Source organism: Bradyrhizobium sp. JR4.3 (assembly GCF_040547695.1).
GTDB lineage: Bacteria > Pseudomonadota > Alphaproteobacteria > Rhizobiales > Xanthobacteraceae > Bradyrhizobium > Bradyrhizobium canariense.
Genome location: NZ_JBEPQF010000011.1, coordinates 1 through 113,642 on the forward strand (window position 1 = coordinate 1; position 113,642 = coordinate 113,642).

Genomic DNA, 113,642 nt, shown 5'->3' on the forward strand with positions numbered 1-113,642 from the left:
TGCGAACCCCTCATCTCAAGACAGGACGCCTCGTTGCGCTATCCTCTCAGCCGCGCTGCCGGCCGTCGTGCCTACCGCGCGAGCGGTTTAGTCCTCTGACACCTAGCGGACATCAGCAAACGGGGCTGGTGTCGAACCGGCGAACTTCAGCGGCGAAGGCCGCGATGCTGGCAGCCCAGATGAGCGCAAATCCGAGCAGTACCCATTTGAAGTCCGAGTTGATCATAACGTTGACGGCCGCCATCCAGCCTATCGAGACCACACCTGCAACAATAGCACCAGCCAGCGCCAAAGTACTTCGTTGGCGAAAAGCCGTCATGGCTAGAGTGAGCGTAAGCACACCCGTCGCCATCACGTAGCCGCCCAATACGTTGAATACGTGTGCAAGCCACCTTGCCAACCTTGGACCAATCGATTCCAGCTCGACAGGCGTAAGGTTCATGTAGCGGATGTCCTCCGGCAGCAGCGCAGGCCGAAGGAAAAGGAAATACCCGCCGACACTGATCAGGATGATTCCGGAAAGCCCCAGAAGGATTGACGAAGCAGACCAGCCGAATTCTTTGCTGCGCATAGGGCGCCCCCAAATTCAGCCGTGGTGATGGCCCCCAGCTCCTCGATGCCTACCGTGCATGAAAAAATGCATAAGCGGACAAGCCAAAAGGGGCAGCCAAAGCAGAGCACCGAGTACATGAGCCTGATGCTGGGTGAACAGGAGCGCTCCGGAGATTGCCGCGATGACGGCAAGCCCCATAACGATGAGGGAATTGCGCGACAAGCCCCAGCGTGCGCCGGACTGATCGTGAACATGGTCCGGCAAGGTCATCGCGGCATCCTCAAGACGGCACCATTGCCTGATTGCCCTGTTGCCAACAGGACCAAAACCAAACTCGCAGGTTTCGCATGAAAGCCCTTGATGCAAATCAAACGTCGGGTCCCGCAACGGTCGGCAACCGCAGTTGATGTGGGTCAAATCGCGATTTCAAGAAGGTGGTTTGATGGCGGTCTTTCCCGGTTTCAAGATGATTACCGTCGGCAGCTTCATGTACGGCCTTGCAGCCAGCATGATCTACGGGTGGGCAGTTGCGATCATCTACGTCTTCTTCTTCAATCTTTGGCCGCAACTCCTTCCTGCTGTTATTAGACCGCGAGCGGTGCATCGCACCTGAAGCGGGCACCAGAAACTACTGCCGTCTCCCGCGAACATTCCGCCCGCCTGCTATGGCAACGATAGCCATCCGCGGATCATGGCAATCTGCCCCGGCATGAAAAAACCCGCGCCGGATTGCTCCGCGCGGGTGAACTTTCGATGCTCCCATTCTGCCAGTGTTTTGCCCGACGAGTCAAAGCTGAACTGCGCGACGGGCAGGGATGTATCGGTCCAAACGCCTATTTGGCACAACCAAAATGGCTAACGATTTCAATGCTAACGCTACTGTGCATGGGGTTGTTTTTCGACTTTTGTTTTCGCGTCGCCGAAGCTGCGCGCCTCAGCGCCGTCCCCGCGGTGCTTCCGCCTTGGCGGGCGGCTCGGTCTGCGGTCCGCAGCTCGCGGCCGCGAGCGAGCCTTGCGCCTGCGGCATCAGGCCAGGCTCGGGGGCGAGCGCCTTCATCACGATCAGGCCGGTGGTGCTGGGGGAATCGATGATCAGGCGGTCGGCCGCGGTGATCTCTTCGTCCTCGGGCAGCTCGTTGTGCTGCGGCTCTGTCATCAGGTCGAGCTCGATCACCTTCTTGCCGGCCGAACGGTCGTTGATGGCGTAATAGGCGATCTCGTTGCGGGTGTAGAACGACACCGAGGTGTAGGCCTGGCTGACGGGCACCGTCAGCTTGATCGGTCCGTTCGACAGATCGTAGCGGCAGATCGCGAGCGCAAAGGCCGGGTCCATGAACGGCATCGGCGAGGTCTGCGGATCGGCGAGCGGAAGCTGCGTGACGGCATTGAGCTTGGTCATCGGCGTCAGACGCGAATAGGCGTCCTGGGTCGCGATCCGCGGCAACGCCAGCACGCTGACGAGATGGACCACGAGGCCCAGCACCACGCCGGCAACGATGGTGAACAACAGCCGGATCATGAGCAGCCCGCCGTCGTGATCGTGGGCATCGGCGCATCGCGCTGGGTGCGTGTGGCAACGCCGACCGGAGTGTCGTAGAGCCGCAGCATCAGCGCGTAGCGTTCGATGCCGCCGGTCGGCAGCCAGTTGCCGGCGCGGGAGCGCGAGGCGATGCGGATCTCGAACGAGCCGTCGGACTGCCGCACGATCTCCTGGCTGGTGAAGCCGTAGCGCTGCAGCGAATTGGGCACGAGATGACCCTTGCGGTCGTAGAGCGTCAGCGTCCAGAACCGCGCCGGCGGCGTCACGCCGGAGACCACGACGTCGCAGCGGCCGTCGAGCACCTTCTTCTTGTCGTCGGCGGTCGCGGTGAAGGCGACGCCGTCGCCGGTGCCGATCGGCAGCTCGCCGTTGCGCACGATGGTGGCGCGCGAATATGGATCGACGTCGGCGGTGCCGGTGCGCGGGCGCGCGGTCCACGGGCCGATGGTCAGCGCGCCGATCTCGGTGCCGCGCGTCGTCGTCATCCAGGTCGCGCCGACGCCCACCACGGTTGCGAGCAGAAGGGCCGTCAATGTGATCAGGATCAGCCGCACTGGTTTCGATCAGTTCTTGCGCGGAGCGGATGCGTTCGCATTCTCTTCCGCATAGTTCTGCGGGAAGGCGAGCGCGCTCGTGGACGATGCCGGTTTGGCTTGCTTGGGGTCGGTGGCGGCCGATTTGGTCGCGGTCCGGGCCGCGTCATCCAGCAGCTTCTCGACCCGCACCAAAACGTCAGCGCCGCGCTTGGTCAATACCGGCGGCGGACCGGGCTTGGTCTCCAGCACCTTCGGCGCCGCATTGGCCTGCGCGTTGGCGATCCGCTCGGGCGGCAGCTTCTGGCCCATGCCTATGCCGGCGATTTCCCGGACCTCGACGCCCTGATGCGCCGCGAGCATGATGTCGTGCCAGGTCTGCGCCGGCAGCGAGCCGCCGGTCATGCGGTTGGTCGGCGAATAGTCGTCATTGCCGTACCAGACCGCGCAGGTGAAATTGCCGGTGTAGCCGACGAACCAGGCGTCGCGATACGCATTGGTCGTGCCGGTCTTGCCCGCGGTCGGAATGCCGTCGAGCGCTGCGCGGCGCGCGGTGCCTTCGCTGACGACGTGGCTCATCATGCCGGCCATGTCGGCGGCCACGGAGGCGGGAATGGCCTGGCGCGGCTTCGGCCCGTCGCGGTCCCAGCGCCAGACCGGATCTCCGGCGCCGGTGCGCACTTCCAGCACGGAATGCGGCGTCACCGCCTTGCCGCGGTTGGGGAAGGTCGCATACGCCACCGCGTGCTCGAGCACGGTGACTTCGTCCGAGCCGATCGGCAGCGACGGCGTGTCGGGCAGCGGCGCCTTGAGGCCGAAGCGGCGCGCGACCTCGACGATCTTGGCGCGGCCGATCTTGGCCGGGTTCGGCGCCTTCGGCTGCTCCTTCTGGCCGATCGCGATCGACAGCTTGACGGGTACAACGTTGATCGAGCGCGTGATCGCCTGCGTCAGCGTCACTGCGCCGGAATAGGAATGGCCATAGTTCTGCGGGCACCAATTACCGATGCAGACCGGGCCGTCGACCACGATCGAATTCGGCGTGAAGCCGTTGAGGAGCGCGGTTGTGTAGACGTAAGGCTTGAACGACGAGCCCGGCTGGCGATAGGCGTCGGTGGCGCGGTTGAACTGGCTGGCACCGTAGTCGCGGCCGCCGACCATGGCGCGGATGCCGCCGTCGAGATCGGAGACGACGGTCGCGGCCTGCGTCGCGTGATAGTCGCGGCCGAACTGGCGCAGCTGGTTCTCGACCGCGTCTTCCGCCGCCTTCTGCACATTGGTGTCGATCGCGAGCCGGACCACGAAGACGCGCTCGGTGTAGGATTTCGGGAAGGTGTCGACCAGCTTGCGCATCTCGTCGAAGGCGTAGTCGAGATAATAATTCGGCGACGCCTCGTAGCGGCGGTCGACCGCGAAGGCGGGATTACGGCGGGCGCCGAACACCTGGCCCTCGGTCATGAAGCCGGCGTCGACGAGGTTGTCGAGCACGACGTTGGCGCGGGCGCGGGCAGCGGGCAGGTTGATGTGGGGCGCGTATTTGGTCGGCGCCTTGAACAGGCCGGCGAGCATCGCGGCCTCGGCGAGCGTCACGTCGCGTGCCGACTTGTTGAAGTAGAAATGCGCGGCGCCGTCGACGCCGAAGGTGCCGCCGCCCATATAGGCGCGGTCGAGATACAGCTTGAGGATCTCGTTCTTGGTCAGGCGCCATTCCAGCCAGACCGCGAGGAAGGCTTCGTTGACCTTGCGCTCGATGGTGCGCTCGTTGCTCAGGAACAGGTTCTTGGCGAGCTGCTGGGTGATCGACGAGCCGCCCTGGCGGACGCCGCCGGCCTGGGCGTTGGTGACGAGCGCGCGTGCGGTGCCGGCGATGTCGATGCCGAAATGCTCGTAGAAGCGGCGGTCCTCGGTCGCGAGCGTCGCCTTGATCAGCACGTCCGGAAAATCTTCCAGCGGGATCGAGTCGTTGTGCTTGATGCCGCGGCTGCCGATCGGGTTGCCGTAGCGGTCGAGGAAGGTCACCGCGAGGTCGGACTTCTTCAGCCAGTCCTCGTCCGCGGTCTCGCGGAAGGCCGGGATGGCGAGGGTCAGCATCACCACCAGGCCGCCGAGGCCGAGGGTCGCAGCTTCCGACAGCGGCTCGATGAACACCCAGCGCTTCCACCGCCCGACATAGAAGCGGTCCATGAAGGTCGAGTAGCGCTCGTAGAGCTCGCGGATGCCCTTGGCCGAGGAGAACAGCGAGGAGTCGATGCGCGCATCGAGATCCAGGAAGAAATTCCGGATCCGGGCCTTCCAATGCGGTGGTATGATCTGGCGCACCTAGAACCCTTGCGGCTTGGTTCGAAAGCGTTCAAGCACCCCGCCGGGGCGGCATCGAGACGTCTTGCGGGAGTGTTGCGGCAAACCCAAGGCGCCCGGCCAGCGACGGTGGGGACTTGCTGTTCCTTCTAGCCGAGCAGGGCCTATAAACCAATGGTCACGCTTGCGATTTTGAACAACAGGCCTAATTGACCCCGGTTCATTACGGGCCTCACGCGGGCGTCGCTTGCGGCCCCACGGCCGCACGCCCTAGATGGCACCAACCGTAGCTCTTTCGAACTTTTGTTGAGGCGCATGACCGCAGCTCCCAAACGACCTTCAGGCCAGGAAGGATTCTTCTGGAAAACCAAGACGTTGGAAGAGATGTCGGGGCCCGAATGGGAGAGCCTGTGCGACGGCTGCGGCCGCTGCTGCCTGAACAAGCTCGAGGAAGAGGGCACCGGCGACATCTATTTCACCCATGTCGGCTGCAAGCTGCTCGATGGAGTGACCTGCGGCTGCAAGGACTATGCGAATCGTTCCGACAAGGTTCCGGACTGCGTCCGCCTGACCCCGGCCAATGTCCGCACCCTGAACTGGCTGCCGCCGAGCTGCGGCTACAAGCTCGTGGCGGAAGGGCGCGACCTCTATTGGTGGCATCCGCTGGTGTCAGGCGATCCCAATACCGTGCATGAGGCCGGCGTCTCCGTACGCGGTCGGGTCGAAGGCAGCGAGGTGGAGATCCCGGACGATGAGCTCGAGAACCACATCGTGCAATGGCCGGCGCAGCTGCCGAAACGGGCCCGCCTGAAGCGACGTCCGAAGGACTGATCCGTCGCACCAGATAGATCACGTCTTCGGGATGGCCGTGGGGTGGGATGCTCCCATGCACCGCGGTGCCTGCCTGAGAAGAACTTTGCTGTCTACATTGGCTGCATAGAACGAATCCTTCGCGGCGTTGGGCCGCCTCATGGCTTCCGATCGAGATGAACAAGTTCGAGCGGCAGAGCAGTTCTGCCGACACCCAAACATTGCCCGACGATATCGCCGAGGAATTGTCCCGCCTTTCGAGCGAGGTCTTGAGCGTCGACGACGCTCCCTCGCTCGCGCCGCCGGCACCGCTGTCGCAGGACGAGGTCCGCACCATCGTCATCAGCCTGATGCTGACGATGTTTCTGGCAGCCCTCGACCAGACCATCGTCGCAACCGCGCTGCCGACCATTGGGCGCCAGTTCCACGACGTCTCCAATCTCTCCTGGGTCATCACCGCCTATCTGCTCGCCTCGACCGCAGTCGCGCCGGTATTCGGCACGCTCAGCGACATCTACGGACGCCGCGTGATGATCATCATCTCGCTCAGCCTGTTCGTCGCGGGCTCGGTGCTGTGTGCGATCGCGCCGAACCTGCCGATGCTGATTCTTGCACGCGGTCTCCAGGGGCTCGGTGGCGGCGGCATCATGCCTGTCGTGCAGACCGTGATCTCCGACGTCGTGAGCCCACGCGAGCGCGGCCAATATCAAGCCTATTTCTCCAGCGTCTGGATGGTCGGCGGCATTCTCGGCCCGGTCATCGGCGGCGTGTTCGCCGAGCATCTGCACTGGTCGATGATCTTCTGGATCAATGTGCCGCTCGCGGCCGCGGCGATCGCGCTGCTGCTGCCCAGGATGAAGAAGATTCCGGTGTTCCACCGCAAGCGCAAGGTCGACTGGCTCGGCGGCGTGCTGCTGATGGCCTCCGCCGTGGTCTTCATGCTGGTGCTGACCTGGGGCGGCACGCGCTTCCCGTGGCTCTCGCCAACCGTGCTTGCGATGGTGGGCGGCGCCGTCGCGCTCGCGGTCACCTTCGTGTGGCACGCACGCCGCGCGGACGAGCCGTTCCTGCCGCTGCCGCTGCTCGGAGGATCGGTTGTGCCGTTCGGGCTGACGGCCGGCGGTTGCGCGCTCGGTGCGATCACGGGCCTCACAGTGCAGCTGCCGCTCTATTACGAGGCGGTCTATCACCTCAGCGCCAGCGAAGCGGGCCTCGCGCTGATTCCGCTCGCGGCGGTCTCGACCTGCGGCGCGGCCATCGCCGGTCGCACCATGGCGCGGGCCAAGCACTACAAGCGGGTCGCCATCGTCGGAACGTCCTGGGCTGCGCTGTGCGGCCTCGGCCTCACGTTGACGACGTTGCCGCTCTGGGCACTGCTGACGCTGATGGCTGCGTTTGCGCTTGGCCTCGGCACCACCTTTCCGGTCTGCGTGGTCTCGGTGCAGAATTCGGTCGCCCGCCCGCAGATCGGCACCATCACGGGCGCGTTGAACTTCTTCCGCTCGCTGATGTCCTCGTTCACGGTCGCGGCGTTCGCGGCCATCCTGCTCATCGCGCTCGGTGCCGACGTTCCGCTCGCCGGCGAACATCACGGCGCTGTCAATGCGATTCGCGCCGACGACATGCGGCATGCGTTCCGCTACGTCTTCGGCGCCGCGACAGCGCTGATGGCCGGCGCCGCGCTCTGCCTGATCATGATGGAGGAGCGGCCGCTGGCCGGTCCGTCCGTCACGCAGCAGGTGGAGATGGCGGAGTAGGGGTTAGCCACCGCGATCGGGATCGTCGTCGCCATTGCCCGCGCCCGTCTTCCGCGCTTTCGCTGCGAGCTGCTGCTTGAGCCGTGCGAGCGCTTCGGCAGACCAATCGCCGACAGCTGTGACCGCGACCCAGCCATCGACGTAGTGTTCGGGTGCGTAGACATGGCCGAAACCCATCGGCGTGTTGGTTGCGACCGCCATGTCGAGGGCGAGCTGCAGCATCGTCACGATAGGATACCATCGCAGCTCCGGTGATACGTCAGGCCCGCGCGGCGCATTCATCCAGGCCGGCGCCTGATAGGCGTCGCGGTAGGCGAAGAATGTGATCGCGTCACTGGCGTATTGCAAATAGACCACGCGCATCGGGCCCCAGGGCGTATCCGGCGCCACCGTCGGCCCGTTCTGGTTCATGAAGCGCACGAAGCGGCCGTCGCGGAATTCCGGCAGCCAGGCCGGTGATCCTGGATTGCGGTTATCGGTAATCGAGCGCCAGATGCGGCTCTCGAATGGCGCTCCGCTCCATAGCGCGCCGGCGATGGGGTCGCCGATTGTCTCGAACAATTCTGCGGATTTTTCCGAGTTCATGGCACCGAGGCTGAGCCCGTGCAGATACAGCTTTGGCCGCTTGTCCTTGGGCAAGCTCGTCCAGTAGCCGTAGATTTCGGTGAACAGCGCACGCGAGGCCTCCACTCCGTATTCGGGCTGAAACAGCAGCGACAGCGGGCTATTGAGATAGGAATATTGCATCGCGACGCTCGCGACATCGCCATAATGGAGATATTCCACCGTATCCATCGCGGATGGATCGACCCAGCCGGTCCCGGTCGGTGTGACGACGATCAGGACCTTGCGTTCAAAGCCGTACTGGCGCTTGAGCTCGTCGAGCGCAAGCCTGGCGCGCGCCTGCGCCGTGTCGCGGCTGCCGAGGCCCACATAGACGCGCACGGGATTCTGCGCGGGCTGTCCCGTAACGGCCCTGATCTCCGTCGCGGTCGGGCCTGAGGCAATGAACCGGCGCCCCATGCGCCCGAGTTCCTGCCACTTCACCAGCGAGGCAGAACTTCCGGTTCGATCGTGGGCGGCCGGTTGCGGCCGCTCTGGCTCTTGCAGGGCGTTGAGTTCGCGGAAGGAGGAGTCGAGCGCGTTGAACGCGGTCCGGACCAGGACGTTGCTGGCGATCGACCAGAACAGCAGGCCTGCGATCAGCACGCCGAGCACGTTGGCGAGCTTCCGCGGAATGGCGTGCTTTATGCGCACGGCGAGGAAGCGGGCGACAAACACGAACAGCCGCCCCAGCACCAGCAGCACGGCGAACGTGATCAGGGCGATGACGCAGACCTTGAGCGGATGCGCGGTCTCGACCGGCGTCATCTTCATCACTGTGCGGATCGAATTCTGCCATTCGGCGGTTCGCCGCAGGAAGATAACGACGACCAGCAGGCAACCGGCCGTGACCAGCGCATTCGCAATCGACCTCGCCCGCGGCGAAGGTTCGGGCAATTCGAGATAGTGCCATAGCCGGCGCCACAGCACGCCGGCGAAATAGCCGATCGCAAAACAGCCGCCGGCAAGCGCGCCTTGCGTGAGATAGCTCCGCGGAATCAGCGTCGGCGTCAGTGCGGCCGCAAAGAACAGAGCGCCCAGCATGAGGCCGACACCGGACAGCGAGAGCAATTGTCGTCGAACGAGCCAAGCCAGATTCGTCAAGGCATCCTCCGGGCGAGTCTATCTCTTGTTCTGGTCTGAAAGGCTGCTCTGTCGCGGCAGCCGGATCGTGAATTCCGTGAACTTGCCCGGCTCCGTCGCGACGTCGATGGTGCCGCCGTGCTGCTTCACGACGATGTCGTGGCTCATCGACAATCCGAGGCCGGTGCCTTCACCGGCCGGCTTGGTGGTGAAGAATGGATCGAACATTTTTTCCTTCACCTCGTGCGGAATGCCGGTGCCATTGTCGCGGATGCGGATCTCGATGCTGTCGCCGCGGTCGCGTGTCGCGGCGATCACCACCGGCTCGTAATCGGCGGCGCCGTCATCCGACTTGCGCTTGGCCACCGCGTGGAAGCCGTTCGAGATCAGGTTCAGCAGCACCCGGGTGATCTCCTGCGGAAACACTTCCGCTTGCCCGGCCGCTGGATCGAGCTCGCGCTTCAGCGTCACGTCGAACTGCGGCTTCTCGGGGCGTGCGCCGTGATACGCCAGGTTGAGGCTCTCCTCGACCAGCGCGTTGATGTCGCTCAGTCGATGCTCGCCGCCGCCCTCGCGGGAATGCAGCAGCATGTTCTTGACGATGGAGTCGGCGCGCTTGCCATGCTGCACGATTTTCGCGAGATTGTCCTTCAACAGTCCGGTCAGCTCGTCGACCTCGCTGCGGACATTGTCAGCGAACGGGACAGGCGCGAGCGCATCGTTCAGCTCGTCCGTCAGCTCGGCGGAGAGCGATGCAAAATTGTTGACGAAGTTGAGCGGGTTCTTGATCTCGTGCGCAATGCCGGCGGTGAGCTGGCCGAGCGACGCCAGCTTCTCGGTCTGGACCAGCCGGTCCTGGGCTGCGCGCAAATCGTCGAGCGATTTGGCCAATTCCCTGGTGCGATCCTGCACCTCGTTGAACAGGCGCGTGTTCTCGATGGCGATCACGGCCTGGTCGGCAAAGGTCTTGAGCAGCGCGATCGCCTTGTCCGGGAAGGGACCGGCCTCCGGCCGCGTCACGCCGATCGTGCCGATCGCGACGCCGTCGCGCAGCATTGGGATCACGAGGATGCTGCGATAACCTCGCGTCCGCGCCAGCTCTCTCATGGCGTCCGTAAGGTCGGGCTCGTTCTGCATGTCGCTGCGGAATGCGAACTCTCCGCTTCTTGCCACCCGGCTGTGAATGCCGGATGCCGACAGCGGCGTCGGGAACGAGCTGAGCAGCTCTTCGTTGCCGGCTTCGTTGTCGGTGCTGAAGGCGGCCAGGTGCAGCAGGCCGTCGATGACGCGCGTGACGGTAGAGGAATGTCCGCCGACCAGGGACTTGGCGCTGTCGGAGATCGCCTGAAACACCGGCGTCACATCCGCGGGAGAGGCCGCGATCACCTTGAGGATGTCGGCGGTCGCGGTCTGCCGTTCCAGCGCTTCCCTCGTGGTGTTGAACAGGCTGACATTCTTGATCGCGATCACCGCCTGGTCGGCGAAGATCTGCAACAGCCGCACATGATGCTCGCCGAACGCGCCGGTCGCGCGCCGCGTGGCGATGATGACGCCGATGGCCTCACCGTCGCTCATCAAGGGAGCGAACAGCATGCTGCGGTAGCCACGGGCGCGTGCGATGTCGCGGGCTGCCGGTTCGACCTCGGTGTCGGGCAATTGCGCCGCCACACCACCGGCCACCAGCCGGTAGGGCGGGAACTGCGCGAATGGCACCGGGAACGAGGACTGCAGCACGCGATCGCCGGCCGGATCGGTCGGCGTGAACGCCGCAAGATGCGCGGCGCCGTCGATGTAGCGCAGGACTGCCGTGGAGAAGCCGCCGATCAGCCGGTTGGCGTTGGCGGCGATGGCGTCGAACACCGGCTGTACGTCAGACGGCGAGGCGGCCATCACTTTCAGAATGTCGGCGGTGGCGGTCTGGCGCTCCAGCGTCTCGCGCGTCTCGTTGAACAGCCGCGCGTTCTCGATCGCAATCACCGCCTGGTCGGCAAAGGTCTGGAGCAGCTGCACGAGGTCGGCTGCGAACGCGCCGGGCTCGGCACGAGTTACGCTGATCACGCCGACTGGCGTCCCCCGATTCATCAGCGGCATGAACAGCACGCTGCGAAAGCCGCGCAGCCGCGCAAGGTTCCGGTTCAGCTCCGGGACCTCCGCGGCTTCGCTATCGGGAAACTGGATCGTCTCGCCGCCGCGCACCAGCGCGAAGGTCGGAAAGTCGGCAATCTTGCGCGGGAACGACGCCTTCAGCCCTTCGTCCGCCTCGGTGCTCGTTGGTGTGAACGCCACGAGGTGGAGCTCGTCATCGATGAACTGAAGCACGGTGGCGGAGAAGCCGCCGAGCAAACGCCGGGAGCTGGACGCGATCGCCTCGAAGACCGGCCGGGCATCGGACGGAGAGGCCGCGATGGTGCGCAGAATCCCGGCGCTGGCGCTTTGATGATCGCGCGCAATCGCGAGCTCACTGCGAAGCTGCGCGTTCTCGGCTGTGGCCGCCTGTAACAGGCGCTCAAGTTCCGCGATGTCGTTGGAAGGGGCGGTCATTCGCAATCCGGCTTGATGCCGCGACAAGCGCGGCACCAGGGCGGATTATCACATCTCCTGCGGCCGGAGCCAGCGTCCGCGATAGCGAGTTTGCTGCCAGAATCCGGTCCGCTTCACGTGCCCGGCCGCGACACCTCGGTCTCCTTGCTGGTGATGAACTCCAGCAGCACGGGAATGCCTTCCTGCGTCTTCTGGATGCCGCGCCTGATCGCGGGGATGATGTCCTCAGGTCTCGTCACCCGCTCGCCATAGCCGCCGAAGGCGCGCGCCATCGCGGCGTAGTCGCCGGAAATGTCGGTCGACCGGTATTTTTCGGTCGAAACCGGCATCACCTTCAATTCGATCGCCATCGAGAAATTGTTCAGCAGGATCGACATGATCGGAATGCGCTCGCGCACCGCGGTCTCGAAATCCGTGCCGGTGAAGCCGATCGCGGCATCGCCCCAGACATTGATGCAGAGCTTGTCGGGTTTTGCGAGTTTCGCGCCCATGGCTAGCCCAAGGCCGTAGCCGAGCTGCGTCGTCTTGCCCCAGCCGAGATAGGTGAGCGGCTCGATCGACTTCCAGAACGGCGAGAGCTGGTCGCGCGGGCTGCCGGCATCGTGGGTGATGATGGTATTGCCGATGTCGACGGTGTGTTGCAGGTCCCACAGCACGCGATAGGGGCTTAAGGGCGCATCATTGCTGGTGAGCTTCGGCATCCATTTCGCCAGCCACTCCTTGTGCGAGGCCGCGATCTCGGCCGCGACCGCCGATGCGTCCCGATCCGCGCTGACGGTCTTGCCGATCTCCTCCAGCAGCGCGTCGAGCACGAGCCCGGCATCGCCGACCAGGCCGATCCTGGCTTCCACGTCCTTGTTGAGATGGTTCGGATCGAGCGTGGAGTGGATGATGGTTTTGTCTTTCGGCATCGCGACGCCGAAGCTTGTTTCAGTGAAGGAGCAGCCGATGCCGAAAATGACGTCGGCCTCGGCCAGGAACTTCGGCACCGCGCGCGGCACCGCAAGGCCGCCGGAGCCGAGCGAGAGCGGATGCGTTTCCGGAAAGGACGATTTGCCCCCAAGGCTGGTCGTCACGGGAATGGCGAGCCGTTCGGCCAGCCGTTTCAATTGCGGCCATGCCTGCGCGTAATGCACGCCCTGGCCGGCATAGATCACCGGGCGCTTGGCGTTGACGAGCAGGTGGGCCGCCTCCTTCACATGAATAGGATCCGCCCCATAGCGGGTGCGCAGCACCGGCGTATAGTTCAGCGGCTCCGGCACGTCCTCGTTCCACATATCGGCGGGGATCTCGACGATGACAGGCCCGCCGCGGCCGTTCTTCAGCTTGGTGAAGGCGCGACGAAAGATGTTGGCGACTTCCGCGGCCAGGATGATTGGCTCCGACGATTTCGAAAACGCCTTCATCGCTTCGCTCGAATTGAAGTTCGGCTCGATATGCGCGAGCCTGCGCTGATAGCCCATCGGCAGTACCAGCACGGGAACGGATTCGCCGTAGCATTGCGCGACGCCGCCCATCGCGTTCTCCGCGCCGGGGCCGTGCTGCATGCAGAACGCGCCGATCGAGCGTCCCGATGTCACCCGCGAGATCGCATCCGCCATGTGGATGCCGACGCGCTCCTGCCGCACCATCACGGGCCGGATATCGGCCTTGGCCGCATGCTCGATCAGATGATTGACCGGATAACCGCAGAGGATCTCGATCCCCTCGCGCTTCATGATTTCCGCAATCGCGGTGCCGAGCTTCATGGCGTTTCTCTCCCTGGGCAGGCCGGTTGGTCCGGCCGATTAGGGAAGAGAGGATCAGGAATCGGGGAAAGGGTAAAGCGCGGGCGATGAGAGTCGCGGTAGGTCAGCTATGCAGCAGGTTGCCGTAGCCCGGATGGAGCATAGCGCAATCCGGGGCCGTTCCACCGGATATACCAGTGACGAATTTCGCTGCGCTCCATCCGCTACGACCGCTACTTGCAGCTTTGGCAGATCCTCAGCTTGCGTTTCAACGCCTCGTCTTCTTGATCGATCAATTGCTCAGCGGCGCCTTTAGCACCCGGATCGGCCCTGGAGCCCTTCGCCGTGCGTGACCTCACAGGCGGCACCACTTGGCTCGAGGTGTCATTGCCCTCGCCGGGGCCTAAGCTGAAGCCATCGTAGTCGGCGGCCGGGTTCGGCGCCGATGGAAGCCCGCCGATCACCGGCGGCGAAGCTTCTCTGATGGATGCTGCCGGCGGAGGTCTGGAATTTTTGGCGCCCGCATGCGGCGGCGATGCATTGGGCGGAGAAAGCGAAACCGGCGGGGCGGCCGAAGTCTGTCCTCTTGCGCTGTCCTGCGACCAGACGCCGACAACGATGAGGCTGAAAGCCAGGAGCATCACGCTTCTCATCCGCGTCCTTCAAGCAGCTGTGGTTGGTGGATTGACAGTGTGAAGCGTATCAGGACCCACATGGTCGTCAAAGCGCCGCAGCCTGGATTTCGCAGCCGGGAGTATAGTTCACAAAGCGTGACCGGCCCGCCGCACCAAGCCAGGCGCGGTGAAGTCAAAGAGGAATTTAACGCTTGCGCCCTAACTTGCGCTCGCCATGAGTGACCAGGTCGTCCACAGCGAGGTTCAACCGTTTTCGGCGCGTGCTGCGCTTCCCTGGCTGGTGAGCCTTGGGGTATATGCCCTGTTGCTGATTCTTGGACCGCGGCTGCTCAATGATCCCGACAGCTATTCGCACATCGAAGTCGGGCGCTGGATCATCGCGCACGGCATGCTGCCGGCGACTGACCCATTTTCCTTTTCGAGGCACGGCGCGCCCTGGATCACCTTCGAATGGCTCTCGGAGATCATCTACGCCGGTGCCTACGCGCTTGCCGGCTGGCAAGGCGTCCTCGTCGTCGCTGCCGCGGCGATAGCGCTCGCCTTTGGTTTGTTCACGTTCTTCCTGCTGCGCGAGCTTTCGCCGACCCAGACGCTGCTCATGGTGATCGCGGCCGTCATCCTGTTGGCGCCGCATATGCTGGCGCGGCCACACGTGCTGGTGCTGCCGCTGATGGTGACATGGGCGGCTGCCCTGGTACGCTGCATGGATCGTGGAGGACCTCCGCCGTACTGGGCCCTTCCGCTGCTGGTCGTGTGGGCCAATCTCCACGGCAGTGTGGTGCTGGCGCTTGGACTGATCGGCCCTGCGGGCTTTGAGGCGCTGCTGCGCGAGAAGCGTAGCGAATGGCTACGCGTGTTCCTGCGGTGGCTGCCGTTCACCGCGCTCGCGGTCGCGGCGTCCTGCCTGACGCCCTACGGGCCGGAACCGCTGCTGATGCCGCTGACGACGCTCGGCCTCGGCCCCGCGCTCGGTTGGATCGCGGAATGGCGGCCGCAGGATTTCAGCCACATAGGCTTCTTCGAATTGCTGCTGCTGGCCGGCATCTTCGCGCTCTCGCGTGGCGTGACGCTGCCGGTCGTGCGTGCGTTGGTCGTGATCGGCTTGCTGCATTTCGCGCTGGCCCAGATCCGCAATGCGGATCTGCTGGCCATGCTGGCGCCGCTCTATCTGGCGGCTCCGCTGGGGCGGACGTTCGGCGGACCGGTGGGAGAAGATGCTCCCGGCTCGTCACGCGGCCTGAACCTGGCCACGCTGGGTGTGTTGATCGTGGTGAGCGGGGCGACGCTGGCGCGTGACATACGACCGGCTCCGGCCATTACCCCTCAGGCTGCCAACGCTGAAGCCAACCTCGCCACGGCGGGGCACGTGCTCAACGATTATTCCTTTGGCGGCTATTTGATCTTTGCCGGCATTCCCACCTTTGTCGACGGTCGCGGTGAACTGTACGGGGGAGCGTTCATCAACCGCTACAATCGTGCCCTGGCGCTGGTCGATCTCGGCGACTTTCTCAAGTTGCTCGACGAATACAACATCGGCGCAACGCTGCTCGCGCCGGGAACGCCGGCGATAGCGATGCTGGACCGGCTGCCCCAATGGCAGCGCGTCTACAGCGACGACGTGGCGGTCGTGCACAAGCGGCGAGATATGCCGCAAAAATAGATCAAGCGGTCCCGAAGGCGGCGTATTGGCCGCCGAGCGGCACGCCGCTCAGGGTCGCTTCGAGGCGCCGTGCCGGCTTGGTGTCCCAGGGCAGCAGCAGGAAATGGCGCGCACCGATCTCGCGCAAGCCGCCGGCAGCCATCAATTTTCGGGTTGTGCCGGCCCCGAGCAGGACGGCGTCCCGGTCGAACTCACAACGCGCGACGGCAAGGCGGGTCAGCGGGTTGTATGGATTGTGCTCGATGACGCAGACGAGTCCCCCGGGTCGCGTCACGCGCCGCATCTCGGCGATGAATTGCGCCCATTCGGCCGGCACGACGTGGTGCATCACGCAGACGGCGGTGACCAGATCGAAGCTGGCATCGTCGAAAGGAAAGGTGCGGCCGTCAAACTCACGGTAGTCGACCTTGCCGTTGTCAGCGCGTGCCTGCGCCAGGCTGGCCGAAGAAACGTCGATCCCGCTCAAGCGGCCGACCATGCCGTGCAGCAGGGGATGAAGGCTGCCCACGCCGCAGCCGACGTCCAGCATGTCGGGCCCCTCCTTGTCGAGCCGCTGCGCGATCAGATTGCCCAGGAGATCGGCCTTGGCGCGCATGAAGAAGTGATGCGGCAAGCCGGAGAAGTCGATCGAGGATTGGACCACGTCACGGTAGTTGTCGTGATAACCGTCAAAGAGTTCGGTCATGCGCCGGCTCACTCGTTGACGGCGTGGATCGCGGGTGCGGCCGCCGTCTCGTTGCGGTCGAAGCCAGCGCGTGTCTGCACCACATAGAGCGGGCGACGTTTCACCTCGGCATGGATGCGGCCGACGTAAAGCCCCACGATACCCGTCATCAGCATGTTCATTCCACACAACAGGGACACGACGACCATCGTCGAGGACCAGCCGGTGACGAGGTGACGGTCGTTGCTGAGCCACAACAGGATCACCCAGCCGCCGTAGAGCAGTGCCAGACCCGAGACCGTCAATCCGCACCAGATTGCCAGGCGCAAGGGCAGATCGGAAAAGCCGAGCGCGGCGTTCATCGCGAGCCGCACCATCTTGAACAGCGGATATTTGGTCTCGCCCGCTGCACGTTCGAGGCGGTGGAAGGCGACCTCGGCCTGCCGGAAGCCGAGCCAGGCGATCATGCCGCGCACGAAGCGGTCTTGCTCCGGCATCTGCCGAAGCGCGTCGAGCACCTTGCGATCGATCAGGCGGAAGTCGCCGACATCGGCGGGGATGCCGACCGAGGACATCCTGCCGAGAAGCCGATAGAACAGATGCGCGGTCGCGCGTTTGAATCGGCTTTCGCCGTCGCGCGACAGGCGGCGGGCGTGGACGATGTCGTTGCCTTCCTGCCATTTTGCGATCAATTGCTCGATCACTTCAGGCGGATCCTGCAAATCGGCATCCATGACGATGATTGCTTCACCTTGCGCGGCGTCCATGCCGGCGGTGATGGCGATCTGATGCCCGAAATTTCGCGACAGGCCGATATAGCGAAAGCGCGGGTCGCGCGTGGCGAGCGCCTGTAGCACGATCGAGCTGGAATCGCTGCTGCCGTCGTCGACGAAGATCGCTTCAGCCGGCCCATCGAGCCGCGACAGGACCAGGTCGAGCCTGCGCAGCAGCACCGGCAACACGGATTCCTCGTTGAACACGGGGATGACGAGGCTGTAGCGGATCGACTGGAAATTGGCCGCCATGCGAGAGAGTCCAACTCGTTGCAGGAGCGGAAGTCTATGCCGGCGGTGGTTAAGGTCGCCTTGCCACAACCATTAAGGATGTGGCGCGCCGGGGCGGCTTCCATTGAATCGGCGCGGATGGTGATGCCCGATTAACCACGCCGAGCAGCCGCGGCTTTGGCCCAGGACTTGCGGTCTAGGACTTGCGGCGGATCTTGTAGAGAACAAATCGCTTCGAGGTATCCAGCGCTTCCAGCAGATCCGGCAACGGGTTCGCGACCCGCGGCCCCAGGACGTAGAGATAGTCGAAGTCCTGGGGCCAGGTGCTGACGAACGGCGGAACGCCATCCGGCGGCCGGCTTGCCGCAATCGCGGTCAGCACGCCCAGCGGCATCGGCCCGCCGTAGGGAATGGCAAGGCGGCGCACGTCCTCGCGTGGCCGCACGGGCTGCTTGCCCGCTTCCGTAAATAGATTGGGCACGAACGCGTTGGCATAGTGCACGGCGAGCGTAGGCGCATAATACATCGGATATGAGGTGAGGTCGGCGAAGGGCGGGTCTCCATTGTCGTCCGTGCTGGCGACCAGGATGCGCGAGCCGCGATCGATCTTGTGGAACGACTCGACGATGGCCGCATAGTCGGTGCGGTAAGGCAACCACACCGCGAGCACGACGGCGAGATTGACCAGGATGATGCCACTGATCGCGGCGAGCGCTGCCATTCTCCATGTCCGGCTGGGCAGCGTAATAGAGCAGAAGGCCGGCAGGATCAGAGCCGCAGCGGGAATCACGCGAAGGTCGACGAACGAAGTTCCGAACAGCTTCGAGGGAATGACGACGTAGAGCAGCGCGAAGCCGGTCGCGAGCCAGATCCCGGCTGCTTCGAGCTTGAGGACGCCGCGTCTTGCGGCGAAAAACAGCGAGATCATCAGCGCAAGCCCGGTCGCAGCCGCGATCGTCAAATTGTAACCGTTCATGATGCGCAACGGCCAGATCGGCTTGAATCCGAAGAACGAGTTCGTTCCTTCGCTTCCGATCGATCCCGCGGTCATGCGCATGATCCCAAACAGGGCAAGCGCCGGTACGGCCAGCGCGGCGAGCCGCGCGGCGGCGACACCGTACGATATTCGCCCATGGCGGATGCGCGAGAGCTCGTAAAGGCCGAGCGTCGCGCCGTAGATGCCGAGGGAGAAGAAATGCGCCGCAAATAGCGCAGCGACGAAGACCATGTTGACGACGAAACGCAATGGCCATGGGCGTTCCGCGAGCATCAGATAGACGGCGATGCCGCAGAGAGCGAGGCCCAGTCCGAACTCGAAATTCACGAAGCCCCAGCTGAACGGTAGGCAGTAAAGGAACGCGAGCGCCGCAAAGCCGGCGAGATGGACCCGTCCCTTCCGCGCCCATTCGAGCAAGAGCGCGCCCCCAACGATCAGCAATTGACTCAGGAGCAGAAACAGCCGCGTGGCGTTCTCGACGCTGATCAGCCGCGCCATCTGCGGGACCAGCAGATCCATGCCAAGGTTGGGATAGAATGCCCAAGCCACTTCGTAATGCGGATTGGCGTTGGGGGTGCCGTTCTGGCTCAGAATATACATCCGGGCGAGGTGATTGGGATAGTCGACCATCGCGGGGATAGGGGTCAGCAGCACCGGAAGAAACGACACAGCCGCCAGGACAGCAAGAACGGTGATCGCCACCGATCGGTCCGAGCCAAGACCAGCCCGGATTGTCGAGGTCGGCTTGTCAGAAGAAATCATGTCATCGGGCCGCTGCAGTTTGAGCTTACGCTCTACGATGGCGCAACCGCCCGACACAACGCCATATTGCGAATTCGCGAAAATCAAGCTGGGTCGTCGCCGCATCGGAAGGAGGAGCCCGTCATCCGACGCGCTGCACGCGGACTTGTGCTGATGAGATTGCGGCGCGCCGGCAATGCCGGCTACTTGACCGCCGCGCCGACCGAGTTGAATTTGCCGCTCAGGAGTGCGCTGCCGGTGTTGTTCACGGCCGCGATGATCGCAAACGCGATGCCGGTGGCGATCAGACAATACTCGATGGCAGTGGCACCATTTTCATCGGCAAGAAATGACTTGAGCAAAGTCATCGTCAACTCCTGTTCATCCGTCCAACCTAGGCTGGTGCCGTTTTCGGAATGGTAAATTGATTCAGCAATTTTTCGCGGACGCGTCAAAACCCAGGTGGATGGTCCTCACCTACCGTTTGGTATGGTGTCACCGATTGACTTAAGGTTTCGTCACCCAATTCGGACGCATTTGGCGATATCGTCATCCCGTCTCAGGACGAGATCTGGCGTTCCGGCGCGGCCTTGCCGGGGCGTTTCAGCACCGTTGCCAGGCGTCCGACCAGATAGCTCACCGCGCATGGCTGCGCCCGCGCGGAGCTGCCGGCGAGGCTTTCTTCCTCGGCCGCGTCGTTGACGATGCCGATGTAGTTCTTTCTGGCGTCCTGCTGCTGCACGAGCCTGCAAATCCCGGGTTCAATCGAGGCGCAACAATGCTGCGCGGAGCGGGAAGCGTCGGTTAATTTTGCCTTCCGTAGGATTACGTGTCGTCCCCGCGACCGCGGGCAGACGCTGAAAGCGCGGGCTTGGCTTAACGGATTGTTGAGCCTGTTCTTGAGCGGGGCGCCGGCTCAGTCGCGCCGACCGTCCACATTCAACGCCCGTAACACCGCGATGCGGGCAAACATCATCCAGCCGCCGCCGGTCTCGGCCGCGTTGATCAGGGTTTCGATCGCGGTCTGCCAGTGGCTCGCATGCTGCGTGTCCTCGGGCAGTCGCATGATGTGATCGGCAGCTTCTTGCAGCGTCCGCAGCTTGCGCCCGCCACGTAACGAAATGGGATCGTCGAATGCGGTCGACCAGGGCATGTCAGGTCGGCCGATCGACGAGGGGAGGCATCACGGCGTCGTCGCTGTGCGATGCTGCTAGCCGGCCTTCTTCGCCCGAGCCGGCGCGCGCACCGGCTTGTCGGCTTTTTTGGGAGCGGCTTTCGCAGCAGCGTCCTTGCCGCCCTTGCCGGCGATTGGCAGCAGCATCTCGCGCTGGCCTTCGACGCGCTTTTTCGGCTTCTTGCCCTTGAGGGCGTCCTTGGTCACATCCTTGGCCACTTTCGCCGCGGGGCCTGCGTCCTTCTCGTTCGCGATGCTCTTCTTCAGCGCGTCCATGAGGTTGATGACGTTGCCACCGGTCTTGGGCGCGGTCTTTGCTGCGATGGGCGCGCCGCTGCGCTTCTTGTTGATGAGGTCGATCAGCGCGGTCTCGTAGTGGTCCTCGAACAGCTCGGGCTCGAACGCGCCGGACTTCTTCTCGACGATGTGCTTTGCAAGGTCGAGCATGTCTTTGGTCAGCTTAACGTCCTGGATGTCGTCGAAATAGTCGTTCTCGCCGCGCACCTCGTAGGGGTAGCGCAGCAGCGTCCCCATCAGGCCGCTCCCGAGCGGCTCCAGCGCGATGATGTGCTCGCGGTTGGTCAGCACCACGCGGCCGATCGCGACCTTGTCCATGCTCCGGATCGTCTCGCGGATCACCGCAAAGGCGTCGTGACCGACCTTGCCATCGGGCACGAGATAATAGGGACGGATCAGATAGCGGCTGTCGATGTCGGTCTTCGGTACGAACTCGTCGATCTCGATCGTGTGGGTGGAGTCCAGCGCGATGTCGTCGAGCTCGTCCTTGGTGACCTCGATATAGGTGTCGGTGTCGACCTTGTAGCCCTTGACGATGTCCTCCGAAGTCACCTCGTCACCGGTCTCGGCGTCGACCTTGAGGTACTTGATCCGGTGGCCGGTCTTGCGGTTGATCTGGTTGAACGAGACCTTCTCGGTATCCGAAGTGGCCGGATAGAGAGCGACCGGGCAGGTCACGAGCGACAAACGCAGAAAACCCTTCCAATTGGCGCGGGGGGCCATGGGATACTCCAAACGCAACGGGGACAGAAGACGAAGATACCATCGGGGAACACCGAATCATAGCAAGGCGGATCGCTGAATCTTGCATCTGCGTTAACCGGCCGCCCGGCGCGCGGTTGCAGCCTGATCCGGCTGCAAAGGCCGGAACATCATATCCGATCATGCGTTGCCACGGGACATTCCGCCGCGAGGAGTCGCAGCCATCCGACGCGACGGCCAGAAATTGAGGTCACCATGGCAACCACGCGAGACCAACGTCAGATCGTGGAAACTCCGACCGAGGCGCGCCAGGGCGAGCCCGGGCCGTCGGTGGCGGCGCTGCTCGCCATATCCACCGGGCTCGCGATCCTGATCCTCGCGGTCATCTGGTTCGTTTTCTTCCGGACCTGATCGGCAGATCGACCGGACGGTTCGCACCTTCCGACTCGCCGCGTAACGCGGCACATTGCGCCCGCCAGGCCGCCGGTTCGTCCGGTGGCCTGGCGGGCGCAGTGCGTTGATCGCGAACAGGTCGGATATGACCAAAAAGTAACGCGGCCGGTTCCCCGTGTTCATATTCAGTTCACGCCGGAATTGCTCATCTGTGCGGGTGTTCATGCGGCCTAATTCTGGAGAGAAGCGTGCGCCTGCTCGTCGTTGAGGACGACCCCGATCTCAATCGTCAGCTTACCAAGGCGCTGACCGACGCCGGCTATGTCGTCGATCGCGCCTTCGACGGGGAGGAGGGGCATTATCTCGGTGACAACGAGCCCTACGACGCCGTGGTGCTCGACATCGGCCTGCCGAAGAAGGACGGCATCTCGGTGCTGGAAGCCTGGCGGCGCAACGGCCGTACCATGCCGGTCCTGATCCTCACCGCGCGTGACCGCTGGAGCGACAAGGTCCAGGGCTTCGATGCCGGTGCCGACGACTATGTCGCAAAGCCGTTCCACCTGGAGGAGGTGCTGGCGCGCATCCGCGCGCTGCTGCGCCGCTCCACCGGCCACGCCCAGAGCGAGCTGAGCTGCGGCCCCGTCACGCTCGACACCAGGACCGGACGGGTCAGCGTGTCGGGTAATCCCATCAAGATGACGTCGCACGAATATCGGCTTCTGGCCTACCTGATGCATCATTCGGGGCGCGTCGTGTCCCGCACCGAGCTGGTCGAGCATCTCTACGACCAGGACTTCGACCGCGACTCCAACACCATCGAGGTCTTCGTCGGCCGCATCCGCAAGAAGCTCGACGTCGACATCATCCAGACTGTCCGTGGCCTCGGCTATCTCCTGACCCCGCCTGCCCCCGGCGCTTGAAGCGCGGTGTCTCGAAGTATCTTGTTTAGACGTATCTTGGCTTGACGGGCGGCCCGGCAGAGGCCTTGTTCGGGTCATGAGTTCCGACGCCATGCCACCCCGCGCCTCCGGGATCATTTCGATGCCCGCCAGCTCGCTCGCGAACCGCCTGTTCTTGTCGGCGACCGCCTGGCTCGTGGTGATCCTGGCCATCACCGGCGTGGTGCTGTCGTCGGTCTACAAGAATGCCACCGAGCGCGCCTTCGACCGCCGGCTCAATCTCTATCTCCGCACGCTGATCGCCGAGGTCGCCACCCCCGACGAGCCTCCGGACCGCCAGTTCCAGTCGCTCGGCGAGCCTCTGTTCGAGCTGCCGTTGTCCGGCTGGTACTGGCAGATCACGCGGACCGACACCGAAAAGCCGGAGGTGCGCTCCTCGCGCTCGCTCTGGGACAAGAAGCTGCCGAAGCTGGAAGAGCAGGGCACCGAGCTTACCGCCGCCGGCATCCGGATCGCTTATGTCGACGGTCCCGAGGGACAGAACCTGCGCATGGTGGAGCGGCCGGTCGATCTCGGCGCGGACGGCAAATTTCTCGTCAGTGTCGCCGGCGACGACACCGAGATTTTCGACGAGACGCGCAGTTTCGATTACTACCTCGGCGGCACGTTCACCGCGCTCGGCATTGTGTTGCTGCTGACCACCGTGTTTCAGGTCCGCTTCGGTCTCGCGCCGCTCAAGCGCATCTCCGAATCCATCGCCGACATTCGGTCCGGGCGGGCGGAGCGGCTCGAGGGCGAGTTCCCGGTCGAGATCGCACCGCTGGCGCGCGAGACCAACGCGCTGATCGATGCCAATCGCGAGATCGTCGAGCGCGCACGCACCCATGTCGGCAATCTCGCCCACGCCATCAAGACGCCGCTCTCGGTCATCGTGAACGAGGCCGGCGCGCATGCCACCGATCCGTTCGCGGCAAAGGTGATGGAGCAGGCCGACGTGATGCGTGACCAGGTCGCCCATCATCTCGAGCGCGCGCGTATCGCGGCGCGGGTCTCGGTCGTCGCGACGGTGACGGAGGTTGCACCGGCCATCGAGGCATTGCGGCGGACCATGGAGAAGATCCACCGCGGCCGCGGCATCGTGGTCGAGGCCGAGGCCGATCCGTCGGCGAAATTTCGTGGCGAGCGGCAGGATCTGGAGGAGATGGTCGGCAATCTCGTCGACAACGCCTGCAAATGGGCGGCCTCGCGGGTCTTCATCGAAGTTCTGGTGGAAGCGCCGCATCAGGCGAGCAGCGGTCCGCGGCTGCATATCATCGTCGACGACGACGGCCGCGGCCTGTCGGAGGCCGAGCGCACCCAGGTCTCACGGCGCGGCCAGCGGCTCGACGAATCCAAGCCCGGATCGGGGCTGGGGCTGTCGATCGTGACCGAGCTCGCTGCGCTCTATGGCGGCAGCCTCTGCCTCGGCCGCGCACCGACTGGGGGCCTGCGGGCGGAGCTGGTCCTCCCCGGAATATAATCCCTTGTTCCGACGCGACTATTCGGCCTGCGGCACACCGATCCGGACGAAACCAGGGGTATTCGGAGCGACTTCCTAAACGGCTTCTTAAGTGGCCCCACCTATGATCGAGCAGGACGGACCCCACGTCCGCCATTTTACCGTTCATTACCCGGGCGCATGAGCCAGACATCGATCGAGCGGCTGAGGGACTATCTCGCGCAGCTCCCGCCGCAGGCGCAGGCGCTGCTGATGCGGGAGTTCGAGCGTGCGCTCGAGCGCGGCCAGGACACGGCCGTGGCAACCCTCGTGCTCGACCAGCTGCGCAAGATTGTCCGCAAGACGGAAGCCGACGAGGCCCCACCGCCGCGTACGGACGATCTGTCGCGGCTGCTGTTCCAGGTGCTGGAACCATTCCTCGTCGAAGCAGGCGCCCCGATCCGGGCCGGGCAGATCCGCCGCTCTTCGCTGGCTCCGATCTGGCAATGGCTCGGCCGCGACGGTGCTCCGGCCAAGCTGAATGAATTCGAGGCGGCGCTGGCGCGCATGCCGGCCGACAGCGCAGGCCAGGTCGAAGCGCTGGCCTCGAAGCTCCAGGCGTTCGCTGCGGATGCCATCTTCGAGCTGACGGGGCCGGGTGGGGGTGACAAATCGCGTGCGCTCGCGCGCGTTGGTCCGCCCAACGTGATCGAGGACCTCTATTCGACCGGGGCGGTGCTTGCGGTCCGCGACGCCATCGCCACCTTGAACGAGAAGCTGCCGCGCTCTTTGCGCGCCTTCGGCGATGCCCAGATCGCCTCGGTGACTGCGGCGCTCAACATTCCCGTCCTCCAGACGCCGCAGATGCTGCCCTTCGCGCTCTCCATCGTCGTGCAGCGGATGACCGCGCCGTGGCAGATCATCCGCCTCGCCATCAAGATTGCCGCGTCCGACGACGAGATCCGTGTCGCGGCAACGCCCTATGGCGTCGCGGTCACGATGGCGCTGCATGACTTGTCCTGCGTGGCCGCCATCCTGCGCATGGACATCAAGCGCGGTCATTTCGACAATGTCGCCGGCAATCTCAAGACGCTGCACGACGGCGTCCGAGGCCTGCGTACCGAGCTCGACCTGCGCAACGACTCCGCCTGGGGCAAGCAGTTGACCTCGATCCGGGCCGACATCTCCAACGCGCTGCAATCCGAGATCGACAGTGTTCCCGGCCGCGTCCGCCGCATCCTGCGCCAGCGCGCCGAGAAGGACATTCCGCCGGGCGCGCGGATCGACAGCACCGAGGTCGAGGAAACCGTGGCGCTGATCGATTTCGTCGCGACCTGTCGCAATTATGCGAGCGAGCTTGCGATCAACGAGGTGACACTGCGCACCTATTCCGACCTGCAGCAATATGTCGAGCGTTCGACCGAGCAGCTGGTGCAGTCGCTGCGCGGCGCCGATCACAAGGTCCGCACCTATCGGCAGCAGCAGGTGCAGGCCGCGATCCGCTTCTGCCAGGTGCTGTTCGGGGATGATTATGCCTCGCTGATGAGCCGCGCCGCGGAGAACGCGGCCACGGGCGAGCGCAAATCGTCGCGCGCGAGCTGATCCAGGCGCATATTTCAGCAGTCACAATTTCAGGTTGACGGGGTCGGTGGCTGGCCCTACGGTCGCCGTGCAACTTTCTGATATTTCTATCTGTGGGCGCATGAAATCCGTTATCAGTTCCATCGAAATCGAAAATCGCGTCGTCGTTGCCAAATATCAAAGGCTGATGGTAGGCGCGAAGGTGGTGCTGGTCGAGAAGGCAAGCGGTCGGCAGCTTCCTGAGACCGTCACCAGGGTTGCATCGCCCGTTCCCGTCGGGGCGTTGCGCATCAGATTGCCCGACGCTATCGAGCCGGGAACATACTTCCTGAAGGCCTTCAACGGGCATGGCGAGGACGCCGCTCAAAGCGCGGACTTCGAGATCGGCTAAGCCGTTGGATTTTCACCGTTTCGGGACTGTGCGCGGTCGCGCCGAATTGACAATTGTCAATTGCCGCATCGTCCGGCCGTGGTGTAAAGCGACCTGTGGGCGCGGCTTGCGCGCTGCCGGAAGCTTGCCAGATGACGCTATGGTTCGTGTTCGCGCTGATGACGGTCGCGGCGATCTTCGCCGTGCTTTTGCCGCTCGGCCGTAGCGGACGCGCGCAAAATCAGGGCAGCGAAGTCGCGGTCTACAAGGACCAACTCGCCGAGATCGAGCGTGATCTTGCCGCAGGGCTGATCGCAGCGCCCGAAGCCGACGCCGCGCGCGTCGAGGTCAGCCGCAGGCTGCTCGCCGCGGCCGGAAGCGAGCCCGCAACGGCACCGAAATCCAGCCTCAAATGGCGCCGCGCGGCGGCCGTGTTGGCGCTTGCCGGCCTGCCGCTGGTTGCGATTGGCGTCTATGTGCCGCTCGGCTCGCCCAGGCTTCAGGACTTTCCGCTGGCGCAGCGGGAGCGCGGATCCGGGTCCGGCATGGCGCAGTCGCTCGAGAATCTGGTCGTACAGGTCGAGCAACATCTGGAAAAGAATCCAACCGACGGGCGCGGCTGGAACGTAATCGCGCCCGTGCTGGAGCGGCTCGGCCGCTTCGACGACGCCGTGCGCGCCTATCGCAACTCGCTCACCTACAATGGCGAGAGTGCGGAGCGCCGGTCCGACCTCGGCGAAGCGATCTCGGCCGCCGCCGGTGGCGTCGTGACCGCCGAAGCCAAGACCGAGTTCGAGCGCGCGCGCGCGCTCAGCGCCGACGATCCGAAGGCGAACTATTTCCTCGGCCTCGCCGCCGAGCAGGACGGCCGCAAGGACGATGCCGCCAATATCTGGCGCGCGCTCCTGGCGAAAGCGCCGGCGGATGCGCCGTGGCGGCCTCTGGTGCAGACCTCGCTCGCGCGGGTCGGCGGCGGTGGCGCTACGATGCCGGCGCTGTCGGATGGGACCCTCGCGGCTTCCAAGGACATGAAAGAGGACGATCGCAACGCCATGGTTCGCGGCATGGTCGAACGGCTCGCCACGCGCCTCAAGCAGAATGGCGACGACGTCGAGGGTTGGCTGCGCCTGGTGCGCGCCTATCTCGTCATGGGTGATCGCGACAAGGCGGTGGGGGCATCGACCGATGCCCGCCAGGCGGTTGCCAACGATGCAGCGCGGTTGCGCCAGCTCGATGAAGGCCTCAAGACACTCGGGCTCGACGGATGACGATGTCAGGACGAGACGGGCAGGGAATGGATACGCCATGACGCGCAAGCAGCGACGTATGACCATCATCGGCGGCTCGCTTGCCGTGCTCGCGCTCGCGGCCGCGCTGGTGCTCAACGCACTGCGCGACTCCATCGTGTTCTTCTCGACGCCGACCATGGTCGCCGAGAAGCACGTCGCCCCCGGCAAGCGGTTTCGCCTCGGCGGCCTGGTGCAGCCCGGCTCGCTCCAGCGCGGCGACAATCTCGCGGTGACCTTCGAGGTCGCCGACGGTGGCGCAAAGCTTCCGGTCGCCTTCAAGGGCATTTTGCCTGATCTGTTCCGCGAAGGGCAGGGCGTCGTCGCCGAAGGCGCGCTCGACGCCGATGGCGTGTTCAAGGCCGACACCGTGCTCGCCAAGCACGACGAAACCTACATGCCCAAGGACGTCGCCGATGCCCTGAAGAAGCAGGGGCACTGGAAGGATGATTACGGCGCCAAAGCTTCCGATGGCGTCAAGCCCGGGGCCACGACCGCACAGGGCAATCCGCAGGGAGCAATTCGGTGATCGCGGAGTCAGGACATTATGCGCTGGTGCTGGCGCTCGGACTGGCACTGATCCAGTCCATCGTGCCCCTGATCGGCGCGCGACTGCGTGATGACGCGCTGATGAATGTGGCGCGGTCCACCGCGCTGGTGCAGCTCCTGTTCGTCGGTGCGTCGTTCATAGCGCTGGTGACGCTGCACGTGGAATCTGATTTCTCGGTCGCCAACGTCTACGAGAATTCCCATTCCATGAAGCCGCTGCTCTACAAGATCACCGGCGTGTGGGGAAACCATGAAGGCTCGATGCTCTTGTGGGTGTCGATCCTTGCGCTGTTCGGCGGATTGGTGGCCGCCTTCGGCAACAATCTGCCGCTGTCGCTGCGCGCGCATGTGCTGGCCGTACAGGCGTGGATCGCCAGCGCATTCTATCTCTTCATCCTGGTGACCTCCAACCCATTCCTGCGCATCGCCAACCCGCCGATCGAGGGACGCGATCTCAATCCGGTGCTTCAGGACATCGGTCTCGCCGTGCATCCGCCAATGCTCTATCTCGGCTATGTCGGCTTCTCGATCTCGTTCTCCTTCGCGATCGCGGCGCTGCTGGAGGGTCGGATCGACGCAGCCTGGGCGCGCTGGGTGCGGCCGTGGACGCTGGTCGCCTGGATCTTCCTGACGCTCGGTATCGCCATGGGTTCGTACTGGGCCTATTACGAACTGGGTTGGGGCGGCTGGTGGTTCTGGGACCCGGTCGAGAACGCCTCGCTAATGCCGTGGCTTGCCGGCACCGCGCTGCTGCATTCGGCGCTGGTGATGGAGAAGCGCAACGCGCTGAAGGTCTGGACCATCCTCTTGTCAATCCTGACCTTCTCGCTATCGCTGCTCGGGACCTTCCTGGTGCGCTCGGGGGTCATCACCTCGGTGCATGCCTTCGCGACCGATCCAACCCGCGGGGTGTTCATTCTCCTGATTCTCTGCCTGTTCATCGGGGGCAGCCTGTCGCTGTTCGCCGGGCGCGCGACGTCGTTGAAGCAGGGCGGCCTGTTTGCGCCGATCTCGCGCGAGGGCGCGCTGGTGCTGAACAATTTGCTGCTCACGGTCGCCTGCGCGGTGGTGCTGTTCGGCACACTCTATCCGTTAGCGATGGAGATGCTCGCCGATTTCAAGATGTCGGTCGGCGCGCCGTTCTACAATCTCACCTTCGCGCCACTGTTCGCGCTGTTGCTGCTCGCCGTGCCGTTCGGGCCGATGCTGGCGTGGAAACGCGGCGATCTGCTCGGCGTCACCCAGCGTCTGCTCGCGGCAGGCGTAGCCGGGCTCGTCGCCGTCGCCATGGTCTGGGGCTGGGCGCGCGGCGGCAGCGCGCTCGCGCCATTGGCAATCGGACTTGGCGTCTTCGTCATTGCCGGCGCAGCGACGGATCTGGCCGAACGAACTGGTTTGTTTCGCCTGCCGTTCGCGACGACGCTGCATCGTGCCCGCGGTCTGCCGCGCTCGGCCTGGGGCTCGGTATTTGCGCATGCCGGCCTCGGCGTCGCCTTGATCGGGATCGTTTGTGAGACCACCTGGAATAGCGAATATATCGCGACCATGAAACAAAACGACGTCGCCCATGTCGCCGGCTATGACGTCAAGCTGGATGGCCTGTTTCAGCGTCAAGGGCCGAACTTCCACGAGATGATCGCCGAGTTCAACGTCAGCAGTGACGGCGAGAAGCTCAGCGTGATGACGCCGTCGAAGCGCAGCTTCACCACCCGCGGCTCCTCGACCACCGAGGCCGCGCTGCTGACGCGCGGCGCCAGCCAGCTCTACATCTCGCTCGGCGACGCCACTGCCGAGGGCGCCATTGCCGTGCGCATCTATCACAAGCCGCTGGTGCTGCTGATCTGGTGGGGGCCAGTGCTGATGGCATTCGGCGGCGTGCTGTCGCTGTCGGACCGGCGCCTGCGGGTGGGTGCGCCAAAACCGGCGCGGGCCAAGCAGCGCCTGCAGCCGGCGGAGTGATCCGATGCGCCGAATGATGGTCGCGTTCGTCGCGCTGATGCTGCTGGCCTTGCCTGCGGCGCATGCCGTGCAGCCCGACGAGATCATGTCGGACCCTGCGAAGGAGTCGCGTGCACGCGACTTGTCGCGCGAGCTGCGTTGCATGGTCTGCCAGAACCAGTCGATCGACGACTCCGATGCGCCGCTGGCGCGCGATTTGCGGCTCCTGGTGCGCGAGCGCATCGCGGCGGGCGACAGCAATTCGCAAGTGCTCGATTTCCTGGTCGCGCGCTACGGCGAGTTCGTGCTGCTCAAGCCGCGCTTCGAGCGCCAGAACATGCTGCTGTGGCTGCTCGCGCCGCTGCTGCTGATTGGCGGCGGCCTGGCGTTATGGCTGCAAATCCGCCGGCGCTCGCGAAATGGTGCAGACGTCCCGGCTCCGCCGCTCACGCCCGATGAAGAAGCGCGGCTCGCCGCATTGATGGCGGATGAAGCCAAGTCTCACTAGCTACGTTGCTGCGCGCAGAAGCCGGCACTGCGCGGGCGTTCCCGGAACTTCGTTAAGTTCCTATAGGTTCACTACTTTCGGCCGCGATAAACTGCCGCATCCGCATTCTCCGTTCATTACAAAAGTTTAACCCCGCCGCCAGCGCACGGTAAGGCGGCAGCCCCCATCTTCAGGTTCGTAAGGTGCCGCCGTCAGGTACCAAATGGATTTCAAGGCCCTGGAGATCTCTGCATGACCGACCGTTCCGACCTCTCGAACCTTCCGTCCTACCGGCAGCCCCGCCGGTCCGTTTTCTCGGCCCGCAAGTTCGCGCTGATGGCCTCGGTCGTCGCCGGCCTCGGTGCCGCCGTCTACGGCTTCGGCCCGTCGACCTCGCCGGCCGACCTGTTCTCAAGCCCGGCGCATGCGCAGGTCAACAACGAGGTGCGCAAGGTCGAGCGTCCGATCGGCTTCGCCGACATCGTCGAGCGCGTGAAGCCGTCAGTGATCTCGGTGAAGGTCAATATCAAGGAAAAGACCGCGAGCAATGATGACGGCGATGACGCGCAGTCGCCGTTCCAGCCGGGCTCTCCGATGGAGCGATTCTTCCGCCGCTTCGGCGGTCCGGACGGCATCCCGGGCCTGAAGGGTGGTGGCGGTCGCGGCCGCGTCGTGCAGGGCCAGGGCTCGGGCTTCTTCATCTCGGCTGATGGCTTTGCCGTGACCAACAACCACGTGGTCGACGGCGCCGACAAGGTCGAAGTCACCACCGACGACGGCAAGACCTACACAGCCAAGGTGATCGGCACCGACCAGCGCACCGACCTCGCCCTGATCAAGGTCGAGGGCAGCTCGAACTTCCCGTTCGCGAAGCTTGCCGACGGCAAGCCGCGGATCGGTGACTGGGTGCTCGCAGTCGGCAACCCGTTCGGCCTCGGCGGCACCGTGACTGCCGGCATCGTTTCGGCCAGCGGCCGCGACATCGGCAACGGCCCCTACGACGATTTCATCCAGATCGACGCGCCCGTGAACAAGGGCAATTCCGGTGGTCCGGCTTTCGACACCAATGGTGAGGTGATGGGCGTCAACACCGCGATCTACTCGCCCTCCGGCGGCAGCGTCGGCATCGCGTTCTCGATTCCCGCGAGCACCGTGAAGAGCGTGGTGGCGCAGCTCAAGGATAAGGGCTCGGTCAGCCGCGGCTGGATCGGCGTGCAGATTCAGCCTGTCACCTCCGACATCGCCGACAGCCTCGGCATGAAGAAGGCCGAAGGTGCGCTGGTGGCCGAGCCGCAGGCGAATGGTCCGGCGGCCAAGGCCGGCATCGAGTCCGGCGACGTGATCACGTCGGTCAACGGTGAAACCGTCAAGGATGCCCGCGAGCTCGCCCGTACAATTGGCGGCCTGGCGCCCGGCGCGACCGTGAAGCTCAACGTGCTGCACAAGGGCCAGGACAAGGTCGTGAACCTCACCCTCGGCCAGCTGCCGAACACGATCGAGGCCAAGGCCGACATCGACAAGGACAGCGGCAAGGGCGCGAGCCGTGGCACTGATGTGCCCAAGCTCGGGATGACCGTCGCGCCCGCCGATTCCGTGGCCGGCGCCGGCAAGGAAGGCGTCGTGATCACCGAAGTCGATCCGAAGAGCGCGGCTGCTGAACGCGGCTTCAAGGAAGGCGACGTGATTCTCGAAGTCGGCGGCAAGAGCGTGAGCACCGCCGGCGAAGTCCGCGACGCCATCAACACGGCGCGGACCGACAACAAGAACAGCGTCCTGATGCGGGTGAAGAGCGGCGGCCAGTCGCGCTTCGTCGCCGTGCCCATCGCCAAGGGGTAACCAAGGGCCAGGCCTCAGGAGGCCTCCGAGATGAAGGGTGTCGCCGGCATCAGTCGCCCCCGCCGACGGCGCCCTTCGGGGGAGCAGCGCAACGTTTGCTTCCCCTGTCTACCTTCCGGTGGAATACGCCCCCCTCCGTCGGAAGGCCTAGGGCGGTGAAGTCCCCCAGCTTCACCGCCCGCCTTTTTCTCGATGCCAGAGTCGTTCACTCGGCTTGCATGCGATTGCCGCTCGCGCCATGTTTAGAGAAGGTTCACTCCCTTGACCGTTGCCGAACGCACGATGCGCCTCCTCATCATCGAAGACGACCGCGAATCCGCCGACTACCTCGTGAAGGCGTTTCGCGAGGTCGGGCACATTGCCGACCACGCCGCCGACGGCGAGGAAGGCCTCGCCATGGCCGAGAACGGCGATTACGACGTGCTGGTGGTCGACCGCATGCTGCCCAAGCGTGACGGCCTGTCGGTGATCGGCGCGCTCCGCGACAAGGACGATTCGACGCCGGTGCTGATTCTCTCCGCGCTCGGCCAGGTCGACGACCGCATCAAGGGCTTGCGCGCCGGCGGCGACGACTACCTGCCGAAACCCTATTCCTTCGCCGAGCTGTTGGCCCGGGTCGAGGTGCTGTCGCGCCGCCGTGGCGGTCCGGCCGAGGACACGCTGTACCGCGTCGGCGATCTCGAGCTCGACCGGCTCTCCCATCGCGTCGCGCGCGGCAAGGACGAACTGACGCTCCAGCCGCGCGAATTCCGCCTGCTCGAATATCTCATGAAGCATGCGGGCCAGGTGGTGACCCGCACCATGCTACTGGAGAACGTCTGGGACTATCATTTCGATCCGCAGACCAACGTGATCGACGTGCACATTTCGCGGCTACGTTCCAAGATCGACAAGGGTTTTGAGCGGCCGCTGCTGCACACGATCCGCGGCGCGGGATACATGATCCGTGACGGCATTCGGTAAACTCGTCCGCACCACGGCATTCCGGCTGACGCTGGTCTATTTGCTGCTGTTCGCGATGTTCGCGGCCTCGCTGCTCGCCTATTTCGCCTGGAATACGCGGCGGCTGATCACCGAGGAAATCACGCAGACGGTCAATGCCGAGACCTCGGAGATCAACGAGATCTACGGCCGGCGCGGCTTGCGCGGTCTCGTGCTTGCGATCGAGTACCGGGCGCTGCGCCCGGGCGCCAATCTCTACCTCGTGACCACGCCGACCGGGCAGGCGATCGCCGGCAATGTCGGCTCGCTGGCGCCCGGTGTGATGGCGACGCGCGGCTGGTCGGAGACGGCATATCGGCGCATCGAGGATGCGGACGAGCGCGACCATCGCGCCCTGGTGCGCGTCACCGAGCTCGAGAATGGCTTCCGGCTTCTGATCGGCCGCGACCTCGCCGAGCGGCGGCGCCTGTTCGGCATCGTCGCCAAGGCCGCGCAATGGTCGGTGCTGATCGTCGTGGTGCTTGGCCTGGGCGGCGGGATCTTCGTCGCGCGCAGGGTGCTCAGGCGCATCGACGCCATGTCCGGGACGGCCCATCGCATCATGACCGGCGATCTCAGCGAGCGCCTGCCGGTGGGACGCAGCGGTGACGAGCTCGACCGCCTCGCCGAAAACCTCAATGCCATGCTGGAGCGCATCGAGGCGCTGATGGCGGGGCTGAAGGAGGTCTCCGACAACATCGCCCACGATCTCAAGACGCCGCTGACACGCTTGCGCAACCGCGCCGAGGAGGCGCTGGCGAAATCAGGCAGCGAGGCCGATTACCGCGCCGCGTTGGAGCGGACCATCGAGGAATCCGACGGCCTGATCCGTACCTTCAACGCGCTGCTGATGATCGCGCGCGCCGAGTCCGGTCAGGCGCGCGGCAACATGGACGATTTCGACGCTGCCGATGTCGCACACGGCATCCACGAGCTCTACGAGCCGCTGGCTGAAGATGACGGCATGACGCTGAAGGTCGAGGCCGATCCGACGCCGGTGCACGCCAACCGCGAACTGATCAGCCAGGCGCTCGCCAATCTGGTCGAGAATGCGATCAAATACGGCAAGCCGGTCGCGCTAACAGGTGGAACCGTGGTCAGCCTGGATTCAAGGCAGATCACGATCGAGGCGAAACGCGAGGGCGACCAAGTGCTGCTCAGCGTCACCGATCGCGGCCCCGGTATCCCCGAGGCCGACCGCAAGCATGCCGTCGAGCGATTCGTGCGGCTTGAAGCCAGCCGCACGCTGCCGGGCTCCGGCCTCGGCCTCAGTCTTGCGTCTGCGGTTGCAACGCTGCATGGCGGCGAATTGCGGCTGGGCGATGCCCATCCGGGCCTCGTCGCCACGCTGGTGCTGCCGGCGCTCGCGGGCGACAGGGTTGCTCCTCCAATACCGGATGTGCCACAGAAGGTGGCATGAACCACTCCGCGCCGGGAAACGCGGACAAGCATGGTGAGAGACTTGCCGCACGCTTCGCGGAGGCTCCCCATATTGCCGCTTCCGTCACCGACCAAGGACGTTTTGAAAGCTGGCTGGCCGAGCTCGAGCCCGCGCAATCCGCCCGTCTTGAAGCGCTGCTGACTCATCCCTTCGCGCGGAACGCCCTGGCCGGCATCGCGGAATTCTCGCCTTATCTGTTCGAACTGGTGCGCGCTGATTCGCAGCGCCTGATCCGGCTGCTGGAATGCGATCCGGATGCGCATCTCGCCACGCTAATCGCGGAGGCGAACGGCGCCGTGCTCGCGGCATCCGATGAAGCCGAGGTGATGCGGCTGCTTCGCCGCATGAAGGCGGAGGCCGCGCTCCTGATCGCACTGTGCGACATCGGCGGGGTCTGGCCGGTGACGCGGGTGACCGCAGCGCTCACCGATGTCGCGGTGTCCTCGGTGCGGGCGGCGCTTCAATACCTGCTGCGGCAGGAAGCCGCACGCGGCAAGCTCTCGTCGCCCAATCCCGAGGCGCCGGAGGAGGGCTGCGGGCTGATCGTGCTTGCGATGGGCAAGATGGGCGCAGGCGAGCTGAACTATTCCAGCGACATCGATCTCATCGTGTTTTTCGATCCCGACAATACGACGCTCGCCGCCGATATCGAACCCCAGCCATTCTTCGTGAGGGTGACGCAGGGGATGGCACGCATTCTCCAGCAGCGCACCTATGACGGCTACGTCTTCCGCGTCGATCTGCGCCTGCGTCCCGATCCATCCTCGACGCAGGTGGCGATTTCGCGCGACGCCGCGCTGAACTATTACGAGCGTGAAGGGCGCACCTGGGAGCGCGCCGCGATGATCAAGGCGCGAGCCTGCGCCGGCGATCCCAGGGCGGGCGAGGCGCTGCTCGCGGAGATCGCGCCCTTCGTCTGGCGCAAGCATCTCGACTTCGCCGCGCTTGCCGACGTTCACGATATGAAGCGGCAGATGCAGACCTATCGCGGCCAGAGCGAGGTTGCGGTCGAAGGGCATAACGTGAAGGTCGGGCGCGGCGGAATCCGCGAGATCGAGTTCTTCGCCCAGACCCAGCAATTGATCGCCGGGGGGCGACATCCCGAACTGCGCGTACGGCCGACGCTCGCCGCGCTCGGCGTGCTTGCTTCCAGCAACTGGATCACGGTTGCGGCGCGCGACGAGCTGACCACGGCTTACCAATTCCTGCGTCGGGTCGAGCATCGCCTCCAGATGATCGCAGACGAGCAGACCCATACGCTGCCCGAGGACAAGGAGGTGGTCGAGCGTTTCGCCTGGTTCTTCGGCTATCCGGATCGCGAGGCCTTTGCCCGCGACCTCTTGCGCCAGCTCGAGATCGTCCAGGGCCACTACGAAAAACTGTTCGAGGGCGACGATCCGACCGGCACGGCCAAGCTGCCGGCGCTCGACTACAGTGCGGGTCCCGACGATCCGCGGCTGCTTCAGTACCTGGCGACACTCGGCTTCAAGAAGCCTGCCGCCGTCGCGCAGACCGTGCGCGACTGGATCACCGGCGACTACCGCGTGTTCCGCAATGAGGCGACGCGAAACGCATTCGTCGAATTCGTGCCGGCCCTGATCGACGGTCTCGCTCATGCCGAGGAGCCGGATCGGGCCGTCGTGGCGTTCGACCATTTCCTTGGAGCGCTTCAGCGCGGCGGCCGGCTGATCACGCTGCTCGGGCAGAACCGCGATCTCGTCGCGCTCGTGGCCCTGGTGCTGGGCGCGGCGCCTCGGCTCGGCGAGATGCTTGCGCGGCAGCCGCAACTGATGGACGGCCTGATTGATCCGCGCTTCTTCGGCGCCATGCCCGACAGGCAGGAATTGTCGGGGCGACTTGCGACGACGGTGCAGGATGCGGGCTCTTACGAAGAGTTCCTCGACCGCCTGCGTCTGTTCGGGCAGGAGAGCCTGTTCCTGATCGGCACGCGCATTCTCTCAGGCACGGTCTCGGCACAGCAGGCGAGCACGGCCTTTGCCGACGTCGCCGAGGGCATCGTCCATACCGTGCATGGCCTCGTCGCCGACCGTTTCGCCGCCCAGCATGGCCGGATCAAGGGGCAGGAGACCGCCATCATCGCGATGGGCCGGCTCGGCAGTCGCGAGATGACCGCGTCGTCCGATCTCGACCTGATCCTGCTTTACGATTTCGACAGCGACAATCCGGACTCCGACGGTGCGAAGTCACTGCAAGGTGCACATTACTTCGCCCGCTTCACCCAGCGCCTGATCAGCGCGTTCACGACGCGCACCAATTACGGGGTGCTTTACGAGATCGACATGCGGTTGCGCCCCTCGGGGCGCGCCGGCCCCGTGGCTTCGAGCCTCGTTTCGTTCGCGGACTACCAGGCCAACGAGGCCTGGACCTGGGAGCACATGGCGCTGACCCGTGCGCGCGTCGTGTCGGCTTCGCCCGAATTCCGGGAACGGATTGAACGCGTCATCCGCGCTGTCCTGACTCGTCGCCGCGATCCCGGAATCACCGCCAACGATGTTGCCGACATGCGGCGTGCGATCGCCCAGGAGAAGGGCGAGGCTGATTGCTGGGATCTCAAATATGCCGCCGGCGGCATGGTCGACATCGACTTCATCGCGCAATATCTCCAGCTCGTGCATGCGCACGAGAAGCCGGAGATTCTCGACGTTGGCACCACGCAGGTGCTGGAAAATGCATGCAGGCTGGGCGTGCTGTCGCAATCGGAGACCGAGATATTGCGGGCCGCAGCGCGGCTCTATCACGACCTGACGCAGATCCTGCGGCTCTGCGTCAGCGATCGGTTCAAGCCGGAGACTGCCGGCACCGACCTCTTGCGCGTGATGGCACGCGCCGGCGATGCGCCGCATTTCTCCTCGCTGGAGGCGCGCGTGAAGGAAACGCAGAGCGAGGTGCGCCGCGTGTTCAGGGCGCTGCTGGAAGGGACGTCGCCTGCTGCAGCGAGGTGAGCGCCTCCCGCACGTTCGGCTCCAGGCCCACGCCGCCGGCATCGAGATGGGCGAAGATCGCGCGCTTCATCCGCGGATCCCAGAACTTCTTGATGTGGTCGGCGATCCCCGGCACGGCCTTGTCGTGGCCCTGGCTCCGGAAGAACGTGCCGATCTGGTTGGCCATGTAGATCAGGCGGTCAGGCGACATCGGCAACCTCCGTGGCATGACGGGCGACAACCCGGCGGCCATGCGAAAACACTTCGAACCCGTCCTGGCGGGCAATGGCAATCAGCGTGATGCCGGCGGCCTCCGCGGTGCGCACCGCAAGGGCAGTCGGCGCAGAGACGGCGACCATCACCGGCGCGCCGATGGCGGCGGTCTTCTGCACCATCTCGACCGAGACGCGGCTCGTCAGCAGCACGATGCCGCCGCTTGCAGGCGTGCGGCTGCGCGCCAGCGAACCGGCGAGCTTGTCGAGCGCGTTGTGGCGGCCGACATCCTCGCGCAGCGCGACGATACCACCGGCAGGCGACCAGAACGCGGCGGCGTGAACGGCGCGGGTTTGCAGATTGATCGATTGCAGCGGTGCGATGGTCTGCATCGCCGCCATCACCTGTTCGGGCGCAAACGTCTGTCCCTGCGACACGACGGCCGCAGGCCGCACAGCTTCGGCAATCGAGTCGATGCCGCAGATGCCGCAGCCGGTCGGGCCGGCGATGTGGCGGCGGCGCTCGCTGATGCGCGCGACGTCTTCAGACGCCAGCCACATGCGGAGCTCGATGCCGTCGTCGAGGCGGACGATTTCGAGCGACTTGATGTCATCGACGGATTTGATCATGCCTTCGTCCAGGCTGAACCCGACCGCAAAATCTTCGAGGTTCTGCGGCGTTCCCATCATGACGGCGTAGGTGCCGCCATTGTAGGTCAACGCCAGCGGCGTCTCCTCCGGGATCAGCCGCGCTCCTTCGGTCGCGACACCGTCGCGCCAGATCTCGCGGTCGATGGCCTGGACCGGCACGTGCATGCCGCTACTCCGCAGCCTCGGCCGGCGCGATGCGGCGGGAATGCCGCGCCTGCGCGTCGTAGGCCTTCTGCCAGTCGGACGGGCCGTTCGAGGGCGAAATCTGCACCGCCGTGACCTTGTATTCGGGGCAGTTGGTCGCCCAATCCGAATAATCGGTCGTGATGACGTTGGCCTGCGTGTCCGGATGGTGGAACGTGGTGTAGACGACGCCCGGCGCGACGCGATCGGTGATCTCCGCACGCAGCGTGGTCTCGCCGGCGCGGCTCTTCAGCCGCACCCAGTCGCCGTCGCGCACGCCGCGCTGTTCGGCATCGTGTGGATGGATTTCCAGCCGATCCTCGGCATGCCAGACCACGTTCTCGGTGCGCCGGGTCTGCGCGCCGACATTGTACTGGCTGAGGATGCGGCCCGTCGTGAGCAGCAGCGGATAGCGCGGGCCGGTACGTTCGTCGGTCGCGACATATTCGGTGACGACGAACTTGCCCTTGCCGCGGACGAAGCCGTCGATATGCATCACCGGCGTGCCCTCGGGCGCCTTGTCGTTGCAGGGCCATTGCACTGAGCCGAGCTCGTCGAGCTTGGCATAGGAGACGCCGGCGAAGGTCGGGGTGAGCGCCGCGATCTCGTCCATGATCTCGGAAGGATGGCTGTAGCTCATCTCGAAGCCCATAGCCTTGGCGAGGCCGATGGTGACCTCCCAGTCGGCGAGGCCGTTCTTCGGCGTCATCACCTTGCGCACGCGCTGGACGCGGCGCTCGGCGTTAGTGAAAGTGCCGTCCTTCTCGAGGAAGCTGGAGCCAGGCAGGAACACATGGGCGTAGTTCGCGGTCTCGTTCAGGAAGAGGTCGTGGACGATGACGCATTCCATCGCCGATAGTGCCGCCACCACATGCTTGGTGTTGGGATCGGATTGCAGGATGTCTTCGCCCTGCACGTAGATCCCCATGAACGTGCCTTCGACCGCGGCGTCGAACATGTTGGGAATGCGCAGGCCCGGCTCGGGGTTGAGCTTGACGTTCCACAATGCCTCGAACTGGTCCCGCACGGCGTCGCCCGAGATGTGGCGGTAGCCGGGAAGCTCGTGCGGGAACGAGCCCATGTCACAGGAGCCCTGCACGTTGTTCTGGCCGCGCAGCGGGTTCACGCCGACACCGGGACGACCGATATTGCCCGTGGCCATCGCGAGGTTGGCGATCGCGATCACGGTGGTCGAGCCCTGGCTGTGCTCGGTGACGCCGAGACCGTAATAGATCGCGCCGTTGCCGCCGGTGGCGTAGAGGCGCGCTGCTTCGCGCACATCCTTCGGATCGACGCCGGTGAGGATGGCGGTGGCTTCCGGGCTGTTGTTCGCCTGGGCGACGAACGCCGCCCATTCCTCGAACTCGTTCCAGTCGCAGCGCTCGCGCACGAAGGCTTCGTTGGCGAGGCCTTGGGTGACGATCACATGCGCCAGTGCCGTCATCACCGCGACATTGGTGCCGGGCATCAGCGGCAGGTGCAGCGCCTTCACATGCGGCGATTCAACCATCTCGGTGCGGCGCGGATCGATCACGATCAGCTTGGCGCCCTGGCGCAGCCGCTTCTTCAGGCGGGAGGCGAACACCGGGTGGGCCGAAGCGGGATTGGCACCGATGACGACGACGACGTCGGTGTCCTCGACCGAATCGAAATCCTGCGTGCCGGCGGAGGTACCGAACGTGGTCGAGAGGCCATAGCCGGTCGGGGAGTGGCAGACCCGGGCGCAGGTGTCGACATTGTTGTTGCCGAAGCCGGCGCGGATCAGCTTCTGCACCAGATAGGTTTCTTCATTGGTGCAGCGGGACGACGTGATGCCGCCGATAGCGTCGCGGCCGTATTTCTTCTGGATGCCGCGCATCCTGTCGGCTGCAAACGAGAATGCCTCGTCCCACGACACTTCGCGCCAGGGATCCTCGATCCGCTCGCGGATCATCGGGTTGAGGATGCGTTCCCGGTGGTTGGTGTAACCCCAGGCGAAGCGGCCCTTGACGCAGGAATGACCGCGATTGGCCTTGCCGTCCTTGTACGGCACCATGCGGACGACTTCCTCGCCGCGCATCTCGGCCTTGAAGGCGCAGCCGACGCCGCAATAGGCGCAGGTGGTGACGACCGAGTGTTCGGGCTGGCCGATCTCGATCACGGATTTCTCGGTCAGCGTCGCGGTCGGGCAGGCCTGCACGCAGGCACCGCAGGAGACGCATTCGGAGCCGAGGAAGCTCTCGCTCATGCCCGGCGAGACGCGGCTGTCGAATCCGCGGCCGGAGATCGTCAGCGCGAAGGTGCCTTGCACCTCCTCGCAGGCGCGGACGCAGCGCGAGCAGACGATGCACTTGGAGGGATCGTAGGTGAAGTACGGGTTGGACTCGTCCTTCGGCATCCAGGCGGCGTTGATCTCGCCATTGGACTTGCCAGGCGTCTTGGCGAAAACATGATTCTCGCCTTCATAGCCGTAACGGACGTCGCGCAGGCCCACGGCGCCGGCCATGTCCTGCAACTCGCAATCACCGTTAGCACCGCAGGTGAGGCAGTCGAGCGGATGGTCAGAGATGTAGAGCTCCATCACGCCTTTGCGCAGCTTCTTCAGCCGTTCGCTCTGGGTATGCACGACGAGGCCGGGCATCACTGGCGTGGTGCACGAGGCCGGCGTTCCGGTGCGGCCCTCGATTTCGACGACGCAAAGGCGACACGAGCCGAACGCATCGACGATGTCGGTCGCGCAGAGTTTCGGGATCTGATGGCCGGCGTCCATCGCCGCTCGCATGATCGAGGTGCCCTCGGGCACCGTGACCTGGTTGCCGTCGATGGTCAGTGTCACCATCGTTTCCGATTTCGAGCGCGGCGTACCGAAGTCGATTTCTTCGATCAGAGACATTGTCGTTCTCCTATTCCGCGGCCTGAAGCGTGGTCGGGGCCGGGACGAAATCCTCCCGGAAGTGCTTCAATGCGCTGAGCACGGGGTAGGGTGTGAAGCCGCCGAGGGCGCAGAGTGAGCCGAATTTCATGGTGTTGCAGAGGTCTTCGACGAGTGCGAGGTTTTCGCTCACGCGCTCGCCGTTGATGATCTTCTCGATCGTCTCGACGCCGCGGGTCGAGCCGATCCGGCACGGCGTGCACTTGCCGCAGGATTCGATGGCGCAGAATTCCATGGCGAAACGCGCCTGCTTGCGCATGTCGACGCTATCGTCGAACACGACGATTCCGCCATGGCCGATCAGGCCATCGCGCGCGGCGAAGGCCTCGTAGTCGAACGGGGTGTCGAACAGCGCGCGCGGGAAGTAGGCGCCCAAGGGACCGCCGACCTGCACCGCGCGGATTGGGCGGCCCGTGAACGTGCCGCCGCCGATGTCGTCGACGAGCTCGCCGAGAGTGACGCCGAACGCCGTCTCGAACAGCCCGCCGTGGCGGATGTTGCCGGCGAGCTGGATCGGCATCGTACCGCGCGAGCGACCCATGCCGAAATCGGCATAGGCCTTGGCGCCTTCGGCCAGGATGAAGGGAATGGCGGCGAACGACAGCACGTTGTTGATGACGGTCGGCTTGCCGAACAAGCCGTGATGGGCGGGCAGTGGCGGCTTTGCGCGCACGAGGCCACGACGGCCTTCGAGGCTTTCCAGCAGCGAGGTCTCTTCACCGCAAACGTAAGCGCCGGCGCCGACGCGGACCTCGAGATCGAAGCTGTACGTGGAACCACCGATGTTCGCGCCGAGATAGCCGCCGCGCTTGGCAGCCTGGATGGCCGCATTCATCGCCTCGACGGCGTGCGGATATTCGCTGCGGATGTAGATGTAACCCTTGGTCGCGCCGACGGTGATGCCGGCGATCGTCATGCCCTCGATGACGAGGAAGGGATCGCCTTCCATGATCATGCGGTCGGCGAAGGTGCCGCTGTCGCCTTCGTCGGCGTTGCAGACGATGAATTTGCGATCCGCATTCGCCTGCGCGACCGTCTTCCATTTGATGCCGGTCGGGAAGCCCGCGCCGCCGCGGCCGCGCAGGCCCGATGCAGTGACCTCGGTGAGGATCGCATCCGAGCCGAGCGAGAGCGCGCGCTCCAGGCCCTTGTAGCCGCCATGGGCACGGTAGTCGTCGAGCGAGCGCGGGTCGATCACGCCGCAGCGCGCGAATGTCAGGCGGGTCTGGCGCTTGAGCCAGGGGATCTCGTCGGTGGCCCCAAGCCGCAGCAGATGCGGCGTGTTGCTCGCGAGTGCGTCGAGCAGGGAGGGCACATCGGTCTCGGTCACGGGGCCGAACGCGATCCGGCCCTGCGGCGTCGCGACCTCGACCAGTGGCTCGAGCCAGTACAGGCCGCGCGAGCCGGTCCTGACGATCTCGACGGCAATGCCACGCTTGGCTGCAGCCTGCTCCAGCGCCAGCGCGACCTCGTCGGCGCCGGCCGCAAGCGCACCGGCATCGCGAGAGACATATAGACGGATGCTCATCGCTGCGCCTCTGCAACGAGAGCATCGATACGCTTCTCGTCGAGCCGGCCAATCAGCCGACCGTCAAGCATCGCGGACGGCGCGGTTGCACACAGTCCGAGGCAGTAGATCGGCTCCAGCGTGACGCGATCATCGGCCGTGGTGTGGCCGAGCGACACGCCGAGCTTTGCCTCCGCACGCGCAGCCAGCGCGTCGCCGCCCGCCGCCTGACAGGCCTCCGCGCGGCAGAGTTTCAGCACATGGCGGCCGGCCGGCTTGTGGCGAAAATCATGGTAGAACGTGAACACGCCATGCACTTCGGCGCGCGACAGATTGAGCGCGTGCGCCACCATAGGAATGGCTGCCGCCGGCACGTAGCCGAACGCATCCTGGAGCGCGTGCAGCATCACGAGCGTCGCGCCTTCCTGCTTGCTGTGTTCGGCGATGATCTCGGCGCCGCGCGTTTCGTCCCAAGGCTCGTAAACCGCTGTCATTCTTCGTTCTCGACCGGAGCGTCTGCTGATCGCAAACTATTTGGAATCGTTCGAAGATCAATAAAGCTGTCTCATGCTGCGATTGCGGATTCCGATCGATTTGCGATGGCAATCACTCGATTTGAAATTGCGATTGGAGCCGTCCACCGGGCGGTTTTTGCGTGTTGGAAGGGGGAGGGCATGCTAGCTTGCATGCCGCCACACGATCGGAGGGGATGACGGTTGCTCGACAAGCTTGAACTGCTGCTGGCGCTGGCGAAGGAACGGCATTTCGGCCGGGCCGCCGAAATGTGCGGCGTGACGCAACCGACGATGTCGACCGGGCTGAAGCAGCTCGAGGAGATCCTCGGCGTGATGCTGGTCCAGCGCGGCTCCCGCTTCCAGGGTTTTACGCCGGAAGGCGAGCGGGCGCTGGATTGGGCGCGGCGCATCGTCGGCGATGCCCGCGCGATGCGTGACGAGATCAACGGGCTGAAGCATCAGCTCTCGGGCGAGATCCGTATTGCCGCAATCCCGACCGTGCTCGGTATGGTCGCTGCGCTGACGACGCCGTTCCGCGCCAGGCATCCCGAGGTGCGCTTCAGTATCCGCTCCACGACCTCGTCCGAGGTGCTGGGGTTGCTCGAGAATCTCGAGGTGGATGCGGGGCTGACCTATATCGAGAACGAGCCGATCGGCAAAGTGCGCACCATTCCGCTCTATAACGAGAGCTATCGCCTGCTCACCGCGCCGGATGGAATGTTCGGCGATCGCGAGACAGTGACGTGGAAGGAGGTCGGGCAGGTGCCGCTGTGCCTGCTGACACCCGACATGCAGAACCGCCGCATCATCGACCGCGCGTTGCGCTCCGTCGGCGCGGAGGCGACGCCGACCTTGACCTCGAATTCGCTGCTCGTGCTGTTTACCCATGTGAAGACGGGGCGCTGGGCCAGTGTGATGCCGGCCAAGCTGGCCGAGACGCTCGGCCTGTCCGACACCGTGCGCTCGATCCCGATCACCGATCCCGATGTCAATTACAGCATCGGCATGGTGATCCCGCAGCGTGATCCGATGACGCCGCTGATCGCTGCGCTGGTCAATGTCGCGCGGGAAGTCGCGCCGTCGCTGCAATCGTAGCCATCAGGCCGCAGCCGATATTCCTGACGCCGACTTCATCGCGTCGCGGGGCAGGGTGACGCGCACGACGGTGCCGACCTCCAGCTTTGAGCGCAGCCGCATCGAGCCGCCATGAAGCTGCGCCAGCGAGCGGGCGATCGCCAGCCCCAGTCCCGAGCCGTGATAGGTCTTGGTGAGCTGGCTCTCGACCTGCTCGAAGGGGCGGCCGAGCCGCGCCAGCGAATGCGGCGCGATGCCGATACCGGTGTCGGCGATCATCAGCACGATCCTGTCGTCGAGCTGCCGGCTGCGCACCACGATACGTCCGCCGTCGGGCGTGAACTTCACGGCGTTGGAGAGCAAATTGACGATGATCTGCTTGGTGGCGCGGCGGTCGGCGACGACGGAGATGGATTTCGCGATGTCGGCGTCGAGCGTCAGGTGCTTGTCCTGTGCCCGGCCGGTGACGACCCGCAGGGATTCCGCCAGCGTCTGCGCCAGGTCGAGCTCTTCCATGTCGAGCTTCATGCGGCCGGCCTCGATCTTGGACATGTCGAGGATGTCGTTGATGACTTCGAGCAGGTAATGCCCGCTGGTTAGGATGTCGTGGCAGTATTCCTGGTACTTCTCCGAGCCGAGCTCGCCGAACATGCCCGAGCCCATGATCTCGGAGAAGCCGATGATCGCGTTCAGCGGCGTGCGCAGCTCGTGGCTCATATTGGCGAGGAATTTCGACTTGGTCTGGTTGGCTTCCTCGGCGCGGGTCTTCTCGCGCTGATATTTCTCGGCGAGATCGGCCAGTTCGCCCGCCTGGCGCTCCAGGGCTGCCTGCGAGCGCTTGAGGTCGATGACGGTGGCGCGCAGGCGTAGATCGTTGTCGACCAGCTTCTGCTCGTGCTCCTTGATGCGGGTGATGTCGGTGCCGACCGAGACGTAGCCGCCGTCCTTGGTGCGGCGCTCGCTGATGTGCAGCCAGCTGCCGTCGTCGAGCTGCGCCTCGAAGGTACGCGCGCCCGGGCCCTGGCTCGCAGTCTCGTTGTGCCGGGTGCGGACTTCGGGCATGCGGCCGACCTCGAGCACCGTCTCGTAGGAGGTGCCGGGGATGACGGCGGAGTCGGGCAGCTTGTGCAGGCGCTGGAAGTGCGAATTGCAGAGCACCAGGCGGTCGCTCGCATCCCACAGCACGAAGGCTTCCGGAATGGTCTCGATCGCGTCGCGCAGGCGCAAATCGGCTTCCACGGTCCGCTCGGCGAGGCTCTTCTGCTCGGTGATGTCGACGGCGATCCCGATCAGGTGAACGCTGGAGTCGGTCGCGCCGCTGGTCTTTTCGCAGCGGACGCGCAGCCAGATCCAGTGGCCGTCGACATGCTGCATGCGGAAGGTCTGGTCGATGTGGTCGATCTTCTCGGAGATGAGCTGGTCGGCGATCTCGAACAGATCGATGTCGTCGGACTTCACCAGCGCGTTGACCTCGCCGAAGGTGAGGAGCTCGTTGCGGCCGTCGAGGCCGAGCATCGAAAACATTGACTGCGACCAGAAGATGCGGCCGCGCGACAGGTCCCAGTCCCACAGCCCGCAGCGGCCGCGGTTGAGCGCGGTGTCGATGCGGCCGCGCACGGCGTCGTTGATCAGGTCGCCCTCGCGCGCACGGGTGGACTGCCAGTGGAAGGCGAAGCCGAGGATCAGGACCACGAAGCCGGTGGTGGCCGACAGCGTCACCGACAGCGCGGCGTCCGAGCCCCAGATCGGCTCGTTGCGCTCCTGGATCACGGTGACGAAGCCGGGCAGCGACTTGATCTGCCGCGAGGTCGCCATTGCAGCGTTGCCGTTCGGCAGCGTCATGTCGGAGATGCTGCCGTCGCGCGGGGGCGCCGCCAGCAGTTGCGCCGTCGTGATTGCGTCGAGCAGGCGGTCGTTGCCCGAGGGATCGCTGTCGACCGGGATGCGGGCGAGGATGCGGCGGTCGAGTCCGGCCGAGGTGACGATGACGTGGCGGCCCGAGGCGGTGCCCCAGGATGGAATGAGATCGGGCAGCAGCGCCGGCAGGCTCTCGATGTTCTTCAGCCGCTCCTGTCGCGCGGAGGTCAGGCGGTCGATACGCTCGGCGAGCAGGTCGGCGAGCGCCGAGATGTCGTGGCGGATCACCAGCCGCTTCTGGCGTGTCTGGTCGACGACCTGCACGAATGCGCCAAGACAGATCGTGATCAGGAACGCGATGATGAGCGTCGGCACGGCGCGGCGCAGCGCAGGCTCCGCGATCAGGAGCCGATGATAGGCAGGTTTCGCGATCGATTGCGCCAATCCTTTGATCGAATCGGATTGGACGCACGCGTTCGCGGCGTCTGCACGCGACATGCCTAAAGCCCCCTGGAAACCTGCTTGCAACTTGAGTTCGGAAGCAGCCCCACATCGCTTCCGAATCATGGTCGATTTGAATCCAGATTTGGCGGGCTGTCGAGAGTCAACGAATCGTTAACGCGAATTTATTCTTATCCAACGCGCAGTTTGTGCGTCGCGCGTCCGCAAACTTACGTGCGCGGCGAGTCCGAAACGGGAACGTGTGACTCCTCGCACATTCTCTGTCACGCGCGCGGCGGTTCGGCGTGACTGATGACGCGCTTCACGCTCGGGAACGCGCGCCGCAACGCGCGCTCGATCGCATCGACATGCTCGTGCACCCTGATCACGCTCATCGACGGCTCGGCACGGCAGTGGAAGTTGACGATCTCGCCGGCTTCGGTGTTGCGGACGCGGACATTGTGGATGTCGTGGATCTCGCCGCCGGCGGCATATTCCGTCAGGGCGGCCGCAATGACCCGCACCCGTTCCGGTTCGGCGTCGACCCCGAACGGCAGTTCCGGTTCGAGCGGCTCGATGTGGACGTCGACCTCGACGTCCGCGCCGAACTCTTCCTGGATGTTGCGTTCCAGGGTGTTGGCTATGTCATGGGCGGCATCGAGCTGCATCCCGGCGTCGACCTCGAGGTCGATGCTGACGATCAGCTTGGCGCCGAGGTCGTGCACCGTGACGTGGTGGATGGCGAGGCCCGAATTGTGGGAGATGACCATGATGCGGTCGCGCACGGTCTCGTTGTCGCGCGCCACGGGGACTGCGGTGAAGGTGAGGTCGGTATCGCCGAACGCCTTCTCGACGGCTGCTTGCGCGCTGCGCTTGATGTCCTCGACCCGGTCGATGGGGTAAGTCCGCGGCACCTTTGCGATCGTGTCGATAAATGTGGTGGCCCCGACCATGCGCACGCGGAGCCGCTCGACGTCGATCACACCCGGTACGCTGCGGATCGCGGCCGTGGCCGTCTCATGCGCGCCTTCCGGAGCGCGGTCCACCAGCGTCTGCACGGTCGTGCCGGCCATGCGCAGGCCGAGCAGGGCGATCATGACGGCCACCGCGGCGGCGGCCGCCGCGTCGCCCCACCAGAAGCCGAGGCCGGCGAGGATCAGGCCCACGATCACGGCGAACGAGCCCATCACGTCGGAGGCGAAATGCAGCGCATCGGCGGCGAGCGCCTGGCTCCTGGTCTCCCGCGCGGCACGGTGCAGGGCGCGGGCGCGCCACAGATTGACGGCGATGTCGATCACCAGCACCACGAACGGCACGGCCGAAATGGTCGGCGGCGCGGTTCCCTCGCGCAGCCGGCTGTAGGACTCCACCAGGATGCCGCCGGCGAGCACATAGAGAAGGGCGGTGACGCCCAGCGCCGAGACGCTTTCGAGCTTGCCGTGGCCGTAATGATGCTCCTCATCCGCCGGCTTGTCGGATACCCGCACCACCGCCCAGGTGATGATGGTCGCGACCAGGTCGATCGACGAATGCAGCGCCTCCGAGATCAGCGCCAGCGAGCCGATCGCGATCCCGACCGCGAACTTGGCCGCCGCCATGCCGCCACTGGCGAAGATCGAGATCGCTGCGACCGAGGTCTTGTTATGTTGGGAGCTCATGGCGGGGGATTTAGCAGCCTGTGACTGAACATCAAGCGACGATCCACAGGCGTAGACGCTAGTGAGTTGCAGGAGCGATGCCCCCCCTGGTTTTGTAGGGTGGGCAAAGGCGCGGAGCGCCGTGCCCACCATCTTTCGGGGACGCTGACACATTGTGGGCACGCTTCGCTTTGCCCACCCTACGAGACCGAGGTCTTTGGCCCCTCGAATGTTAAGGCAGCGTCACGACGATCTTGCCGAGATGCTTGTTGGCCTCCATGTGCTCGAACGCCTTATCGATGTCGTCGAAAGCGAACACCTTGTCGATCGGCAGCTGCAGTTTTCGTGACTCGACCGCGCCCCAGATGTCCTTCTTGACCTCGTCGAAGATCTCACGGATCTCCGCGATGGTGCGGGTGCGGAAGGTGACGCCGACATAGTCGATGCGGCGCGCCGCGTGCAGGTCGAAGTTGAAATCGGCATGGGTGCCGCCGAGCCGGCCGACATTGACAATGCGGCCTTTTACCTTCGTCGCGGCGAGGTTCTGGCTCGCGACCTTGCCCGAGACCTGGTCCACGATGAGGTCGACACCTTCGCCGTTCGTCGCCTTCAGCACCTCGTCGACCCATGTGGGGTCGGAGGAATCGACCGCGAGGTCGGCGCCATACTCCTTCATTCGGCCGCGGCGAGCCGCATCGGTCGAGGAGCCAATCACCAGCCTGGCGCCCTTGAGTTTCGCGATCTGCATCGCCATCAGGCCGACGCCGGAGCTTGCGCCCTGGATCAGGACGGCTTGCCCGGGCTGCACGCCGCCGATGGTGACGACGGCGTTGTGCATGGTCGCGAGTGCGACGGGCAGGGTGGCGGCTTCCTCGAAGTTCATGTTCGAGGGCGCGCGGAACAGCCGGCCGTGATCGGCCAGCGTGTATTCGGCAAACGCCGCGCCGCCCGAACCCATGATGCGGTCGCCGACCTTGACGCCTTTGGCATCCGGTCCAAGCGCGGCGACCTCGCCGGCCCATTCCATGCCGAGCACGGTCCCAGCACCGCCGGCCGCGCCATGGGCGTGGCCCTTGCGCATGCCGGTGTCGGCGCGATTGAGGCCACAGGCGCGGACGCGGACCAGCACCTGCGTGCCTTCAGGCCTTGGTTGAGCGACGTCGGAAATCGTAGCGCCACCAGGGCCGTAGACATAAGCCTTCATGAATTGCTCTCGCTTCTTGCAGTGATTATTCCGCGGCCTGCGCTGTCGGATGAACGATCATGCCTTCGAGCCGGCTGCGGATGATCGCCTCCGCTTCGCGCACGATGCGGGAGATCAGTTCGGCGCAGGTCGGGATGTCCTGGATCAGGCCCTGGACCTGGCCCGCCGACCAGATGCCTTCGTCCGAGTTGCCGGTCGCGTAGACCATCTTGCCGCGGGCGCCCGCGACAAGCTCGCGGATGTCCTCGAACTTGGCGCCTTCCTTCTCCATCGCAACGACCTTGTTCGAGATCTCGTTCCTGGCGACGCGGGAGGTGTTGCGCATGGTGCGGAAGATCAGCTCGGTCTCGCGCTCGTCATTGGCGACGATCTTCTCCTTGATGAGCTGATGAATGGGGCTCTCTTTCGTCGCCATAAAGCGGGTGCCCATGTTGATGCCTTCCGCGCCCAGCGCCAGTGCGGCGACGAGGCCGCGGGCGTCGGCAAAGCCGCCGGAGGCGATCATCGGGATCTTGATCTTGTTGGCGGCGGCCGGGATCAGGATCAGGCCGGGGGTGTCGTCCTCGCCGGGATGGCCGGCGCATTCGAACCCGTCGATCGAGATGGCGTCGACGCCCATGCGCTCGGCCGAAAGCCCGTGACGGACGCTGGTGCATTTGTGCACGACCTTGACGCCGTGCTTCCTGAACTCGTCGACATGCTCCTGCGGCTTGTTGCCGGCGGTCTCGACCACCATGATGCCGCTCTCGATGATGGCGGCGCGATATTCGGCATAAGGCGGCGGCTTGATCGCGGGCAGGATGGTGAGGTTGACGCCAAACGGCTTGTCGGTGAGATCGCGGCAGCGGGCGATCTCCTTCCGGAGATCCTCCGGCGTGGGCTGGGTCAGCGCCGTGATGAAGCCGAGCGCTCCGGCATTGGCGACGGCGGCGACCAGCTCGGCGCGCCCGACCCATTGCATGCCGCCCTGGACGATCGGGTGCTCGACACCGATGAGCTTGGTGAACCGTGTCTGCAGCATGATGCGTTTCCCCCGCCTGCATGGCAGGCTCAGTTATCGGTTGATGGCGGCAGGATGCCGCCAGGGTCGGGAAATGTCTATTGCGCCGGCGTGCGATGGGGGCGGGGCGAGCATGCGGGAGGCGAGGGGATTCCGCGGGGCGGATAATTGGGACGAGCCGCGGCGTGACGGCGCAGGCTTTTCCCTCAAACGCCGTTGTCATGCCCCGGCTTGACCGGGGCATCCAGTACGCCGCGGCGTCCCGGCTCTAGCCTCGCTGTCTCTGGAATACTGGATTGCCTGCTTTCGCGGGCAATGACACTGAGTATGGAGCGAAGAACTACTCCGTCGACAGCCGCACCATCTGGCGGCCGCCGTTCATTTCCTTGAGGCTGTTGACGAAGTTTTCGGGGCGCTGCCAGCGGTAGGGGACCTTCAATCCCATGTACTCGGCGATGTCGCCGATGAAGCCGGTGCAATTGGTGGTCTCGGCGTTCCAGACCGGCGAACTCGCCTGCAATTTCTTGATATAGGCAAACACGCGCTTCGCGTCGGCTTCGTTCAGATAGACGCGGTAGTTCGCGGTCAAATAGTCCGGGTCGAGATCGCCGTAGCTCGCGCCGGTCTCCGCCGGCACCCAGGTGAGGTGACCGAGCACATAGGCCCAGGTGTCGCCGGCGGGCGTGAGCCCTGCCACCTCGACGGCGCGCTCGCTGGTCTTGCCGTACCAGACGAACGCGTGGCCCCAGCTCGCGGCCGTGCGGGCGCGGAAATCGACGTAGTACGGACCTTTCTCCGCGCGCGCGACTGCGCGCCGCGTCGTTTGCGGCGCCGGCCGTGATGCGGTCTCGGTCGTGGCAAGCGCGTTTGCCTCAGCAACGCGCTTGTTCGCTTCGTGGGCGGAGGCCGAGGGTGTCGTGCACGCGAGCATGGCCGCGAGCGCGAATCCCGCAAGGATGCAGGGTCCCGATCGATCAGGTTTGTTCGTCACGCTACGCCCCTCGACTGTCGGCCACTCACGCAGAGTCAACGCTTGCTTCTGCGCGTATTTCGCTGCGCGTCAGTAGCGCGCCGCGACGGGGCCGGGCGCCTTGCCGATCGGGGCCTTTCCAACCGGGCTCTTGCCAATCGGCATCTTGCCGATCGGCGCCTGCTCGGAATAGACGGGAACGGGCTGGCGGCGCGGCAGATCCGCAGCATTCGCAACCGTCACCAGAGCAAGCGTAGCACCCACGACAAATACAATCTTCTTCACAGTCATACCCCTAGAAGGTTTGGTCCAAACACGGCACCGCCGTGCCCCCAGACACGCCTCACAGAAGGGCGGCCGAATGCGACCACAGTGCGGCATCCGCGCGACATGTTGGCGGCATCTGCCGGGCGCGCCGAAATGTGATGTGTCTGAATGTTTCGCCCTCGCGCCGCTCGTTCGCTCAGTGATCGGCGCTGAGGCGGAAATGCATCTCGATCTTCGCCGGTGAGGGGTCGCCCGCCACGCGCCAGGGTGAAAAGCCAGGGGTGGGATCAGGATCGGAGGGGAGATCGATCGGCCAGCTCTGCGTCGGCGAACCCGGAAGCGTCAGGCTAACGGCGCGATGACGCGTTTTGTACGACAACGACGTGGAGGCAATGATCGCTTTGCGCTCGCCTTCATGCGCGCGCCAGTTCGGAGGCAAATCGGCATTGGCATTCCCGGTCGCTTCCTCGACCTCGATGTGCACATCCTCCGCCTTGTCCGGCAGCGTCATGCCAGCGGGAAGGCGAAACTCGATGTGGAGCGTCATGTAGCCGTGACTGAGATAGGGCGAGCGGATGAGTTCGTACCAGCCCCAATAGCCAAGGATTGCCGCGATGAGTAGAACAGTGAGAGCAAAGGGTGCGGAGAGCCGCGTGGTGCGGTGAGGCGTGGTGTCGGAGGTTTCCGCGGGCGGCTGTGGCGTTGCATTCCGGACCAGGCCGAAGCGCACGAACAGCCAGATGCCGGCGATCAGGCCAACCACACCGCCGATCGGACCGATGTCGAAGAAGGCGCCCATGGCGATGCCGCCATCGCGGTCTGGCCCGGCCAGCGCGATCACCAGTGCGGCAAGGGCGAACCAGCCGGCGAGCGCGCCGAGCAGGGCGGAGAGGAGGCCGAGGATCAAGCGCATGTCCGGATTGGTCGCGCGGATGGGGATCGCGGTTCGAACCATCCCGCGGGATTGATGGCCTTCACCCGATCCGGTTGAGGCTGTTCCGGATCGTCGAGAAGATGCCGCCGATGTCTTTTCGCAAGCCGTCGAGCGCGTTGAAATTGTCGAAGATGCGGGCGATGCGGTCTTCGACCTCGCGCTTGCTCTTGGTCAGCGCGTCGACGCGCGAGGCGAGGGTGACGTCGCCGCTCGCCTCAATCTCGCCGACGGTTTTGGCGAGGAGATCGCGCGTGGTACCGACGTCCGCGATCATGGCTTCGATTCCGAATACGGGCGCCTTCAGCGGGACGAGGTCAGCCTGCGACTTCGACAGCTCCGCCTTGAAGGCGTTCAGCGTCGCCAGCGTTTCCTGTAACGCGCCGAGGCGCTGGCGCGACTGGAGCACAAAATCGTTCAGCGCATTCTGGCGGTCGACAAGCGTCTTGCCCTCGGCGTCGGTCTCGACACCGGCGAGCGAGCGCTCGAGCTGGGCCTGGCGCTGGCCGAGCTCTTCGAAATCGAGCCCGATGCTTTTTAGGATGTGGAAGCTGTCGTCGATGCGGGCCAGGCGCTGCTCGATCTCGATCTTGTTCTTCGACAGGGTCTCGACGCGGGCGCCGAGAGGGGCTTCGCCGCCGGTTTCGAGCTCGTCGACGCTCTTGGCGAGGCGCTCATGACCGAGGCTCAGCTCGCCGATCAAGGCATTGAGGCCGGCGTCCGACGCGCGCAACGGCACCAGCTCGGCGTGGGACTTCGCCAGATCTTCCTTGTACTGGTTCAGGGTTGCAAAGGTGTCCTGGACCCTGCCGACCCGCGACAGCAGCGTCGATACATCGCGCGCGATATCCTTCAGCCGGTCGGCGAGGTTGTTCTTGCGGTCGTCGGTCTCGAGGTCGTGCAGCGAGCGTTCGAGCTGATTCTGGCGGTCGCGGATTTCGGTGAAAACCGGCTCGACCGCGCGGCGCTGCTCGGCGACCTTGCCGACCATGTCGCGCAGTTCCTGCTGGCGGCGGCGGATTTCGGCGAGCTGGTCGTGCATGTCGGTGGATTCGTTGCGGCCGCGCTGCAGCAGGGCCCGCTGCTCGGTCTCGCCCAGCTTGTCGTGCAGGGCGGAGACGGCCTCCCGGGGATCGCTCTCGATCAGGTGCTGGACGGTGGCATCGAGGTGGTTCTGCAGGGCGTGGGCGACGACGACATCCTCGCGGGTCTTCTTGAGGCGGTCGCGCAATGTGTCGAGGCGCCGGTCCTGGCGCGAGAGCCGCCAGGCGGAGGCGCCGATCAATGCCAGCGCCAGGGCCAGGATCGCGCCGGTCGCAATGCGCTGCGGGACAGGCAGGCCTCCGAACCAGGCAGGCAGGTGGCCGATATCGTAACCGAGCGCCTGCTGGGCGAAGATCGCAATGGCAGTGAGCAGAACAAACCAGGCAACCAGGAAAAACAGCCACATCGTGACTTCCTCACGCCGGCACACATTATCGCCATAATTGCTATTGGAGAGCGGAACCGAGATCAAGGGCGGCGGAGGCTTGCCGGACAGGTCCAGGCGCACGATCCACGGCTGAATGCGTCAGCCGATCGGTGGAGCGCGGGTGTGGAAGTTGCCGGGTTTTCCTCCGCGGGGGGCGCTGGCTCCCTCCGCCGTCATTCCGGGACCCGCGCAGCGCGAGCCCGGAATCCGTTGAACTGCAGTCTCTACCGCCCAATGGATTCCGGGCTCGGCGCTGCCCGCGCCCCGGAACGACAGAGTGCCCTACAGCCGAAACTCGTTGGTCAGCTCGCCGATGCCCTCGATCGCGACGGTTACCGTGTTCACCGGCTCTTTCATCACGCCGACGCCGACCGAGGTGCCGACGGCAATGAGGTCCCCGGGGAGCAGGGTCATGTCATGGGAGATCCTGCTGACCAGCTCCTGCGCGGTGAAGATCATGTCCGATATCGGATAGTTCTGCCGCTCCGCGCCGTTGAGGATGGTGCGCACCACCAGCTTTGCCGGATCGAGACCGGTGGCGATGACGGGGCCGAACGGGCCGTAATCGTCGATGCCCTTGGCCCGTGCCCATTGCGGGAAAGTGGGATCGCTGGTCAGGATGTCGTTGGCGGTGATGTCGTTGACGCAGGTGTAGCCGAAGATGAAGCCGTCCGCTTCCGCCGGCGACACCCGGGCGCAGGTCTTGCCGATGACGATGCCGAGCTCGCCTTCATAGGTGGTCTTGCCGTCGTAATAAGAGGGACGGCGGATCACTGCGCCTGGCGTCGTGATGCTGGTGGTGGCCTTCAGGAGGTAGAGCGGCTCCGGCGGCTCGGGCTGGTTGAGCTTGGCCGCGAGCGCGTGAAAATTGTTCCAGAGCGCGACGATCTTGCTGGGCACGCAGGGCGCGAGCAGTTCGACCTCCGACAGCGCCAGCGTTTTGCCGGTGGCTGCATGGCGGCCGAACATGTCGCCCTCATGCACGCTGATGCCCGACGAATTCAGCGTGCCGAAGCCGGTCGTACCGCTCTTGCGGAAGCGGAGCCAATGTTTGATCTCGCCAGCCATCACGCCACCGCCAGTGCGCGCGGATCCGATGGCGTCGAGATGCCGTCGTAGAGACCGGCGATGCGGGCGCGCTGGGTCACCATCGCCAGCACGGAATCGAGCGCGGGGGTGGCGACGCCGGTGAGGCGGCCCATCTCCTGCACGACGGTGACGAGCGGGTCGATCTCCATCGGGCGGCCCCGCTCGAGATCCTGGAGCATCGAGGTCTTGTGCGCGCCGACCTTGCGGGCGCCTTCGATGCGGCGCTCGACGTCGACGCGGAATTTGACGCCGAACGTCTCGGCGATGCCTTGCGTCTCCATCATGATCGCGCGCGACAGCGCGCGAGTGGCCGGATCGGTGCAGATCACGTCGAGTGTTGCATGGGTGAGTGCGCTGATCGGGTTGAAGCAGACATTGCCCCACAACTTGAGCCAGATCTCGTCGCGAATGCGGTCGAGCACCGGCGCTTTCAGCCCGGCTGCGACGAAGAGATCGGCGAGGCGTTGCACGTCCGGGGTGGTCTCGCCGGAGGGCTCCCCGAGCGGAAAGTTGTTGCCGTAGACGTGACGGATCACGCCGGGCGCCTCGATCTCGGTGGCGGGATAGACGATGCAGCCGATGGCGCGCTCGGCGCCGATTTCGCGCCACTGCCGTCCGCCGGGGTCGATGCTCTCCAGCGTCGAATTCTCGTATTGGCCGCCATGCTTGTAGAAGTACCAATAGGGGATGCCGTTGACGGCAGTGACGATGCGGGTGTGGGGGCCGAGCAGCGGCTGCATCGTCTCGATCACGCCGGTGATCGAGTGCGCCTTCAGCGTGATGATGATGTAGTCCTGCACGCCGAGCTCGGCCGGATCGTCGGTGCAGCGCGGATGCACGGTGTACTGCTCCTCGCCCGCGAGCAGCGTCAGGCCGTGCTCGCGCATCGCGGCAAGGTGCGCGCCGCGTGCGACCAGGCTGACGTCGGCGCCCGCGCGCGCGAGCTGAACGCCGAGGTATCCGCCGATTGCTCCGGCGCCGTAGATGCAGATCTTCATGGAATCCTCGCGAAGCAGCGGAAGCCGGATTTCGGGACGAAAGATCCGGTCCGGCTCGGAAGGCTCCGAGCCGGGTCCGGTAGTCGCAGGGGAAGTGAGGCGCTTTAAGCTGCTTGCGGCGTGCCGTTGATCGCTTCGTCCATGAAGGACGCGATGTCACGCATGCTGATGACCGAGACGAGGCTGTAATCGTCGATGACGGGCAGGTGCCGGATGTGATTCCGGTTCATGAGATGGCGGACGTGCTCGATCGTGTCGCTCGACGTGCAGGATACGAGCTGCTGCACCGAGACGAGCTGCGAGACCTTGACGTTGACGGCATTGGCGCCGTGCTCGGCGACGGCGCGCACGACGTCGCGCTCGGTGAACATGCCGACCGCGGTATTGCCCTCGGAGCGGACCACGTCCTTCACCACCAGTGCGCTGATATTGTTGGCGCGCATCAGCTTGGCGGCGATACCCACGGTTTCGTTCATTCGCACCGTGACAACGCGCGGTGTCTTCTTGCGCAGAATGTCTCCGACCAGCATTGCAACCTCCTTGGGTGAATGATGAAGCAAGTGTGGTATACATAATGCCAATCGTCAAGCACTCGATTTGGCTCATCCGAAAAATCTTGCGGCAGCAATGCTGACGTTTGCCGTAAGCCAAAAAGAAAGGGGCGCATCGCTGCGCCCCTGTCTCACCCGTGCAAGATGCGTGTTCGTTATGCCGTCTCGGTCTTGGCGTTCCCCGTCGCGGCGTTGGCGCTCTCGGCTTCCTTGCCGAGGATGAAGGAGCGGCGCATCGGCTTGATCACGAATAGCGCCATCAGCGCCGCCGTCGCGTTCAGTGCCACCGCGACCACGAACACGGCCTTCCAGCCATACGTGGCCGAGATCACGCTGGCGAGCGGAACGAGCAGGGACGCCGTTCCCTTCGCCGTGTAGAGCATGCCGTTATTGGTGGTTGCGAACTTCGAGCCGAAGGTGTCGCCGCAGGTCGCCGGGAATAACGAGTAGATCTCGCCGAACACGCCGAAATAGACCGCGGTGGCGAGCACGAAGACGACCGGCACGTGGCCATAGGCCGACAGCGTCAGCAGCATCAGCGCGGCGGTGCCGAAGGCGATGAACATAGTGTGCTCGCGGCCGATCGTGTCGGAGACGAAGCCGAAGAAGGGCCGTCCGAAACCGTCGAAGATGCGGTCGAGCGAGATCGCGAACGTCAATGCCGCCATCTGGAAGCCGGCGAGCGTGACCGGCGTGTCGGCGATCTTGAAGTCGTGCGCGATCGGGGCGATCTGCGCCGCGGTCATCAGGCCGCCGGAGGCGACCATGACGAAAACGAGATACATCACCCAGAAAATAGGGGCGCGCAGCACCTGGGGCGGGGTGAAGTCGATCTTGGTCTGCGGCAGATTGAGCTGCTTCTTCTTCGGCGGGATCGAAATCCGCGGCGGCTGGATGAAGAAGGCGAGCACGAAGACGATGACGCCCTGGCCGATGCCGAAGGTGAGGAAGGCGTGCTGATAACCGCTCGTTGCGATCATGGCGGCGATCGGCACGACGGTGAGTGCAGCGCCTGCGCCGAAACCGGCGGCAGTCGCACCGGCCGCAAGGCCCCGGCGATCGGGAAACCATTTCAGCGCGTTGCCGACGCAGGTGCCGTACACCGCGCCCGCGCCCATGCCGCCGATGATCGCGGCCGCGTAGAGCAAGGTGAGGCTATCGGCATAGGAGTTGAGAATCCACGACAGCGCGATCATGACGCCGCCGAACATGATGACGATGCGCGGGCCGTATTTGTCGACGAACCAGGCCTCGATCGGCACCAGCCAGGTTTCGGTGACGACGAAGATGGTGAAAGCGAGCTGGATCGCGGCGCGTCCCCAATGGTGCGCGTGATCGATCGGATCGACGAACAGCGTCCAGCCGTATTGCAGGTTGGCGATCATCGCCATGCAGACGATGCCCATGACCAGCTGGAGCCAACGGAAACCTGTGCGAAGAGGCGCGGCTGTGACAGCGCCATCGGTGCTGGAAATCATCAAAAACCTCCCGAGCGCCTGTCTGGTTCGGCACCGGTCACAAGATGACCTGATGTCGCAATATTGTGGCTTATCGTCGCAAGCGCGATCGCGAGCTTGGTATACCATATTCCAGATTGCAAGCCTTATCTTGGCGGGCCGGCGACAAAATGCGAGTTCCGTTTGCAGCACGGCGGGATCGCGGAAGCTTCGCGCAAAACGAAAACGCCCGGCCGCGAGGCCGGGTGTCTTGCGCGAGAAGGGCTTTTAGAGGGCGTCAGACGGTCGATTGCGCGACCACGACCTTGCGCCAGGGCTTGAGCACTGCGATCGCCAGCGCCGAGGCCAGGATGTTGGCGCCGGCCGCGATGATGAACACGTTGTCCCAACTGCCCGACGACTGCTGCATGTAATTGCCGATCGGGACCAGCAGCGCGGCCGTCCCCTTCGCGGTGTAGAGCAGGCCGGCATTGGTAGTCGCGAACTTGGCGCCGAACGTATCGGTACAGGTCGAGGGGAACAACGAGTAGATCTCACCCCAGGCGAAGAACACGAAGCCCGAGAGCAGCACGAACCAGAGCGGGTCGTGGCCCCAGAGGTAGAGCATCCAGATGCCGATACCTTCCATCCCGAAAGCGATGAACATCGTGTTCTCGCGGCCGATCATGTCGGAGATCCAGCCGAAGAACGGACGCGTCAGGCCGTTGAGCACGCGGTCGATCGTGGCCGCGAAGGTCACAGCGGTCATCGTCACCGCCATCAACGTGACCGGCACGTTGTCGATCTTCCAGTCGGCCGCGATCGGCTTCAGATTGGCCGTCACCATCAGGCCGCCGGCGCCGACGATCACGAACATGAAGTACATCAGCCAGAAGATCGGCTGACGCAGCACTTCGGTCGGCTGATAGTTGCGGCGGCTCTGTTGCAGATTGGCGTTCGCCACCACGCTGGGCACCTGGCCTGCCTTCGGCGCCAGCAGGAAGAAGGCGAGAATGCAGATGATGATGCCTTGTCCGAGGCCGAAATAGAGGAAGGTGGTCTGGAAACCGCTGTCCTTGATCATGGCCTGGATCGGCGCGACGGTCAGCGCGGAGCCTGCACCGAAGCCCGCGGCGGTGATGCCCGCGGCAAGACCGCGCTTGTCCGGAAACCACTTCAAGGCGTTGCCGACGCAGGTGCCGTAGACGCCGCCGGCGCCGATGCCTGCGATGATCATGCCGAGATAATAGCCGTTGAGCGTGGTCGCCTCCGCGTTGATCGCCCAGCCGGCGGCACAGAGCACGCCGCCGACCAGCACCACGATGCGCGGACCGTATTTGTCGACGAACCATCCTTCGATCGGCACGAGCCAGGTCTCGAACAGCACGAACAGTGTAAAGGCCCATTGGATCGACGCGCGATCCCAGCCGAATTTCTTCTGGATGTCGGGGACGAAGAACGTCCAGCCATATTGATAGTTGGCGATCATCACCATCGCCGCGACGCCAACCGCCAATTGCGTCCAGCGATACGTGTCGCTAACGCGCGCGGCTGTCGGGGCGGTTGCTTGCACCATGTCCGTCATAAAGCCTCCCGTGGCGCCTCTCATTTTTCTGCGAGCGCTGGAACGGCATTCTTGTATGCATTATGCCAAGCTTCAAGCGCTGGTCCGGTCACCGTGCGCAAATGCCGCAGCACCTTGCCCGGTGGCGGCTGTGACTCAGGACAGCACAAGTAGAAATGGCCCCGTCATCCGGGGCCATTCATCAAAAGTCGTATGCGAACCGATTTAAAACCGTGCCGCTGCGCGGCGGCGCGGGAGGCTGCCCGGCTTACAGGCCGAAGCGCGGCAGGTCGCCATTGTGATTCGAGATCTCGGCGCTCGCCATCAGGAGGCGGTCGATCGTGGCCATCAAGCGGGCGAACAGCGAGGATGAGGGCGCGAGAGCGACGGAAGCGGTCTTGGACATCGAAAATCCCTTTCTTGAGACGGTCAGTGCTGCTGTCTCATTTCGAAGGGCAATCTATGTATACCAGATGCCAATGTCTATGCATGCCATTGCATAGCAGCATTTAGCTCTTCGCATTGCAGCATAATAATCCGTTAAATGGGCCGATTTGAGCGGGGATATGCCCAAACCCCGCCGAAACTGAACCATTTGACCGTCGATGTCCAAAAACGGAGCCTTGGCAGCGGCACACGAAGCCGCTAGTGGTCTGCCCCCTTCCAATCATCTGTCAGAGTGGTTCATGTCGAGCGCCTCGCCCGCCGTCTCGATCGGCATCGATTTTGGGACCAGCAACACGGTCGTGGCCCTTGCGGCGGACGACCGCCGGGTCGAGGCCATCCGCTTCGACCATGGCGGACAGCGCCACAGTGTCTTCGTATCGGCGCTGTGTTTCTGGGAGGACCGGCCGGGAGCCGGCGCCCAGGCCGAAGGCGGCCCGTGGGCGATCGAGCAGTTCCTGGAAGGACGGCATGTCTACCGCTTCCTCCAGTCGTTCAAGACCTTCGCCGCGAGCTCCAGCTTCAACACCACCCAGGTGTTCCGGCAGCGCTACAAGTTCGAGGACATTTTGGCGGCGTTCCTGCGGACGCTGGCGCGCCATGGCGGCGATAAATTCGGCTTCGAGACGTCCACCATCACGGTCGGTCGCCCCGTCCGCTTCGCCGGCGGCAATCCTGACGAGGCGCTCGCGATGCAGCGCTACCGGGCCGCGTTCGAGCGCCTTGGCGCCGGCCACGCGCGCTATGTCTACGAACCCGTGGGCGCAGCGTTCTCCTTCGCTCGCCGCCTGGAGCGGGATGCGACCGTGCTGGTTGCGGATTTCGGGGGCGGTACCAGCGATTTCTCCGTGATGCGGTTCTCGCGTGCCGGCGGCGCCTTGCGCGCCGAGCCGCTCGGCCATGCCGGCATCGGGATTGCGGGCGACACGTTCGATTACCGCATCGTCGATCACGTCGTCTCGCCGCGGCTGGGCAAGGGCTCGAGCTTCCGCTCGTTCGACAAGGTGCTGCCGATCCCCACCGGCCACTACACCAATCTCGCGCGCTGGCATCAGCTTGCGATGATGAAGAGCAACGGCGACCTGCGCGAACTCCGGGAGCTTGCGCGCACCGCGGTGAAGCCGGCTCTGCTCGAGGATTTCATCACCATCGTCGATCTCGACCTCGGCTTTTCGTTGTACCGCGCGGTATCCGACGCCAAGGTCGCGCTGTCGGCGCAGGATCAGGTGGAGTTCCGCTTCAAAGGCGGCGGGGTCGACATTGGCTCGACCATCACGCGGAAGAATTTCGAAGCCTGGATTGCCGACGATATCGCGAGGCTCGGGGCCACCGTCGACAAGGTGCTTGGCGAAGCCGGCATCACCGCGCGCGAGATCGAAAAGGTATTTCTGACCGGCGGCACGTCCTTCGTGCCGGCCGTTCGAAAACTGTTCGCCGAGCGGTTCGGCAACGAACGGCTGATGTCGGGCGATCAGTTCGAGTCGATCGCCTACGGCCTTGCTTTGATCGGACACAGCCCGGACCCCGACCGCTGGACCGCAAGCGGCGGGATTGCGCCGAAGGCAGGGGCGTAGGCTCGCTGAGATGACACTCGATCGCTGGTCCCGTTCGTGAGCTGGCCATCGCATTTGGCGACCATTTCGGCGGCCCATCCTTCGAGACGCCCGCCTTTGGCGGGCCCTCAGGATGAGGTCGGAGTATGTGGCCGCAGTCTCGACGAGCACTGTTGCCGCTAGCCTCATTCTGAGGAGACCGCGGAGCGGTCGTCTCGAAGGACGAGGCGCTCGCTCTACCTCAGACGCTATTGCTTGATCTCAGGCTCGACGAGCTTCGCCAGATTGCGCAGCGATTCCTGCCAGCCGAGATAACAAGCCTCCGGCGGGATGACGTCGGGGATGCCGGCCTGCGTGATATCCAGCTCAGTGCCGACGGATACCTTCTTCAGGATCACGGTGACCTGGATTTCGCCGGGCAGATTGGGGTCGTCGAACCTGTCGGTGTAGCGGAGACGTTCGCCGGGAACGAGCTCGAGATATTCGCCGCCGAAGGCGTGGCTGTTGCCCGTCGTGAAGTTACGGAACGACATCTTGAACGTGCCCCCGACCTTCGGCTCGAAATGATGGACCGTGCAGGTGAAGCCGTTCGGCGGAAGCCATTTCGCCAGCGCATCCGCCTCCAGGAAGGCGCGATAGACTTTCTCCGGGCTGGTCGTCAAAACGCGGTGCAGGCGGACAGTGCTGGGCATGATCATCTTCCTCATGAATCGCCGGGCTCGACGTCAGCGTCTATTGCCCATTCATGTCTAGATGACGGATCAGATACCGCCGATCCGACAGGGCGTCTCGATTTTTTTGATGGATGATTGGCAGACTGCCGCCACGTCGTGCGGCGTCATGGTGAATGCGAGATTGTAGCCGGGGATCGTCGGATTGTTCCGCCCGCCTGCGGCTGATGCGCCGACGGCGAAAGCTGGCCGGCGATCACGCGCTCGACTGCATCGGTCGCACTTATTGATCGAGTCGAATCTGCGCGGTTTTGACGATGTCCTGCCAGCGCGCGATCTCTTCGGTCATCCGTCGCTTGAGCGGTTCGGGGCCTCGCTGGTCCGGCGGTGGCAGGATCAAGCCTACCAGTTCGAGCCGTCTCCGCACGCCGTCATCGTCGAGCGCTGCGCGAAGCGCATCCGAGAACCGGTCGCGAATGGCGTCAGGCGCGCCTTTCGGCAGGTAGAACGCGAACCAGCTCGATGCGACAAACTGTGGAAGCCCTGCTTCCCTGGCCGTCGGTGTCTCCGGCAATTGCGGAACCCGCGCTGCGGCCGAAACGGTCAGGAAACGCAGATTGTTGTCACCCAGGAAGGGAAGAACGTCGCCCAACAATCCACAACTGAAGTCGCTGCGGCCGGCGATCAGGTCGGTCATCGCCAGTGCTGATCCCCGATATGGCACCTCGACCGGCTTGAATCCGATCACGGAGGTGAACAGCAGACAGCTGATGTGGCTGATCGAACCGACACCCGCATGGGCCAAGGTGAGGTCCGGGCCGCGCGCCTTGGCGATCGCGATGAACGACGCCATGCTGTCCGCGCCAAGGTCGCGGCGAGCGACGACGAGGATCGGCGTTTCCGCGACCAGGCCAATCGGCGTGAAATCAACCAGCGGGTCGTAACGCAGATTCGGATACAGCGCGACCGATGCCGCATGCGTCCCGACGTGACCGCTGACGAGCGTATAACCGTCGGGCGCGCTTTTTGCGACGCGCGCTGAGCCGGTCGTGCCGCCCGCCCCGGCGATGTTCTCGACAATGATCGGCTGCCCGAGTTTTCGCGACATGTGTTCGGACACGATCCGGCTCATCACGTCATTCGGGCCGCCAGCCGCGAACGGGACGATCAACGTGATCGGCCGTGATGGGAAGGGCGACTCGGCATGTGCCGCATTCAACATTGACAGCATCGCAGCTGCGAGGAGGGCCGTATGCTTGCGTTTCAGAATCATATGGCCTCACTCCGCATCAGGGGCGTCGTCTTGCGCAGCACTGGCCGGTCGATCGGCACAGGCCGCGAGGACACGATCGACCTCACGGGCGGACAGGCCGATGTATCGAGCCGGGTCCGCAGCCGCCTCGATCTCATGCAGGGCGATGTGGGCCGTCACGGCCGGATCGCGCGAAAGGCTCTGGGCCAATGTCAGGCCCGAAGCGATCGCGTGCGTGCATGCCGCGCTCACCATCTCGTGCGCATGATGGCGCCCGACGTATGGAGCCAGCGCCATCATGACGGCCTCGGCGGCGATGAGACCCTGTGTCCGCCCGAGATTGGCCTGCATCGCATCGGGTCTGACGACCAGTCCGCCGCAGAGGCGAACAGCGTTGTCCAAGGCCCGGGAGACCAGTACGAATGCTTCCGGCAGCAGCGACCATTCGGCCTGCCACGGTCCCGTCGCCCGTTCATGGTCGTGGACCGAAGCGTCGAGCATGGCGCTCGCGAGCCGGCGCAACGACAGTCCGGTGCTGAGAATCTGCTCACAGATGATTGGGTTGCGCTTGTGCGGCATGGTGCTGGAGGCGCCGTGGCCCTGGCCGCCTGGCTCCAGCACTTCGCCGACCTCAGTCTGCGCCATCAACACGACATCGGTCGCGATCTTGCTCAAGGTCGCGGAGATCAGCCCAAGCAGGCAAACCGTCTCGGCCAAACTATCGCGCGCGGCGTGCCATGCCACCAGAGGTTCGCCGAGTTCGAGTTCGCTGGCCAACGCAGCGCGCACGCTGTCGCCATTGTCGCCGAGTGATGCGAAAGTGCCGACCGCACCGCCGAACTGGACCTGGAGGACTCTTGGTTTGAGTTCGGCGAGACGTTGCCTGTGGCGCAGCAGGCCCGACAGCCAGACGGAAACCTTGAATCCGAAGGTGATCGGAATCGCGTGTTGAAGTTTCGTCCTGCCGACCATGGGCGTATCGCGGTGGGTACGGGCCAGATCCGCAAGCGTCGATATCAGGCGCTCCAGATCGCGGTGGATGAGCTCGAGCGCGTCGCGGATCTGCACCACGAGCGCGGTGTCCATGATGTCCTGACTCGTGGCGCCCCAATGGACGAATTCGCCATGGGGGTTGCCGGTGAGTCGGATCAACTGCTCGACCAGATTCACGACCGGCAAACCAGCGCGCAAAGTTCCCGCCGCCAATTCGTCGAGGTCGAGTAGTTCAGCACGTGCAGCGGAGGCGATCGCAGCAGCAGCCTCGGCAGGAATCACACCGAGCTGCGCTTGAACCTTCGCCAGCGCGACCTCGACCAGAAGCATGGACTCAAGCGAATTGCGCTCACCGAAAATGGTGCGCATCGGGGCGGTGCTGAAAATATCGGCGAGGTGGCGGCTGCTGAAGACCGTTCCGGGCTCGAAACTCAGCATGGCCGTATCGCGATCATGGATGAGCGAACGCGCGCGCGTTCAAACCAGTCGGCAAGCCTCAATCCGAGCTCATGAATGCCGACTCTTACCTTGCGGGCGCATGGCGACGTCCGAGTAAAAAATAGCCGCATCGGTCGGTATCGGTCCCTCCGTCGTCGCGCTCCATTGCGCGCCGTACGGCTTGGCATCGATCAAGCCTAGATTACCCCCTCGTTTTGTAAAAATGCATTATTGCGATACATGCGTTCTGAATTGGAGAACGCGTCGAGCGCCCCCATGAATTCGGATATTGCAAACCGTGATCGGGTTGGGTTGCAGATCGTCGCCGAGAAAATCAGAGCCGCTACGAAAGCTTCATCGGGCGCGATCTGGTCTCCGTGCGGCGGAGCCGACGCATGTGGCGCTCGGCAGCCCTCCCAGAGCAGCTGGCGCCGAACGATGAGTGCTCGGCAGCGTGGCGTCATGTCCCTAGCCGGGCTCCCGGGGCGTTAAATTCGGTCAAGCCTTGCAAATGGTGAGGATGAGGTATACGTTGAGGCTGTTCGTTCAGCCGCTGTGCCTTGTTGAATGCGCCCGCGGGCTCCTTTTCCATAGACATCGACGAATAGAATTTGTTCTGCGTGACGATCACGCGGAACCTGCGCGTATGCGCTTTGGAGAAGAAAATGACGACAGGTACTGTGAAGTGGTTTAACGGCCAGAAGGGCTTTGGATTCATTCAGCCGAACGACGGCGGCAACGATGTGTTCGTTCACATCAGCGCGGTCGAGCGGGCTGGTCTTGCAGGTCTCGCTGAAGGCCAAAAGGTCAACTTCGAGCTCAAGACCGACAAGATGCGGGGCAAGGTCAGCGCTGAGAATCTCTCGCTGGCCTAAAGCCTTGGTGCCGTTTCACGGATGTACTGAAACGGCCATGCCACCCGCTCGATCCCAGGATTGAGCGGGTTTTTGTCCGTTGCAGAGCAGGGTGAATAATGAGCGCCAAGAGACCGGCCGAACCGTCACCCGAAAGCATCGCCCGTACTAACCGTCAGCGTTTGGCCGCTGAGGAAGGCGCTCGGGCGATGGTGGATGTTGGAAAGCAAGCCGTCGATGTTCGCAAGAACATGGCGCGGCTTCGAGAGCTGCGCGAAGCCAAGGAAGCGGCAGACGCCGCCCTTCAGGCATCGCTGCCCGCGGCCACCCCGACGAAGCGCAAGAAGAAGGTGACGCCATAGCTGCCTTCCATTGCGGCGACGACAATTCGGAGAGGGCCGATCACATGCCAAAGAGTGCGGGTCGTGCCTAGAATCAAGTCGGATGGCGGTGGCACCATCACCTTCTTTCTCGCGCTTGGCGCAGGACGACAGATGTGCCGTCTTGCGACGACGTTCCTGACGCAGAAGCAGGCTTTCAGTTATCTTCGCAAGAACCGGACAGAGTTAGAGCGCATGGCGCGGGCGCAGCTCGCTTCCGGAGCAGTCGAAGACGGAATCGTCGTGCTCTCGATGCTGTAGATCAGGCGGATTTCGGGGCCCCGGCTTCAGCGCAATCCGCGGTCGGAGTCTGGGACCGACGCTCTTATTCGGAGCCGCTTCCCGGCTTCGCCTCCCGGGCCAATCGCTCCGCTTTCAGCCGTTCGCGATTCTCGTTGAAGGAGTTCTGGTCCTTCGCATAGTCATTGATCGGCTTCTGCGTTGTCGCAGGCTTGAACGCCTTGTTGGCTTCACGCTTGGCGCGATCAGAGGATTGATCTTTCGACATTTAAGCCCTCAATTTGATCAAAGAGCGTGGTCCTGGCGAGTGCCGGACGCGACGCCACCCGTGCCCGAACTGAAAGGCCGACTTGCCATCCTCGGAAGCGAAGGCGACCAGTTCTTCAGCGTGGGGCAGGGTCTTTGCGAGGCGTGCTGCACTCGCTGTGGAGATGGCATGCTGGCATTTCCGGGCATGCTCTCATTCCCGGGAGCACGCCGGTCGAGGGAGCAACGGCCGGCCACCGCGTCTGTTCCTCGCGAACCAATCTTTAATCCAGCCTTCGCGGCGCGGCAAGCGTGCCGATCGTGCGATGCAGCCCCTTCCGCGTCAACAAAAAGGCCGCCGAAGCCGGCGGCCTTTCGCGTTGTAAGATGAGCCCGCTTACTCGGCGGCCTGCTTTTGCGGCGGATCGAGCGCGCCGGACTTGTGGATATCGGCCACCTGATGGTCCGAGAAGCCAAGCACGGTGCGCAGGATCTCGTCGGTGTGCTCGCCGAGCAGCGGGGAGCGCTCCACATCGCTGGGGGAGTCCGACAGCTTGATCGGGTTGCCGACCGAGATGTACTTGCCGCGGGTGGGGTGGTCGACCTCAACCACGGTGCCGGTCGCGCGCAGCGACTGGTCCTCGGCGATCTCCTTCATCGACAGGATCGGGCCGCAGGGGATGTCGTCCTTGTTGAGGATTTCCATCGCCTCGAACTTCGTCTTCGTCATCGTCCACTGTTCGATGCGGCCGAAGATCTCGTTCAGGCGCGGCAGGCGGACGGCCGGCTTGGCGTAGTTCGGATCGGTCTTCCAGGAGGGCTCACCGATCACGTCGCAGATCTTCTCCCAGACCGGGGCCTGGGTGATGAAGTAGATGTAGGCGTTGGGATCGGTCTCCCAGCCCTTGCACTTCAGGATGCGGCCGGGCTGGCCGCCGCCGGAATCGTTGCCTGCACGCGGCACGGCATCGCCGAACGGAATGCCTTCGCCGAACTGGCTGTATTCCTTGAGCGGGCCGTGGGCGAGGCGCTGCTGGTCGCGCAGCTTGACGCGCGCGAGGTTGAGCACGCCGTCTTGCATCGCAGCCGTCACCTTCTGGCCCTTGCCGGAATGGGTGCGGTGATAGAGTGCGGTGACGATGCCGAGCGCCAGATGCAGACCGGTGCCGCTGTCGCCGATCTGCGCGCCGGTGACCAGCGGCAGGCCGTCGCGGAAGCCGGTGGTGGAGGCGGCGCCGCCGGTGCACTGTGCGACGTTCTCATAAACCTTGCAGTCTTCGTACGGTCCGGGGCCAAAGCCCTTGATCGAGGCGACGATCATCTTCGGGTTGATCGCCTGGATCTTCTCCCAGGGGAAGCCCATGCGGTCGAGCACGCCGGGGCCGAAGTTCTCGACCAGCACGTCGCACTTCTTGATGAGCTCGGTGAGGACTTCCTTGCCCTTGGGGTTCTTGGTGTCGAGCGTGATCGAGCGCTTGTTGTGGTTGAGCATGGTGAAATACAGGCTGTCCACGTTCGGGATGTCCTGCAGCTGGCCGCGGGTGATGTCACCCACGCCCGGGCGCTCTACCTTGATCACGTCGGCGCCGAACCAAGCGAGCAACTGCGTGCAGGTCGGCCCGGACTGGACGTGGGTGAAGTCGAGAATGCGAACGCCCTCGAGCGCTTTTGTCATCGTGTTGCTCCTGTTACTCTTCTGTTTCCGTCATGCCCGCGAAGGCGGGCATCCATTATTCGCTGAAGGTTCAGTTGGGCCTCAGTGCTCGCCTCAAGGATGATCTGGCGATTACTGGATTCCCCGCCTGCGCGGGGAATGACCCGGCGGCTGGTTACTTCTTCTTCTGCAGAACGCTCTGCGGATTGAGGTTGCCGATGCGGCCGCTCTCGGAACCGGCGGCCGGATCGATCACGGCGTTGATGAGCGTCGGCTTGCCCGAGGCCATGGCTTCGTTGACGGCGCGCTTGAGCTCGTCCGGCGAGGTGGCGTTGACGCCGACACCGCCGAAGGCTTCCATCATCTTGTCGTAGCGGGCGCCCTTGACGAACACCGTCGTCGCCGGATCGGCATTGGCGCCGTTGACGTCGGTGCCGCGATAGATGCCGTCATTGTTGAAGATGACGACGCAGATCGGCAAATTGTAGCGGCAGATGGTCTCCACTTCCATGCCGGAGAAGCCGAAGGCCGAGTCGCCTTCCACCGCGAGCACGGGATGGCCGGTCTCGAGCGTAGCCGCGATCGCCTGGCCCATGCCGATGCCCATCACGCCCCAGGTGCCGACGTCGAGACGCTTGCGTGGGCGATACATGTCGATGACGCCGCGGGCGAGGTCGAGCGTGTTGGCGCCCTCGTTGACGAGGATCGCCTCGGGATGATCCTTGATGACGTTCTTCAGCACGCCGAGCGCGCCGTGATAGTCCATCGGCGATTTGTTGTTCATGAGCTTCGGCGCCATCTTGGCGACGTTCTCTTCGCGCTTGGTCGAAATCGCCTTGGTCCATTCGACCGGCGGCGCGGTCCAGCCCGACGCCATCGCCTGGTTGAAGGCGGAAACGACCGAGCCGATGTCGCCGACGACGGGCGCGACGATCTCGACGTTGGAGTCCATCTCGCGCGGTTCGATGTCGACCTGGATGAACTTCTTGGGCGCTTCGCCCCAGTTCTTGCCCTTACCGTGCGAGAGCAGCCAGTTCAGTCGGGCGCCGATCAGCAGCACGACGTCGGATTCCTTCAGCACCGTCGAACGGGCGGCGCCTGCGCACTGCGGATGCGTGTCGGAGAGGAGGCCCTTGGCCATGCTCATCGGCAGGAAGGGAATGCCGCTCTTCTCGACGAAGGTCTTGATCTCCTCGTCGGCCTGCGCGTAGGCCGCGCCCTTGCCGAGGATGATGAGCGGACGTTTTGCGCCCTTCAAAACATCAAGCGCGCGCTTGATCGAAGCGGGCGAGGGGATCTGCGCGGGAGCCGCGTCGATCACCTTGACCAGCGACTTCCGGCCGGCATCGGCGTTCATCACCTGGCCGAACAGCTTTGCCGGCAGGTCGAGATAGACGCCGCCCGGACGGCCGGAGACGGCGGCACGGATGGCACGGGCAAGACCGATGCCGATGTCCTGGGCGTGCAGCACGCGATAGGCTGCCTTGCACAGCGGCTTGGCGATCGCCAGCTGGTCCATTTCTTCGTAGTCGCCCTGCTGGAGGTCGACGATCTCGCGCTCGGAGGAGCCTGAGATCAGGATCATCGGGTAGCAGTTGGTGGTGGCGTGCGCGAGCGCGGTGAGACCGTTGAGGAAGCCGGGAGCGGAGACGGTGAGGCAGATGCCGGGCTTCTTGGTGAGGTAGCCGGCGATGCCCGCCGCATAGCCGGCGTTCTGCTCGTGGCGGAACGAGATCATGCGAATACCGGCCGCCTGGGCCATGCGGCCCAAATCCGTGATCGGGATGCCCGGCACATTGTAGATGGTGTTGATGCCGTTCAGCTTGAGCGCGTCGATGACGAGATGAAAGCCATCCGTCAATTCCTGCTCGGTGCCCGGTGCTTCGGACTTGGTCGCGGTATTCAGCATGGGCCTTGTCTCCCTGGTCTCAAGATGCCGTTTCAGGCTTTAGGGGCGATGCCTCGCCCTTCTGGTGAACGTTGCTGGCTAGAAGAGTTCCTGACCATGCGCTTCGACGTAAGCGGCAAGGCCAAGGGTGTGATCGCGGGCGCGCTTCTCGGCGAGCTCGGTATCGCGCGCCTCCAAGGCTTCGATCATGCCGAGATGCTCGGGGAGCGACGTCGCGGTACGGTCCTTGCGTCCGATGGTCAATTGCCGATAGCCACGCACGTGCAGCAGCAAGTCGTTGGTGAGATCGACCAGCACCGGTGATTCCGACAGCGAGATCAGCGCCTGGTGGAAGGCGATGTTGGCGCGCGAATATTCCTCGACGTGATCCTCGGGCAGGCGATCCTTGCCGAAATCCTTGAAGTAGTCGCGCAGCGCCGTGATGTCTTTCTTGCGCGCGGTGGCGGTGATGAGGCGGGCCGCCATGCTCTCCAGCGCCGCCCAGGCGCGGATCATGTCGACGATCTCGCTCTTGGTCCTTCGCACCACCATGATGCCGCGGCGCGGAACCGTCTTCACGAAACCGTCCTGCTCGAGCATCGCGATGGCTTCGCGGATCGGCGTGCGGCTCACGCCGAGGCGCTCGGACAACGCCCGCTCGTCGAGCATCACCGGCTCGGGTGTCGAGTAGATGTCCATCTTGAGGATGGCTTCCTTCAAGGCGTCATACGCCTTGTTCTTGAAGCTCGACTCCGGGGCAATACGAACGATTGCGATATCTGCCTCGGCCATGTTCGGCAACGCCTTGGTTGGTTTCCGCAGTGACACGACGAATCTCCTCCAGTGGGAGTCGTCTTTTACAGGATTATTAGCGGGAAAGTTTTTGGCATACCAAATACCAGAATGTCAAGCTGCCTATTTTTTGCAGCGTTCTAAGGTGCGCTGCAGCTTGACAAGTTGGCTTCTGGCATACCAAATGCCATCGCCAGCCATTTTTGATCCAAGCCGGCGGAGTAATCTCGGCTTTATGCCACTCCGTTCCGCGACATGGAACAGAGCGCGGCGAATGGAAAGCATCACGGGCAGCCGCAACACGCGCGCGCTTCGAGAACGCAAGAACCAAGGTCAAGGGAGAGCCACATGTCCAATTCCAAAGATGCCGTCCGCAAGGTGCTTGACCAGGTCAAGGCGGACAAGCGCACCAGCCTGACCGCGCCGGAAGGCAAGCTGGTCTGCGACGCCTACGGCATTCCAGTGCCGAAGGAGGGTGTGGCGAAATCGGCCGGCGAGGCCGGCAAAATGGCCGCCTCGATGGGCTTTCCGGTGGTGATGAAGATCGTCTCGCCGGACATTCTCCACAAGACCGAAGCCGGCGGCGTCATCGTCGGCCTCAAGACGGCCGAAGACGCCGAGAAGGCCTACGAGACGATCCTGTCCAACGCCAGGAAGTACAAGTCCGACGCCAAGATCGAGGGCGTCCAGGTGCAGCAGATGCTGGCCGGCGGCACCGAAGTGATCGTCGGGTCGATCACCGATGCCTCGTTCGGCAAGCTGGTTGCCTTCGGCCTCGGCGGCGTGCTGGTCGAAGTCCTGAAGGACATCACCTTCCGCCTCGCGCCCGCGACCAAACAAGACGCGCTGTCGATGCTCGACGGCATCCAGGCGCATGAAATTTTGAAGGGCGTTCGCGGCGGCGAGCCGGTGAACCGCACGGCGCTTGCGGATGTCATCGTCAAGGTCTCGCAGCTCGTCACCGATTTCCCGGAGATCGTCGAGCTCGATCTCAACCCGGTGTTCGCGACGGCCAAGGACGCGATCGCGGCCGACGTCCGCATCGTCGTCGACTTCGCTTACGTGCCCAAGCCGAAGCCGCGCCCGACCGAAGAGATCGTCGCGGCCATGAGCCGCATCATGCAGCCGAAGGCCGTTGCCGTGGTCGGCGCTTCGGCCGAGGACGGCAAGATCGGCAATTCCGTGATGAAAAACCTCATCAACGGCGGCTACAAGGGCGACATCTACCCGATCCATCCCAAGGCCGCCGAGATCCTCGGCTACAAGGCCTATAAGAGCGTCAAGGACGTGCCCGGCGTGATCGATACCGCGGTGTTCGCCATTCCCGCGAAGTTCGTCGCCGCGGCGCTCACCGAATGCGGCGAGAAGAAAATTCCCGGCGCGGTTCTGATCCCGTCCGGTTTCGCGGAAGCCGGCGCGCCGGAGCTGCAGGCCGAGATCGTCGAAGTCGGCAAGAAGTACGACATCCGCCTGATGGGCCCGAACATCTACGGCTTCTATTATACGCCTGCCAATCTCTGCGCGACCTTCTGCACCGCCTATGACGTCAAGGGCCACGCGGCGCTGTCCTCGCAGTCGGGCGGCATCGGCATGGCCATCATCGGCTTCTCGCGTTCGGCCAAGATGGGCGTGTCCGCGATCGTCGGCCTCGGCAACAAGTCCGATATCGACGAGGACGATCTGCTCGCCTTCTTCGAGCAGGATCCGAACACCAACCTGATCGCGCAGCACTGCGAAGACCTCAAGGACGGCCGCGCCTTTGCGGAAGCGGCAAAGCGCGTCTCCAAGAAAAAACCGGTCATCGTGCTCAAGGCCGGCCGCACCTCGGCCGGCGCGAAGGCGGCCTCGTCGCATACCGGCGCGCTCGCCGGCAACGACAAGATCTACGAGGACGTCCTGGCGCAGTCCGGCGTGATCCGCGCCCGTTCGCTGCGGCAGCTGCTCGAATTCGCGCGCGGCGTGCCGGTGCTGCCGACGCCGAAGGGCGAGAACGTGCTGATCATCACCGGCGCCGGCGGCTCGGGCGTGCTGCTGTCGGACTCCTGCGTCGACAACGGCCTGTCGCTGATGTCGATGCCGGCAGATCTCGATGCTGCCTTCCGCAAGTTCATCCCGCCGTTTGGCGCGGCCGGAAATCCCGTGGACATCACCGGCGGCGAGCCGCCGATCACCTACGTCAACACGGTGAAGCTCGGCCTGACGGACGAGCGCATTCATTCGCTCATCCTCGGCTACTGGCACACCATCGTCACGCCGCCGATGGTGTTCGCCCGCAACATGGTCGAGGTGAAGAAGGAGATGGAGGCCAAGGGCTTCGTGAAGCCGATCGTCGCCTCGCTCGCCGGCGACGTCGAGGTCGAGGAGGCCGCCGAATATCTCTACCAGAACGGCATCCCGGCCTATGCGTATTCGACCGAGCTGCCGGTCGAGGTCCTCGGCGCCAAGTACAAATGGGCGCGCGGAGCAGGGCTGCTCTGAGGCTGCCTTCGCCTCTCCCCGCCTGCGGGGAGAGGCCGGAATTTGCACAGCAAATTCCGGGTGAGGGGCACTCTCCGCGAGTCCGTCTCTCTCCGTCTTCGCGGAGATAGCCCCTCACCCCGACCCTCTCCCCGTAAGAACGGGGCGAGGGAGGGCAGGCGGCTCGCGTCTTGTCTGATTGGCAATGCAGGTCGCGATGAGCAAGAACGTGATCCGACGCAAATCGATCGAGCCCCGATCGTCATCGGAGCCTGACCACGACGCGCGCGACGGCGGCGTGCAATCCGTTGATCGCGCGCTGTCGATTCTCGAAACATTGTCCGAAGACGACGAAGGCTATCGCCTCAGCGATCTCGCCGTTCGCACCGGGCTCTCGGCCTCGACCGTACACCGCCTGCTGGCGACGCTGGAAAGCCGCCGCTTCGTGCAGTTCGACCGCGCCGAATCCAAATGGCATGTCGGCGTGCGCAGCTTCACGGTGGGCGCGAGCTTTGCCCGGCGGCGCAATTTCAGCGCCCAGGCTATTCCCTATTTGCGCAAGCTGCGTGATCTCACCCGCGAGACCGCCAATCTCGCCGTGGTCGACGACGAGTTCATCATCGTGCTGACCCGCATGGAGAGCCGTGAAATCATGCGTTCGCTGACCAAGGTCGGCGGCCGCGTTCCGATGGTAACATCGGGCGTCGGCAAGGCGGTGCTCGCGACCTATTCCGACGAGGACGTCGGTGCCGTCATCCGCCATCACGGCATGCCACGCCTGACCGAGAAATCGATCGTGCGACCAAGCGACCTGTTCAAGGAGCTCGCGACCATCCGCAAGCAGGGTTTTGCGATCGACGACGAGGAAGCCGAGATCGGCCTGCGCTGCGTTGCCGCCGTGGTCTACAACGCGCTTGCCGAGCCGTTGGCGGCGATCTCCGTTTCCGGCTTGACCAGCAGGGTCACCGATGCGCGGCTGCCGGAGATCGGCCGTGTGGTGCGCGAGGTTGCGGCGGAACTGACGGCCGCGCTCGGGGGTGTGACCCCGGTCGCGAAGCCAGCCTGACCCCGGTTCGCGGTCCGTCGTGGCCCGTTGAAGAAATCAGCTCTGGCGGCAGCTGCCCCGACATCGGTATATCCACGCACCGTTGTCGCCTCCTTTTTAGGAAAAGTCATGCCGTCAGAGCTCCGTTCGCCCCGTCTCGCTGTCCTGATCGATGCCGACAACGCTTCGGCAAAGATTGCCGATGGACTGTTCGAGGAGATTGCCAAGATCGGCGAGGCCAGCGTTCGCCGCATCTACGGCGACTTCTCCAATGCCAGGTCCAGGGGCTGGGCCGACATCCTTTCCAAACACGCCATCATCCCGCAGCAACAGTTTGCCTATACGACCGGAAAGAATGCCTCCGACATCACCCTGGTCATCGACGCGATGGACCTGCTTCACAGCGGCCGGTTCGACGGCTTTTGCCTGGTGTCGTCGGATAGCGATTTTACCCGTCTGGCCGCCCGGATCCGGGAGCAGGGCATCGATGTCTTTGGGTTCGGCGAACAGAAGACGCCGGAGAGCTTCCGGCAGGCCTGCCGAAGGTTCGTCTACACGGAGAACCTGCTTGCCGCGCCGGCGCACACCCAGGACGCCGCTTCGAGATCGAAATCGCTTCAGCCGCTCGATGCCGCGACCCCCATCATCAAGAAGGTCATCACCCAGATGGAGAGCGAGGACGGCTGGGTCACGCTCGGGGAAGTCGGCCGTCAACTTGCCAATCTCGCGTCCGATTTCGATCCGAGAACGTTCGGCTTCCGCAAGCTGAGCGACCTCGTGCGCAAGACCAATTCCTTCGAGATCGACGAGCAGAACGGGAGGTCAATGCGGATTCGGGTCAAGCCCACTGCCGCAGCGGCCCCGAGACGACGGAACTCGCGCAGGCCCGCGAGGTCAGGGGCGGCAGGCGCTTCGCCGCCTAAAGCGTAAGCAGGGCGTGCCGTTATATTTGCGCTTGCCCGGTCTGGCGCAGGGCGTAACCATCGCGGGACCGTAACGCCACGCGAGGGTCCCGATGACCAGACTTACCCGCTTCGCCGTCGCACCGTTGCATTCGATGACCCGGCGTCTCGCCGATGTGGCCTCGGCGCGGGTCGCGCCGGATCTCGTCGTCACCGGCGCGCGGGTGCTTTCGACCTATTCGGAGCGCATCCATCAGGGACGTGAGGTCTGGATCACCGGCGGCCGCATCGCGGCGGTGAAGCCGGCTGGAATAGCCAAGAAGGCCTGGAGCGGCGTCACGACCTACGATGCCGCGGGCGGCATTATCGCGCCGGGCCTGGTTGATCCGCACATCCACATTGAATCCTCGATGGTGACGGCCTGCGCCTATGCCGAGGCCGCCCTGCTCAACGGCACCACCACGATCTTCTGCGACAGCCACGAGATCGGCAACGTCATGGACGTCGCCGGCGTCGAGGCGATGCTGGAGGACGCGCGCGAGGCGCCGCTGTCGATCTTCTTGACAGTGCCGAGCACGGTGCCCGCGACTTCGGCCGCACTGGAGACTGCGGGCGGCGACCTCACGCCGGACAAGATCGCCGGCCTGTTCGACCGCTGGCCGGAGGCTGTCGGGCTCGGCGAGAAGATGGATTTCGTGCCCGTGACCATGGGCGATGAGCGCAGCCACGCCATCCTCGCCGCCGCCCTGAAGCGTGGGCGGCCGGTGTCCGGCCATGTCTATGGCCGCGAATTCGTTGCGGCTTATGCGGCATCCGGCGTCACGGATACCCATGAGGCGATCGACCGCGACATCGCCGACGATTTGCTCGATGCCGGGGTCTGGGTCTTCCTGCGCGGGGGACCGCCGACCACACCGTGGCACTCGCTGCCGCAGGCGATCCGCACTATCACCGAGCTCGGCGCTTCGCACAAGCGCACGGCCGCGTGCACCGACGATCGCGACGCCGATGATCTCCTGCTGTTCGGTCTCGACTGGGTGGTGCGGGAGGCGGTGAAGGCGGGAATGTCGCCCGAGCAGGCCTGGTCGATGGGCTCGCTGCATGGCGCGACGCGCTTCAACATGGACAGCGATATCGGCGGGCTCGGCGGGGGGCGCCGCGCCGATCTGGTGCTGATGGACGACAATCTGAAGCCGCAATGCACTTGGTATGGCGGCGAGCTGGTGGTCGAGAACCGCAAGATCACGCCGCGGCTCGATCAGGCATTGTCGCAGCGATATCAATACCCGAAGGCGGCCTACGCGACTGTGAAGCTGCCGGAGAAGCTGAAGCTGACGCCGGAGCTGCCGGCGAAGGCCTGCACCGTCAACGCCATCAAGACCGCGTTGCCCGGCATCACGCTGATCCATGAGAAGATCGAGATCGAGCCGGCCAAGGATTGGCCGGAATTGTTCGCGCGCTACAGCCTGTGCTTCGTCACGGTGGTCGAGCGCCACGGCAAATCGGCCGGCAATGTCGCCTATGGCCTCTTGAAGGACTTTGGCCTGAAGCGCGGCGCGGTCGCCTCCAGCGTCGGGCACGACAGCCACAACATCATCGTTGCCGGTACCAACGAGGCCGACATGCAGGTCGCGGTGGCCGCCATCAAGGAGCAACAGGGCGCCGTCTGCCTCGTCGCCGAGGGCAAGGTGAGGGCGCTGGTGCCGCTGCCGATCGCCGGTCTGCTGTCCGACAAGCGCGTTACCGAAGTGGCGGAAGAGGTCAAGGTGCTGAAGAAAGAATGGGCGGAAGCCGGCTGCACCATCCCCTACATGGGCTTCAATTTGATTCCTCTATCGGTCATTCCGGAAATTCGCATCACCGACAAGGGCCTCGTGCTGGTGCCGCAGATGGAGCTGGCGACGCTGTTCGAGTGAGCGCTTTCACGCGAGTCTCGACCTAACCGACTGAAGCCGCCGCGATTTTTTCGCGGCTGCCGCATCGTGGAAAATAAAATCGATCTCGTTGAGTGAAGCCCTCGCGGGCCCGATGATCTCGCTCGAGCCAATGCAACTCAAGCGAGGTCCGATATGGCGAAGATGCGAGCCATCGATGCTGCCGTGCGAATTCTGGAGAAGGAAGGCATCTCGACTGCCTTCGGCGTTCCCGGGGCCGCGATCAATCCGCTTTACTCGGCGCTGAAGAAGCGCGGCTCGATCCGCCATATCCTGGCGCGCCATGTCGAGGGGGCCTCGCACATGGCCGAGGGTTATACGCGGGCCAAGGCGGGCAATATCGGCGTCTGCATCGGAACCTCGGGGCCGGCGGGCACCGACATGATCACCGGGCTCTATTCGGCGATCGCCGATTCCATCCCGATCCTCTGCATCACCGGCCAGGCGCCGCGGGCGCGGCTCTACAAGGAGGATTTCCAGGCCGTCGACATCGAATCGATCGCAAAGCCCGTGACCAAATGGGCGGTGACCGTGCGCGAGCCCGGGCTGGTGCCTCGCGTGTTCAGCCAGGCCTTTCACATCATGCGCTCGGGAAGGCCTGGCCCGGTCCTGATCGATATGCCGCTCGACGTGCAGCTCGCCGAGATCGAGTTCGACGACGAGACCTATGAGCCGCTGCCGGTCTACAAGCCCACCGCGACGCGCAAGCAGGTGGAGAAGGCGCTGGAGATGCTCAACGCGTCCGAACGGCCGCTGATCGTCGCGGGCGGCGGCGTGATCAATGCCGACGCCTCGGATTTGCTGGTGGAATTCGCCGAGATCGCCAACGTGCCGGTCGTGCCGACGCTGATGGGGTGGGGGGCCATCCCCGATGACCACGTGCTGATGGCCGGCATGGTCGGTCTTCAGACCAGCCACCGTTACGGCAATGCCACCATGCTCGAATCCGATTTCGTGCTGGGCATCGGCAACCGCTGGGCCAACCGCCACACCGGCTCGGTCGAGACCTACACCAAGGGCCGCACCTTCGTGCATGTCGACATCGAGCCGACCCAGATCGGGCGCGTGTTCAACCCCGACCTCGGCATCGTCTCGGATGCCAAGGCCGCCCTTGAGCTTTTCGTCACCGTCGCCAGGGAGTGGCGCCGGTCAGGCAGGTTGCGCGAGCGCCAGGCGTGGCCCGCTTCCTGCCGCGACCGCAAGAAAACGATGTTGCGCAAGAGCCATTTCGACAACGTTCCGATCAAGCCGCAGCGCGTCTACGAGGAGATGACCAAGGCCTTTGGCCGTGACACCTGCTACGTCTCCGTGATTGGCCTGTCGCAGATTGCCGGGGCGCAGTTTCTGGGGGTATACAAGCCGCGCAACTGGATCAATGCCGGGCAGGCCGGGCCGCTCGGCTGGACGCTGCCCGCGGCGCTCGGCGTGCGCGCGGCGTGTCCGGATCGCGACATCGTCGCGCTCTCCGGCGACTACGACTTCCAGTTCCTGATCGAAGAGCTCGCGGTCGGGGCGCAATTCAATCTGCCCTACATCCACGTCGTCGTGAACAACTCCTATCTCGGCCTGATCCGCCAGGCCCAGCGTGGCTTCGACATGGACTATCACGTCCAGCTCTCCTTTGAGAACATCAACGCGCCCGAGCTCGGCGGCTATGGCGTCGACCATGTTGCGGTCGCCGAAGGCCTCGGCTGCAAGGCGATCCGCGTCACCGACCCGAAAGACTCGCAGGCGGCGTTCGCGACCGCGCGCGAATTGATGGCCAAGCATCGCGTGCCCGTGATGGTCGAGTTCATCCTCGAACGTGTCACCAACATCGCGATGGGCACCGAGATCGACAACATCGTCGAATTCGAGGAGGTGCTGGATCTGCCGCTCGACGAGGTCGCAACCGCGCGGTCCGGCGTGCTGCAGCCGGCGGAATAGGGAACAGCATCATGCCGAGATTCGCCGCCAACCTCACCATGCTCTTCAACGAAATGCCGTTCGTGGACCGCTTCGCCGCGGCCAAAGCGGCGGGCTTTTCCGGGGTCGAGTACCTCTTCCCCTATGATTTCGACAAGGCGCTTTTGCGCGAGCAGCTCGACCGCCATGGGCTGACGCAGGTGCTGCACAATCTGCCGGCCGGCAATTGGGCGGCAGGCGAGCGCGGCATCGCGATCCTGCCGGATCGTGTCAGCGAGTTCCGGGACGGCGTGTTTCGCGCCATCGACTATGCCAAGGCACTCGATTGCGAGCAGCTCAACTGTCTCGTCGGCATCGCGCCTGTCGATGCCGACCCGCGTGAGCTCAACGAAACGCTGGTCGGGAATCTGCGGTTTGCAGCTTCGACCCTGGCGCGCGAGAACATCAAGCTCCTGGTCGAGCCGATCAACACGCTCGACATTCCCGGCTTCTTCCTGAACGGCACCGAGCAGGCCGTGCAGCTGATCTCCGAGGTGCGCTCCAACAATCTGTTCATCCAATACGACATCTATCACATGCAAATCATGGAGGGCGATCTCGCCCGCACCATGCAGGAATATCTGCCGCAGATTGCGCACATCCAGCTCGCCGACAATCCCGGCCGCAACGAGCCCGGCACCGGCGAGATCAACTATCCCTTCCTGTTCCGCCATCTCGACGCGATCGGCTATCGCGGCTGGATTGGTTGCGAATACAAGCCGCGCACCACGACGCTGGAAGGCTTGTCCTGGCACGCGGCGCAGACTTTCGAGACCTGAGGAAACCGTAGACATGATCGACATCGGCTTTATCGGACTTGGCACCATGGGGCGGCCGATGGCCGGCCATCTTCTGGCTGCAGGCCATCGCGTTCTCCTGCACGATGTCGGGCCGGTCGCACCCGAGCTGATCGCGGCCGGCGGCGTTGACTGCAAGTCAAGCAAGGAGGTCGCGGAGGAGGCGGATGCTGTCATCATCATGGTGCCGGATACCCCGCATGTGGAGGCCGTGCTGTTCGGCAAGGACGGCGTCGCGGGCGGCATTTCCAAGGGCAAGATCGTAGTCGACATGAGCTCGATCTCGCCGCTGGCGACCAAGGAATTTGCGAAGAAGATCGAGGCGCTCGGCGCGGATTATCTCGATGCACCGGTGTCAGGCGGGGAGGTCGGTGCCAAGGCGGCAAGCCTCACCATCATGGTCGGTGGCCCCGAGCGCGCCTTCAACACCATGAAGCCGATCTTCGACCGGATGGGAAAGAACGTCACCCGCGTCGGCGCCAATGGCGACGGCCAGACGACGAAGGTCGCCAACCAGATCATCGTCGCGTTGACGATCGAGGCGGTCAGCGAAGCGCTACTGTTCGCGTCGAAAGCCGGTGCGGATCCGGCGCTGGTGCGGCAGGCCCTGATGGGCGGCTTTGCGTCGTCCCGGATTCTCGAAGTGCATGGCGAGCGCATGGTGAAGCGCAATTTCGATCCCGGCTTCCGCATCGAGCTGCACCAGAAGGATCTCAACCTCGCGCTTGAAGGCGCCCGCGCGCTCGGCCTGTCGCTGCCGAGCACGGCAGTGGCGCAGCAACTATTCTCGTCCTGCGCCGCGCATGGCGGCAAGGGCTGGGATCACTCGGCGATGGTGCGCGCGCTGGAACTGATGGCGGGCCACGAGATCGCGGCGGCCTGAACTGTTACCGGGTAACAGTCTCCGGTTTTGGTGCCGTCTAGATCGGGCGGGGAACCGGAACAATGATCCGGCCCCGCGGTTGAAGGCGCACAACAATCACTGGAGACATAAGCACATGAAAACCCGTCTTGCGATTTCGTTGGCTGCCGCGTCGCTGCTGGCGTCGAGTGCGGCCTTTGCTCAGTCGACGACCGAAGAGGGCGCCAGGAACGGCGCACGCGCGGGCGGCGACATCGGCGGCCCGGTCGGAGCGATGGTCGGTGGTACCGTCGGGGCGGCGGTCGGCGCTGGTCTGGAAATCCCGAATGCGATCCTCGGCGGAATTCCGCGTGATGATTCGGTCGTGGTCCACGAGCGCGTCGTGGTCGGCGAGCCGCTGCCGCCGACCGTGGTGCTGCGGCCCGTGCCGAACTACACCGAATATCGCTATGCGGTCGTGAACGATCGCCGCGTGATCGTGGAGCCGCGCACGCGCCGCGTCGTCAAGATCATCGACTGATCGATCAGAGCGTGAGCTTTGAAGAGACGGGCCCTGCGGAGCGTCACTCCGCGGGGCCTTGACTCGAGAGGGCCGAATTTACGCGAAACCGCGTCATGGCCCAATCGGCGATGGCCGCCAGCGCGAAGCCGATGCAGGTGGTGCCGGCATCGACCAGAAAGTCCTCCAGCCGCGGATGTCGTCCCGGTGCCCAGAATTGCATCAGTTCGAGCAGGCCGATCAGCACCACGGCGATGGCTGTCGCCGACAGGCGGCGGCGCGGATAGGCGAAGCCGAAGGCTAGTCCCACCAGGACGAAGGCAAGGGCATGCTCGCCGTCCTGGCCAAGGTCGGAATGGGGCCGCAGGCCGGGCGGACCGAGGGTTGCAAAGGCGACGGCGGCGGCAAGCAGCCAGGCAGAGGAGCGAACCAAAATGGACATCCGGACCGCTTAGCACGGATTGCAGCAGCTTGCCGAGGCGCCGGGATCAGATCGCCGTGTAGTTAATGACGAAACGTTAAAGCGGCTCGCGCACGCCCAGGCCGTGCATGAAGCGTTCCCGGATTTGTACGGGATCGCGTCGGGTGGCGCCGACGCCGGGCTTGTCATCGATACGAACGGCGATCAGGCTGGGCTCGCCAGCCGACATGGCTTCCTCGACCAGACGCTCGAAATCCTCCTCGTCCGCGGCCCAGGCGCTATTGGCAAGCCCGGAGCCGGTCGCGATGGCGACGATGTCAGCTACGTTCGCGGCCGGTGTCGGCTGCGCGCCGGTGATCTGGTAGATGCCGTTGTCCATCACGATCATGATGAGGTTCTTCGGCTTCAACGCCGCGATCGTCGAGAGCGCGCCGAGCTGCATCAGGAGCGAACCATCGCCTTCGAGCGCAAAGACGCGCCGGTCCGGTTGCGCCAGCGCCACGCCCAGCGCGATCGGGAAGGCGAGGCCCATGCTGCCGAGCATGTAGAAATTCTGCGGACGGTGGCCGGCGGCCCAGAGGTCGAAATTGGTATTGCCGATGCCGCCGATCACGGCTTCCTCGTGCTCGAGTTTCGCGATCAGGCGCGAGGTGACGTCGAAGCGGTTCATCACTTTAGTGTTGCGCGCGTCTGTCTTCATTTGGCCGTCCTCACTTGTCGAACACCTTGCCGCCCGTGAGCAGCGGGTTGAGGATCAGCGCGACTGGCGCCTGCGTCGTGATGGCCTGCTTGATCGAACGGTCGGCAATGAATTCGAGCTCGTCGAGCCGGGTGATGGTGTGATGCTCCAGCGCCAGCGAATCCAGCACCGGACGCATGGTGCGGCAGACCAGTGACTGGCCGTAATTGAATTCGCCGAGCGTGCCGCGCTCAGACACGAACATGATCAGCGGAATCTGGTAGGGCACCGCAAGCGAGGCCAGCACGTTGGCGAGCGTCGCAAACCCCGAGGTCTGCATCAACACCGCGCCCCGTCGTCCGCCCATCCAGGCGCCCGAGACGATGCCGACGGCCTCCTCCTCGCGGGCGGTGGCAAAGGTGGTGAAGAACGGATCGGCGTGCAGGTTCTTGATCAGCGGCGTCAGCACGCGGTCGGGCACGTAAGGGACGAGGCTGATCTCGTTCCGCTTCAGCGTTTGCAGGACGATGCCGTGCCAGCTCTTGTCGCTGGAGGTCTGCGCCGCCTCGGACGAGGTCTGTTGCTCCGCAATCGGCATTGCGTTCTCCCTTCGGCCGCGCATGCTTCTTGGTCTTTTGCCTTTGTCGTGGCCATCGTCTTGGCCGTCGCGGCGGTCTGCCGAACTTGACGCAGGCAGCGGGATTGTCAACATGTCCGGGCTGCACCGTGATCTGCGCCAGACGGCCTGCCGCGGCCGGTGCCGCCGTGTCATAAGCGGCAATAACAAGAGAACGGAGGAACGTATGAAAGGATCGCGCGCCGCGCTGGCCCTGCGGATCTCCTGGAGAAAGCCGGAAGGGTCCTGATGTCCGTCAACAGCAAGCGCGTCTTCTACGTTAAATATCTGGCCAATCCGATCTATATCGACATTCTGAAGGCGCGGCCCGACGTCCGGCTCGATCGCATCGAGAACGAGAGCCCCGAGGAATATTTCGCGCCGATCATCGAAGCGGCTCATGTCTACCAGATCGGCGCCGCCCGTGACGAACTGGCCCCGCATTTCCATGTCGATGCTGCCTTCCTGAAGCGCGCGCCGAACCTGCTGCTCGTCTCCAGCAACGGCGCTGGATTCGATCCTGTTGACGTCGAGGCCTGCACCGATGCCGGCGTGCTGGTCGTCAACCAGTCCGGCGGCAACGCCCATTCCGTCGCCGAGCATGCGCTGGCGATGATGCTGACGCTGTCCAAGCGCATCATCCAGTCCGACCGCAAGCTCCGCAGGGAGTCCAACGTCAACCGCAACGAACTCGTCGGCAACGAGATCGAGCACAAGACCGTCGGCATTATCGGCCTCGGCAATGTCGGTCGCCGCATCGCCGCGCTGTGCAAGGGCCTGTTCGGCATGAAGGTGCTTGCCTACGATCCGTACCTGACGGCCGAAATGATGGCCGAGCGGGGCGGCGAGAAGGTCGAGCTCGACGAGCTCTTGCGCCGTGCCGACTTCGTCTCGATCTCCTGTCCGCTCGACAAGGGCAGCCGCAATATGATCAGCGTGCGCGAGTTTGGGTTGATGCAGCCGCATGCGTACTTTATCACCACGGCGCGTGGCTTCATCCACGATGAAGATGCGCTGCTCCAGGCGTTGCGTGACAAGCGCATTGCGGGCGCCGGTCTCGACGTCTGGTCGAAGGAGCCGCCGCCGCCGGAGCATCCGCTGCTCCAGCTCGACAACGTGCTGGCGAGCCCGCATACGGCCGGCGTCACGATCGAGGCGCGCCAGAACATGGGCCGCATCGCCGCCGAGCAGGTGCTGGATACGCTCGACGGCAAGCGCCCGCCGCGCATCATCAATCCCGAGGTCTGGCCGCGCTATGCGGAGCGGTTCAAGCAGGCGTTTGGTGTGATGCCGGCGTAGGGCGCGCGAAGTCTGATCGTGCTCCGATCGCTGGTTACGAGGATGAAAACAGAAAGCGGCGGATTTTACTGATGGCGTGAGTGAACACGTATGACTTGTCCTGTAGATCAGGGTTCATGAGCATATTTTCGATTGCGACATCCGGACTTTCCGCGGCGAGTTTGCGTGTGAACGTGGCCGCGAGCAATATCGCCAACATTCGCACGACAGGCCCGCTACCTGCGTCAGGCGGATCGAGCACATCGGCCAGTGCGGTCAGTTCGAGCATTAGTCCGACGTTTCCCGCGGCTTATGTGCCGTTGCGAGTCGATCAGGTCGACCAATCGAGCGGCTCGACGCCGGGCGGTACGTTCACGACCGTGTCGGCGGTTTCGCCGAGCTTTACCGCACAATCCGACCCAAGCGCCCCCTTCGCAAACCAGGACGGCCTGGTCGCCGCGCCGAATGTCGATCTCGCCAGCGAATTCGTTCAACTGGCGACCGCGAAGTACAGCTTCATTGCCAATGCGAAGGTCATTCAGGCCTATTCAGAAACGACAGAGTCGCTACTCGACATCACGACGTGATGTCGGCGCGGGCGCTCGTGTCGCGCGCGCCTTCCGCAGGCCCCTAGGCAGGGCGGGGGTGGTTGACGGATTGAGCCGACGACTGTCGGCGGGCGGGAACCGCGCCCCGACCTTGATCCGCATCAAAATCTCCCTCCCGCAATCCGGCTAAATGGGATTAGAGTGAGCGCCGCCGGGGCAGGCAGGAGGTCCCATGTCAACTTATGTGGTCAGGTTCATGAAGGACGTGCTCGGCCAGTACGGCCGGCAGATCGAGGTGTGCCAGGGCACGCTCGAGATCGACGCTTCCGACGAGAACGAAGCCAGAGAGCGGGCGAAGGCGAGGTTTTGCGAGGACCAGGCACTGCACCACTGGTCCTTGCATGCCGACCGCATCCAGGTCAGACCGGCTGACTTTCCGTCGTGAGGGCCTAGCGGCCGGGCGCCGTGACGGGCGGCGGCGCGGTGACGCCGGCACCGAGCGAGCGCTGTACCATGACGGTGTCGGACCAGTGACCGTTGCGATAGGCGACACCGCAGAGCAGGCCGGCGCGCGCGAAACCGAACTTCTCGTGCAGCGCCAGCGAGGGGGCATTGTCGGCATCGATATAGCCGATCATCTGGCGGAAGCCGGCCGCCGCACACGCGTCGATCAACTCCTGCAGCAATAGCCGTCCGACTCCGCGGCCGAGATGGTCGTGGTGCACATATCGAATGCTTGGCGGCGTAGCGATAAGCTGGACGCTTGCGGAACAGTACCGCATAGGCATATCCCACGACTTCACCACGAAAGGTCGCGACCAGATGCGGCAGGCGGGTCTGCTTCAGGTTCTTGCGCCGATCGCGCAGATCGTCCGGCTCGGGCGCACCGGTTCCCTCGACATCGCGCGGCACGCCGTTGCGGACGTGATGGCGGTAGATCGCCAGCATCGCATCGACGTCGCTCTCGCGTGAGGGCCGGACCACGACTGGCCCGTCATCCGGGCGCGCAATCGCAGTTTCGTTCATCGGCACCTACCCGGCAACGACGTAAGTATAGAGCCCGATGCGCCCCTGCGCATCGATCTCCTTGTAGACGCCCTGGATTTCCACATCGAAGCCCGGGAACGTGTTGAAGCAGGTCTCGAACATCTTGAGATAATCCAGCATGGGCTTGGCCCGTTCCGTCAGCCGCTCGCCGGGCACGATGGTTGCGATGCCGGGCGGATAGACCACGAAGGGCGTGGTGGCGATGCGGCCCGTGATCGCCTCGATCGGCAGATAGTCGACATCGTTGCGGAACAGGTAGCGCGCGGCATCGCGGGGCGACATCGCGATGTCAGGCATGTGCTCGGGCATGAACTGCCGGGCCTGGAGTGCGCTGACGTCGGCGGCACGGAAGAAACGGTGCATATCGCCGCAGAGATCGCGCAGCCGCACGCCGGCATAGCGCGCCTGCCGTCGCTGGCAGAACTCCGGGATGGCGTCGGCCAGCAGCGCATTGTCGTCGTGCAGCCGCTTGAATGCGACGAGACCGGAGATCAGCGTGCCCGCCTTGCTTGCTTCGACGCCCGGAGTGAGCAGGAAGAGCAGGGAGTTGAGGTCGTTCTTCTCGGGGACGATGCGGTTCTCGCGCAGATATTGCGCGACGACCGGCGCGGGGATGCCGTGCTCGACATAGGCGCCGGTGATGCGATCGAAGCCGGGCGTGAGCAGCGTCAGCTTGTTCGGATCGGTCATGGCAAAGCCCTCGCTGAGGCCAGGGAAGCCATGCCAGGCGCTGTCGGGGGAGAGCTGCCACAGCGCAGGGTTGGTGGCGAGTTCGTCGGTGGAGAGTGTTTCCCAGGCGACGTTGTGGGCGGCGCCGGCGCGGCTGACGTCGGGAATTGCGACGCGGTCGGGGACGAAGGGTTCGAAGAACCAGCGGCGGTCCGGAGTCTGCTCCTTCTCCTCGAACTCCCGGCGCATCGCGCGGATTTTCTTGCGCAACTCGATGCCGAGCCGGATCGTGTCGTCCCACAACACTTCGCCGGAGCGGCCCTTCATCATCTGTGCGCCGACGTCGAGCGAGGCGAACAGCGGGTAGAATGGCGACGTGGAAGCGTGCTGCATGAAACTTTCGTTGAAGCGGCGGTGCTCGACGCGCCGTTTCTGGCCGCGGATGTGACGATCCTTGATGTGGATCTGGGATGCCTGCGAGAAGCTCGCGAGCTGCTTGTGGGTCGACTGCGTCGCGATGATGCCGGGAGCCTCGGGGGGAAGGTTGGTCAGCCCCATGGCGAAGCGGCCGGCATAGAGCGGGTGGAATTTCATGAAGCCGGCCCAAGCCTCGTCGAACAGGATGTACTCGCAGAGATGGCCGATGCGCTTCAAGATCATCTCGGCGCTGTGAATGGTGCCGTCATAGGTGCACTGCTCGACCACGGCGACGCGGAACGGCCGCTCCTTGCGCCAGGCGTCCTTGTCCGTCACCAAGGGATGATTGCGGATCGTCTCGCGCAAGGTTTTCTCGTCGAGCATGTCCCAGCGCATCGGGCCAATCAGGCCCCAGGCGTTGCGGATGGTCGGCACGTAGACCGGAACGCCGCCATTGATCATCAGCGCGCCATGATGAGCGGCTTTGTGATTGTTGCGGTCGAACAGCACGAGATCGCCGTCGGTGACGAGAGCGCCGAGCGCGATCTTGTTCGATGTCGAGGTTCCGTTGAGCACGAAATAGGTCTTTTCCGCGCCAAAAATCTGGGCGGCTTCCTTCTGCGCCCTTAGCGCGGGACCTTCGTGGGTGAGGAGGTCGCCGAGGTCGAGCACGGAATTGTCGAGGTCGTCGCGGAACACGGACTCGCCGAGATGTTCGACGAACACCCGCCCGATCGGACTGCGGTTGTAGAACACGCCGCCATTGTGGCCTGGACAGGTCCAGAGCTGGTTGCCCTCTTCGGCATAATCGACCAGCGCGCCGAAGAAGGGCGTCTTCAGCGTCTCCGCATATTGCTTCAGACGGCTGATCAGGTTCTTGGCGATGAAGGTCGGTGTCTCCTCGGACAGGAAGACATAACCGTCGATGAAGTCGAGCACCTCGACCGGCAGATCCTCGAACCGCTTGCGCCGGATCAGGAGGATGATCGGGAAATCGAGGCCGCGCCGCCGCATCAAATTGATCAGCGCCGAGGTCTTGCCCTCTAGGCCCTTCTTGCCCCAGTCCACCACCATGCAGCCGATCGCGGCATCGGTCTGCACCGCCATCTCCGCGTCCTCCAGCTTGCGGGCGCGAACGACCTCGAAGCCGGAACGCTGGATCTCCTCGATGATCTGGTTGAAGCGGACACCTTCGAGGTCGTCGGCGTCGAACACAGGTGCGGCGAACAGGAAGTTGAAGCGCTTGAAATAGTCCATGTCATGTCCCGAATGTGCGAGACCGACAGGTCTCGACACATTTGATGACAGCTGGATGACAGGGAGCGCGATCCCGAGCGGGCCGGGTCGGATGACCATCGGCTCAGTCCAGCAGCTTGTCCAATGTGATCGGGAAGCGGCGGATGCGTTTGCCGGTGGCGTGATAGACGGCGTTTGCGATCGCCGCCGGGACGCCGACGATGCCAATCTCGCCAATGCCCTTGATGCCGAGCCCGTTGATGTGCGCGTCCGGCTCGTCGACGAAGATCACGTCGATGTCGTGAACATCCGCATTCACGGGAATGTGGTACTCGGCGATGTTCGCGTTCATGATCCGACCGAAGCGATGATCCATCACCGTCTCCTCATGGAGCGCCATCCCGATCCCCCAGACCACGCCGCCCATGATCTGGCTGCGGCCGGTCTTGGTGTTCAGAATCCGCCCGGCCGCAACGGCGCTCACGACCCGCGTCACGCGAATGACGTTTAGCTCTTCGTCCACCTTGACCTCGGCGAAGACGGCCGAATGGGTGTTGCGCGCGTGTTTCTTGTCCTCACCGAACTGGTTGAGCTTTTCCTTCTCGATACGTTCGACACCGCCATGGCGCATCGCGTCGGCGATCGAGACTGCGCGGCTGTTGTCGCTGGCGCTGGCAATGCTGCCGTCGGTCAGCACCGTATCGACAAGCTCGGCGCCGGCGACCGGCGAGCCTGGCATCTTCCCGGCCAGAGCTAACAGCTCCTTGCGCACTTCCTCGGCGGCTGCGAGCACCGCATGTGCGCTCGAGGCGGCCATCCAGGAGCCGCCCTCGACAGGCGCCTGCGGCAGACTGGAATCTGCGAGCCTGACGCTGATGTTCTCGATTGGCAGGCCGAGTGCGTCGGCTGCGACCTGAGCGACAATGGTGTAGGTGCCGGTGCCGATGTCCGATGCGGCACATGACACCTCGGCATGTCCGTTCGACGTCAGCGCGATACGGACGGCGACCGGCATCTGCAGTGCTTCCCACACACCCGTCGCCATGCCCCAGCCGACCAGCTCCTTGCCGTCGCGCATCGAGCGCGGCACAGGATTGCGTCTGCTCCAGCCGAAGGCGTCCGCGCCGCGCGCGTAGCATTCGCGCAACTGCTTGCTGGTGTAGGGCAGGTTTTCGCTCTGGTCGCGATCCGAGTAGCACTTCAGCCGCAGTTCGACCGGGTCGAGCTTGAGCGCGACGGCGAGCTCGTCCATGGCGCATTCGAGCGCGCAGACGCCCGACGCCGCGCCCGGTGCGCGCATATCGCAAGGCGTGGAGACGTCAAGGTGAACCAGCTTGTGCGCGAAGCGGCTGTTCGGACTCTTGTAGAGCTGTTCGGCCCAGCCGGTATCGTTGCGCGCAAAATCCTCGTAGCGCGAGGTGACGGCAATGGCCTCGTGCGTGACTGAATCGAGCGTACCATCCGATTTTGCGCCAAGCCCGACGCGCTCGATCGTCATCGGCCGGTAGCCGAGCCCGTACATCTGCTGGCGCGTCAGCACGACGCGAACGGATCGCTTCAGCGCGAGCGCGCCGAGCGTTGCCAACACCACCTGATATTGCGGCCGCAAGCCGGAGCCGAAGGCGCCGCCGACGTAGGGCGAGATCACGCGAATGTCATCCGGCTTCTTATCGAACACGCTGCATAGAAACTTGTGTACGTTCTGGACGCCTTGAGTCTTGTCGTAGATCGTGAGCTTGCCATTGCTGTCCCAGACCGCCGTAGTCGCATAGAGCTCCATCGGATTGTGATGCTCGGTCGGTATCACGTAGTCCGCCTCGTGGCGCACATAAGCTCCCGCAAGAGCCGCTACGGCGTCGCCCCGCGGCTTGTGCGGCTTGTCCTTCTCGGCAGCGTTGCTGCGCTCGCCTTCGAGGTCGGTCGCAAAACCATGCTGCTCATATTCGACCCGCACGAGAGTCGCGGCAAATTTCGCGGTTTCCCAGTCCTCCGCCACGACCAACGCAATCGGCTGGCCATTGAACTTGATCGTGTCATCATAAAGCGGACGGAAAGGCGAGCCTTCCTCGGGCGCTACTTCGTCCTTCCACGAATCGTCCTTGTCGGCCAGCGGCGGACGGTTCGCATGCGTGAGCACGTCGAGTACGCCTTCGACCTGGAGTGCCGTACTGGTGTCGAGGCGGGCAATGCGCCCGCATGGAACGGTGGCCTCGACCACGAAGCCATGGAGGAGCCCGTCCGCCGGAAATTCGCCGGCGTATCTGGCGGCCCCGGTGACCTTGGCCCGGCCATCGACACGCGACGTTGGCGTTCCGACATAAGCGTTCATCGGTCCCTCACGCGATCTTCTTGTGGGCCTGGGATTGCGGCGTGGCGTTCGCCGCCTGTGTCAGCGTCCGCACGATGGCGCGGCGGGCGAGCTCGACCTTGAAGCCGTTATGTGAGCGGGGCGTTGCTCCCTGAAGCAAGAGCTCCGCGGCGTGCGCGAAATGATCGGGCGTCGCGGCCTGGCCGCGCAACGCAGCTTCGGCTTCGAGGCTGCGCCAGGGCTTGTGAGCCACGCCGCCGAGCGCCACGCGTGCCCCGCTGATTGCGTTGCCCTCCAATTCGAGCGCGGCGGCAACCGAGACCAGAGCAAAAGCATAGGACATGCGGTCGCGAATTTTGAGGTAGCTGTAGTTTTGAGCAAAGCCGCGCTGCGGCAGCTCGATCGCCGTGATGATCTCGCCGGTGCCGAGATTGGTATCCACATGAGGCTTGTCGCCGGGCAGCCGATGGAAATCGGTCAGCGCGATGTTGCGTTCGCCGGAGGGACCCGCGATGTGCACGCGCGCATCGAGCGCGGCCAGCGCCACGCTCATGTCGGATGGATTGGTCGCGATGCAGGCGGCGCTCGTACCCAGGATCGCATGGTTGCGGTTCAGCCCGTCCATCGCCGAGCAGCCGCTGCCGGGATGTCGTTTGTTGCAGGGCGTGGCCGTGTCATAGAAATAGGCACAGCGCGTTCGCTGCATCAGATTGCCGCCGACGGAGGCCATGTTGCGCAATTGCGCCGATGCGCCGGCCAGAATGGCGCTGGCGAGCAGGGGATAGCGCTGCTCGATCAGTGGGTGGTAGGCGAGGTCCGAGTTCGGCACCAGCGCGCCGATGCGCAGGGACCCGTCGGACGTCTCCTCGACCTTGCGCAGCGGCAGGCGGGAAATGTCGATCAGCCGGGAGGGGCGCTCGACATTCTCTTTCATCAGGTCGATCAGATTTGTGCCGCCGGCAATGAGTTTTGCGCCGGGATCGGCGGCGAGCAGGCGAATCGCGTCGGCGACATCATTGGCTCGGGCGTATTGGAAGTTGTTCATGGCTGGCCCATTGCCTGCTGGATGGCGGCGACGATGTTCGGATAGGCGCCGCAGCGGCAGAGGTTTCCGCTCATCAACTCCCGGATCTCGTCGGTATCTTTGGCACGGCCTTCGACGAGCAGTCCGGCCGCCGAACATATCTGTCCCGGCGTGCAATAGCCGCACTGGAAGGCGTCATGGTCGATAAACGCCTGTTGCAGTGGATGCAGCGCGCCGTCGTTGGCAAGGCCTTCGATGGTCGTGATCTTCGCGCCGTCCTTCATGACGGCGAGCGTGAGGCAGGAATTGATTCGCCGGCCGTCCACCAGCACCGTGCAGGCGCCGCACTGACCATGGTCGCAGCCCTTCTTGGTGCCGCTCAGCGCAAGATGGTCGCGCAAGGCATCGAGCAGCGTGGTCCATGGCACGAGATCGAGCGTGTGACTGACGCCGTTGACGACAAGATGGATCGGAATGCGTTCGGAAATTTGATGCGTGACATCGCCCATGTCCTGCTCCCTGCGACGGCGACCGTGCCGGACGTCAGCCGTGTTGACGCGGGGGCACGCCTCCGCCGGCCAATAGCGCCCAACGGATCACCGACCGGTTGGTTCCTTTTGATTCCCTTGCCGGCAGTTCGCCTTTCCGAGAGGTTGCGATCAGCGCTTCGCTTCGCCGAACACCACATTCGGCACGGCGCGGTTGACGACCTCGCGCAGCGCGAAGCTCGATTGCACCCGCGCGACGCGCGGCAGGCGCGACAGCTCCATGCGGTGGATGCGCTCAAAATCCTGGATGTCGCGGGCGAGCACGATCAGGATGTAGTCGTCGGTCCCCGACATCAGGAAGCAGCGCACGACGGACGGGCATTTCACCACTTCCGCCTCGAACGCCTTCAACGCCTCGTCGCTTTGGCTTTCCAACGCGATGCGGACCAGCACCGTGGTGGTAAGGCCGAACTGCGCGAGGTCGAGCGTGGCCTGATAGTCCTGGATATAGCCGTCGTCTTCCAGCGCCTTCTGGCGCCGCGCGAGCGCGGTGCTTGATAGCCCAACCTTGTTGGCGAGCTCGGTGTGGCTGGCCCGCGCATTGGTCGTGAGTTCCGCGAGGATTGCGAGATCTTTCCGGTCGAGGGCCAAAGTTTCGTTTCCAGCGTGAAAGGGCGTTTGCGCGCCGGAAACCGGCGCAGGGATGTCAAAGCTAGCGGATATTTGCACGAAACCAAACCGGGCAGGTCGCTACGATCATGAGGTGAATCAAAAGGAGGCCAGGGATGCGCGTCGGTGTGCCCAAGGAAATCAAAGTGCAGGAATATCGCGTCGGGCTCACCCCGGGCGCAGTCCGCGAATATGTCGCGGCCGGGCACGAGGTGACCGTCGAGAGCGGCGCGGGTGGCGGCATCGGCGCATCCGACGAAGTCTATAGGCGGGTAGGGGCCACCATTGCCGAGAGCGCGCGCGACATCTTCGCCAAGTCGGAGATGATCGTGAAGGTGAAGGAGCCCCAGAAAAGCGAGTGGGCCCAGCTCCGCGAAAGCCAGATCCTGTTCACTTATCTCCATCTCGCGCCGGATCCCGAACAGGCCAGGGGTTTGCTCGCCTCCGGCTGTACTGCGATCGCCTATGAAACCGTCACCGACGCGGCCGGTCACCTCCCCCTGCTTGCGCCGATGAGCGAAGTCGCCGGCCGCCTCGCCATCGAGGCCGCCGGCGCCGCGCTCAAGCGATCGGCTGGCGGCCGCGGGCTTCTACTGGGCGGCGTTCCCGGCGTGCAGCCGGCGCGGGTCGTCGTGCTCGGCGGCGGCGTGGTGGGAACGCAAGCCGCGCGCATGGCCGCGGGCCTTGGCGCCGAGGTCACCGTGATCGACCGTTCGATTCCTCGGTTGCGGGAGCTCGATGATCTCTTTGCCGGGCGCGTGCGCACCCGCTTCTCCACCATCGAATCGGTTGAGGAGGAGGTGTTCGCTGCCGACGTCGTGATCGGCGCGGTGCTGGTGCCGGGTGCGAGTGCGCCCAAGCTTGTCACGCGTGCGATGCTGACATCGATGCGACCGGGCGCCGTGCTGGTCGACGTCGCGATCGATCAGGGCGGCTGCTTCGAGACTTCGCACCCGACCACGCATGCCGATCCGACCTATCTGGTCGACGGCATCGTGCATTATTGCGTGGCTAACATGCCCGGCGCGGTGCCGGTGACGTCGAGCCAGGCGCTGAACAACGCGACACTGCCGTTCGGCCTGATGCTCGCGAACAAGGGCTTCGCGGCGGTGCTGGAAAATCCACATCTGCACAACGGGCTGAATGTGCATCGCGGCCGCATCACCAACAAGGCGGTGGCGGAGAGCCTCGGGCTGGAGTTTGCTCCGGTGGGGAGCGGGCTGGCGGCGTAGAGCACGATCCGGAAAAGTGCGCAGCGGTTTTCCAGGCCGGAAGAAGAAAACTATTGTCCCGTGCCCGTCCTGCGGAAGGAGTTTCCCCGCCGGGAGGCAAAAAAGCCAATCGCTTCCATTGCTGTTTGGGGCCGAAACGACGACATTTCCATCAGAAATTGATGGATTGACTGCTATGGAACGCACCAGGTTTGAGCCTTTCGGCGAGCAATTGGTGTCCGCAACGGACACCCAACCGCGCTCGCGCGGGTCGAAGCTGCTGCTGCGGGTTGGCACCGGCCTGTTCTGGTCGCTGGTTGCCGGCATCGTGCTGGCGCGTGCGGCCTTCTTCGAGCCCGGCGTCTACGATGGCTTCAGCCGCGTCGCCTCGCTGGCCAAGAGCCTGATCTTCTAAGGCGCGCCTGATCTTCTAAAGGGCGCCTGACCTTCAGAGCCAGATTATTCCGGGCTGAGGATAGAACTTCCCTGAGCCCTGATATGTCGAAAACTTATTTCCCAATCGGATGGCGCTGCGTATAAATCCTTCTCCTTGGGAGAGATTTGTGTCGCAGAATCAAGCATCCAGCCCGGCCGACGCCAAGCCGACCACGGCCACTGGCCGCATCGTCGCGCTGATTCCCGGGATCCTCCTCTGCATCGCCGTGGCCGGCGTTTCGGCCCTGCTCGAACGGGCGGAATTGGGCGTCTTCGAACATCCCTATGTCGAGGCGCTGGTGATGGCGATCTTGCTCGGCATGGCCGTGCGCAGCTTTTGGAAGCCCGCGCCGCGCTGGCAGTCCGGCATCGCCTTCAGCGCCAAGCAACTGCTCGAAGTCGCCGTCATGCTGCTGGGGGCCTCGATCAGCTTTGCTGCTATCGCGGCGTCCGGGGTCGCGCTGTTGGCCTCGATCGCAGCGGTCGTCGTGATCGCGCTCTGCGTCTCCTTCGGCATCAGCCGCCTGCTTGGTCTCTCGACGCGGCTCTCGATCCTGATCGCCTGCGGCAACTCGATCTGCGGCAATTCGGCGATCGCCGCGGTGGCGCCGATCATCGGCGCCAACAATGACGAGATCGCATCCTCGATCTCCTTCACCGCGATCCTCGGCGTGATGATGGTGCTCGGCTTGCCGCTGCTGATTCCGCTGCTGCAGCTATCGGCCACCCAATACGGAATCCTTGCAGGCCTCACCGTCTATGCCGTGCCGCAGGTGCTGGCCGCGACGGTGCCGGCGGGACTCGTCTCGACGCAGATCGGCACGCTCGTCAAGCTGATGCGCGTGCTGATGCTCGGGCCGGTGGTCGTCGGCCTCTCGCTGACGGCCTCGCGCTGGCACAGCGACGCCAAGAAGAGCAATGTCGGCTTTTTCCGCCTGGTCCCGTGGTTCATCCTCGGCTTCCTTGCGCTGGCGACATTGCGCTCGCTGGAGATCGTGCCGGGCACGGTGGTTGCCCCGATCACGCGGATCACGGGTTTTCTCACGGTGGTGTCGATGGCTGCGCTAGGCCTGGGTGTCGATGTGAAGGTACTTGCCAATGTCGGGGGGCGGGTGACGGCGGCCGTAACGCTGTCGCTGCTGCTGCTGCTCGGCATCAGCATCGCGCTGGTGCACTGGTTCAAGTGAGCGGCGCGACACTGCCGTAGGGTGGGCAAAGGCGCGAAAGCGCCGTGCCCACCATTTCTCTCATGGAGAACGATGGTGGGCACGCTTCGCTTTGCCCACCCTACGAAACTGGCTTCCCGCAAGCGGGGCGAGGTAAGATCAAATCACGTCCGCGAGCGAATGCCCGTGCAGCTCGATGTTCAGCCCCTGCATGCCCATGTCGTTGAGCTCGCCGCCCATCGCTTTGATGCTCTCCTCGCGGATCAGCGACATCAGTCCGCGGCGCAATGCCAGGAATTCCGACGACATCATCATCGACTGCTGCCGCGGCCGCTCCAGCGGGATCGGAATCTCCGCCTTGATCGAGCCGGGGCGCGCGGTCATGCAGTAGACGCGGTCGGACAGGAAGATCGCCTCGTCGATGTCGTGGGTGACGAACAGCACCGAGATCTTCAGCCGCTGCCACATGTTGGTGAGGATCTGCTGCATGATGACGCGGGTCTGCGCATCGAGCGCGCCGAAGGGCTCGTCCAGCAGCAGCACTTTGGGTCCTGTCGCGAGCGCGCGCACGATGCCGACGCGCTGTTTCATGCCACCTGAGAGTTTCTCGGGGTAATGCTTTTCGAAGGCTTCGAGGCCCGCGAGGCCCAGCAGCGTGCGCGCGGCGCGCTCGCGCTGCGAGCGCGGCATGCCGCGCATCTTCAGGCCGAACTCGACATTCTCTCGCACCGTCTTCCAGGGAAACAGCGAATATTGCTGGAACACCATGCCACGCTCGGCGCTCGGACCGTTCACCCTCTCGCCGTCGACGGTGACGATGCCCGTGGTCGGCTTGAGGAAGCCGGCGACCGCGTTAAGCAGCGTCGACTTTCCGCAGCCGGAGGGCCCGACGATCGAGACGAACTCGCCAGGCTTCACATGAATCTGCGTATCGGTGACGGCCTGTACCGGTCCTTCGATGCTGTCGTAGCTGAGGGAGAAATTCCTGACCTCGATATGCCCCTGCGGTGCCTTGACGACGATCTCACTCATCTTGACCTCCACGGCATCACCAATTGTCCGGCCCCCCGGATCAGCATGCTCGATCCGAGGCCGAGCACGCCGATCGCGATCATGCCGAGCGCGATGTCGGCATACTGGACCAGCGAATAGGCCTCCCAGGTGAAATAGCCGATGCCGTACTGCCCCGAGATCATCTCGGCGGCGATCAGCGACACCCAGGCCACCCCCATGCCGACGGTGAGGCCGGTGAAGATGTGCGGGAGCGAGGCCGGGAAATACACGTCGCGGAAGATCGAGCGTTCCCGCGCGCCGAGACATTGCGCGGCGCGCACCAGCACGGGGTCGACAAGCGACATGCCGTGCAGCGTGTTGACCAGGATCGGGAAGAACGAGCCGAGGAAGGTGATGTAGACGATGCTCTGCTCGTTGGTAGGCCACAGCATGATCGCCATCGGCACCCAGGCGATCGCCGGGATCGGCCGCAGCACCTCCGCCACGGGGAAGATAATCTCGTGGACCAGCTTGAAGCGGCCCATGATCAGGCCGAGCGGCACCGCGACGATGGCCGCGAGCGAGAAGCCAAAGAAGATGCGCCGGCAGCTCAAGAGAACGTGCAGCAGGAATTTCGGATCGTGGATCGCCTTGGTGAAGCTCGCATAGACCGCGAGTGGCGAGGGCACGTTGGTGAAGCGCACGAAGAACACGACGCGGTAGGTCGTCAGCAGGTGCCAGACCAGCAGGAAGGCGAGCAGCGAGATGATGCCGATCGCGGTCGCGCGCAGCCCGCCCCGGTTGAGCCGGTACCAGCGCAACGCGAGCGTGCCGAAGGAAGGCGGTGATGCGGGTGGAGTGGAGGCGGGCATGGCGCTTGCCTCCGCGATGGCACTTGCCGGCATACTGTCCTCGGGATGTCTGAGGAGGGCGGGACTGCTCACGTCTTGCCCCCGCCGACCGCCGCCTTCACGGCCTCGTCGAAGCCGAGCACCTTGCCGCTGATCTTGGCGGCATAGGCTTCGGCGTCCTTCTTCAACAGGAACGGCACAACCTGGCCATTGCCGACCGCGAAGAAAGCCTGGTCGGCGAACAGCTTGATGCCGCGGGTGGTATCGAAGACGTAAGCGACGTTGATCTTCTTGCCCTTTGCCTTGTAGTCGGCATAGGCGGCGAGCGTGCAGCCGGTTGACGAGAAAGGCATGATGCCGGCTTCGTCGACCCAGACCTCGCCGGCTTTGCGCGGATCGGAGATCGGTTTCTTGCAGAAGGAATCTTCGCCGGAGATCTCGTAATTGCTGGTGCTGGCGAGCCGCGCGTCGTAGTCGAGCTTCATCTCGGAATAGGCTTTGCGGATGTAGCTGTCGTCGACCCATTTCTTCGGGTCGAACTCCTTCATCCGGCCGAGGTTCTGCAGCACCTTGACGTCGGCCGTCGCGGCGTCGATCAGCGCCGGCTTGATCGAGGGATCAGTGGTCATGTTGCCGCTGGGGCCGAGGAAGATGTAGACGACCTCCTTGTTGATGCCGGTCCATTCCTGGATTTTCTCGGCGGCGAGCTTGGGATCGTCGCGCAGCCACTGATTGGCGGCGATCAGCGCCTTGAAATATGCGACGACGACCTCGGGATATTTCTCGGCGAAATCGGTGCGGACCACGATGCCGTGGAAGGTCGGCAGATTAGTCTCGACGCCGTCAAAGATCTTTCGCGCGAAACCGCGGAACGGCAGCAACTCGGCGAACGGAACGAAGTCGGCATGCGCGTCGATCTTCTTCTCCTGGAGATTGGTCGAGCCGACCTCCGGGCTTTGGCTGACCAGCTGGAAGAAATCCGACGCGTAGCCGCGGTCCTGCATCGCCTTCAGCACCATGCCGTGCGCGGCGGAGCCGAACGGCACGCTCACGAGCTTCCCCTTGAGGTCTGCGAGATCGTAGTAGGGCGAATCCTTGTGAACGACGATGCCGTTGCCGGAGCCCGACAGGCTGTAGGCGGCGATGCCGATCAGTCGGCTCTTGCTCTCCGGATTGCTGTCGAAAGTGAAGCCGTTCACGATCAGCGGATAGTCGCCCATCATGCCGATCTGCAGCTTGTTCGCCATCATCGCATTGGTGACGGGCGGACCGGACGTGAAGTTCTGCCACTCCAGCTCGAACTTGATGTTGGCGTATTTGCCGTCCTTCGGCAGATATTTTTCGAGGAGATGGAGCTGGCGGATGACGACGCCGGCGGTCACCGTGTTGGTCGTGGTGTCCTGCGTTCCGATGCCGAGCGTAACGGTTTCCGCCGCGGCCGGCTGCGCGAGGAGAAGCGCCAGCGACGTCACCGACATCGCGATCGAGAGCGTGGGAAGATGGCGGACCATTCTCATCCTCATTCGGTTGGATGTGCTGTGGTTGCCATGATTGGGTGAGGGCGTGGGCAGGGCAAATCCGGAATGAGCGCCACAGTCGATTAGTTGCCGGGAAAAGTTGATTGCATAGTCCTTGGGCAGTCCTGCACTATAAAGCCGCTTGGGTGGGCACCGGCCCTAGTCCGACGCTTGCCCTCGCATCTCTTCCAGCACGTCGGGCCGGCAGACCACGATCTGGGAGCGCTTGGTCAGCACGATTCCCTTCTCCTGCATGCGCTTCAGGCTGATCGTGACCCATTGCCTGGTGGCGCCGACCATGTGGGCGATATCGGCATGGGTGAAGGCGGCCGCGATCACCCGGCCGTCGGCGTCATCGACGCCATAGAGGTCGACGAGATGCAGCAACAGATGCGCAAGGCGCTGTGTGATCGAGCGCGTTCCCAGCATCTGGGCCAGCGCCGAATAGCACTTGCCCTTGAAGGTCAGGCCTTCGATCAGGCCGATCGCGAGGTTCGGAATCTCGACCGCAAGCGATCGCAACTCCTTTCCGGGCAGATGCACCACGCTGCAATTGCTGGATGCAACGCCGGACCATTGATGCACGGTGCCTTCGAACACTTCCGGCCCGCCGACGAAATTGCCGACATGCCAATAGGCCAGCGTGATCTCGCGGCCGAGCGGCGAGGTGTAGAAGACCCGGATACGGCCGCTTTCGATCAGCCAGATACCGTCATGCTTGCCACCCTGGCTGAACAGCGTCTGGCCACGGTTGAGCACTTTTCGGCGGCCCTGCTTCAGCACCAGCTCCCGCTCGCGCTGGCTGAGCTTGTCCATCAACGGCGGCGGTCCGCCGATCCATTGCTGGTTCTCGGTGAGCAGCAGCGAGGAACCGCCGGCAGGCCGGACTGCCGGGGGACCGGCCCCCCGAACCGCATTCGCCGCCGCCTGCAACATTATCTGCCTCCGGAACGTTCAAACCGTTCTAAAGAGGAGCAATGTCCGTGCCAGATTCACTCCGCTGTCATCGCCCGGCTTGACCGGGCGATCCAGTATTCCAGAGACGTCAATGGGTTATCGAGAAGCCGCGGCGTACTGGATTCCCCGCCTTCGCGGGGAATGACAGCGGAGTTTGGAGGACGACCTGTTGCGTCTACCGTCCCGCCAGGCTCAGCAAATACGGCTTCGGGTAAATCCCCCGATTATGCCCATCCGAAAACGAGATGTTCAGCCCGTAACCGAGATCGCCGATTTCGGTGATCGCGATGCCTGGAAACCGCTCGGGGAAGCGGCCGTCGAAGCGGGCGCGGGTGCAGTGGGCGCATTTGCAGGAGAGGCGGAGCGTTTCCGCCGGCAAGTCCAGCGTGTCGTCCTGAGCGGTGCGAACGCGGAGCGTCGCGAGGTCGGCGCTTGCTTCGTAATCTGCCACGATCGGTGCCACCAAGGTCATGACGTGTCTCCGACCCTTCTCTACGTTGCCGCAGCGCTGCTGCGATAGCAACTAATTGCCAGGCTCAGGTGCGAGGCGCTGATCTTCGCTGCCTGCTGTTCGATCATCGCCCACGAAATGTGAAACTAATCGACCGGGAATTTCAGTTCGGCGTTGCCGGATTCCCGTCTCTCCGAAACCTTGTGCGCAATCGAGGTCAGGAGAGACAATGAGCGCATTTCAGAAGGAAACGGTCCTGTCGGTCAGGCACTGGACCGATAGCCTGTTCAGCTTCACCGCGACGCGCGATCCGGGCTTCCGCTTCCAGAACGGCCAGTTCGCGATGATCGGGCTGGAAGTCGAGGGCAAGCCGTTGCTGCGGGCCTACAGCATGGCGAGCGCCAATCACGAGGAGGCGCTCGAGTTCTTCTCGATCAAGGTGCAGGACGGTCCGCTGACCTCGCGCCTTCAGAAGATCAGGGAGGGAGACGTCATCCTGGTCGGCCGCAAGGCCACGGGCACGCTGATCACCGGCAACCTCCTTCCCGGCAAGCGCCTGTTGCTGCTCTCGACCGGCACGGGGCTCGCGCCGTTCGCCAGCCTGATCAAGGACCCCGACGTCTACGAGAATTACGAGACCATCGTGCTCGCCCATGGCTGCCGCCAGGTCTCCGAGCTCTCCTATGGCGAGCACCTGGTAGAAGGCCTGCGCGATCACGAGTTCTTCGGGCCGCTGATCCGGGACAAGCTCGTCTACTACCCGACCGTTACCCGCGAGCCGTTCAGGAATCGCGGCCGCATCTCCGACCTGATCGCGTCGAACCAGCTCTTCGACGACATCGGTCTATCAGGCCTCGATATCGAGACCGACCGCATCATGCTGTGCGGCAGCCCGGCGATGCTGGAGGAACTTCCCGCGATGTTGTCCGCACGCGACTTTGTCGAGGGCAATCACAGCCGGCCCGGTCATTTCGTGATCGAAAAGGCCTTTGTCGAGCGCTGAGGCGCAAATCGCAGCCCGGCGACAACTAATTGCTATCGCCGGGACGCCTGCTGAACAAATCTGATGCAAAGGCGCCGGACCTGCCGGCGAACCAGGAGCAAGCGATGTCACTAGATCAGATCGTCGATGGACTTTCGGAGGTTTCCTGCGACGTGCTGGTGATCGGCGGCGGCACGGCCGGCCCGATGGCGGCACTGAAGGCGAAGCTGAAGAATCCGAAGGCCAATGTCGTCCTGCTCGAAAAGGCCAACGTCAAGCGCTCCGGAGCGATCTCGATGGGCATGGACGGCTTGAACAACGCCGTCATTCCCGGATACGCAACGCCGGAGCAGTACACCAAGGAAATCACCATCGCCAATGACGGCATCGTCGATCAGAAGGCGGTCTACAAATACGCGCAGAACTGCTACTCGATCATCGAGGAACTCGACAGTTTCGGCATCCGCTTTCTGAAGAACGAGAACGGCGACTACGCCGTCAAGAAGGTGCACCACATCGGCACCTACGTGCTGCCGATGCCGAACGGCGAGACCGTGAAGAAGGCGCTGTATCGCCAGCTCCGTCGCGCCCGCATCCTGATCTCCAACCGCTACATGGCGACGCGGCTGCTCAAATCCGCCGACGGGCGCATTGCCGGCGCGATCAGCGTTAATACTCGTACCGCCGAGATGCTGGTGATCAAGGCCAAGGCCGTCATCCTGTGCATGGGCGCCGCCGGCCGGCTCGGTCTGCCGACCTCCGGCTACATGTTTGGTACCTACGAGAACGCAGCCAATTCCGGCGACGGCTATTCCATGGCCTATCATGCCGGTGCGGCTCTGGCGAACCTCGAATGCTATCAGATCAATCCGCTGATCAAGGACTATAACGGCCCGGCCTGCGCCTACGTCGCCGGTCCCTTCGGCGCCTTCACCGCCAACAACGAGGGATCGCGCTTCATCGAATGCGATTACTGGTCGGGTCAGATGATGCTGGAATTCTACAACGAGCTGCTGTCTGGCAAGGGCCCGGTGTTTCTCCAGCTCAAGCATCTTCACCCCGACACCATCTCGGAGATCGAATCGACGCTGCACAAGGTCGAGCGTCCCACACGCGGCCTGTTCCAGCAGGGGCGCGGGGTCGACTACCGCAGCGAGTCGATCGAGATGCATATCTCCGAGATCGGCTTCTGCTCCGGTCACAGTGCGTCGGGCGTGTTCGTCGACGACAACGCGCGCACCACCGTCCCGGGCCTCTATGCCGCCGGCGACATGGCCAGCGTGCCGCACAATTACATGCTCGGCGCCTTCACCAACGGTTCGGTCGCCGGCCTCGACGCGATGGAATTCGCTGACAATCACGACTTCGCGGAATTCGACGCGGCCGATGTCGCCAGCGAACGTGACCGCGTCATGGCGCCGACCAAACGCGAGGACGGCATTCCGCCGAACCAGATCGAGTACAAGACCAGGCGTCTCGTCAATGACTATCTCCAGCCGCCGAAAGTCACGCGCAAATACGAACTCGGCATGCGCCGGCTCGCTGACGCGAGGGAAGACATGCAGGAGCGCATGATCGCGCGCAATGCGCACGAGCTGCTCCGCGCGCTCGAAGTCCAGTCGATCATGGACTGCGCGGACATGGCTGTGCATGCCTCGCTCTACCGCGAGGAAAGCCGCTGGGGCCTTTATCACTGGCGCACGGATTTCCCGGAGAAGGACAATGAGAACTGGTTCTGCCACACGCTGCTCAGCAAGCAGGACGGCAAGATGACCAGCGAGAAGCGTGCCGTGGAGCCCTATATCGTGCCGATCGCCGACGATGAGAAGGATCTCTACGACAAGCAGCGCATCCGCGCGACAGCCTGACCCGCCAAAGTAACAGGAGACATACGATGCCTCTCGCTTCCTATCAGACATCGGTTCCGGTGGTCGTCGACGACGCCAAATGCATCGCGGACAAGGGCTGCACGGTGTGCGTCGACGTCTGTCCGCTGGACGTGCTGCGTATCAGCGATATGACCAACAAGGCCTATATGGCCTATGACGAATGCTGGTACTGCATGCCCTGCGAGGCGGATTGCCCGACCGGCGCTGTCACCGTCAACATTCCCTATCTGCTGAGGTAGTCATGTCGAGCCCGTTCGAATCCTACGACGATCTCGAAGATGCCGACGAGCGGCTCCAGGCCGCCGATCCAGGGGAGCGCCGCGTCGCCATCATCGCGCTCGGCCATTCCGGCGATCCCGCAGCAGTCGGCCATCTCGCCAAAATGGTCGCCGATCCCGATGCCGGCGTCCGCCAGCAGGTCGCGATGGCGCTTGGCGAGTTCGACGGGCCGGAGGCTGCCAGCGCGCTGGTGAAGCTGCTGGTCGATCCTGAGAGAATCGTTGCGTCCGCCGCGGCCGACAGCATGGCCGAGTTCAAGGATCCTGCCTGCGCCGAAATCATCCTGCCGCTGGTCAAGCACGCCCACGCCTTCGTCCGCATGGGCGCGTTGCGCGCGCTGAAGGAGCTGCGCTGCAAGGATACGCTGAAGCCGGCGCTGGAAGCGCTCCAGGATTCCGACGCCGCCGTGCGGGTGCAAGCGATCGGCGTGATCGGGTTCCTCAAGCTGGAGGAATCAATCCCGGCGCTGACCGCGCTGATCAACGATCCCGACGCGCATGTGCGCCGTGCCGCCGTCAGCGCGCTCGCCTTCTCGCAGATGAAGCCCGCGGCTGAGATGATCACGCGCGCGTTGAAGGATTCGGACTGGATGGTGCGGGAGATGGCCGCAGAAACGCTGGGCCTCAACGTCAACGGCTCGATCGCCGCCGACCAGCTCATCGCTTCGCTCAGTGACGAGTTCTGGCAGGTGCGGCTGAAGGCAATCCGCAGCCTTGGCCGGATGAAGATCGAGCACGCGGTTCGCCCGATCGGCAATTGCGTCAACCATGAGCAGGCGAATTTGCGGAAGGAAGCCGCTGCTGCGCTCGGCGAAATCGCCCACCACGACGGCGAGGCGTTCCTTGCCGTCATCGCCAACGATCCAGATCCCGAGGTGCGCAAGAACGCGCGCTGGGCGCTTCAGCAGATCGCGGCCCGGAAAGCGCGCGCGGGGGCATAGGAGCGCGGCGGGCTGCCGCGCTGGACTTCCCGTCCCAGACGTTTATTGGTCTTCGCCAATGTGATCGGCCTCCGCGAGCGCGGCCGATCCGAAAAGAGCGAGGATACGCCCATGACGACATTGACGGTAAAGGACCTTCTTCCCGAGGACGGCACGCGGGGAACGCTTGTCGGCCGCGTCTGGCTGCCGCAGGCGAATGGCCCGGCCGTGGTCGCCGTGCGCGGCGATGGTGTGTTCGACGTCACCGCAACGTTCCCGACCGTCAGCACGCTCTGCGAGGAGGACGATCCGGCGAAGGCGCTTGCCACGACCAAGGGCGAGCGCATCGGCGATATCGAGGCCATCGTCCGCAACACGCCGCCCGATCAGCGCGATCCGAAAAAGCCGTGGCTGCTCGCGCCGGTCGATCTCCAGACGCTGAAGGCGGCCGGTGTGACCTTCGCCATCTCGATGCTGGAGCGCGTGATCGAGGAGCGGGCGAAAGGCAATCCGGCCTCGGCCGAAGCGATCCGGCAAGAGGTGACGCGGCTGATCGGCGACGATCTGTCGAAGCTCAAGCCGGGCTCGGACCAGGCGATGCACCTGAAGCAGGTGCTGATCGACCAGAACGCCTGGAGCCAGTATCTCGAGGTCGGCATTGGCCCCGATGCCGAGGTCTTCACCAAGGCGCCGACCTTGTCGTCGGTCGGCACCGGCATGGATGCGGGGCTGCATCCGAAATCGACCTGGAACAACCCCGAGCCGGAGCTGGTGCTGTTCGTCTCGAGCCGCGGCAAGATCGTCGGCGGCGCGCTCGGCAACGACGTCAATCTGCGCGACTTTGAGGGCCGTTCGGCGCTGTTGTTGTCGAAAGCCAAAGACAACAACGCGTCGTGTTCGATCGGTCCGCTGCTGCGCCTGTTCGACGACAGCTTTACCCTCGATGACGCCCGCAAGCTCGACATCAGCCTGAACGTGAAGGGGCAGGACGGTTTCGTCCTCGACGGCCATTCCTCGATCAGCATGATCAGCCGCGATCCGACCGATCTGGTCGAGCAGACCATCGGCAAGGTGCATCAATATCCTGATGGCTTCGTGCTATTCCTCGGGACCATGTTCGCACCGGTTAAGGATCGCGACGCGCCGGGGCAGGGGTTCACCCACAAACGCGACGACATCGTCACGATCTCGGCGCCCCAGCTCGGCAAACTCGTCAACCGCATGCGGACCAGCGACGAGTGCGAGCCCTGGACCTTCGGCATCGGCGCGCTGATGAAGAATCTGGCGCAGCGGAAGCTGATCTAGCGGTCGGCATGTTGCCCGGCCGACAGCGGGCGATTGCACATCGAAATCAGAGAAGGTCGTCATGTTGTTCCGGGCATCCACGTTCTTTGTCCCGCATGGCAAGGACGTGGATAGCCGCGACAAGCCCGCCCATGACGATGTGGCGCTGGCCAAGCCGCATCATTTCTTTCATCTTCCCGTTGCATCCGCGGAACAAAATCGCGCTGGGCGTGTCGTACAATGACTCTCCTGCCGAATGTCACCTCCCGACCAAATAGTCAGATAATATGACTAGTCGGAACCAAGCTTCCGTGAAATAGTCCCTCCCGCCGCCTCAAAGGTCGGCCTGTGGGTGCGATGCTACCAATCGGCGCCCCGGATAACATTTTGGGAGATACGCCTGATGATCCTCAAAGCCCTCTTTGCGGCCAGCGCCACTGCCGCGTTGCTGCTCGCGCTGCCGGCGAATGCCGCCGAGCTCACCATCGGCTTCTCGCAGATCGGATCGGAATCCGGTTGGCGCGCGGCCGAGACCTCGGTCTCCAAGCAGGAAGCCACCAAGCGCAAGGTCAATCTCAAGATCGCCGACGCGCAGCAGAAGCAGGAGAACCAGATCAAGGCGATCCGCTCCTTCATCGCGCAGAATGTCGATGCGATCTTCCTCGCGCCCGTCGTCTCGACCGGCTGGGACTCGGTGCTGAAGGAAGCCAAGGAGGCCAAGATCCCGGTCGTGCTGCTCGACCGCGACATCGATCCCTCCGGCAAGGAGCTCTATCTCACCGCCGTGACCTCAGACAGCGTGCATGAAGGCGAGGTCGCCGGCGACTGGCTGGCGAAGACCGTCGGGGCCAAGGCCTGCAACATCGTCGAACTGCAGGGCACGGTCGGCGCCAGCGTCGCCGCCAACCGCAAGAAGGGTTTTGACACCGCCATCGCCAAACACGCGAACCTGAAGGTGGTGCGCAGCCAGACCGGCGACTTCACCCGCGCCAAGGGCAAGGAAGTGATGGAAAGCTTCATCAAGGCCGAAGGCGGCGGCAAGTCGATCTGCGCGATCTACGCGCATAATGACGACATGATGGTCGGCGCGATCCAGGCGATGAAGGAAGCTGGCCTCAAGCCGGGCAAGGAGATCCTCACTGTCTCGATCGATGCGGTCCCTGACATCTTCAAGGCCATGGCCGCCGGCGAAGCCAATGCCACGGTCGAACTGACGCCGAACATGGCGGGCCCCGCGCTCGATGCCATCGCGGCCTTCAAGGGCAAGGGCACGGTGCCGCCGAAATGGATCCAGACCGAGTCGAAGCTTTATACGGCCGCCGATGATCCGCAGAAGATCTACGACAGCAAGAAGGGCCTCGGTTACTGAGGCGAGGAAGTCGCCGGACGGCCGTGTTTCGGCAGTCCGGCGATCCCGCTCGAAACCGCTGCGCGAACGAACAGGCTCCGTGTCCGCATCGTCGGCGGGCGCCGCTGGGAGTGAATTTGTCATGGAGAACAGCCCGGATTCCGCGGCTTCCCTGCTGGAGGCGCGCGGGATCAGCAAGAGTTTTGGTGCGGTACGCGCGTTGCAGCAAGTCGACTTCACGCTGCGCGCTGGCGAGATTCATGCGTTGCTTGGCGAGAACGGCGCCGGCAAGTCCACGTTGATCAAGGTGATCACCGGCGTGTTCCCGCGCGATGCTGGCATCGTCAGGCTCGGCGGCGAAGAGGTCGCGCCGCGCTCGGCCAAGGCGGCGCTTCAGGCCGGCATCGCCACCGTCTACCAGGAGGTCAATCTGCTGCCGAACCTCTCGGTGGCGCAGAACCTGTTCCTCGACCGGCAGCCGATGCGTTTCGGCATGGTGCGCGAAGGCGAGATGCGCCGCCGCGCCAAGGCGCTGCTCGCGGATTTCGGCCTCGACATCGACGTATCAGCGCCGCTTGGCAATTATTCGGTGGCGATCCAGCATGTCACCGCAATCGCGCGCGCTGTCGATCTCTCGGCGCGTGTGCTGATCCTGGACGAGCCGACCGCGAGCCTCGACCGCCATGAGGTCGAGATCCTCTTTCGCATCATGCGTCAGCTTGCCAAGCGCGGCATTGGCATCGTCTTCGTCAGCCATTTCCTCGACCAGGTCTACGAGATCTCCGATCGCATCACGGTTTTGCGAAATGGTCGCCTGGTCGGCGAGCGCGAGACCGCGTCGCTGTCGCGACTCGAGCTGATCCGGATGATGCTCGGCCGCGAGCTGGCCGAGACCACCAGCGCGCGGGCCGCGACGCGCGAGCATCAGGCCCGCGAAGTCTGCGCGAGCTTCGAGAGCTATGGCAAATCAGGCTATGTCGCGCCGTTCAATCTCGAGCTGCGCCATGGCGAGGTGGTCGGTCTCGCCGGCCTGCTCGGCTCGGGCCGGACCGAGACGGCGCGGCTGGTGTTCGGCGCCGAGCGCGCCGATCGCGGGCAGGCGAGGGTGGAAGGCGCGCCTGTCCGGCTTCACTCGCCGCGCGACGGCGTGCGCCACGGCTTTGGCTATTGCCCTGAGGAGCGCAAGACTGACGGCATCGTCGCCGAGCTCACCGTGCGCGAGAACATCGTGCTCGCGCTCCAGGCCAAGCGCGGTCTGCATCGGCCGCTGTCGCGACGCGAGCAGGACGAGATCGCAAGCCGTTACGTCAAGATGCTCGACATTCGCCCGCCCGATCCGGAGCGTCCCGTCGGCCTGCTGTCCGGCGGCAATCAGCAGAAGGTCCTGCTGGCACGGTGGCTTGCGACCTTCCCGCGGCTCCTCGTGCTGGACGAGCCGACCCGCGGCATCGACGTCGGCGCGCATGCCGAGATCATCCGCCTGATACGCGAGCTCTGCGACGACGGGCTTGCGCTGCTCGTGATTTCCTCCGAGCTCGACGAGATCGTGACCTATTCCGATCGCGTGGTGGTGCTGCGCGACCGCGCTCATGTCGAGGAACTCGCGGGCGAGGCGATCGACGTCGGCAACATTCTCGCGGCCATTGCCGCCGATAGCGTCGCCGTTGCGCTTGAGGCTCACACATGACAGCGCTGCTGCCGCGCCGCGGCCTTGCCCAGATCCTCGCATTGATCGTCATCCTCGCGGTCGATCGTGTGGTGTCGCCGCAATTCTTCGATCTGCGCCTCCAGGATGGACGTCTGTTCGGCAGCCTGATCGACGTGCTCAATCGCGGCACGCCGGTGGCGCTGCTCTCGCTCGGCATGGTCCTGGTGATCGCGACGCGCGGCATCGATCTGTCGGTCGGCGCGGTCATGGCGATCTCGGGCGCGATCGCGGCGAGCCTCGCCGACAACCACAGTCTGGCCGTGGTGCTGGCGGCTGCGCTCGGCGCGGGCCTGATCTGCGGATTGTGGAACGGATTTCTCGTCGCGGTGCTCGGCATGCAGCCGATCGTGGCGACCCTGATCCTGATGGTGGCGGGACGCGGCATCGCTCAGCTCATTACCGAAGGCCGCATCGTGACCTTCTCCTCGCCCGATCTGGTCTGGCTCGGCAACGGCTCCATCCTCGGCGTGCCGGTGCCAGTCGCGATTGCGCTTGGCATGTTGATGCTCACCGGCGCGGTGGTGCGAGGCTCGGCACTTGGGTTACTGATCGAGGCAACCGGCGGCAATGCGCGGGCGAGCGAGCTTGCCGGCGTCGGCACGCGCGCGATGATTTTGGCGGTCTATGTCTGGTGCGGCGTTTGCGCTGCGCTTGCCGGTGTCATCGCGGCGGCCGACATCATGGGCGCGGATGCCAACAATGCCGGCCTCTGGCTCGAGCTCGACGCCATCCTCGCGGTGGTGATCGGCGGCACCTCGCTGTTCGGCGGCCGCTTCAGTCTCGTGCTGGCCGTACTCGGCGCGCTGATCATCCAGACCATGAACACCGGCATTCTGCTGTCGGGCTATCCGCCGGAGTTCAATTTGCTGGTCAAGGCGATGGTGGTGCTCGCCGTGCTGCTGCTGCAATCGCCGAAGCTGTCCGGCTTTGCCGGAATCGTGACGCGGCTGCGGGGGACCAAGGCATGAAAGGCCTGCCGCCCGTCCTCATCACGGCGATCGTGCTCGTCGCGGGATTCGCGCTTTGCGCGATGCAGTTTCCCAACATCGCCTCCACCCGCGTTGTCGGCAATCTCCTGACCGACAACGCCTTCCTCGGCATCGTCGCGACGGGCATGACCTTCGTCATCATTTCCGGCGGCATCGATCTCTCGGTCGGCTCGGTGATCGGCTTCACCACGGTGTTCGTCGCGCTGGCGATCGAGCGCTGGGGAATGCCGCCCCTGGTCGCCTTCGTCGCCATCCTCGCGCTCTCGGCCGCCTTCGGAGCGGCGATGGGCGCGGTGATCCATGTCTTCGATTTGCCGCCTTTCATCGTGACGCTCGCCGGCATGTTCTTGGCCCGGGGTGCCAGCTTCCTGCTCTCGACGGAATCGGTGCCGATCACAGCACCGGTCTATTCCACCGTGTCGGACTTCGCACTGCGAGTACCCGGCGGTGGACGGCTGACGGCGGTCGCGATCATCATGCTTACGATCGTGATCGGCGGCGCATTGCTGCTGCAGCTCACCCGGTTCGGCGCCAATGTTTATGCGCTCGGCGGCAGCCGGGCGACCGCGAGCCTGATGGGTGTCGCCGTCGGCAGGATGACGGTGAAGATCTACATGCTGTCGAGCCTGCTCGCCGGCATCGCCGGCATCGTCTTCTCCTTCTACACCAGCGCCGGCTACTCGCTGTCCGCGGTTGGCGTCGAGCTCGACAGCATAGCGGCCGTCGTGATCGGCGGCACGCTGCTCACGGGCGGGCAGGGCTCTGTGATCGGCACCTTCCTCGGGGTGCTGATCCAGGGCATGATCCAGACCTACATTAATTTCGACGGGACGCTGTCGAGCTGGTGGACCAAGATCGCGACCGGGGTGCTGCTGTTCGCCTTCATCGCCTTGCAGCAGGGGTTGGTCGCGCTCGCGCGCCGGCCCGTGGCAAAGCGCGCGGGAGCAGTCTCATGACCACCTCGCGCATCCTTGTCATCCCGACGCGCCGGGCGCACTCCAATCACGCGGAGGTGGCCCGCTCGATCGGCGTCGACATCATTGCCGGCCGCTACGCGGAGGGAACGCGCCTGCCTGGCGATGCCGAAATGATCGCGATGTTCGGAGTGTCGCGACCGGTGCTGCGCGAGAGCGTGAAGACGCTGGTGGCCAAGGGCCTGCTCACAACCAAGGCGCGGGTCGGCACCGTCGTGCGCGAGCGCGTCGCCTGGAACATGTTCGACGCCGACGTGCTGGCTTGGCACCTGGACGCCGGGATCGACAAGCGCTTCCTCAACGACCTCGCCGAAATCCGCCTCGCGGTTGAGCCGCGCGCGGCCGCGCTGGCGGCGGCGCAGCGGTCGGAGCAGGATCTCTCCGAGCTCCGTCGCTGCATGGAGCGGATGCGGCTTGAAGCCTCCGACTCCGTTGGCTTCGCCGATGCCGACCTCGCGCTCCATGTCGGTGTGGCGCGCGCCTCCGGAAATCTGTTCATGCGCTCGATCGGGCACGTCATCGAGGCTGCGTTGCGCGCCTCATTCCTGCTCAGCGCACCGGTCGAACCGGAGGACCGCGACACCGTTCTGCTCTGGCATCAGAAGATCGTCGATGCCATCGCGGACGGTGATGCCACGACTGCGTCGGAGGCGATGGTCTACGTCATTCACAACGGCATGCGCCGCCACGAGGGTACAGTGATCGAGACCGTACCGGCCGAAGCGCTGCCGTCCGCGGAAGCTGGAGAAAGATCGTGACTGAACTTCGCATCGCCATCGTCGGCTTCGGCAAGATCGCGCGGGACCAGCACGTCGGCGCCATCGCAGCGGTTCCCGGCGCGACGCTGGCGGCCGTCGCCAGCCGCAATGCCTCGTTGCCGGATCTGCCGCATTTCGCGACCATCGAGGAGCTGCTGGAAAAAGGTCCGCCGATCGACGCGGTGTCGCTCTGCACGCCGCCTCAAGTGCGCCGCGCCCAGGCCGTCGCAGCGCTCAGGGCCGGCAAGCATGTCATGCTGGAGAAGCCGCCCGGCGCCGGCGTTGCCGAGCTCGATCCGCTGATCGCGATGGCCGGTGAGGCCAAGCGAACGCTGTTTGCGACCTGGCATTCGCGCCATGCGCCGGCAGTCGAGCCGGCGCGCGAGTGGCTCGCCGCGCGCCGCATCCATTCCGTGCACATCAACTGGAAAGAGGACGTCCGCGTCTGGCATCCCGGGCAGGCGTGGATCTGGGAGCCGGGCGGGCTCGGGGTGTTCGATCCCGGCATCAATGCGCTGTCGATCCTGACCAGGATCCTGCCGAAACCTGTGTTCGTCACCGCGGCCGAGCTCGCCTTCCCTGCCAATTGCCAGGCGCCGATCGCCGCGAAGCTGACGCTGACCGACATCGACGGCCTGCCTGTGGCCGCCGAGTTTGATTTCCGCCAGACCGGGCCGCAGAGCTGGGATATCCTCGTCGAAACCGACCAGGGCCGGATGACGCTATCCCGCGGCGGCAGGATCATGGCGATCGACGGCAAGACCGTTGCCGAGGCGCCCGATGAGGAATATCGGGAGCTTTACCGGCGCTTCGTCACGCTCGCCGCGACAGGCGCGAGCGACGTCGATTTGGCGCCGCTTCGTCTCGTCGCGGACGCCTTCCTGCTCGGCAGGCGCACGATCGTCGAACCGTTTGTGGATTGATCATGGCTGGATCGAAAACAGAAAGAGACGTCTTCGGAACGCTGCCGGACGGCCGCAAGGTGGACCGCATCGTGCTGCGCGGAGAGGGCGGGTTCGAGGCGCGCATCATCACCCATGGTGCAGTCTTGCAGGCCTTGATCGCGCCGGACGCCAAGGGCGGCTACGACGACGTCGTGCTCGGCCATGACGCATTCGCCGGCTATCTCGCCGAGCGAAAGTTTTTCGGCGCCACCGTCGGCCGCTACGCCAATCGCATCGCCAACGGACAATTTTCGCTGGACGGCGAGACGGTGCAGCTTCCCGTCAACAACGGTCCGAATGCGCTGCATGGCGGCCTCGACGGCTTCGACCGCAAGCTCTGGGACATTGCGGAGATCGACGATGGCGCCGAGCCCGCAGTCACGCTGACCTACACGAGCCCGCATGGCGAGGAAAACTTTCCCGGTCGGCTCGATGTGCGCCTGACCTATCGCGTCACCGGCCCGGCCGAGCTATCCCTGACCATGGAGGCGCGGACCGACCGGCCGACCATCGTCAACCTGACCAACCACAGCTTCTTCAATCTGGAAGGCGCGACATCAGGCACGCCCATTCTCGATCACAAGCTGACGGTCGCCGCCGGGCATTTCCTCGCGATCGATCCCAACGCCATTCCGTTGCCGGAGCCGCCGCGCAGCGTTGCCGGCACGCCGTTCGACTTCCGCGAGCCGCGGGCCGTCGGCGAGCGCATCCGCGAGAGCGACCAGCAATTGCGCACCGGCAGGGGCTACGATCACACCTACAATCTCGCGCGTG

105 protein-coding genes and 1 pseudogene (1 of these 106 running past the window's edge) are annotated in these 113,642 nt (G+C 64.3%); 49 read left to right on the forward strand and 57 right to left on the reverse strand.

Features of this window, described 5'->3' with window-relative positions:
• Positions 1-112 precede the first annotated feature (112 nt).
• Together ABIB91_RS18795 and ABIB91_RS18800 are read right to left on the reverse strand one after the other, a co-directional pair.
• Positions 113-571, reverse strand: coding sequence for a hypothetical protein (locus ABIB91_RS18795; protein WP_354164337.1), 459 nt, complete (start codon positions 569-571; stop codon positions 113-115).
• Positions 572-586: 15 nt separating this feature from the next.
• A complete protein-coding gene (locus ABIB91_RS18800) occupies positions 587-751 on the reverse strand; it encodes a DUF2933 domain-containing protein (RefSeq protein ID WP_354164706.1) in 165 nt (54 codons plus the stop codon).
• Here ABIB91_RS18800 and ABIB91_RS18805 point away from each other — a divergent pair.
• Together ABIB91_RS18805 and ABIB91_RS18810 are read left to right on the forward strand one after the other, a co-directional pair.
• Positions 689-904, forward strand: a complete 216-nt coding sequence (locus tag ABIB91_RS18805) for a hypothetical protein (protein WP_245286123.1) — start codon at positions 689-691, stop codon at positions 902-904. The genes ABIB91_RS18800 and ABIB91_RS18805 overlap by 63 nt on opposite strands.
• A gap of 91 nt (positions 905-995) precedes the next feature.
• Complete coding sequence (locus ABIB91_RS18810; RefSeq protein ID WP_007593448.1) at positions 996-1,166, forward strand: hypothetical protein; 171 nt, start codon at positions 996-998, stop codon at positions 1,164-1,166.
• Positions 1,167-1,487: 321 nt separating this feature from the next.
• Here ABIB91_RS18810 and ABIB91_RS18815 read toward each other — a convergent pair whose 3' ends face one another.
• Genes ABIB91_RS18815 through ABIB91_RS18825 form a run of 3 tightly spaced genes read right to left on the reverse strand, consistent with a single transcriptional unit; the run spans position 1,488 to position 4,945 of the window.
• Positions 1,488-2,072, reverse strand: a complete 585-nt coding sequence (locus tag ABIB91_RS18815; protein ID WP_106942444.1) for a DUF1254 domain-containing protein — start codon at positions 2,070-2,072, stop codon at positions 1,488-1,490.
• Positions 2,069-2,647 (reverse strand): DUF1214 domain-containing protein, encoded by a 579-nt coding sequence (locus tag ABIB91_RS18820; protein ID WP_007593444.1) that lies wholly within the window; start codon positions 2,645-2,647, stop codon positions 2,069-2,071. Before ABIB91_RS18820 ends, ABIB91_RS18815 begins: the two co-directional genes overlap by 4 nt.
• Positions 2,648-2,656: 9 nt before the next feature.
• Positions 2,657-4,945: a transglycosylase domain-containing protein gene (locus ABIB91_RS18825; RefSeq protein ID WP_027516951.1), complete on the reverse strand. Its 2,289-nt coding sequence runs from the start codon at positions 4,943-4,945 to the stop codon at positions 2,657-2,659.
• A 294-nt stretch (positions 4,946-5,239) separates the two neighbouring features.
• Here ABIB91_RS18825 and ABIB91_RS18830 point away from each other — a divergent pair, with 294 nt between their 5' ends.
• Both ABIB91_RS18830 and ABIB91_RS18835 read left to right on the forward strand, forming a co-directional pair.
• On the forward strand, positions 5,240-5,755 hold the full coding sequence (locus ABIB91_RS18830) for a YcgN family cysteine cluster protein (protein WP_219685593.1): 516 nt from the start codon (positions 5,240-5,242) through the stop codon (positions 5,753-5,755).
• 155 nt (positions 5,756-5,910) lie between these two features.
• A complete protein-coding gene (locus ABIB91_RS18835) occupies positions 5,911-7,491 on the forward strand; it encodes an MDR family MFS transporter (RefSeq protein WP_354164344.1) in 1,581 nt (526 codons plus the stop codon).
• 3 nt (positions 7,492-7,494) lie between these two features.
• Here ABIB91_RS18835 and ABIB91_RS18840 read toward each other — a convergent pair whose 3' ends face one another.
• The 4 genes from ABIB91_RS18840 to ABIB91_RS18855 form a co-directional block, all read right to left on the reverse strand.
• The gene (locus tag ABIB91_RS18840; RefSeq protein ID WP_354164709.1) at positions 7,495-9,138 is read right to left on the reverse strand and encodes an alpha/beta hydrolase; all 1,644 of its coding nucleotides are present in this window, start codon (positions 9,136-9,138) and stop codon (positions 7,495-7,497) included.
• 78 nt (positions 9,139-9,216) lie between these two features.
• A complete protein-coding gene (locus ABIB91_RS18845) occupies positions 9,217-11,718 on the reverse strand; it encodes a GAF domain-containing sensor histidine kinase (protein WP_354164347.1) in 2,502 nt (833 codons plus the stop codon).
• 113 nt (positions 11,719-11,831) lie between these two features.
• Positions 11,832-13,487, reverse strand: coding sequence for a thiamine pyrophosphate-requiring protein (locus ABIB91_RS18850; protein ID WP_354164712.1), 1,656 nt, complete (start codon positions 13,485-13,487; stop codon positions 11,832-11,834).
• A gap of 191 nt (positions 13,488-13,678) precedes the next feature.
• Positions 13,679-14,098, reverse strand: a complete 420-nt coding sequence (locus ABIB91_RS18855) for a hypothetical protein (RefSeq protein WP_354164350.1) — start codon at positions 14,096-14,098, stop codon at positions 13,679-13,681.
• A 196-nt stretch (positions 14,099-14,294) separates the two neighbouring features.
• Between ABIB91_RS18855 and ABIB91_RS18860 the strand changes: the two genes are divergently transcribed.
• Positions 14,295-15,740: a hypothetical protein gene (locus tag ABIB91_RS18860; protein ID WP_354164353.1), complete on the forward strand. Its 1,446-nt coding sequence runs from the start codon at positions 14,295-14,297 to the stop codon at positions 15,738-15,740.
• 1 nt (position 15,741) lies between these two features.
• Here ABIB91_RS18860 and ABIB91_RS18865 read toward each other — a convergent pair whose 3' ends face one another.
• The 7 genes from ABIB91_RS18865 to ku form a co-directional block, all read right to left on the reverse strand.
• Entirely contained in the window at positions 15,742-16,425 is a 684-nt protein-coding gene (locus tag ABIB91_RS18865; protein WP_354164356.1) for a class I SAM-dependent methyltransferase, read from the reverse strand.
• A gap of 8 nt (positions 16,426-16,433) precedes the next feature.
• Positions 16,434-17,429: a glycosyltransferase family 2 protein gene (locus ABIB91_RS18870; RefSeq protein ID WP_354164359.1), complete on the reverse strand. Its 996-nt coding sequence runs from the start codon at positions 17,427-17,429 to the stop codon at positions 16,434-16,436.
• A gap of 175 nt (positions 17,430-17,604) precedes the next feature.
• Positions 17,605-19,167: a hypothetical protein gene (locus ABIB91_RS18875; protein WP_354164362.1), complete on the reverse strand. Its 1,563-nt coding sequence runs from the start codon at positions 19,165-19,167 to the stop codon at positions 17,605-17,607.
• A 182-nt stretch (positions 19,168-19,349) separates the two neighbouring features.
• Positions 19,350-19,514 (reverse strand): Flp family type IVb pilin, encoded by a 165-nt coding sequence (locus ABIB91_RS18880; RefSeq protein WP_007593411.1) that lies wholly within the window; start codon positions 19,512-19,514, stop codon positions 19,350-19,352.
• A 191-nt stretch (positions 19,515-19,705) separates the two neighbouring features.
• A complete protein-coding gene (locus tag ABIB91_RS18885) occupies positions 19,706-19,888 on the reverse strand; it encodes a hypothetical protein (RefSeq protein ID WP_007593409.1) in 183 nt (60 codons plus the stop codon).
• Between the two features lie 174 nt (positions 19,889-20,062).
• Positions 20,063-20,299 carry a hypothetical protein gene (locus tag ABIB91_RS18890; protein WP_354164366.1) on the reverse strand — a complete coding sequence of 79 codons (237 nt, stop codon included), beginning with the start codon at positions 20,297-20,299 and terminating at the stop codon, positions 20,063-20,065.
• A gap of 57 nt (positions 20,300-20,356) precedes the next feature.
• The gene (gene ku, locus ABIB91_RS18895) at positions 20,357-21,340 is read right to left on the reverse strand and encodes a non-homologous end joining protein Ku (RefSeq protein ID WP_354164369.1); all 984 of its coding nucleotides are present in this window, start codon (positions 21,338-21,340) and stop codon (positions 20,357-20,359) included.
• 234 nt (positions 21,341-21,574) lie between these two features.
• Here ku and ABIB91_RS18900 point away from each other — a divergent pair, with 234 nt between their 5' ends.
• The 13 genes from ABIB91_RS18900 to ABIB91_RS18960 all read left to right on the forward strand — a co-directional run bounded on the left by ABIB91_RS18900 (position 21,575) and on the right by ABIB91_RS18960 (position 37,520).
• A complete protein-coding gene (locus ABIB91_RS18900) occupies positions 21,575-21,730 on the forward strand; it encodes a hypothetical protein (RefSeq protein ID WP_007593402.1) in 156 nt (51 codons plus the stop codon).
• Between the two features lie 230 nt (positions 21,731-21,960).
• Positions 21,961-22,632, forward strand: a complete 672-nt coding sequence (locus tag ABIB91_RS18905) for a response regulator transcription factor (protein WP_247349962.1) — start codon at positions 21,961-21,963, stop codon at positions 22,630-22,632.
• 121 nt (positions 22,633-22,753) lie between these two features.
• A complete protein-coding gene (locus ABIB91_RS18910) occupies positions 22,754-24,130 on the forward strand; it encodes an ATP-binding protein (RefSeq protein WP_354164372.1) in 1,377 nt (458 codons plus the stop codon).
• A gap of 159 nt (positions 24,131-24,289) precedes the next feature.
• A complete protein-coding gene (locus ABIB91_RS18915; RefSeq protein WP_354164375.1) occupies positions 24,290-25,690 on the forward strand; it encodes a hypothetical protein in 1,401 nt (466 codons plus the stop codon).
• A gap of 100 nt (positions 25,691-25,790) precedes the next feature.
• Positions 25,791-26,060 carry a hypothetical protein gene (locus ABIB91_RS18920; RefSeq protein ID WP_007593394.1) on the forward strand — a complete coding sequence of 90 codons (270 nt, stop codon included), beginning with the start codon at positions 25,791-25,793 and terminating at the stop codon, positions 26,058-26,060.
• A gap of 131 nt (positions 26,061-26,191) precedes the next feature.
• Complete coding sequence (gene ccmI / locus ABIB91_RS18925; RefSeq protein ID WP_354164378.1) at positions 26,192-27,307, forward strand: c-type cytochrome biogenesis protein CcmI; 1,116 nt, start codon at positions 26,192-26,194, stop codon at positions 27,305-27,307.
• A gap of 37 nt (positions 27,308-27,344) precedes the next feature.
• A complete protein-coding gene (gene ccmE, locus ABIB91_RS18930; RefSeq protein WP_007593379.1) occupies positions 27,345-27,854 on the forward strand; it encodes a cytochrome c maturation protein CcmE in 510 nt (169 codons plus the stop codon).
• Positions 27,851-29,833: a heme lyase CcmF/NrfE family subunit gene (locus ABIB91_RS18935; protein ID WP_219680768.1), complete on the forward strand. Its 1,983-nt coding sequence runs from the start codon at positions 27,851-27,853 to the stop codon at positions 29,831-29,833. The genes ccmE and ABIB91_RS18935 overlap by 4 nt, the downstream gene beginning before the upstream one ends.
• Positions 29,834-29,837: 4 nt before the next feature.
• Positions 29,838-30,320 carry a cytochrome c-type biogenesis protein gene (locus tag ABIB91_RS18940; RefSeq protein WP_354164383.1) on the forward strand — a complete coding sequence of 161 codons (483 nt, stop codon included), beginning with the start codon at positions 29,838-29,840 and terminating at the stop codon, positions 30,318-30,320.
• A gap of 231 nt (positions 30,321-30,551) precedes the next feature.
• Complete coding sequence (locus ABIB91_RS18945) at positions 30,552-32,135, forward strand: Do family serine endopeptidase (RefSeq protein WP_007593372.1); 1,584 nt, start codon at positions 30,552-30,554, stop codon at positions 32,133-32,135.
• Between the two features lie 282 nt (positions 32,136-32,417).
• A complete protein-coding gene (locus ABIB91_RS18950) occupies positions 32,418-33,098 on the forward strand; it encodes a response regulator transcription factor (protein ID WP_035969420.1) in 681 nt (226 codons plus the stop codon).
• Positions 33,082-34,536: a sensor histidine kinase gene (locus ABIB91_RS18955; protein WP_007593370.1), complete on the forward strand. Its 1,455-nt coding sequence runs from the start codon at positions 33,082-33,084 to the stop codon at positions 34,534-34,536. The genes ABIB91_RS18950 and ABIB91_RS18955 overlap by 17 nt, the downstream gene beginning before the upstream one ends.
• A complete protein-coding gene (locus ABIB91_RS18960) occupies positions 34,533-37,520 on the forward strand; it encodes a bifunctional [glutamine synthetase] adenylyltransferase/[glutamine synthetase]-adenylyl-L-tyrosine phosphorylase (RefSeq protein WP_354164388.1) in 2,988 nt (995 codons plus the stop codon). The genes ABIB91_RS18955 and ABIB91_RS18960 overlap by 4 nt, the downstream gene beginning before the upstream one ends.
• Here the strand turns inward: ABIB91_RS18960 and ABIB91_RS18965 are convergent.
• The 5 genes from ABIB91_RS18965 to ABIB91_RS18985 are packed head-to-tail and all read right to left on the reverse strand — an operon-like array spanning position 37,477 to position 43,457.
• The gene (locus ABIB91_RS18965) at positions 37,477-37,710 is read right to left on the reverse strand and encodes a formate dehydrogenase subunit delta (protein WP_007593368.1); all 234 of its coding nucleotides are present in this window, start codon (positions 37,708-37,710) and stop codon (positions 37,477-37,479) included. The genes ABIB91_RS18960 and ABIB91_RS18965 overlap by 44 nt on opposite strands.
• A complete protein-coding gene (gene fdhD, locus ABIB91_RS18970; protein WP_354164391.1) occupies positions 37,700-38,527 on the reverse strand; it encodes a formate dehydrogenase accessory sulfurtransferase FdhD in 828 nt (275 codons plus the stop codon). The genes ABIB91_RS18965 and fdhD overlap by 11 nt, the downstream gene beginning before the upstream one ends.
• A gap of 4 nt (positions 38,528-38,531) precedes the next feature.
• Complete coding sequence (gene fdhF, locus ABIB91_RS18975) at positions 38,532-41,417, reverse strand: formate dehydrogenase subunit alpha (protein WP_354164394.1); 2,886 nt, start codon at positions 41,415-41,417, stop codon at positions 38,532-38,534.
• A gap of 10 nt (positions 41,418-41,427) precedes the next feature.
• The gene (locus tag ABIB91_RS18980) at positions 41,428-42,984 is read right to left on the reverse strand and encodes a formate dehydrogenase beta subunit (protein WP_354164397.1); all 1,557 of its coding nucleotides are present in this window, start codon (positions 42,982-42,984) and stop codon (positions 41,428-41,430) included.
• A complete protein-coding gene (locus ABIB91_RS18985) occupies positions 42,981-43,457 on the reverse strand; it encodes a formate dehydrogenase subunit gamma (RefSeq protein WP_219680869.1) in 477 nt (158 codons plus the stop codon). Before ABIB91_RS18985 ends, ABIB91_RS18980 begins: the two co-directional genes overlap by 4 nt.
• A gap of 222 nt (positions 43,458-43,679) precedes the next feature.
• Between ABIB91_RS18985 and ABIB91_RS18990 the strand changes: the two genes are divergently transcribed.
• Positions 43,680-44,573: a LysR family transcriptional regulator gene (locus tag ABIB91_RS18990; protein ID WP_007593359.1), complete on the forward strand. Its 894-nt coding sequence runs from the start codon at positions 43,680-43,682 to the stop codon at positions 44,571-44,573.
• Between the two features lie 3 nt (positions 44,574-44,576).
• Here ABIB91_RS18990 and ABIB91_RS18995 read toward each other — a convergent pair whose 3' ends face one another.
• The 14 genes from ABIB91_RS18995 to ABIB91_RS19060 all read right to left on the reverse strand — a co-directional run bounded on the left by ABIB91_RS18995 (position 44,577) and on the right by ABIB91_RS19060 (position 60,374).
• Entirely contained in the window at positions 44,577-46,907 is a 2,331-nt protein-coding gene (locus ABIB91_RS18995; protein WP_354164402.1) for a PAS domain-containing sensor histidine kinase, read from the reverse strand.
• A 227-nt stretch (positions 46,908-47,134) separates the two neighbouring features.
• Entirely contained in the window at positions 47,135-48,508 is a 1,374-nt protein-coding gene (locus tag ABIB91_RS19000; RefSeq protein WP_354164405.1) for a cation-efflux pump, read from the reverse strand.
• A gap of 211 nt (positions 48,509-48,719) precedes the next feature.
• Positions 48,720-49,691, reverse strand: a complete 972-nt coding sequence (locus ABIB91_RS19005) for a quinone oxidoreductase family protein (protein ID WP_354164408.1) — start codon at positions 49,689-49,691, stop codon at positions 48,720-48,722.
• 25 nt (positions 49,692-49,716) lie between these two features.
• Positions 49,717-50,712, reverse strand: a complete 996-nt coding sequence (locus tag ABIB91_RS19010; RefSeq protein WP_354164411.1) for an NAD(P)H-dependent flavin oxidoreductase — start codon at positions 50,710-50,712, stop codon at positions 49,717-49,719.
• Positions 50,713-51,031: 319 nt separating this feature from the next.
• The gene (locus ABIB91_RS19015; RefSeq protein ID WP_354164415.1) at positions 51,032-51,682 is read right to left on the reverse strand and encodes a hypothetical protein; all 651 of its coding nucleotides are present in this window, start codon (positions 51,680-51,682) and stop codon (positions 51,032-51,034) included.
• A gap of 69 nt (positions 51,683-51,751) precedes the next feature.
• Positions 51,752-51,952: a hypothetical protein gene (locus tag ABIB91_RS19020; RefSeq protein ID WP_007608336.1), complete on the reverse strand. Its 201-nt coding sequence runs from the start codon at positions 51,950-51,952 to the stop codon at positions 51,752-51,754.
• A gap of 172 nt (positions 51,953-52,124) precedes the next feature.
• Complete coding sequence (locus ABIB91_RS19025; RefSeq protein WP_354164715.1) at positions 52,125-52,841, reverse strand: hypothetical protein; 717 nt, start codon at positions 52,839-52,841, stop codon at positions 52,125-52,127.
• A gap of 61 nt (positions 52,842-52,902) precedes the next feature.
• A complete protein-coding gene (locus ABIB91_RS19030) occupies positions 52,903-54,309 on the reverse strand; it encodes a coiled-coil domain-containing protein (RefSeq protein ID WP_354164418.1) in 1,407 nt (468 codons plus the stop codon).
• A gap of 303 nt (positions 54,310-54,612) precedes the next feature.
• Complete coding sequence (locus tag ABIB91_RS19035; protein ID WP_354164421.1) at positions 54,613-55,398, reverse strand: fumarylacetoacetate hydrolase family protein; 786 nt, start codon at positions 55,396-55,398, stop codon at positions 54,613-54,615.
• On the reverse strand, positions 55,398-56,417 hold the full coding sequence (locus tag ABIB91_RS19040) for a 2-dehydropantoate 2-reductase (protein ID WP_354164424.1): 1,020 nt from the start codon (positions 56,415-56,417) through the stop codon (positions 55,398-55,400). Before ABIB91_RS19040 ends, ABIB91_RS19035 begins: the two co-directional genes overlap by 1 nt.
• Positions 56,418-56,521: 104 nt before the next feature.
• Complete coding sequence (locus ABIB91_RS19045) at positions 56,522-56,947, reverse strand: CBS domain-containing protein (protein ID WP_007593342.1); 426 nt, start codon at positions 56,945-56,947, stop codon at positions 56,522-56,524.
• Positions 56,948-57,123: 176 nt separating this feature from the next.
• Positions 57,124-58,446, reverse strand: a complete 1,323-nt coding sequence (gene oxlT, locus ABIB91_RS19050) for an oxalate/formate MFS antiporter (RefSeq protein WP_007593337.1) — start codon at positions 58,444-58,446, stop codon at positions 57,124-57,126.
• Between the two features lie 256 nt (positions 58,447-58,702).
• Entirely contained in the window at positions 58,703-59,989 is a 1,287-nt protein-coding gene (gene oxlT / locus ABIB91_RS19055) for an oxalate/formate MFS antiporter (RefSeq protein ID WP_007593335.1), read from the reverse strand.
• A 247-nt stretch (positions 59,990-60,236) separates the two neighbouring features.
• Positions 60,237-60,374, reverse strand: coding sequence for a hypothetical protein (locus tag ABIB91_RS19060; RefSeq protein ID WP_007593333.1), 138 nt, complete (start codon positions 60,372-60,374; stop codon positions 60,237-60,239).
• Between the two features lie 280 nt (positions 60,375-60,654).
• Between ABIB91_RS19060 and ABIB91_RS19065 the strand changes: the two genes are divergently transcribed.
• Positions 60,655-61,986 (forward strand): Hsp70 family protein, encoded by a 1,332-nt coding sequence (locus ABIB91_RS19065; RefSeq protein ID WP_035995042.1) that lies wholly within the window; start codon positions 60,655-60,657, stop codon positions 61,984-61,986.
• A 227-nt stretch (positions 61,987-62,213) separates the two neighbouring features.
• Here the strand turns inward: ABIB91_RS19065 and ABIB91_RS19070 are convergent, their stop codons facing one another.
• From ABIB91_RS19070 to pcaB, 3 genes are all read right to left on the reverse strand, one after another.
• Positions 62,214-62,657 (reverse strand): SRPBCC family protein, encoded by a 444-nt coding sequence (locus ABIB91_RS19070; RefSeq protein ID WP_007593330.1) that lies wholly within the window; start codon positions 62,655-62,657, stop codon positions 62,214-62,216.
• Positions 62,658-62,919: 262 nt separating this feature from the next.
• Positions 62,920-63,858, reverse strand: a complete 939-nt coding sequence (locus ABIB91_RS19075) for a tripartite tricarboxylate transporter substrate-binding protein (protein WP_354164432.1) — start codon at positions 63,856-63,858, stop codon at positions 62,920-62,922.
• Between the two features lie 57 nt (positions 63,859-63,915).
• Positions 63,916-65,319: a 3-carboxy-cis,cis-muconate cycloisomerase gene (gene pcaB / locus ABIB91_RS19080; RefSeq protein WP_354164435.1), complete on the reverse strand. Its 1,404-nt coding sequence runs from the start codon at positions 65,317-65,319 to the stop codon at positions 63,916-63,918.
• 665 nt (positions 65,320-65,984) lie between these two features.
• Between pcaB and ABIB91_RS19085 the strand changes: the two genes are divergently transcribed.
• From ABIB91_RS19085 to ABIB91_RS19095, 3 genes are all read left to right on the forward strand, one after another.
• The gene (locus ABIB91_RS19085) at positions 65,985-66,194 is read left to right on the forward strand and encodes a cold-shock protein (protein WP_007593324.1); all 210 of its coding nucleotides are present in this window, start codon (positions 65,985-65,987) and stop codon (positions 66,192-66,194) included.
• 98 nt (positions 66,195-66,292) lie between these two features.
• Positions 66,293-66,535 (forward strand): hypothetical protein, encoded by a 243-nt coding sequence (locus ABIB91_RS19090; protein ID WP_007593322.1) that lies wholly within the window; start codon positions 66,293-66,295, stop codon positions 66,533-66,535.
• A 54-nt stretch (positions 66,536-66,589) separates the two neighbouring features.
• Positions 66,590-66,814, forward strand: a complete 225-nt coding sequence (locus ABIB91_RS19095) for a hypothetical protein (protein WP_354164439.1) — start codon at positions 66,590-66,592, stop codon at positions 66,812-66,814.
• A 64-nt stretch (positions 66,815-66,878) separates the two neighbouring features.
• On the opposite strand, the gene ABIB91_RS19100 is transcribed toward ABIB91_RS19095, so the two are convergent.
• The 4 genes from ABIB91_RS19100 to ABIB91_RS19115 form a co-directional block, all read right to left on the reverse strand.
• Positions 66,879-67,061 (reverse strand): hypothetical protein, encoded by a 183-nt coding sequence (locus ABIB91_RS19100; protein WP_007608360.1) that lies wholly within the window; start codon positions 67,059-67,061, stop codon positions 66,879-66,881.
• 375 nt (positions 67,062-67,436) lie between these two features.
• Positions 67,437-68,714: a formyl-CoA transferase gene (gene frc / locus ABIB91_RS19105; RefSeq protein ID WP_007593311.1), complete on the reverse strand. Its 1,278-nt coding sequence runs from the start codon at positions 68,712-68,714 to the stop codon at positions 67,437-67,439.
• A 154-nt stretch (positions 68,715-68,868) separates the two neighbouring features.
• Positions 68,869-70,602 (reverse strand): oxalyl-CoA decarboxylase, encoded by a 1,734-nt coding sequence (gene oxc, locus ABIB91_RS19110; RefSeq protein WP_219680904.1) that lies wholly within the window; start codon positions 70,600-70,602, stop codon positions 68,869-68,871.
• Positions 70,603-70,680: 78 nt separating this feature from the next.
• Positions 70,681-71,373, reverse strand: coding sequence for a GntR family transcriptional regulator (locus tag ABIB91_RS19115; protein WP_197031202.1), 693 nt, complete (start codon positions 71,371-71,373; stop codon positions 70,681-70,683).
• Positions 71,374-71,721: 348 nt separating this feature from the next.
• Here ABIB91_RS19115 and ABIB91_RS19120 point away from each other — a divergent pair, with 348 nt between their 5' ends.
• The 8 genes from ABIB91_RS19120 (at position 71,722) to ABIB91_RS19155 (ending at position 81,834) form a co-directional block, all read left to right on the forward strand.
• Positions 71,722-73,851, forward strand: a complete 2,130-nt coding sequence (locus ABIB91_RS19120) for an acetate--CoA ligase family protein (protein WP_007593308.1) — start codon at positions 71,722-71,724, stop codon at positions 73,849-73,851.
• 196 nt (positions 73,852-74,047) lie between these two features.
• Positions 74,048-74,896: an IclR family transcriptional regulator gene (locus ABIB91_RS19125; protein WP_007593306.1), complete on the forward strand. Its 849-nt coding sequence runs from the start codon at positions 74,048-74,050 to the stop codon at positions 74,894-74,896.
• A 108-nt stretch (positions 74,897-75,004) separates the two neighbouring features.
• The gene (locus tag ABIB91_RS19130; RefSeq protein WP_007593304.1) at positions 75,005-75,805 is read left to right on the forward strand and encodes an NYN domain-containing protein; all 801 of its coding nucleotides are present in this window, start codon (positions 75,005-75,007) and stop codon (positions 75,803-75,805) included.
• Positions 75,806-75,890: 85 nt separating this feature from the next.
• The gene (locus ABIB91_RS19135) at positions 75,891-77,693 is read left to right on the forward strand and encodes an adenine deaminase (protein WP_354164446.1); all 1,803 of its coding nucleotides are present in this window, start codon (positions 75,891-75,893) and stop codon (positions 77,691-77,693) included.
• A gap of 153 nt (positions 77,694-77,846) precedes the next feature.
• Entirely contained in the window at positions 77,847-79,637 is a 1,791-nt protein-coding gene (gene gcl / locus ABIB91_RS19140) for a glyoxylate carboligase (protein WP_354164449.1), read from the forward strand.
• 11 nt (positions 79,638-79,648) lie between these two features.
• The gene (gene hyi, locus ABIB91_RS19145) at positions 79,649-80,434 is read left to right on the forward strand and encodes a hydroxypyruvate isomerase (protein WP_354164452.1); all 786 of its coding nucleotides are present in this window, start codon (positions 79,649-79,651) and stop codon (positions 80,432-80,434) included.
• A 13-nt stretch (positions 80,435-80,447) separates the two neighbouring features.
• Positions 80,448-81,335: a 2-hydroxy-3-oxopropionate reductase gene (locus ABIB91_RS19150; RefSeq protein ID WP_354164454.1), complete on the forward strand. Its 888-nt coding sequence runs from the start codon at positions 80,448-80,450 to the stop codon at positions 81,333-81,335.
• A 115-nt stretch (positions 81,336-81,450) separates the two neighbouring features.
• Positions 81,451-81,834 (forward strand): DUF1236 domain-containing protein, encoded by a 384-nt coding sequence (locus ABIB91_RS19155; RefSeq protein WP_007593296.1) that lies wholly within the window; start codon positions 81,451-81,453, stop codon positions 81,832-81,834.
• Between the two features lie 43 nt (positions 81,835-81,877).
• On the opposite strand, the gene ABIB91_RS19160 is transcribed toward ABIB91_RS19155, so the two are convergent.
• The 3 genes from ABIB91_RS19160 to ABIB91_RS19170 form a co-directional block, all read right to left on the reverse strand.
• A complete protein-coding gene (locus ABIB91_RS19160; protein ID WP_354127494.1) occupies positions 81,878-82,255 on the reverse strand; it encodes a VanZ family protein in 378 nt (125 codons plus the stop codon).
• Positions 82,256-82,331: 76 nt separating this feature from the next.
• Positions 82,332-82,934, reverse strand: a complete 603-nt coding sequence (locus ABIB91_RS19165; RefSeq protein WP_354127495.1) for a thiamine pyrophosphate-dependent enzyme — start codon at positions 82,932-82,934, stop codon at positions 82,332-82,334.
• A gap of 10 nt (positions 82,935-82,944) precedes the next feature.
• Positions 82,945-83,511, reverse strand: coding sequence for a thiamine pyrophosphate-binding protein (locus ABIB91_RS19170; protein WP_007593293.1), 567 nt, complete (start codon positions 83,509-83,511; stop codon positions 82,945-82,947).
• Positions 83,512-83,778: 267 nt separating this feature from the next.
• Here ABIB91_RS19170 and ABIB91_RS19175 point away from each other — a divergent pair, with 267 nt between their 5' ends.
• The 3 genes from ABIB91_RS19175 (at position 83,779) to ABIB91_RS19185 (ending at position 85,800) form a co-directional block, all read left to right on the forward strand.
• The gene (locus ABIB91_RS19175) at positions 83,779-84,828 is read left to right on the forward strand and encodes a hydroxyacid dehydrogenase (RefSeq protein ID WP_354164458.1); all 1,050 of its coding nucleotides are present in this window, start codon (positions 83,779-83,781) and stop codon (positions 84,826-84,828) included.
• A 116-nt stretch (positions 84,829-84,944) separates the two neighbouring features.
• Entirely contained in the window at positions 84,945-85,394 is a 450-nt protein-coding gene (locus ABIB91_RS19180) for a flagellar basal body rod protein FlgC (protein WP_007593291.1), read from the forward strand.
• Positions 85,395-85,587: 193 nt separating this feature from the next.
• A complete protein-coding gene (locus ABIB91_RS19185) occupies positions 85,588-85,800 on the forward strand; it encodes a hypothetical protein (RefSeq protein ID WP_007593289.1) in 213 nt (70 codons plus the stop codon).
• 4 nt (positions 85,801-85,804) lie between these two features.
• Here the strand turns inward: ABIB91_RS19185 and ABIB91_RS19190 are convergent.
• From ABIB91_RS19190 to ABIB91_RS19215, 6 genes and pseudogenes are all read right to left on the reverse strand, one after another.
• Positions 85,805-86,381 (reverse strand): annotated as a pseudogene (locus ABIB91_RS19190) (GNAT family N-acetyltransferase).
• A 6-nt stretch (positions 86,382-86,387) separates the two neighbouring features.
• Positions 86,388-88,745, reverse strand: coding sequence for an Orn/Lys/Arg family decarboxylase (locus tag ABIB91_RS19195; RefSeq protein ID WP_354164461.1), 2,358 nt, complete (start codon positions 88,743-88,745; stop codon positions 86,388-86,390).
• A 103-nt stretch (positions 88,746-88,848) separates the two neighbouring features.
• On the reverse strand, positions 88,849-91,053 hold the full coding sequence (locus ABIB91_RS19200) for a xanthine dehydrogenase family protein molybdopterin-binding subunit (protein ID WP_354164464.1): 2,205 nt from the start codon (positions 91,051-91,053) through the stop codon (positions 88,849-88,851).
• A 7-nt stretch (positions 91,054-91,060) separates the two neighbouring features.
• Complete coding sequence (locus tag ABIB91_RS19205) at positions 91,061-92,077, reverse strand: FAD binding domain-containing protein (RefSeq protein ID WP_354164467.1); 1,017 nt, start codon at positions 92,075-92,077, stop codon at positions 91,061-91,063.
• Complete coding sequence (locus tag ABIB91_RS19210; protein WP_354164470.1) at positions 92,074-92,565, reverse strand: (2Fe-2S)-binding protein; 492 nt, start codon at positions 92,563-92,565, stop codon at positions 92,074-92,076. The genes ABIB91_RS19205 and ABIB91_RS19210 overlap by 4 nt, the downstream gene beginning before the upstream one ends.
• Positions 92,566-92,715: 150 nt before the next feature.
• Positions 92,716-93,195 carry an Lrp/AsnC family transcriptional regulator gene (locus ABIB91_RS19215; RefSeq protein ID WP_007593271.1) on the reverse strand — a complete coding sequence of 160 codons (480 nt, stop codon included), beginning with the start codon at positions 93,193-93,195 and terminating at the stop codon, positions 92,716-92,718.
• Positions 93,196-93,329: 134 nt separating this feature from the next.
• Here ABIB91_RS19215 and ald point away from each other — a divergent pair, with 134 nt between their 5' ends.
• The 3 genes from ald to ABIB91_RS19230 all read left to right on the forward strand — a co-directional run bounded on the left by ald (position 93,330) and on the right by ABIB91_RS19230 (position 96,046).
• The gene (gene ald, locus ABIB91_RS19220; RefSeq protein ID WP_354164474.1) at positions 93,330-94,445 is read left to right on the forward strand and encodes an alanine dehydrogenase; all 1,116 of its coding nucleotides are present in this window, start codon (positions 93,330-93,332) and stop codon (positions 94,443-94,445) included.
• A 175-nt stretch (positions 94,446-94,620) separates the two neighbouring features.
• Positions 94,621-94,839 carry a hypothetical protein gene (locus tag ABIB91_RS19225; RefSeq protein WP_007593267.1) on the forward strand — a complete coding sequence of 73 codons (219 nt, stop codon included), beginning with the start codon at positions 94,621-94,623 and terminating at the stop codon, positions 94,837-94,839.
• A 148-nt stretch (positions 94,840-94,987) separates the two neighbouring features.
• On the forward strand, positions 94,988-96,046 hold the full coding sequence (locus tag ABIB91_RS19230; protein WP_354164478.1) for a YeiH family protein: 1,059 nt from the start codon (positions 94,988-94,990) through the stop codon (positions 96,044-96,046).
• Between the two features lie 138 nt (positions 96,047-96,184).
• On the opposite strand, the gene ABIB91_RS19235 is transcribed toward ABIB91_RS19230, so the two are convergent.
• From ABIB91_RS19235 to ABIB91_RS19255, 5 genes are all read right to left on the reverse strand, one after another.
• Positions 96,185-97,057, reverse strand: a complete 873-nt coding sequence (locus ABIB91_RS19235) for an ABC transporter ATP-binding protein (protein WP_007593264.1) — start codon at positions 97,055-97,057, stop codon at positions 96,185-96,187.
• On the reverse strand, positions 97,054-97,962 hold the full coding sequence (locus ABIB91_RS19240) for an ABC transporter permease (RefSeq protein ID WP_088940900.1): 909 nt from the start codon (positions 97,960-97,962) through the stop codon (positions 97,054-97,056). Before ABIB91_RS19240 ends, ABIB91_RS19235 begins: the two co-directional genes overlap by 4 nt.
• Complete coding sequence (locus ABIB91_RS19245; RefSeq protein WP_354164483.1) at positions 97,959-99,380, reverse strand: ABC transporter substrate-binding protein; 1,422 nt, start codon at positions 99,378-99,380, stop codon at positions 97,959-97,961. Before ABIB91_RS19245 ends, ABIB91_RS19240 begins: the two co-directional genes overlap by 4 nt.
• A 165-nt stretch (positions 99,381-99,545) precedes the next feature.
• On the reverse strand, positions 99,546-100,322 hold the full coding sequence (locus tag ABIB91_RS19250) for a Crp/Fnr family transcriptional regulator (protein WP_007593261.1): 777 nt from the start codon (positions 100,320-100,322) through the stop codon (positions 99,546-99,548).
• Positions 100,323-100,518: 196 nt separating this feature from the next.
• On the reverse strand, positions 100,519-100,815 hold the full coding sequence (locus ABIB91_RS19255) for a gamma-butyrobetaine hydroxylase-like domain-containing protein (RefSeq protein ID WP_007593255.1): 297 nt from the start codon (positions 100,813-100,815) through the stop codon (positions 100,519-100,521).
• 208 nt (positions 100,816-101,023) lie between these two features.
• Here ABIB91_RS19255 and ABIB91_RS19260 point away from each other — a divergent pair, with 208 nt between their 5' ends.
• The 5 genes from ABIB91_RS19260 (at position 101,024) to ABIB91_RS19280 (ending at position 106,168) form a co-directional block, all read left to right on the forward strand.
• The gene (locus ABIB91_RS19260; RefSeq protein ID WP_007593254.1) at positions 101,024-101,797 is read left to right on the forward strand and encodes a ferredoxin--NADP reductase; all 774 of its coding nucleotides are present in this window, start codon (positions 101,024-101,026) and stop codon (positions 101,795-101,797) included.
• 104 nt (positions 101,798-101,901) lie between these two features.
• Positions 101,902-103,644, forward strand: a complete 1,743-nt coding sequence (locus ABIB91_RS19265; RefSeq protein WP_354164487.1) for a fumarate reductase/succinate dehydrogenase flavoprotein subunit — start codon at positions 101,902-101,904, stop codon at positions 103,642-103,644.
• A 26-nt stretch (positions 103,645-103,670) separates the two neighbouring features.
• On the forward strand, positions 103,671-103,904 hold the full coding sequence (locus tag ABIB91_RS19270; RefSeq protein WP_007593252.1) for a 4Fe-4S dicluster domain-containing protein: 234 nt from the start codon (positions 103,671-103,673) through the stop codon (positions 103,902-103,904).
• Between the two features lie 2 nt (positions 103,905-103,906).
• Entirely contained in the window at positions 103,907-104,884 is a 978-nt protein-coding gene (locus ABIB91_RS19275) for a HEAT repeat domain-containing protein (protein WP_007593251.1), read from the forward strand.
• Positions 104,885-104,995: 111 nt separating this feature from the next.
• Positions 104,996-106,168: a fumarylacetoacetate hydrolase family protein gene (locus ABIB91_RS19280; protein WP_007593250.1), complete on the forward strand. Its 1,173-nt coding sequence runs from the start codon at positions 104,996-104,998 to the stop codon at positions 106,166-106,168.
• 46 nt (positions 106,169-106,214) lie between these two features.
• Here ABIB91_RS19280 and ABIB91_RS19285 read toward each other — a convergent pair whose 3' ends face one another.
• Positions 106,215-106,388: a hypothetical protein gene (locus ABIB91_RS19285; RefSeq protein WP_354164492.1), complete on the reverse strand. Its 174-nt coding sequence runs from the start codon at positions 106,386-106,388 to the stop codon at positions 106,215-106,217.
• A 162-nt stretch (positions 106,389-106,550) separates the two neighbouring features.
• Here ABIB91_RS19285 and ytfQ point away from each other — a divergent pair, with 162 nt between their 5' ends.
• From ytfQ to ABIB91_RS19320, 7 genes are all read left to right on the forward strand, one after another.
• Entirely contained in the window at positions 106,551-107,516 is a 966-nt protein-coding gene (gene ytfQ, locus ABIB91_RS19290) for a galactofuranose ABC transporter, galactofuranose-binding protein YtfQ (protein WP_354164495.1), read from the forward strand.
• A 121-nt stretch (positions 107,517-107,637) separates the two neighbouring features.
• Positions 107,638-109,182 carry a sugar ABC transporter ATP-binding protein gene (locus tag ABIB91_RS19295; RefSeq protein ID WP_354164498.1) on the forward strand — a complete coding sequence of 515 codons (1,545 nt, stop codon included), beginning with the start codon at positions 107,638-107,640 and terminating at the stop codon, positions 109,180-109,182.
• A complete protein-coding gene (locus tag ABIB91_RS19300) occupies positions 109,179-110,171 on the forward strand; it encodes an ABC transporter permease (RefSeq protein ID WP_007593247.1) in 993 nt (330 codons plus the stop codon). Before ABIB91_RS19295 ends, ABIB91_RS19300 begins: the two co-directional genes overlap by 4 nt.
• Positions 110,168-111,148: a galactofuranose ABC transporter, permease protein YjfF gene (gene yjfF / locus ABIB91_RS19305; protein WP_007593246.1), complete on the forward strand. Its 981-nt coding sequence runs from the start codon at positions 110,168-110,170 to the stop codon at positions 111,146-111,148. Before ABIB91_RS19300 ends, yjfF begins: the two co-directional genes overlap by 4 nt.
• Complete coding sequence (locus ABIB91_RS19310) at positions 111,145-111,924, forward strand: FadR/GntR family transcriptional regulator (RefSeq protein WP_219680947.1); 780 nt, start codon at positions 111,145-111,147, stop codon at positions 111,922-111,924. Before yjfF ends, ABIB91_RS19310 begins: the two co-directional genes overlap by 4 nt.
• Entirely contained in the window at positions 111,921-112,847 is a 927-nt protein-coding gene (locus tag ABIB91_RS19315) for a Gfo/Idh/MocA family protein (RefSeq protein WP_219680948.1), read from the forward strand. Before ABIB91_RS19310 ends, ABIB91_RS19315 begins: the two co-directional genes overlap by 4 nt.
• Positions 112,848-112,849: 2 nt before the next feature.
• Positions 112,850-113,642 carry the 5' portion of an aldose epimerase family protein gene (locus ABIB91_RS19320; RefSeq protein WP_354164504.1) on the forward strand. It continues 284 nt past the right edge of the window, so only the first 793 of its 1,077 coding nucleotides appear in the window; the start codon lies at positions 112,850-112,852; its stop codon lies beyond the right edge, outside the window.

Excerpts from the sequence above, each read along its gene's own strand:
- ABIB91_RS18875 (WP_354164362.1), bottom strand. The coding sequence starts at position 19,167 with ATGATTTCTTCTGACAAGCCGACCTCGACAATCCGGGCTGGTCTTGGC.
- ABIB91_RS18880 (WP_007593411.1), bottom strand. The coding sequence starts at position 19,514 with ATGACTTTGCTCAAGTCATTTCTTGCCGATGAAAATGGTGCCACTGCC.
- ABIB91_RS18950 (WP_035969420.1), top strand. The coding sequence starts at position 32,418 with ATGCGCCTCCTCATCATCGAAGACGACCGCGAATCCGCCGACTACCTC.
- ABIB91_RS18835 (WP_354164344.1), top strand. The coding sequence starts at position 5,911 with ATGAACAAGTTCGAGCGGCAGAGCAGTTCTGCCGACACCCAAACATTG.
- ABIB91_RS18845 (WP_354164347.1), bottom strand. The coding sequence starts at position 11,718 with ATGACCGCCCCTTCCAACGACATCGCGGAACTTGAGCGCCTGTTACAG.
- ku (WP_354164369.1), bottom strand. The coding sequence starts at position 21,340 with ATGGCCCCCCGCGCCAATTGGAAGGGTTTTCTGCGTTTGTCGCTCGTG.
- ABIB91_RS19265 (WP_354164487.1), top strand. The coding sequence starts at position 101,902 with ATGTCACTAGATCAGATCGTCGATGGACTTTCGGAGGTTTCCTGCGAC.
- ABIB91_RS19280 (WP_007593250.1), top strand. The coding sequence starts at position 104,996 with ATGACGACATTGACGGTAAAGGACCTTCTTCCCGAGGACGGCACGCGG.
- fdhD (WP_354164391.1), bottom strand. The coding sequence starts at position 38,527 with ATGCACGTGCCGGTCCAGGCCATCGACCGCGAGATCTGGCGCGACGGT.
- ABIB91_RS19115 (WP_197031202.1), bottom strand. The coding sequence starts at position 71,373 with ATGGCCGAGGCAGATATCGCAATCGTTCGTATTGCCCCGGAGTCGAGC.
- ABIB91_RS19170 (WP_007593293.1), bottom strand. The coding sequence starts at position 83,511 with ATGCCGATTGCGGAGCAACAGACCTCGTCCGAGGCGGCGCAGACCTCC.
- hyi (WP_354164452.1), top strand. The coding sequence starts at position 79,649 with ATGCCGAGATTCGCCGCCAACCTCACCATGCTCTTCAACGAAATGCCG.
- gcl (WP_354164449.1), top strand. The coding sequence starts at position 77,847 with ATGGCGAAGATGCGAGCCATCGATGCTGCCGTGCGAATTCTGGAGAAG.
- oxc (WP_219680904.1), bottom strand. The coding sequence starts at position 70,602 with ATGCTGAATACCGCGACCAAGTCCGAAGCACCGGGCACCGAGCAGGAA.
- ABIB91_RS18910 (WP_354164372.1), top strand. The coding sequence starts at position 22,754 with ATGCCCGCCAGCTCGCTCGCGAACCGCCTGTTCTTGTCGGCGACCGCC.
- oxlT (WP_007593335.1), bottom strand. The coding sequence starts at position 59,989 with ATGACGGACATGGTGCAAGCAACCGCCCCGACAGCCGCGCGCGTTAGC.
- ABIB91_RS19180 (WP_007593291.1), top strand. The coding sequence starts at position 84,945 with ATGAGCATATTTTCGATTGCGACATCCGGACTTTCCGCGGCGAGTTTG.
- ABIB91_RS19040 (WP_354164424.1), bottom strand. The coding sequence starts at position 56,417 with ATGAAGATCTGCATCTACGGCGCCGGAGCAATCGGCGGATACCTCGGC.
- ABIB91_RS19025 (WP_354164715.1), bottom strand. The coding sequence starts at position 52,841 with ATGCGCTTGATCCTCGGCCTCCTCTCCGCCCTGCTCGGCGCGCTCGCC.
- ABIB91_RS18995 (WP_354164402.1), bottom strand. The coding sequence starts at position 46,907 with ATGTCGCGTGCAGACGCCGCGAACGCGTGCGTCCAATCCGATTCGATC.
- ABIB91_RS19035 (WP_354164421.1), bottom strand. The coding sequence starts at position 55,398 with ATGGCTGGCGAGATCAAACATTGGCTCCGCTTCCGCAAGAGCGGTACG.
- ABIB91_RS18830 (WP_219685593.1), top strand. The coding sequence starts at position 5,240 with ATGACCGCAGCTCCCAAACGACCTTCAGGCCAGGAAGGATTCTTCTGG.
- ABIB91_RS19060 (WP_007593333.1), bottom strand. The coding sequence starts at position 60,374 with ATGTCCAAGACCGCTTCCGTCGCTCTCGCGCCCTCATCCTCGCTGTTC.
- ABIB91_RS18795 (WP_354164337.1), bottom strand. The coding sequence starts at position 571 with ATGCGCAGCAAAGAATTCGGCTGGTCTGCTTCGTCAATCCTTCTGGGG.
- ABIB91_RS19210 (WP_354164470.1), bottom strand. The coding sequence starts at position 92,565 with ATGGGCGATGTCACGCATCAAATTTCCGAACGCATTCCGATCCATCTT.
- ABIB91_RS19260 (WP_007593254.1), top strand. The coding sequence starts at position 101,024 with ATGAGCGCATTTCAGAAGGAAACGGTCCTGTCGGTCAGGCACTGGACC.
- ABIB91_RS18945 (WP_007593372.1), top strand. The coding sequence starts at position 30,552 with ATGACCGACCGTTCCGACCTCTCGAACCTTCCGTCCTACCGGCAGCCC.
- ABIB91_RS18920 (WP_007593394.1), top strand. The coding sequence starts at position 25,791 with ATGAAATCCGTTATCAGTTCCATCGAAATCGAAAATCGCGTCGTCGTT.
- ABIB91_RS19275 (WP_007593251.1), top strand. The coding sequence starts at position 103,907 with ATGTCGAGCCCGTTCGAATCCTACGACGATCTCGAAGATGCCGACGAG.
- ccmE (WP_007593379.1), top strand. The coding sequence starts at position 27,345 with ATGACGCGCAAGCAGCGACGTATGACCATCATCGGCGGCTCGCTTGCC.
- ABIB91_RS19120 (WP_007593308.1), top strand. The coding sequence starts at position 71,722 with ATGTCCAATTCCAAAGATGCCGTCCGCAAGGTGCTTGACCAGGTCAAG.
- fdhF (WP_354164394.1), bottom strand. The coding sequence starts at position 41,417 with ATGTCTCTGATCGAAGAAATCGACTTCGGTACGCCGCGCTCGAAATCG.
- ABIB91_RS19200 (WP_354164464.1), bottom strand. The coding sequence starts at position 91,053 with ATGAACGCTTATGTCGGAACGCCAACGTCGCGTGTCGATGGCCGGGCC.
- ABIB91_RS19300 (WP_007593247.1), top strand. The coding sequence starts at position 109,179 with ATGACAGCGCTGCTGCCGCGCCGCGGCCTTGCCCAGATCCTCGCATTG.
- ABIB91_RS18800 (WP_354164706.1), bottom strand. The coding sequence starts at position 751 with ATGGGGCTTGCCGTCATCGCGGCAATCTCCGGAGCGCTCCTGTTCACC.
- ABIB91_RS18960 (WP_354164388.1), top strand. The coding sequence starts at position 34,533 with ATGAACCACTCCGCGCCGGGAAACGCGGACAAGCATGGTGAGAGACTT.
- ABIB91_RS19010 (WP_354164411.1), bottom strand. The coding sequence starts at position 50,712 with ATGCTGCAGACACGGTTCACCAAGCTCATCGGTGTCGAGCACCCGATC.
- ABIB91_RS19155 (WP_007593296.1), top strand. The coding sequence starts at position 81,451 with ATGAAAACCCGTCTTGCGATTTCGTTGGCTGCCGCGTCGCTGCTGGCG.
- yjfF (WP_007593246.1), top strand. The coding sequence starts at position 110,168 with ATGAAAGGCCTGCCGCCCGTCCTCATCACGGCGATCGTGCTCGTCGCG.
- ABIB91_RS19005 (WP_354164408.1), bottom strand. The coding sequence starts at position 49,691 with ATGAAGGCTTATGTCTACGGCCCTGGTGGCGCTACGATTTCCGACGTC.
- ABIB91_RS18840 (WP_354164709.1), bottom strand. The coding sequence starts at position 9,138 with ATGCTGGGCGCTCTGTTCTTTGCGGCCGCACTGACGCCGACGCTGATT.
- ABIB91_RS19185 (WP_007593289.1), top strand. The coding sequence starts at position 85,588 with ATGTCAACTTATGTGGTCAGGTTCATGAAGGACGTGCTCGGCCAGTAC.
- ABIB91_RS19235 (WP_007593264.1), bottom strand. The coding sequence starts at position 97,057 with ATGAGTGAGATCGTCGTCAAGGCACCGCAGGGGCATATCGAGGTCAGG.
- ABIB91_RS18965 (WP_007593368.1), bottom strand. The coding sequence starts at position 37,710 with ATGTCGCCTGACCGCCTGATCTACATGGCCAACCAGATCGGCACGTTC.
- ABIB91_RS18915 (WP_354164375.1), top strand. The coding sequence starts at position 24,290 with ATGAGCCAGACATCGATCGAGCGGCTGAGGGACTATCTCGCGCAGCTC.
- ABIB91_RS19250 (WP_007593261.1), bottom strand. The coding sequence starts at position 100,322 with ATGTTGCAGGCGGCGGCGAATGCGGTTCGGGGGGCCGGTCCCCCGGCA.
- oxlT (WP_007593337.1), bottom strand. The coding sequence starts at position 58,446 with ATGATTTCCAGCACCGATGGCGCTGTCACAGCCGCGCCTCTTCGCACA.
- ABIB91_RS19075 (WP_354164432.1), bottom strand. The coding sequence starts at position 63,858 with ATGTTGAATGCGGCACATGCCGAGTCGCCCTTCCCATCACGGCCGATC.
- ABIB91_RS18815 (WP_106942444.1), bottom strand. The coding sequence starts at position 2,072 with ATGATCCGGCTGTTGTTCACCATCGTTGCCGGCGTGGTGCTGGGCCTC.
- ABIB91_RS19225 (WP_007593267.1), top strand. The coding sequence starts at position 94,621 with ATGGAACGCACCAGGTTTGAGCCTTTCGGCGAGCAATTGGTGTCCGCA.
- ABIB91_RS18860 (WP_354164353.1), top strand. The coding sequence starts at position 14,295 with ATGAGTGACCAGGTCGTCCACAGCGAGGTTCAACCGTTTTCGGCGCGT.
- ABIB91_RS18805 (WP_245286123.1), top strand. The coding sequence starts at position 689 with ATGAGCCTGATGCTGGGTGAACAGGAGCGCTCCGGAGATTGCCGCGAT.
- ABIB91_RS19150 (WP_354164454.1), top strand. The coding sequence starts at position 80,448 with ATGATCGACATCGGCTTTATCGGACTTGGCACCATGGGGCGGCCGATG.
- ABIB91_RS19295 (WP_354164498.1), top strand. The coding sequence starts at position 107,638 with ATGGAGAACAGCCCGGATTCCGCGGCTTCCCTGCTGGAGGCGCGCGGG.
- pcaB (WP_354164435.1), bottom strand. The coding sequence starts at position 65,319 with ATGCTGAGTTTCGAGCCCGGAACGGTCTTCAGCAGCCGCCACCTCGCC.
- ABIB91_RS19195 (WP_354164461.1), bottom strand. The coding sequence starts at position 88,745 with ATGGACTATTTCAAGCGCTTCAACTTCCTGTTCGCCGCACCTGTGTTC.
- ABIB91_RS18890 (WP_354164366.1), bottom strand. The coding sequence starts at position 20,299 with ATGCCCTGGTCGACCGCATTCGACGATCCCATTTCGTTACGTGGCGGG.
- ABIB91_RS19175 (WP_354164458.1), top strand. The coding sequence starts at position 83,779 with ATGTCCGTCAACAGCAAGCGCGTCTTCTACGTTAAATATCTGGCCAAT.
- ABIB91_RS19255 (WP_007593255.1), bottom strand. The coding sequence starts at position 100,815 with ATGACCTTGGTGGCACCGATCGTGGCAGATTACGAAGCAAGCGCCGAC.
- ABIB91_RS19045 (WP_007593342.1), bottom strand. The coding sequence starts at position 56,947 with ATGCTGGTCGGAGACATTCTGCGCAAGAAGACACCGCGCGTTGTCACG.
- ABIB91_RS19205 (WP_354164467.1), bottom strand. The coding sequence starts at position 92,077 with ATGAACAACTTCCAATACGCCCGAGCCAATGATGTCGCCGACGCGATT.
- ABIB91_RS19090 (WP_007593322.1), top strand. The coding sequence starts at position 66,293 with ATGAGCGCCAAGAGACCGGCCGAACCGTCACCCGAAAGCATCGCCCGT.
- ABIB91_RS19125 (WP_007593306.1), top strand. The coding sequence starts at position 74,048 with ATGAGCAAGAACGTGATCCGACGCAAATCGATCGAGCCCCGATCGTCA.
- ABIB91_RS19130 (WP_007593304.1), top strand. The coding sequence starts at position 75,005 with ATGCCGTCAGAGCTCCGTTCGCCCCGTCTCGCTGTCCTGATCGATGCC.
- ABIB91_RS18900 (WP_007593402.1), top strand. The coding sequence starts at position 21,575 with ATGGCAACCACGCGAGACCAACGTCAGATCGTGGAAACTCCGACCGAG.
- ABIB91_RS18870 (WP_354164359.1), bottom strand. The coding sequence starts at position 17,429 with ATGGCGGCCAATTTCCAGTCGATCCGCTACAGCCTCGTCATCCCCGTG.
- ABIB91_RS18985 (WP_219680869.1), bottom strand. The coding sequence starts at position 43,457 with ATGACAGCGGTTTACGAGCCTTGGGACGAAACGCGCGGCGCCGAGATC.
- ABIB91_RS19030 (WP_354164418.1), bottom strand. The coding sequence starts at position 54,309 with ATGTGGCTGTTTTTCCTGGTTGCCTGGTTTGTTCTGCTCACTGCCATT.
- ABIB91_RS18865 (WP_354164356.1), bottom strand. The coding sequence starts at position 16,425 with ATGACCGAACTCTTTGACGGTTATCACGACAACTACCGTGACGTGGTC.
- ABIB91_RS19310 (WP_219680947.1), top strand. The coding sequence starts at position 111,145 with ATGACCACCTCGCGCATCCTTGTCATCCCGACGCGCCGGGCGCACTCC.
- frc (WP_007593311.1), bottom strand. The coding sequence starts at position 68,714 with ATGACAAAAGCGCTCGAGGGCGTTCGCATTCTCGACTTCACCCACGTC.
- ald (WP_354164474.1), top strand. The coding sequence starts at position 93,330 with ATGCGCGTCGGTGTGCCCAAGGAAATCAAAGTGCAGGAATATCGCGTC.
- ABIB91_RS19160 (WP_354127494.1), bottom strand. The coding sequence starts at position 82,255 with ATGTCCATTTTGGTTCGCTCCTCTGCCTGGCTGCTTGCCGCCGCCGTC.
- ABIB91_RS19070 (WP_007593330.1), bottom strand. The coding sequence starts at position 62,657 with ATGCCCAGCACTGTCCGCCTGCACCGCGTTTTGACGACCAGCCCGGAG.
- ABIB91_RS18855 (WP_354164350.1), bottom strand. The coding sequence starts at position 14,098 with ATGAGAAGCGTGATGCTCCTGGCTTTCAGCCTCATCGTTGTCGGCGTC.
- ABIB91_RS19270 (WP_007593252.1), top strand. The coding sequence starts at position 103,671 with ATGCCTCTCGCTTCCTATCAGACATCGGTTCCGGTGGTCGTCGACGAC.
- ABIB91_RS19085 (WP_007593324.1), top strand. The coding sequence starts at position 65,985 with ATGACGACAGGTACTGTGAAGTGGTTTAACGGCCAGAAGGGCTTTGGA.
- ABIB91_RS18980 (WP_354164397.1), bottom strand. The coding sequence starts at position 42,984 with ATGAGCATCCGTCTATATGTCTCTCGCGATGCCGGTGCGCTTGCGGCC.
- ABIB91_RS19165 (WP_354127495.1), bottom strand. The coding sequence starts at position 82,934 with ATGAAGACAGACGCGCGCAACACTAAAGTGATGAACCGCTTCGACGTC.
- ABIB91_RS19020 (WP_007608336.1), bottom strand. The coding sequence starts at position 51,952 with ATGACTGTGAAGAAGATTGTATTTGTCGTGGGTGCTACGCTTGCTCTG.
- ytfQ (WP_354164495.1), top strand. The coding sequence starts at position 106,551 with ATGATCCTCAAAGCCCTCTTTGCGGCCAGCGCCACTGCCGCGTTGCTG.
- ABIB91_RS18810 (WP_007593448.1), top strand. The coding sequence starts at position 996 with ATGGCGGTCTTTCCCGGTTTCAAGATGATTACCGTCGGCAGCTTCATG.
- ccmI (WP_354164378.1), top strand. The coding sequence starts at position 26,192 with ATGACGCTATGGTTCGTGTTCGCGCTGATGACGGTCGCGGCGATCTTC.
- ABIB91_RS18940 (WP_354164383.1), top strand. The coding sequence starts at position 29,838 with ATGCGCCGAATGATGGTCGCGTTCGTCGCGCTGATGCTGCTGGCCTTG.
- ABIB91_RS19065 (WP_035995042.1), top strand. The coding sequence starts at position 60,655 with ATGTCGAGCGCCTCGCCCGCCGTCTCGATCGGCATCGATTTTGGGACC.
- ABIB91_RS19135 (WP_354164446.1), top strand. The coding sequence starts at position 75,891 with ATGACCAGACTTACCCGCTTCGCCGTCGCACCGTTGCATTCGATGACC.
- ABIB91_RS19245 (WP_354164483.1), bottom strand. The coding sequence starts at position 99,380 with ATGGTCCGCCATCTTCCCACGCTCTCGATCGCGATGTCGGTGACGTCG.
- ABIB91_RS19000 (WP_354164405.1), bottom strand. The coding sequence starts at position 48,508 with ATGAGCTCCCAACATAACAAGACCTCGGTCGCAGCGATCTCGATCTTC.
- ABIB91_RS19100 (WP_007608360.1), bottom strand. The coding sequence starts at position 67,061 with ATGTCGAAAGATCAATCCTCTGATCGCGCCAAGCGTGAAGCCAACAAG.